This is a genomic window from Noviherbaspirillum sp. Root189 (assembly GCF_001428545.1).
GTDB lineage: Bacteria > Pseudomonadota > Gammaproteobacteria > Burkholderiales > Burkholderiaceae_D > Noviherbaspirillum.
Window position 1 is genome coordinate 1 of sequence record NZ_LMHZ01000007.1, and the last position, 112,090, is coordinate 112,090.

General features: G+C 56.5%; 121 protein-coding genes, 1 tRNA gene and 2 pseudogenes (1 of these 124 cut by a window edge). 94 read left to right on the forward strand and 30 right to left on the reverse strand.

Annotated features, from left to right (window positions below):
- The 35 genes and pseudogenes from tuf to ASE07_RS05190 all read left to right on the forward strand — a co-directional run.
- Positions 1-328: pseudogene (tuf, locus tag ASE07_RS05025) on the forward strand (elongation factor Tu); the annotation flags it as partial.
- 84 nt (positions 329-412) lie between these two features.
- A complete protein-coding gene (gene rpsJ, locus ASE07_RS05030; protein ID WP_057289723.1) occupies positions 413-724 on the forward strand; it encodes a 30S ribosomal protein S10 in 312 nt (103 codons plus the stop codon).
- Positions 725-904: 180 nt separating this feature from the next.
- The gene (gene rplC / locus ASE07_RS05035) at positions 905-1,561 is read left to right on the forward strand and encodes a 50S ribosomal protein L3 (protein WP_057289724.1); all 657 of its coding nucleotides are present in this window, start codon (positions 905-907) and stop codon (positions 1,559-1,561) included.
- A gap of 3 nt (positions 1,562-1,564) precedes the next feature.
- Positions 1,565-2,185 carry a 50S ribosomal protein L4 gene (rplD, locus tag ASE07_RS05040; RefSeq protein ID WP_057289725.1) on the forward strand — a complete coding sequence of 207 codons (621 nt, stop codon included), beginning with the start codon at positions 1,565-1,567 and terminating at the stop codon, positions 2,183-2,185.
- Positions 2,182-2,499 carry a 50S ribosomal protein L23 gene (gene rplW / locus ASE07_RS05045; protein ID WP_057289726.1) on the forward strand — a complete coding sequence of 106 codons (318 nt, stop codon included), beginning with the start codon at positions 2,182-2,184 and terminating at the stop codon, positions 2,497-2,499. Before rplD ends, rplW begins: the two co-directional genes overlap by 4 nt.
- On the forward strand, positions 2,499-3,326 hold the full coding sequence (gene rplB, locus ASE07_RS05050) for a 50S ribosomal protein L2 (RefSeq protein ID WP_057289727.1): 828 nt from the start codon (positions 2,499-2,501) through the stop codon (positions 3,324-3,326). Before rplW ends, rplB begins: the two co-directional genes overlap by 1 nt.
- Positions 3,327-3,336: 10 nt before the next feature.
- On the forward strand, positions 3,337-3,612 hold the full coding sequence (gene rpsS / locus ASE07_RS05055) for a 30S ribosomal protein S19 (protein WP_040039182.1): 276 nt from the start codon (positions 3,337-3,339) through the stop codon (positions 3,610-3,612).
- A 6-nt stretch (positions 3,613-3,618) separates the two neighbouring features.
- Positions 3,619-3,951 (forward strand): 50S ribosomal protein L22, encoded by a 333-nt coding sequence (gene rplV, locus ASE07_RS05060; protein ID WP_200960885.1) that lies wholly within the window; start codon positions 3,619-3,621, stop codon positions 3,949-3,951.
- Positions 3,952-3,960: 9 nt separating this feature from the next.
- The gene (rpsC, locus tag ASE07_RS05065) at positions 3,961-4,797 is read left to right on the forward strand and encodes a 30S ribosomal protein S3 (RefSeq protein ID WP_057289728.1); all 837 of its coding nucleotides are present in this window, start codon (positions 3,961-3,963) and stop codon (positions 4,795-4,797) included.
- 2 nt (positions 4,798-4,799) lie between these two features.
- Complete coding sequence (gene rplP, locus ASE07_RS05070) at positions 4,800-5,219, forward strand: 50S ribosomal protein L16 (RefSeq protein ID WP_057289729.1); 420 nt, start codon at positions 4,800-4,802, stop codon at positions 5,217-5,219.
- A gap of 12 nt (positions 5,220-5,231) precedes the next feature.
- Positions 5,232-5,423: a 50S ribosomal protein L29 gene (gene rpmC, locus ASE07_RS05075; protein WP_057289730.1), complete on the forward strand. Its 192-nt coding sequence runs from the start codon at positions 5,232-5,234 to the stop codon at positions 5,421-5,423.
- A complete protein-coding gene (gene rpsQ, locus ASE07_RS05080; RefSeq protein WP_057289731.1) occupies positions 5,423-5,695 on the forward strand; it encodes a 30S ribosomal protein S17 in 273 nt (90 codons plus the stop codon). Before rpmC ends, rpsQ begins: the two co-directional genes overlap by 1 nt.
- A 260-nt stretch (positions 5,696-5,955) precedes the next feature.
- Complete coding sequence (gene rplN, locus ASE07_RS05085; RefSeq protein WP_057289732.1) at positions 5,956-6,324, forward strand: 50S ribosomal protein L14; 369 nt, start codon at positions 5,956-5,958, stop codon at positions 6,322-6,324.
- A gap of 9 nt (positions 6,325-6,333) precedes the next feature.
- On the forward strand, positions 6,334-6,648 hold the full coding sequence (rplX, locus tag ASE07_RS05090; protein WP_057289733.1) for a 50S ribosomal protein L24: 315 nt from the start codon (positions 6,334-6,336) through the stop codon (positions 6,646-6,648).
- A gap of 6 nt (positions 6,649-6,654) precedes the next feature.
- Positions 6,655-7,194, forward strand: coding sequence for a 50S ribosomal protein L5 (rplE, locus tag ASE07_RS05095; RefSeq protein ID WP_057289734.1), 540 nt, complete (start codon positions 6,655-6,657; stop codon positions 7,192-7,194).
- 7 nt (positions 7,195-7,201) lie between these two features.
- Positions 7,202-7,507, forward strand: coding sequence for a 30S ribosomal protein S14 (gene rpsN / locus ASE07_RS05100; RefSeq protein WP_057289735.1), 306 nt, complete (start codon positions 7,202-7,204; stop codon positions 7,505-7,507).
- Between the two features lie 14 nt (positions 7,508-7,521).
- Complete coding sequence (rpsH, locus tag ASE07_RS05105) at positions 7,522-7,917, forward strand: 30S ribosomal protein S8 (protein WP_057289736.1); 396 nt, start codon at positions 7,522-7,524, stop codon at positions 7,915-7,917.
- Between the two features lie 10 nt (positions 7,918-7,927).
- Positions 7,928-8,461, forward strand: a complete 534-nt coding sequence (gene rplF, locus ASE07_RS05110; protein ID WP_057289737.1) for a 50S ribosomal protein L6 — start codon at positions 7,928-7,930, stop codon at positions 8,459-8,461.
- 11 nt (positions 8,462-8,472) lie between these two features.
- Positions 8,473-8,835, forward strand: a complete 363-nt coding sequence (gene rplR, locus ASE07_RS05115; RefSeq protein ID WP_057289738.1) for a 50S ribosomal protein L18 — start codon at positions 8,473-8,475, stop codon at positions 8,833-8,835.
- Positions 8,836-8,847: 12 nt separating this feature from the next.
- Positions 8,848-9,369, forward strand: a complete 522-nt coding sequence (gene rpsE, locus ASE07_RS05120) for a 30S ribosomal protein S5 (protein WP_057289739.1) — start codon at positions 8,848-8,850, stop codon at positions 9,367-9,369.
- Positions 9,370-9,379: 10 nt separating this feature from the next.
- Complete coding sequence (rpmD, locus tag ASE07_RS05125) at positions 9,380-9,559, forward strand: 50S ribosomal protein L30 (RefSeq protein WP_057289740.1); 180 nt, start codon at positions 9,380-9,382, stop codon at positions 9,557-9,559.
- 27 nt (positions 9,560-9,586) lie between these two features.
- Entirely contained in the window at positions 9,587-10,018 is a 432-nt protein-coding gene (rplO, locus tag ASE07_RS05130) for a 50S ribosomal protein L15 (protein ID WP_057289741.1), read from the forward strand.
- Between the two features lie 25 nt (positions 10,019-10,043).
- The gene (gene secY, locus ASE07_RS05135) at positions 10,044-11,375 is read left to right on the forward strand and encodes a preprotein translocase subunit SecY (protein WP_057289742.1); all 1,332 of its coding nucleotides are present in this window, start codon (positions 10,044-10,046) and stop codon (positions 11,373-11,375) included.
- A gap of 36 nt (positions 11,376-11,411) precedes the next feature.
- Positions 11,412-11,630: a translation initiation factor IF-1 gene (infA, locus tag ASE07_RS05140; protein WP_005663428.1), complete on the forward strand. Its 219-nt coding sequence runs from the start codon at positions 11,412-11,414 to the stop codon at positions 11,628-11,630.
- Positions 11,631-11,661: 31 nt separating this feature from the next.
- Complete coding sequence (rpmJ, locus tag ASE07_RS27950; protein WP_014004415.1) at positions 11,662-11,775, forward strand: 50S ribosomal protein L36; 114 nt, start codon at positions 11,662-11,664, stop codon at positions 11,773-11,775.
- Positions 11,776-11,802: 27 nt separating this feature from the next.
- Entirely contained in the window at positions 11,803-12,168 is a 366-nt protein-coding gene (rpsM, locus tag ASE07_RS05145) for a 30S ribosomal protein S13 (RefSeq protein ID WP_057289743.1), read from the forward strand.
- Between the two features lie 42 nt (positions 12,169-12,210).
- Complete coding sequence (rpsK, locus tag ASE07_RS05150; protein ID WP_057289744.1) at positions 12,211-12,615, forward strand: 30S ribosomal protein S11; 405 nt, start codon at positions 12,211-12,213, stop codon at positions 12,613-12,615.
- A 181-nt stretch (positions 12,616-12,796) separates the two neighbouring features.
- A complete protein-coding gene (gene rpsD, locus ASE07_RS05155; protein ID WP_057289745.1) occupies positions 12,797-13,420 on the forward strand; it encodes a 30S ribosomal protein S4 in 624 nt (207 codons plus the stop codon).
- Between the two features lie 101 nt (positions 13,421-13,521).
- The gene (locus ASE07_RS05160; protein WP_057289746.1) at positions 13,522-14,499 is read left to right on the forward strand and encodes a DNA-directed RNA polymerase subunit alpha; all 978 of its coding nucleotides are present in this window, start codon (positions 13,522-13,524) and stop codon (positions 14,497-14,499) included.
- A 230-nt stretch (positions 14,500-14,729) separates the two neighbouring features.
- Positions 14,730-15,125: a 50S ribosomal protein L17 gene (gene rplQ, locus ASE07_RS05165; protein ID WP_057289747.1), complete on the forward strand. Its 396-nt coding sequence runs from the start codon at positions 14,730-14,732 to the stop codon at positions 15,123-15,125.
- Between the two features lie 141 nt (positions 15,126-15,266).
- Positions 15,267-16,199 carry an ATP-binding cassette domain-containing protein gene (locus ASE07_RS05170; RefSeq protein WP_057289845.1) on the forward strand — a complete coding sequence of 311 codons (933 nt, stop codon included), beginning with the start codon at positions 15,267-15,269 and terminating at the stop codon, positions 16,197-16,199.
- On the forward strand, positions 16,200-16,982 hold the full coding sequence (locus ASE07_RS05175; protein ID WP_057289748.1) for an ABC transporter permease: 783 nt from the start codon (positions 16,200-16,202) through the stop codon (positions 16,980-16,982).
- 33 nt (positions 16,983-17,015) lie between these two features.
- Positions 17,016-17,348 (forward strand): divalent-cation tolerance protein CutA, encoded by a 333-nt coding sequence (gene cutA / locus ASE07_RS05180; RefSeq protein ID WP_057289846.1) that lies wholly within the window; start codon positions 17,016-17,018, stop codon positions 17,346-17,348.
- Complete coding sequence (gene dsbD, locus ASE07_RS05185; protein WP_057289749.1) at positions 17,341-19,155, forward strand: protein-disulfide reductase DsbD; 1,815 nt, start codon at positions 17,341-17,343, stop codon at positions 19,153-19,155. Before cutA ends, dsbD begins: the two co-directional genes overlap by 8 nt.
- A gap of 118 nt (positions 19,156-19,273) precedes the next feature.
- Positions 19,274-19,912, forward strand: coding sequence for a peroxiredoxin (locus ASE07_RS05190; protein WP_057289750.1), 639 nt, complete (start codon positions 19,274-19,276; stop codon positions 19,910-19,912).
- Between the two features lie 64 nt (positions 19,913-19,976).
- Here the strand turns inward: ASE07_RS05190 and ASE07_RS05195 are convergent, their stop codons facing one another.
- The 4 genes from ASE07_RS05195 to yihA form a co-directional block, all read right to left on the reverse strand.
- Positions 19,977-21,086, reverse strand: a complete 1,110-nt coding sequence (locus ASE07_RS05195; protein ID WP_057289751.1) for a magnesium transporter CorA family protein — start codon at positions 21,084-21,086, stop codon at positions 19,977-19,979.
- Positions 21,064-22,320 (reverse strand): sterol desaturase family protein, encoded by a 1,257-nt coding sequence (locus tag ASE07_RS05200; RefSeq protein WP_057289752.1) that lies wholly within the window; start codon positions 22,318-22,320, stop codon positions 21,064-21,066. Before ASE07_RS05200 ends, ASE07_RS05195 begins: the two co-directional genes overlap by 23 nt.
- Before the next feature lie 146 nt (positions 22,321-22,466).
- A complete protein-coding gene (gene hemB / locus ASE07_RS05205) occupies positions 22,467-23,480 on the reverse strand; it encodes a porphobilinogen synthase (protein ID WP_057289753.1) in 1,014 nt (337 codons plus the stop codon).
- A gap of 226 nt (positions 23,481-23,706) precedes the next feature.
- Complete coding sequence (gene yihA / locus ASE07_RS05210) at positions 23,707-24,435, reverse strand: ribosome biogenesis GTP-binding protein YihA/YsxC (RefSeq protein WP_057289754.1); 729 nt, start codon at positions 24,433-24,435, stop codon at positions 23,707-23,709.
- A 214-nt stretch (positions 24,436-24,649) separates the two neighbouring features.
- On the opposite strand from yihA, the gene ASE07_RS05215 reads away from it, so the two are divergent.
- From ASE07_RS05215 to ASE07_RS05235, 5 genes are all read left to right on the forward strand, one after another.
- Positions 24,650-25,309, forward strand: a complete 660-nt coding sequence (locus tag ASE07_RS05215; protein WP_057289755.1) for a c-type cytochrome — start codon at positions 24,650-24,652, stop codon at positions 25,307-25,309.
- A gap of 122 nt (positions 25,310-25,431) precedes the next feature.
- Positions 25,432-27,540 carry a cytochrome c biogenesis protein ResB gene (locus ASE07_RS05220; protein WP_057289847.1) on the forward strand — a complete coding sequence of 703 codons (2,109 nt, stop codon included), beginning with the start codon at positions 25,432-25,434 and terminating at the stop codon, positions 27,538-27,540.
- Positions 27,541-27,655: 115 nt separating this feature from the next.
- Positions 27,656-28,807 (forward strand): c-type cytochrome biogenesis protein CcsB, encoded by a 1,152-nt coding sequence (gene ccsB, locus ASE07_RS05225; RefSeq protein WP_057289756.1) that lies wholly within the window; start codon positions 27,656-27,658, stop codon positions 28,805-28,807.
- A gap of 94 nt (positions 28,808-28,901) precedes the next feature.
- Positions 28,902-29,882: a protein-methionine-sulfoxide reductase catalytic subunit MsrP gene (gene msrP / locus ASE07_RS05230; protein ID WP_057289757.1), complete on the forward strand. Its 981-nt coding sequence runs from the start codon at positions 28,902-28,904 to the stop codon at positions 29,880-29,882.
- A 116-nt stretch (positions 29,883-29,998) separates the two neighbouring features.
- Positions 29,999-30,646 carry a sulfite oxidase heme-binding subunit YedZ gene (locus ASE07_RS05235; RefSeq protein WP_057289848.1) on the forward strand — a complete coding sequence of 216 codons (648 nt, stop codon included), beginning with the start codon at positions 29,999-30,001 and terminating at the stop codon, positions 30,644-30,646.
- A 19-nt stretch (positions 30,647-30,665) separates the two neighbouring features.
- On the opposite strand, the gene lysA is transcribed toward ASE07_RS05235, so the two are convergent.
- The gene (gene lysA / locus ASE07_RS05240) at positions 30,666-31,949 is read right to left on the reverse strand and encodes a diaminopimelate decarboxylase (RefSeq protein WP_057289758.1); all 1,284 of its coding nucleotides are present in this window, start codon (positions 31,947-31,949) and stop codon (positions 30,666-30,668) included.
- A gap of 20 nt (positions 31,950-31,969) precedes the next feature.
- The gene (lptM, locus tag ASE07_RS27955; protein ID WP_200960886.1) at positions 31,970-32,137 is read right to left on the reverse strand and encodes an LPS translocon maturation chaperone LptM; all 168 of its coding nucleotides are present in this window, start codon (positions 32,135-32,137) and stop codon (positions 31,970-31,972) included.
- A 39-nt stretch (positions 32,138-32,176) separates the two neighbouring features.
- Here lptM and cyaY point away from each other — a divergent pair, with 39 nt between their 5' ends.
- Entirely contained in the window at positions 32,177-32,509 is a 333-nt protein-coding gene (gene cyaY / locus ASE07_RS05245; RefSeq protein ID WP_057289759.1) for an iron donor protein CyaY, read from the forward strand.
- A 94-nt stretch (positions 32,510-32,603) separates the two neighbouring features.
- Here cyaY and ASE07_RS05250 read toward each other — a convergent pair whose 3' ends face one another.
- The gene (locus ASE07_RS05250; RefSeq protein ID WP_057289760.1) at positions 32,604-34,952 is read right to left on the reverse strand and encodes a penicillin-binding protein 1A; all 2,349 of its coding nucleotides are present in this window, start codon (positions 34,950-34,952) and stop codon (positions 32,604-32,606) included.
- Between the two features lie 324 nt (positions 34,953-35,276).
- Between ASE07_RS05250 and ASE07_RS05255 the strand changes: the two genes are divergently transcribed.
- From ASE07_RS05255 to ASE07_RS05290, 8 genes and pseudogenes are all read left to right on the forward strand, one after another.
- Positions 35,277-36,356, forward strand: coding sequence for a pilus assembly protein PilM (locus tag ASE07_RS05255; protein ID WP_057289761.1), 1,080 nt, complete (start codon positions 35,277-35,279; stop codon positions 36,354-36,356).
- Complete coding sequence (locus tag ASE07_RS05260) at positions 36,356-36,991, forward strand: PilN domain-containing protein (RefSeq protein WP_057289762.1); 636 nt, start codon at positions 36,356-36,358, stop codon at positions 36,989-36,991. Before ASE07_RS05255 ends, ASE07_RS05260 begins: the two co-directional genes overlap by 1 nt.
- A 15-nt stretch (positions 36,992-37,006) precedes the next feature.
- Entirely contained in the window at positions 37,007-37,672 is a 666-nt protein-coding gene (locus tag ASE07_RS05265; RefSeq protein ID WP_057289763.1) for a type 4a pilus biogenesis protein PilO, read from the forward strand.
- Positions 37,669-38,211 carry a pilus assembly protein PilP gene (locus ASE07_RS05270; protein ID WP_057289764.1) on the forward strand — a complete coding sequence of 181 codons (543 nt, stop codon included), beginning with the start codon at positions 37,669-37,671 and terminating at the stop codon, positions 38,209-38,211. The genes ASE07_RS05265 and ASE07_RS05270 overlap by 4 nt, the downstream gene beginning before the upstream one ends.
- Positions 38,208-40,379: a type IV pilus secretin PilQ gene (gene pilQ, locus ASE07_RS05275; RefSeq protein ID WP_082583965.1), complete on the forward strand. Its 2,172-nt coding sequence runs from the start codon at positions 38,208-38,210 to the stop codon at positions 40,377-40,379. The genes ASE07_RS05270 and pilQ overlap by 4 nt, the downstream gene beginning before the upstream one ends.
- Before the next feature lie 26 nt (positions 40,380-40,405).
- Positions 40,406-41,980 (forward strand): hypothetical protein, encoded by a 1,575-nt coding sequence (locus ASE07_RS05280; RefSeq protein ID WP_082583966.1) that lies wholly within the window; start codon positions 40,406-40,408, stop codon positions 41,978-41,980.
- A gap of 59 nt (positions 41,981-42,039) precedes the next feature.
- A pseudogene (gene aroKB, locus ASE07_RS05285) lies at positions 42,040-43,777 on the forward strand (bifunctional shikimate kinase/3-dehydroquinate synthase AroKB).
- Positions 43,774-44,913, forward strand: coding sequence for a deoxyguanosinetriphosphate triphosphohydrolase (locus ASE07_RS05290; RefSeq protein WP_057289766.1), 1,140 nt, complete (start codon positions 43,774-43,776; stop codon positions 44,911-44,913). Before aroKB ends, ASE07_RS05290 begins: the two are co-directional and overlap by 4 nt.
- Positions 44,914-45,091: 178 nt before the next feature.
- On the opposite strand, the gene ASE07_RS05295 is transcribed toward ASE07_RS05290, so the two are convergent.
- From ASE07_RS05295 to ASE07_RS05330, 8 genes are all read right to left on the reverse strand, one after another.
- The gene (locus ASE07_RS05295) at positions 45,092-46,180 is read right to left on the reverse strand and encodes an enoyl-CoA hydratase/isomerase family protein (RefSeq protein WP_057289767.1); all 1,089 of its coding nucleotides are present in this window, start codon (positions 46,178-46,180) and stop codon (positions 45,092-45,094) included.
- A 223-nt stretch (positions 46,181-46,403) separates the two neighbouring features.
- Complete coding sequence (gene hpf / locus ASE07_RS05300; RefSeq protein WP_057289768.1) at positions 46,404-46,757, reverse strand: ribosome hibernation-promoting factor, HPF/YfiA family; 354 nt, start codon at positions 46,755-46,757, stop codon at positions 46,404-46,406.
- 103 nt (positions 46,758-46,860) lie between these two features.
- Positions 46,861-48,342 carry an RNA polymerase factor sigma-54 gene (locus ASE07_RS05305; RefSeq protein ID WP_057289769.1) on the reverse strand — a complete coding sequence of 494 codons (1,482 nt, stop codon included), beginning with the start codon at positions 48,340-48,342 and terminating at the stop codon, positions 46,861-46,863.
- Positions 48,343-48,359: 17 nt separating this feature from the next.
- On the reverse strand, positions 48,360-49,100 hold the full coding sequence (gene lptB, locus ASE07_RS05310; RefSeq protein ID WP_057289770.1) for an LPS export ABC transporter ATP-binding protein: 741 nt from the start codon (positions 49,098-49,100) through the stop codon (positions 48,360-48,362).
- Between the two features lies 1 nt (position 49,101).
- Positions 49,102-49,650, reverse strand: coding sequence for a lipopolysaccharide transport periplasmic protein LptA (gene lptA, locus ASE07_RS05315; RefSeq protein ID WP_057289771.1), 549 nt, complete (start codon positions 49,648-49,650; stop codon positions 49,102-49,104).
- Between the two features lie 37 nt (positions 49,651-49,687).
- The gene (gene lptC, locus ASE07_RS05320) at positions 49,688-50,281 is read right to left on the reverse strand and encodes an LPS export ABC transporter periplasmic protein LptC (protein ID WP_057289772.1); all 594 of its coding nucleotides are present in this window, start codon (positions 50,279-50,281) and stop codon (positions 49,688-49,690) included.
- Positions 50,278-50,805: a KdsC family phosphatase gene (locus tag ASE07_RS05325; protein WP_057289773.1), complete on the reverse strand. Its 528-nt coding sequence runs from the start codon at positions 50,803-50,805 to the stop codon at positions 50,278-50,280. The genes lptC and ASE07_RS05325 overlap by 4 nt, the downstream gene beginning before the upstream one ends.
- Positions 50,805-51,833: a KpsF/GutQ family sugar-phosphate isomerase gene (locus ASE07_RS05330; protein ID WP_057289774.1), complete on the reverse strand. Its 1,029-nt coding sequence runs from the start codon at positions 51,831-51,833 to the stop codon at positions 50,805-50,807. The genes ASE07_RS05325 and ASE07_RS05330 overlap by 1 nt, the downstream gene beginning before the upstream one ends.
- 294 nt (positions 51,834-52,127) lie before the next feature.
- On the opposite strand from ASE07_RS05330, the gene ASE07_RS05335 reads away from it, so the two are divergent.
- Both ASE07_RS05335 and ASE07_RS05340 read left to right on the forward strand, forming a co-directional pair.
- Positions 52,128-54,113, forward strand: a complete 1,986-nt coding sequence (locus ASE07_RS05335) for a monovalent cation:proton antiporter family protein (RefSeq protein WP_057289775.1) — start codon at positions 52,128-52,130, stop codon at positions 54,111-54,113.
- A gap of 81 nt (positions 54,114-54,194) precedes the next feature.
- Positions 54,195-55,109, forward strand: coding sequence for an AEC family transporter (locus ASE07_RS05340; RefSeq protein WP_057289776.1), 915 nt, complete (start codon positions 54,195-54,197; stop codon positions 55,107-55,109).
- A gap of 24 nt (positions 55,110-55,133) precedes the next feature.
- Here ASE07_RS05340 and ASE07_RS05345 read toward each other — a convergent pair whose 3' ends face one another.
- Both ASE07_RS05345 and uvrA read right to left on the reverse strand, forming a co-directional pair.
- On the reverse strand, positions 55,134-55,412 hold the full coding sequence (locus tag ASE07_RS05345) for an acylphosphatase (protein ID WP_057289777.1): 279 nt from the start codon (positions 55,410-55,412) through the stop codon (positions 55,134-55,136).
- Between the two features lie 19 nt (positions 55,413-55,431).
- Positions 55,432-58,287 carry an excinuclease ABC subunit UvrA gene (gene uvrA / locus ASE07_RS05350; RefSeq protein ID WP_057289778.1) on the reverse strand — a complete coding sequence of 952 codons (2,856 nt, stop codon included), beginning with the start codon at positions 58,285-58,287 and terminating at the stop codon, positions 55,432-55,434.
- A 145-nt stretch (positions 58,288-58,432) separates the two neighbouring features.
- Between uvrA and ASE07_RS05355 the strand changes: the two genes are divergently transcribed.
- The 34 genes from ASE07_RS05355 to tatC all read left to right on the forward strand — a co-directional run bounded on the left by ASE07_RS05355 (position 58,433) and on the right by tatC (position 91,422).
- Positions 58,433-59,638, forward strand: coding sequence for an MFS transporter (locus tag ASE07_RS05355; RefSeq protein WP_057289779.1), 1,206 nt, complete (start codon positions 58,433-58,435; stop codon positions 59,636-59,638).
- A gap of 92 nt (positions 59,639-59,730) precedes the next feature.
- Positions 59,731-60,234: a single-stranded DNA-binding protein gene (gene ssb / locus ASE07_RS05360; protein ID WP_057289780.1), complete on the forward strand. Its 504-nt coding sequence runs from the start codon at positions 59,731-59,733 to the stop codon at positions 60,232-60,234.
- A 450-nt stretch (positions 60,235-60,684) separates the two neighbouring features.
- Complete coding sequence (locus ASE07_RS05365) at positions 60,685-62,403, forward strand: putative bifunctional diguanylate cyclase/phosphodiesterase (protein ID WP_082583967.1); 1,719 nt, start codon at positions 60,685-60,687, stop codon at positions 62,401-62,403.
- 61 nt (positions 62,404-62,464) lie between these two features.
- On the forward strand, positions 62,465-63,940 hold the full coding sequence (locus ASE07_RS05370; protein ID WP_235548358.1) for an HDOD domain-containing protein: 1,476 nt from the start codon (positions 62,465-62,467) through the stop codon (positions 63,938-63,940).
- A gap of 66 nt (positions 63,941-64,006) precedes the next feature.
- A complete protein-coding gene (locus ASE07_RS05375; RefSeq protein WP_057289783.1) occupies positions 64,007-65,110 on the forward strand; it encodes a diacylglycerol/lipid kinase family protein in 1,104 nt (367 codons plus the stop codon).
- Positions 65,107-65,931: a metallophosphoesterase family protein gene (locus ASE07_RS05380; protein ID WP_057289784.1), complete on the forward strand. Its 825-nt coding sequence runs from the start codon at positions 65,107-65,109 to the stop codon at positions 65,929-65,931. The genes ASE07_RS05375 and ASE07_RS05380 overlap by 4 nt, the downstream gene beginning before the upstream one ends.
- Positions 65,932-66,055: 124 nt before the next feature.
- Positions 66,056-66,610 (forward strand): DUF2726 domain-containing protein, encoded by a 555-nt coding sequence (locus ASE07_RS05385; protein WP_057289785.1) that lies wholly within the window; start codon positions 66,056-66,058, stop codon positions 66,608-66,610.
- A gap of 133 nt (positions 66,611-66,743) precedes the next feature.
- Positions 66,744-67,460 carry a transposase gene (locus ASE07_RS05390; protein WP_057289786.1) on the forward strand — a complete coding sequence of 239 codons (717 nt, stop codon included), beginning with the start codon at positions 66,744-66,746 and terminating at the stop codon, positions 67,458-67,460.
- A 182-nt stretch (positions 67,461-67,642) separates the two neighbouring features.
- On the forward strand, positions 67,643-72,322 hold the full coding sequence (locus tag ASE07_RS05395; RefSeq protein WP_057289787.1) for a glutamate synthase-related protein: 4,680 nt from the start codon (positions 67,643-67,645) through the stop codon (positions 72,320-72,322).
- 142 nt (positions 72,323-72,464) lie between these two features.
- On the forward strand, positions 72,465-73,928 hold the full coding sequence (locus tag ASE07_RS05400) for a glutamate synthase subunit beta (RefSeq protein WP_057289788.1): 1,464 nt from the start codon (positions 72,465-72,467) through the stop codon (positions 73,926-73,928).
- 153 nt (positions 73,929-74,081) lie between these two features.
- Entirely contained in the window at positions 74,082-74,885 is an 804-nt protein-coding gene (locus ASE07_RS05405) for an ABC transporter ATP-binding protein (RefSeq protein ID WP_082583969.1), read from the forward strand.
- Complete coding sequence (gene mlaE / locus ASE07_RS05410; protein WP_057289790.1) at positions 74,882-75,661, forward strand: lipid asymmetry maintenance ABC transporter permease subunit MlaE; 780 nt, start codon at positions 74,882-74,884, stop codon at positions 75,659-75,661. Before ASE07_RS05405 ends, mlaE begins: the two co-directional genes overlap by 4 nt.
- A gap of 109 nt (positions 75,662-75,770) precedes the next feature.
- Positions 75,771-76,244: an outer membrane lipid asymmetry maintenance protein MlaD gene (gene mlaD, locus ASE07_RS05415; protein WP_057289791.1), complete on the forward strand. Its 474-nt coding sequence runs from the start codon at positions 75,771-75,773 to the stop codon at positions 76,242-76,244.
- Positions 76,244-77,143 (forward strand): MlaA family lipoprotein, encoded by a 900-nt coding sequence (locus tag ASE07_RS05420; protein ID WP_327196043.1) that lies wholly within the window; start codon positions 76,244-76,246, stop codon positions 77,141-77,143. Before mlaD ends, ASE07_RS05420 begins: the two co-directional genes overlap by 1 nt.
- Positions 77,144-77,231: 88 nt before the next feature.
- Complete coding sequence (locus tag ASE07_RS05425; RefSeq protein ID WP_057289792.1) at positions 77,232-77,879, forward strand: MlaC/ttg2D family ABC transporter substrate-binding protein; 648 nt, start codon at positions 77,232-77,234, stop codon at positions 77,877-77,879.
- 11 nt (positions 77,880-77,890) lie between these two features.
- Positions 77,891-78,190 (forward strand): STAS domain-containing protein, encoded by a 300-nt coding sequence (locus ASE07_RS05430; protein ID WP_057289793.1) that lies wholly within the window; start codon positions 77,891-77,893, stop codon positions 78,188-78,190.
- 124 nt (positions 78,191-78,314) lie between these two features.
- Entirely contained in the window at positions 78,315-79,226 is a 912-nt protein-coding gene (locus tag ASE07_RS05435; RefSeq protein WP_057289794.1) for an ABC transporter ATP-binding protein, read from the forward strand.
- Entirely contained in the window at positions 79,226-79,981 is a 756-nt protein-coding gene (locus ASE07_RS05440; RefSeq protein WP_057289795.1) for an ABC transporter permease, read from the forward strand. Before ASE07_RS05435 ends, ASE07_RS05440 begins: the two co-directional genes overlap by 1 nt.
- Positions 79,982-80,109: 128 nt before the next feature.
- Positions 80,110-80,346, forward strand: coding sequence for a BolA family protein (locus ASE07_RS05445; RefSeq protein WP_057289796.1), 237 nt, complete (start codon positions 80,110-80,112; stop codon positions 80,344-80,346).
- Positions 80,346-81,596 carry a UDP-N-acetylglucosamine 1-carboxyvinyltransferase gene (murA, locus tag ASE07_RS05450; protein WP_057289797.1) on the forward strand — a complete coding sequence of 417 codons (1,251 nt, stop codon included), beginning with the start codon at positions 80,346-80,348 and terminating at the stop codon, positions 81,594-81,596. Before ASE07_RS05445 ends, murA begins: the two co-directional genes overlap by 1 nt.
- The gene (hisG, locus tag ASE07_RS05455; RefSeq protein ID WP_057289798.1) at positions 81,597-82,247 is read left to right on the forward strand and encodes an ATP phosphoribosyltransferase; all 651 of its coding nucleotides are present in this window, start codon (positions 81,597-81,599) and stop codon (positions 82,245-82,247) included.
- Positions 82,248-82,252: 5 nt separating this feature from the next.
- Complete coding sequence (gene hisD, locus ASE07_RS05460) at positions 82,253-83,566, forward strand: histidinol dehydrogenase (protein WP_057289799.1); 1,314 nt, start codon at positions 82,253-82,255, stop codon at positions 83,564-83,566.
- 43 nt (positions 83,567-83,609) lie between these two features.
- A complete protein-coding gene (locus tag ASE07_RS05465) occupies positions 83,610-84,386 on the forward strand; it encodes a DNA-methyltransferase (RefSeq protein ID WP_057289850.1) in 777 nt (258 codons plus the stop codon).
- 10 nt (positions 84,387-84,396) lie between these two features.
- Positions 84,397-85,485, forward strand: coding sequence for a histidinol-phosphate transaminase (hisC, locus tag ASE07_RS05470; RefSeq protein ID WP_082583973.1), 1,089 nt, complete (start codon positions 84,397-84,399; stop codon positions 85,483-85,485).
- A 32-nt stretch (positions 85,486-85,517) separates the two neighbouring features.
- Entirely contained in the window at positions 85,518-86,114 is a 597-nt protein-coding gene (gene hisB, locus ASE07_RS05475) for an imidazoleglycerol-phosphate dehydratase HisB (RefSeq protein WP_057289801.1), read from the forward strand.
- A gap of 39 nt (positions 86,115-86,153) precedes the next feature.
- Positions 86,154-86,792, forward strand: a complete 639-nt coding sequence (gene hisH / locus ASE07_RS05480; protein WP_082583970.1) for an imidazole glycerol phosphate synthase subunit HisH — start codon at positions 86,154-86,156, stop codon at positions 86,790-86,792.
- A 75-nt stretch (positions 86,793-86,867) separates the two neighbouring features.
- Entirely contained in the window at positions 86,868-87,653 is a 786-nt protein-coding gene (gene hisA, locus ASE07_RS05485; RefSeq protein WP_057289803.1) for a 1-(5-phosphoribosyl)-5-[(5-phosphoribosylamino)methylideneamino]imidazole-4-carboxamide isomerase, read from the forward strand.
- Between the two features lie 2 nt (positions 87,654-87,655).
- Positions 87,656-88,420 (forward strand): imidazole glycerol phosphate synthase subunit HisF, encoded by a 765-nt coding sequence (gene hisF / locus ASE07_RS05490; protein ID WP_057289804.1) that lies wholly within the window; start codon positions 87,656-87,658, stop codon positions 88,418-88,420.
- Positions 88,417-88,821 (forward strand): phosphoribosyl-AMP cyclohydrolase, encoded by a 405-nt coding sequence (hisI, locus tag ASE07_RS05495; RefSeq protein WP_057289805.1) that lies wholly within the window; start codon positions 88,417-88,419, stop codon positions 88,819-88,821. Before hisF ends, hisI begins: the two co-directional genes overlap by 4 nt.
- A 93-nt stretch (positions 88,822-88,914) precedes the next feature.
- Positions 88,915-89,256 (forward strand): phosphoribosyl-ATP diphosphatase, encoded by a 342-nt coding sequence (locus ASE07_RS05500; protein WP_057289806.1) that lies wholly within the window; start codon positions 88,915-88,917, stop codon positions 89,254-89,256.
- 110 nt (positions 89,257-89,366) lie between these two features.
- Entirely contained in the window at positions 89,367-89,738 is a 372-nt protein-coding gene (locus ASE07_RS05505; protein WP_057289807.1) for a histidine triad nucleotide-binding protein, read from the forward strand.
- A gap of 59 nt (positions 89,739-89,797) precedes the next feature.
- Complete coding sequence (gene tatA / locus ASE07_RS05510; RefSeq protein ID WP_057289808.1) at positions 89,798-90,004, forward strand: Sec-independent protein translocase subunit TatA; 207 nt, start codon at positions 89,798-89,800, stop codon at positions 90,002-90,004.
- A gap of 73 nt (positions 90,005-90,077) precedes the next feature.
- A complete protein-coding gene (tatB, locus tag ASE07_RS05515; RefSeq protein ID WP_057289809.1) occupies positions 90,078-90,566 on the forward strand; it encodes a Sec-independent protein translocase protein TatB in 489 nt (162 codons plus the stop codon).
- 91 nt (positions 90,567-90,657) lie between these two features.
- Complete coding sequence (tatC, locus tag ASE07_RS05520) at positions 90,658-91,422, forward strand: twin-arginine translocase subunit TatC (protein ID WP_057289810.1); 765 nt, start codon at positions 90,658-90,660, stop codon at positions 91,420-91,422.
- Positions 91,423-91,521: 99 nt separating this feature from the next.
- On the opposite strand, the gene ASE07_RS05525 is transcribed toward tatC, so the two are convergent.
- Together ASE07_RS05525 and ASE07_RS05530 are read right to left on the reverse strand one after the other, a co-directional pair.
- Positions 91,522-92,193: a DUF2461 domain-containing protein gene (locus ASE07_RS05525; protein WP_057289811.1), complete on the reverse strand. Its 672-nt coding sequence runs from the start codon at positions 92,191-92,193 to the stop codon at positions 91,522-91,524.
- A 25-nt stretch (positions 92,194-92,218) separates the two neighbouring features.
- Positions 92,219-93,385, reverse strand: coding sequence for a Do family serine endopeptidase (locus ASE07_RS05530; protein WP_057289812.1), 1,167 nt, complete (start codon positions 93,383-93,385; stop codon positions 92,219-92,221).
- A 12-nt stretch (positions 93,386-93,397) separates the two neighbouring features.
- Here ASE07_RS05530 and ASE07_RS05535 point away from each other — a divergent pair, with 12 nt between their 5' ends.
- Together ASE07_RS05535 and ASE07_RS05540 are read left to right on the forward strand one after the other, a co-directional pair.
- The gene (locus tag ASE07_RS05535; protein WP_057289813.1) at positions 93,398-94,165 is read left to right on the forward strand and encodes a Nif3-like dinuclear metal center hexameric protein; all 768 of its coding nucleotides are present in this window, start codon (positions 93,398-93,400) and stop codon (positions 94,163-94,165) included.
- Positions 94,166-94,238: 73 nt separating this feature from the next.
- The gene (locus ASE07_RS05540) at positions 94,239-94,937 is read left to right on the forward strand and encodes a response regulator (protein ID WP_235548359.1); all 699 of its coding nucleotides are present in this window, start codon (positions 94,239-94,241) and stop codon (positions 94,935-94,937) included.
- A 21-nt stretch (positions 94,938-94,958) separates the two neighbouring features.
- Here the strand turns inward: ASE07_RS05540 and mscL are convergent, their stop codons facing one another.
- Complete coding sequence (gene mscL, locus ASE07_RS05545; protein WP_057289851.1) at positions 94,959-95,381, reverse strand: large conductance mechanosensitive channel protein MscL; 423 nt, start codon at positions 95,379-95,381, stop codon at positions 94,959-94,961.
- A 306-nt stretch (positions 95,382-95,687) separates the two neighbouring features.
- On the opposite strand from mscL, the gene petA reads away from it, so the two are divergent.
- From petA to ASE07_RS05575, 6 genes are all read left to right on the forward strand, one after another.
- The gene (petA, locus tag ASE07_RS05550; RefSeq protein ID WP_057289815.1) at positions 95,688-96,296 is read left to right on the forward strand and encodes a ubiquinol-cytochrome c reductase iron-sulfur subunit; all 609 of its coding nucleotides are present in this window, start codon (positions 95,688-95,690) and stop codon (positions 96,294-96,296) included.
- Between the two features lie 2 nt (positions 96,297-96,298).
- Complete coding sequence (locus tag ASE07_RS05555; RefSeq protein ID WP_057289816.1) at positions 96,299-97,702, forward strand: cytochrome b; 1,404 nt, start codon at positions 96,299-96,301, stop codon at positions 97,700-97,702.
- A 23-nt stretch (positions 97,703-97,725) separates the two neighbouring features.
- Complete coding sequence (locus ASE07_RS05560) at positions 97,726-98,490, forward strand: cytochrome c1 (protein ID WP_057289817.1); 765 nt, start codon at positions 97,726-97,728, stop codon at positions 98,488-98,490.
- A gap of 90 nt (positions 98,491-98,580) precedes the next feature.
- Complete coding sequence (locus ASE07_RS05565) at positions 98,581-99,192, forward strand: glutathione S-transferase N-terminal domain-containing protein (RefSeq protein WP_057289818.1); 612 nt, start codon at positions 98,581-98,583, stop codon at positions 99,190-99,192.
- Between the two features lie 75 nt (positions 99,193-99,267).
- Positions 99,268-99,756 (forward strand): ClpXP protease specificity-enhancing factor, encoded by a 489-nt coding sequence (locus ASE07_RS05570; RefSeq protein WP_057289819.1) that lies wholly within the window; start codon positions 99,268-99,270, stop codon positions 99,754-99,756.
- 26 nt (positions 99,757-99,782) lie between these two features.
- Positions 99,783-99,858 (forward strand) — tRNA-Thr (locus ASE07_RS05575).
- A 278-nt stretch (positions 99,859-100,136) separates the two neighbouring features.
- Here the strand turns inward: ASE07_RS05575 and ASE07_RS05580 are convergent.
- The 8 genes from ASE07_RS05580 to ASE07_RS29585 all read right to left on the reverse strand — a co-directional run bounded on the left by ASE07_RS05580 (position 100,137) and on the right by ASE07_RS29585 (position 108,474).
- Complete coding sequence (locus ASE07_RS05580; RefSeq protein WP_057289820.1) at positions 100,137-100,733, reverse strand: UbiX family flavin prenyltransferase; 597 nt, start codon at positions 100,731-100,733, stop codon at positions 100,137-100,139.
- 4 nt (positions 100,734-100,737) lie between these two features.
- Entirely contained in the window at positions 100,738-101,049 is a 312-nt protein-coding gene (gene grxD / locus ASE07_RS05585; protein WP_057289821.1) for a Grx4 family monothiol glutaredoxin, read from the reverse strand.
- A 186-nt stretch (positions 101,050-101,235) separates the two neighbouring features.
- Entirely contained in the window at positions 101,236-103,578 is a 2,343-nt protein-coding gene (locus ASE07_RS05590) for a Tex family protein (protein ID WP_057289822.1), read from the reverse strand.
- A gap of 157 nt (positions 103,579-103,735) precedes the next feature.
- Positions 103,736-104,590 (reverse strand): peptide chain release factor N(5)-glutamine methyltransferase, encoded by an 855-nt coding sequence (gene prmC, locus ASE07_RS05595; protein ID WP_057289823.1) that lies wholly within the window; start codon positions 104,588-104,590, stop codon positions 103,736-103,738.
- 41 nt (positions 104,591-104,631) lie between these two features.
- Positions 104,632-105,108, reverse strand: a complete 477-nt coding sequence (locus ASE07_RS05600; RefSeq protein WP_057289824.1) for a disulfide bond formation protein B — start codon at positions 105,106-105,108, stop codon at positions 104,632-104,634.
- Between the two features lie 98 nt (positions 105,109-105,206).
- Positions 105,207-106,289, reverse strand: a complete 1,083-nt coding sequence (gene prfA / locus ASE07_RS05605; RefSeq protein WP_057289825.1) for a peptide chain release factor 1 — start codon at positions 106,287-106,289, stop codon at positions 105,207-105,209.
- Positions 106,290-106,380: 91 nt separating this feature from the next.
- Positions 106,381-107,670 (reverse strand): glutamyl-tRNA reductase, encoded by a 1,290-nt coding sequence (gene hemA, locus ASE07_RS05610; protein ID WP_057289826.1) that lies wholly within the window; start codon positions 107,668-107,670, stop codon positions 106,381-106,383.
- A 111-nt stretch (positions 107,671-107,781) separates the two neighbouring features.
- Positions 107,782-108,474 (reverse strand): response regulator transcription factor, encoded by a 693-nt coding sequence (locus tag ASE07_RS29585; RefSeq protein ID WP_057289827.1) that lies wholly within the window; start codon positions 108,472-108,474, stop codon positions 107,782-107,784.
- Positions 108,475-108,835: 361 nt separating this feature from the next.
- Between ASE07_RS29585 and ASE07_RS05620 the strand changes: the two genes are divergently transcribed.
- Positions 108,836-109,561, forward strand: a complete 726-nt coding sequence (locus ASE07_RS05620) for a Crp/Fnr family transcriptional regulator (RefSeq protein WP_057289828.1) — start codon at positions 108,836-108,838, stop codon at positions 109,559-109,561.
- 86 nt (positions 109,562-109,647) lie between these two features.
- Here the strand turns inward: ASE07_RS05620 and ASE07_RS30360 are convergent, their stop codons facing one another.
- Both ASE07_RS30360 and ASE07_RS05625 read right to left on the reverse strand, forming a co-directional pair.
- On the reverse strand, positions 109,648-109,779 hold the full coding sequence (locus ASE07_RS30360; protein ID WP_268793407.1) for a hypothetical protein: 132 nt from the start codon (positions 109,777-109,779) through the stop codon (positions 109,648-109,650).
- 105 nt (positions 109,780-109,884) lie between these two features.
- A protein-coding gene (locus ASE07_RS05625) for an OsmC domain/YcaO domain-containing protein (RefSeq protein ID WP_057289829.1) crosses the window boundary here: on the reverse strand, positions 109,885-112,090 show its 3' portion. The gene runs 53 nt beyond the window's last position; only the last 2,206 of its 2,259 coding nucleotides appear in the window; the start codon falls outside the window, past its right edge — the gene reads right to left on this strand; the stop codon is at positions 109,885-109,887.

A 112,090-nucleotide genomic window follows, 5' to 3' on the forward strand; every position in this document is an offset into this window, starting at 1 on the left:
CGTCGAGCGTGGCCAGGTGCTGGCCAAGCCGGGTTCGATCAAGCCGCACAAGCACTTTACCGGCGAGATCTACGTGCTGTCGAAGGATGAAGGTGGCCGTCACACCCCGTTCTTCAACAACTACCGTCCGCAGTTTTACTTCCGCACGACAGACGTCACCGGCGCGATCGAGCTGCCAGCGGACAAAGAGATGGTTATGCCAGGCGACAACGTGTCGATCACAGTCAAGCTGATCAACCCGATCGCGATGGAAGAGGGTCTGCGCTTTGCGATCCGTGAAGGCGGCCGTACCGTCGGCGCCGGCGTCGTCGCCAAGATCATTGAGTAATCTCTGAGTCGGATTTTTATCGCTCTTTGACTAAACACTGCCGCGGGCCATGCCGCCCGCGGCTCGCTCTTTTAAGGAACTAAAATGCAAACCCAAAAAATCCGTATTCGCCTGAAGGCCTTCGATTATCGTCTGATCGATCAGTCCGCCCTCGAAATCGTCGACACCGCAAAGCGTACCGGGGCAGTCGTCAAAGGTCCGGTTCCCCTGCCGACACGTATCCAGCGTTTCGACATCCTGCGTTCCCCGCACGTCAACAAGACATCGCGCGACCAGTTCGAGATCCGGACCCATCAGCGTCTGATGGACATCGTCGACCCAACTGACAAGACCGTTGACGCGTTGATGAAGCTGGACCTCCCGGCAGGTGTGGAAGTCGAAATCAAACTTCAGTAAAAACCGAGAAACACGTTGTAACCTCGCACATACCACAATTTTCTAATTTGGTGGGTTGTGTGATAAAAAAACGCGGGTTATAATGCTCGGCTTCGGTATTGGCGCGGAGACTCCGTGCCAATACGTTTTAGTTGTACAAACATCAGCCCTGCCCAATCGTAGGTGGGAATGGAGAAAACAATGAGCCTAGGCCTTGTTGGTCGCAAGGTTGGAATGATGCGCATCTTCACGGATGACGGGGATACAATCCCAGTCACTGTGCTCGACGTATCCAACAACCGTGTGACACAAATCAAAACTGCTGAAACAGACGGTTATTCCGCTGTTCAGGTCACTTATGGTCAGCGCCGTGCATCGCGGGTTAATAAAGCCGCAGCCGGTCACCTCGCAAAAGCAGGTGTTGAAGCAGGTACCGTCCTTAAAGAATTCCGTATCGACGCTGCAAAGGCTTCCGAGCTGAAGGCAGGCGACACTATCGCCGTCAGCTTGTTTGAAGCTGGTCAGAAAGTGGACGTGCAAGGCGTGTCAATCGGTAAGGGTTACGCCGGTACGATCAAGCGTTATAACTTTGCTTCAGGTCGTGCAACGCACGGTAACTCCCGCTCGCACAACGTGCCAGGTTCCATTGGTATGGCGCAGGATCCGGGTCGTGTTTTCCCGGGTAAGCGTATGACCGGTCACTTGGGTGACGTTACCACTACCGTTCAGAACCTCGAAATCGCACGCGTTGACGCAGAGCGTCAATTGCTGATGGTCAAGGGTGCTGTCCCAGGCGCGAAAAATGGTCAAGTGATCGTTCTTCCAGCTGTCAAAGTCAAAGCAAAGAAGGGAGCCTAAACGATGGAACTGAAGCTCCTGAACGACCAAGGTCAAGCCGCATCGAACGTTGCTGCGCCAGACACCATTTTTGGTCGCGACTACAACGAAGCGCTCATTCACCAAGTCGTCGTTGCTTATCAGGCAAACGCTCGCAGCGGAAACCGTAAGCAAAAAGACCGTGAAGAGGTCAGCCACACCACCAAGAAGCCTTGGCGTCAAAAAGGCACAGGCCGTGCTCGCGCTGGTATGTCCTCCTCGCCGCTGTGGCGCGGAGGCGGTCGTATCTTCCCGAACTCGCCTGACGAGAACTTTTCGCACAAGGTCAACAAAAAGATGTATCGCGCAGGTCTTTGCTCGATCCTCTCCCAGTTGGCACGTGAAGGTCGCCTGTCGGTAATCGAGAATCTTTCGGTCGATGCGCCTAAAACCAAGCTGCTGGCGCAAAAACTGAAAGGCATGGGCCTGGAGTCCGTGCTCGTCATTACTGATAACCTCGACGAAAACCTCTTGCTCGCATCGCGCAATCTGCCGAACGTGCTGGTCGTCGAGCCGCGTCATGCCGATCCTGTCTCGCTGGTGTTCTACAAGAAGGTCTTGATCACCAAGCCGGCATTGGCAAAGATTGAGGAGATGCTGGCATGAACGCAAATGTAAAGCATAGCGAAGAGCGTCTGATGAAAGTGCTGCTGGCCCCGGTTATCTCGGAAAAGGCAACCTTCGTCGCTGAGAAAAACGAGCAAGTAGTTTTCCGTGTAATGCCTGACGCAACCAAGCTGGAAATCAAAGCTGCTGTTGAGTTGCTGTTCAAGGTGCAAGTGGAGTCGGTCCAGGTGTTGAATCGCCAGGGCAAGCAAAAGCGCGCAGGTCGTTTCACCGGTCGCCGCAACCATGTGCGCCAGGCTTACGTGTGCCTGAAGCCAGGCCAGGAAATCAACTTCACCGAGGAGGCTAAATAATGGCACTCGTGAAAATGAAACCGACGTCGGCCGGTCGCCGCGGTATGGTCAAGGTCGTTAATCCCGACCTGTATAAAGGCCGTCCGTTCGCCGCTCTCGTCGAAAAGAAGTCCAAATCTGCCGGTCGCAACAATAACGGGCACATTACCACTCGTCACATCGGCGGCGGTCATAAGCACCACTATCGTGTGATCGACTTCCGTCGCAACAAGGACGGCATCGCGGCTAAGGTCGAACGTATCGAATACGACCCGAACCGTAGTGCGCACATCGCCCTCCTGTGCTACGCCGACGGCGAGCGCCAGTACATCATCGCCCCGAAGGGCGTTGCTGTCGGTGATCAGTTGATGAACGGCGCTGAAGCGCCGATCAAAGCTGGTAACTGCCTGCCGATCCGCAATATCCCGGTTGGCACGACCATGCACTGTGTTGAAATGCTGCCCGGCAAGGGCGCCCAGATGGCGCGTACCGCTGGCGCTGGTGTTGTGCTGATGGCTCGCGAAGGCACCTACGCCCAGGTTCGCCTGCGCTCAGGTGAAGTCCGCCGCGTTCATATCGAGTGCCGTGCAACAGTCGGTGAAGTCGGTAACGGCGAGCACAACCTCCGCAAGATCGGTAAAGCCGGTGCAATGCGTTGGCGCGGTGTCCGCCCGACCGTCCGCGGTGTTGTGATGAACCCAATCGACCACCCGCATGGTGGTGGTGAAGGTCGTACAGCAGCGGGTCGTCATCCGGTGTCGCCGTGGGGCCAGCAGACCAAGGGCAAGAAGACGCGTCGTAACAAGCGTACGACTTCGATGATCGTCTCACGCCGTGGCAAGAAATAAGGGGTAACACATGACACGTTCATTGAAAAAAGGGCCGTTTTGTGACGCCCACCTGATCAAGAAAGTCGAAGCCGCGCAAGCGACGAAAGACAAAAAGCCGATCAAAACCTGGTCCCGTCGTTCGACCATCATGCCGGATTTCATTGGCTTGACGATCGCAGTACACAATGGCAAGCAGCACGTGCCGGTTTATGTGTCTGAAAACATGGTCGGTCACAAGCTCGGCGAATTTGCGCTGACCCGTACGTTCAAGGGTCACGCCGCCGATAAAAAGGCTAAGAAATAAGGTGCGATGATGGAAACTAAAGCTATCCTCCGCGGCGCACGCCTGTCGGAACAGAAAGGTCGCCTCGTTGCGGATCTGATTCGCGGCAAGAAAGTCGACCAAGCGTTGAACATCCTGGCATTCAGCCCGAAAAAAGGTGCAGTCATTATTAAGCAGGTACTCGAGTCCGCAATCGCGAACGCTGAGCACAATGACGGCGCCGACATTGACGAACTGAAGGTCAAGACGATCTACGTCGAAAAAGGTGCGGTCCTGAAGCGCTTCATCGCGCGTGCAAAAGGCCGTGGTGATCGCATCTCGAAGCAGACCTGTCACATCTACGTGACTGTCGGTAACTAAGGAGTCACGATGGGACAGAAAATTCACCCAACCGGTTTCCGTCTTTCGGTTACACGTAACTGGGGTTCCCGCTGGTATGCTGGCAATAGCAACTTTGCCACCATGCTGAACGAAGACCTGGACGTTCGTGCCTACCTGAAGAAGAAACTGAAGAACGCTTCGGTCGGTCGCGTCGTTATCGAGCGTCCGGCGAAGAACGCGCGCATCACCATATTCAGCTCCCGTCCGGGAGTTGTAATCGGCAAGAAGGGCGAGGACATCGAAGTTTTGAAGTCTGACCTGACTAAGCTGATGGGCGTGCCTGTTCACGTCAATATCGAAGAAATTCGCAAGCCGGAAGTTGATGCACAGTTGATCGCCGATTCAATCGCGCAACAACTGGAAAAGCGCATCATGTTCCGCCGTGCGATGAAGCGTGCGATGCAGAATGCAATGCGCCTTGGTGCACAAGGCATCAAGATCATGTCCTCTGGCCGTCTGAACGGAATCGAGATCGCCCGTAAAGAATGGTACCGCGAAGGTCGTGTGCCTCTGCACACACTCCGTGCTGACATCGATTATGGTTTCGGCGAAGCAGAAACAACCTACGGCATCATCGGTATCAAGGTCTGGGTCTACAAAGGCGATCGACTCGCTAGCGGCGAAGCTCCAACCATCGAGACGCCAGCCGACGACGACAAGAAGCGTCGTGGTCCGCGTCGTGACGATGGTAAGCCGGGCGGCCGCCCGCGTCCCAGGAAGCCTGAAGGCTCCGATGGAGCCCCGGGCACCAAACCGGCTGCCACGCGCGTTCGTGCCCCTAAGAAGGCTGAAGGCGCAGCACCGGCTGAGAAAGCAGGAGAATAATCATGCTGCAACCAGCACGCAGAAAATATCGTAAAGAGCAAAAAGGCCGCAACAAGGGCATTTCGCACGAGCGCGGCACCGCCGTTTCGTTCGGCGAATTTGGCCTTAAAGCGGTCGGTCGCGGCCGTATCACGGCCCGCCAAATTGAGGCGGCGCGTCGTGCAATGACACGTCACATCAAGCGTGGCGGTCGTATCTGGATCCGCATTTTCCCGGACAAGCCGATTTCCAATAAGCCTGCTGAAGTGCGTATGGGTAACGGTAAGGGTAACCCGGAGTACTACGTGGCTGAAATCCAGCCGGGTAAAGTGCTGTATGAGATGGACGGCGTTGATGAAGCGCTGGCACGCGAGGCGTTCCGCCTGGCAGCTGCCAAGTTGCCACTGTCGACGACATTCGTGATCCGTCAAGTCGGCCAATAAGAGGAGTGAAACATGAAAGCATCTGAACTCCGCGGCAAGGATGAGGCGGCTCTGCAAAAAGAGCTTAACGAGTTGCTCAAGGCGCAATTCGGTCTGCGTATGCAAATTGCAACGCAGCAGCTGAACAACACCGCTCAACTCAAAAAGGTGCGTCGCGACATCGCACGCGTCAAAACCGTCATGAATCAGAAGGACGCCAAGTAATGAACGATCAAGTGAAACAGTCGCTTAAGCGCACGCTGATTGGCAAGGTGGTCTCTGACAAGATGGATAAGACTGTGACCGTTCTGGTCGAGCGTCGCGTCAAGCACCCGCTATATGGCAAGATTGTTGTGCGTTCAAACAAGTATCACGCGCACGACGAAGCAAACCAGGCGAAAGAAGGCGATACCGTTGAAATTCAAGAAGGTCGTCCGATTTCCAAGACAAAGGCATGGTCGGTTACACGTGTGGTGCAAGTCGCACAGATCGTCTAATTTGCCTGTTTTTAGTTGTTGCGAGCCCGGCGTTATGCTGTCATAATGCTGGGCTTGGTTCACACAAAGTCATTTGGCGAGGATCAAAGGAAGTGCCCTGCAGTTCGAAAAGTTCGCGCAGTAGCAATTTGACTGTGCTGCAGTAGTTTTTGTAACCGTCCACCTAATCGGCGCGGCTTTGCTAAGTCGGCTGACAGGACCAAGACTGACCGCAAACCCGCGTTGGGCGGAGAGCGGATTAAGTTGGGAAAGAAAATACTATGATTCAAACTGAAAGCCGGCTCGAAGTAGCCGACAACACGGGTGCGCGTGAAGTCATGTGCATTAAGGTGCTGGGTGGTTCCAAGCGCCGTTATGCCAGCATTGGCGATGTCATCAAGGTCACGGTGAAATCCGCCGCGCCGCGTGGTCGTGTCAAAAAAGGCGAAATCTATAACGCCGTGGTCGTTCGTACAGCCAAGGGTGTGCGCCGCCAGGATGGTTCGCTGGTTAAATTCGATGGCAACGCAGCAGTGTTGCTGAATGCCAAGCTTGAGCCGATCGGCACACGCATTTTCGGGCCGGTAACGCGGGAGTTGCGTACCGAGCGTTTCATGAAGATCGTGTCGCTCGCGCCTGAAGTTCTGTAAGGAGTCGTCATGGATAAGATTCGGAAAAACGACGAAGTCATCGTCCTGGCCGGTAAGGATAAGGGCAAGCGCGGAGTGGTTGCGCAACGCGTTGATGCCAACTACATCGTGGTAGAAGGCGTAAACGTTGCTAAAAAAGCGACCAAGCCAAACCCGATGACCGGTACAACTGGCGGCATCGTCGACAAACTGATGCCAATTCACGTGTCCAACGTTGCATTGTTCAATGCTGCGACTGGCAAGGCAGATCGCGTAGGCTTTAAGGATGTGGACGGTAAGAAAGTCCGCATTTACAAGTCGAACGGCGAAGTCGTTAAGGTGTAAGACATCATGGCCCGTCTCCAACAATTTTATAAAGAAAAAGTCGTCGCCGACCTGACCAGCAAATTTGGTTACAAGTCTGTGATGGAAGTCCCGCGCCTGACCAAGATCACCCTGAATATGGGTCTTTCGGAAGCAGTGGCGGACAAGAAGATCATCGAACACGCAGTTGGCGATCTGACAAAGATCGCTGGACAGAAGCCGGTGGTTACCAAGGCCCGTAAAGCGATCGCTGGATTTAAGATCCGCGAAGGCTATCCGATCGGCTGCATGGTGACCCTCCGCGGCGCGCGTATGTACGAATTCCTGGATCGCCTTATCACTGTCGCGCTGCCGCGCGTTCGTGACTTCCGTGGTGTCTCCGGTCGTGCGTTTGATGGTCGTGGTAACTACAACATCGGTGTGAAAGAGCAGATCATTTTCCCCGAAATTGAGTACGACAAGATCGACGCGCTGCGTGGTATGAATATCAGCATCACCACGACTGCGAAGACCGACGACGAAGCGAAAGCTCTGCTCGCCGCATTTAAATTCCCGTTCAGAAACTGAGGATGCCATGGCAAAACTGGCACTGATTAACCGTGAACAAAAGCGCGCTGACCTGGTAAAGAAATACGCCGGCAAGCGTGCCGAGTTGAAGGCAATCATCGATGATCAAACCAAATCGGAAGAAGAGCGCTATGAGGCGCGCCTGAAGTTGCAGGCGCTGCCGCGCAACGCGAACCCGACTCGTCAGCGCAATCGTTGTGCGTTGACAGGTCGTCCGCGTGGCACCTTCCGCAAGTTCGGTTTGGCGCGTACAAAGATCCGTGAAATCGCCATGCGCGGCGAAATCCCGGGCATCACTAAAGCTAGCTGGTAATAGGAGAACAAGCAATGAGTATGAGCGATCCTATCGCCGATATGCTGACCCGCATTCGCAACGCCCAGGGCGTTCAGAAGACAACGGTTGCAATGCCGTCGTCCAAAGTCAAGGTGGCGATTGCCAACGTCCTCAAGGACGAGGGTTACATCGAAGACTTCGCGGTATCCGAAGCAGAAGGCAAGGCTGAATTGAAAATTGGCCTGAAATATTATGCTGGCCGTCCCGTTATCGAGCGCCTTGAGCGTGTGTCCCGCCCTGGCCTTCGTATCTATAAGGGTAAGGATGACATTCCGAGCGTAATGAACGGCCTTGGTGTGGCAATCGTCTCCACGCCTAAGGGTGTGATGACAGACCGCAAAGCACGCGCAACCGGTGTCGGTGGCGAAGTGATTTGCTACGTGGCCTAAGGAGTGCAAGATGTCTCGTGTAGGTAAAATGCCCATCGCACTTCCGGCAGGTGTGGAAGTGACGATCGCTGCAGACAGAATTACTGTCAAGGGTTCTCTTGGAACCCTGTCCATGCCATTGAATGGGCTGGTCAAAGTAGTAAACGAAAACAACACGCTGTTGTTCTCGCCAGCTGATGAAACTCGTGAAGCGAACGCCATGTCGGGAACGCTGCGTGCACTGGTGAACAACATGGTGAACGGCGTAACGAAGGGTTTCGAAAGGAAGCTGTCTCTTGTCGGCGTGGGATATCGTGCCCAGGCTCAAGGCGACAAGTTGAACCTGTCGCTCGGCTTCTCGCATCCGGTCGTTCATCAGATGCCTGCCGGTGTGAAATGCGAAACACCATCACAGACCGAGATCGTGATCAAGGGCGTTGACAAGCAAAAGGTTGGTCAGACCGCTGCTGAAGTCCGTGCTTACCGCAGTCCTGAGCCTTACAAGGGCAAGGGCGTCCGTTATGTGGACGAAGTGGTCACGCTCAAAGAAACGAAGAAGAAGTAAAGGGGTTGATCATGGACAAGAAACAATCACGCCTGCGCCGCGCACGTCAGACACGTGCCAAGATTGCAGAGTTAAAGGTGAATCGCCTGGCCGTGCATCGCACCAACCTGCACATTTACGCGAACATCATCGGTCCGGACGCCACTATATTGGCATCCGCGTCGACATTGGAAGCCGAAGTGCGCCAGGAGCTCGCTGGCAAGACAGGCAAAGGCGGCAACGCCGCTGCCGCTGCCTTGGTCGGCAAACGCGTTGCAGAGAAGGCTTTGAAGGCAGGTATCGCCGAAGTCGCATTCGACCGTTCCGGTTTCCGCTATCACGGCCGCGTTAAGGCAGTGGCAGAAGCGGCACGCGAAGCCGGTCTGAAGTTCTAAGGAAAAATCGTCATGGCAAAAATGCAAGCAAAGACGCCGCAAGGCGAAGAGCGCGACGACGGTATGCGCGAAAAGATGATCGCGGTCAACCGTGTGACCAAAGTGGTCAAGGGCGGCCGTATCATGGGTTTCGCAGCGTTGGCAGTGGTCGGCGATGGTGATGGCCGCATCGGCATGGGCAAGGGCAAATCGAAAGAAGTGCCGGTCGCAGTGCAGAAAGCAATGGAAGAAGCCCGTCGCAAGATGATCAAGGTCACCTTGAAGAACGGAACACTCCAGCACACCGTAACTGGCAAGCATGGCGCTTCGTCGGTCATGATTTCGCCGGCAAAAGACGGTACTGGCGTTATTGCTGGTGGCCCGATGCGCGCAATCTTCGAAGTTATGGGCGTAACGAACGTGGTGGCAAAGTCGAACGGTTCGACCAACCCCTACAATATGGTCCGTGCTACGATCGACGGTCTGTCAAAAATGAATACTCCTTCCGAAATCGCTGCAAAGCGCGGTAAGTCGGTTGAAGAAATTCTGGGTTGAGGTGATCCGAATGGCAAACACAATTAAAGTGAAACTGGTCAAGGGCCTAATCGGCACTCGCCAAGACCATCGCGCCACCGTGCGCGGCCTTGGGCTGCGTCGTGTGAATTCGGTATCGGAACTGCAAGACACACCGTCCGTACGCGGCATGATCAACAAAGTTTCGTATCTCGTGAAAGTGGTTTCGTAAGCCTAGCGCTTGCGAACGGAGCAAATCATGGAATTGAATACAATTCAACCCGCAGACGGCGCTAAGCACGCTAAGCGTCGCGTCGGACGCGGTATCGGCTCGGGCTTGGGCAAGACTGCCGGCCGCGGTCACAAAGGACAAAAATCGCGCTCAGGCGGTTTCCATAAAGTCGGATTCGAAGGCGGTCAGATGCCTTTGCAACGTCGTTTGCCAAAACGTGGTTTTAAGTCGCTGGCAACGCCGTACAAGGCAGAAGTACGCCTCGGCGACCTGGAAAATCTGCCAGTTTCAGAGATCGACGTGCTGGCATTAAAGCAGGCAGGTCTCGTTTCTGAGTTGGCTCGCGTCGTCCGTGTTATCAAGGCGGGCGAGTTGAGTAAGAAAGTAACGATCAAGGGTTTGATCGCTACCAAAGGCGCCAAGGCTGCAATCGAAGCCGCTGGTGGTTCGGTTGCGTAAGCACCCGATTTAACCGGAGCAAGAATTGGCGACGACACCCCAACTCGCTAAGAGTGCAGCAAGCGGTTTTCCGTGGGGCCGACTGTGGTTCCTGCTTGCCGCGTTAGTGGTTTATCGTATCGGCGCGCACATCCCGGTGCCGGGTATTGACCCGACACAGCTTGCGGACCTGTTCAAGCAAAACCAGGGCGGTATTCTGGGTATGTTTAACATGTTCTCTGGAGGTGCGTTGTCGCGATTCACAATTTTTGCACTGGGGATCATGCCGTATATTTCGGCATCGATCATCATGCAGTTAATGTCGATCGTGTCGCCGCAGCTCGAGGCGCTGAAAAAAGAGGGCGAAGCTGGCCGACGCAAGATTACGCAGTACACGCGATACGGTACGTTGGTACTTGCGACATTCCAAGCGCTTGGTATTGCGGTGGCGCTTGAATCGCAAGCCGGTCTCGTGATCGATCCGGGCATGGCTTTCCGTTTCACGACGGTAGTGACGCTGGTAACCGGAACGATGTTTCTCATGTGGCTTGGGGAGCAGATTACGGAACGCGGCTTAGGTAACGGGATTTCGATCATCATCTTTGCCGGTATTGCAGCGGGGTTACCGAGCGCAGTGGGTGGCTTATTCGAACTCGTTCGGACTGGATCGATGAATGCGCTGTCAGCGATTTTGATTTGCGTCATCGTTGCAGCAGTTACGTTCCTCGTGGTTTTCATTGAACGTGGTCAGCGCAAGATTCTCGTCAACTATGCAAAACGGCAAGTTGGCAACAAGATTTACGGCGGGCAGAGCAGCCATTTGCCTCTTAAGCTTAATATGGCAGGTGTTATTCCGCCAATTTTTGCTTCGTCGATAATCTTGTTTCCAGCAACCATTACTAGTTGGTTTACATCTGGGGACGCGAATAACGGGTTTGTCCGTTTTCTAAAGGATCTGGCTGCATCCATGGCTCCTGGCGAACCGATTCATGCGCTGTTGTACGCTGTGGCAATTGTCTTCTTTTGCTTCTTCTATACCGCGTTGGTATTTAATAGCAAAGAGACCGCAGACAATTTGAAGAAGAGTGGTGCGTTTGTTCCGGGTATTCGTCCGGGTGACCAAACTGCGCGATACATCGACAAGATTCTGATGCGTCTGACGCTGGTTGGTGCGGTGTATATCACGCTGGTGTGTTTGTTGCCTGAGTTCCTGATCGCTCGATGGAAAGTGCCGTTCTACTTCGGTGGTACGTCATTGCTAATCATCGTTGTCGTAACAATGGACTTCATGGCCCAGGTGCAGAATTACGTGATGTCACAACAGTACGAATCGCTCCTTCGTAAAGCGAATTTCAAGGGCGGCATTCCGACTCGCTAATGCGGTCGGGATAGTCCAGGATAACGAGCAGAACGAATGGCAAAAGACGACGTAATTCAGATGCAGGGTGAGATTCTTGAGAATCTTCCGAATGCAACATTTCGAGTCAAGTTGGAAAACGGGCATGTAGTGCTCGGGCACATCTCCGGGAAAATGCGGATGAACTATATTCGTATTCTTCCTGGTGATAAAGTCACGGTGGAATTGACACCCTACGATTTGAGCCGGGCACGTATCGTGTTCCGTACCAAGTAAAGTAACTAGAACTGTAAGAAAGAGGGCAAAAATGAAAGTGCTCGCATCAGTAAAGCGGATCTGCCGCAACTGTAAGATCATCAAGCGCAAAGGCGTAGTTCGTGTCATCTGCACAGAACCGCGTCATAAACAGCGCCAAGGTTAATTAACGTTATTGATCGAGGAATAACGAATGGCACGTATTGCAGGGGTGAATATCCCCAATCACCAACACACCGTTATCGGCTTGACCGCAATCTTTGGGATCGGGCTTTCCCGCTCGCTGGAGATCTGCAAGCTGACTGGTGTTCCGACCACCAAGAAGGTCAAGGATCTGGACGATAACGAGCTGGAAAAGCTGCGCGACGAGATTGGAAAATTCGTCGTCGAAGGTGACCTGCGTCGTGAAGTCTCGATGAACATCAAGCGTCTGATGGACTTGGGTTGCTATCGCGGCCTGCGTCATCGTAAAGGCTTGCCTTGCCGTGGCCAGCGTACCCGCACTAATGCGCGTACTCGCAAAGGCCCGCGTAAAGCAGCGCAGTCGCTGAAGAAATAATCCAGCGCAGTTTGATTCGAAGTCGGATTCAAGGAAATTACCATGGCAAAAGCCCCGAATAACGCCGCAGCAGCACGCGTGCGCAAGAAAGTTAAAAAGAATGTTGCCGAAGGTATCGCGCATATCCACGCGTCTTTCAACAACACCATCATCACTATTACTGATCGTCAAGGTAATGCCCTGTCATGGGCGACATCCGGTGGTGCAGGCTTCAAGGGTTCGCGTAAATCGACCCCATTTGCAGCGCAGGTTGCGGCAGAAGCGGCTGGCAAGGTTGCCATCGAGTGCGGTGTGAAGAACCTGGAAGTTCGTATCAAGGGCCCTGGCCCAGGTCGTGAATCGGCTGTTCGCGCGTTGAATAATCTTGGTATTAAGATTACGCAGATCCAGGATGTGACTCCGGTTCCGCACAACGGTTGCCGTCCGCCAAAGCGTCGCCGCATCTAAGCAGTTTGCTGTTTAGTTGTTGGTAGTCGTTGCAGTTATCGTAGGAAAACTGCCCGCCAATGATCTTGGCGGGTTTTGTTCTTAAGACCACCGTCTGCTTGAAACCGAAGCAGACTAGCGCCTGGCAGATCGTCGACTGAACGACCTCTGGTCGGGGCGTCACAAAATAAAGGAAATTAACGTGGCACGTTATATCGGACCAAAAGCAAAACTCTCCCGCCGTGAAGGTACAGACCTTTTCCTGAAGAGCGCACGTCGCTCACTGGACTCGAAGTGCAAGCTGGACTCCAAGCCTGGCCAACATGGCCGCACCTCGGGAGCGCGTACCTCTGACTACGGCAACCAGCTGCGCGAAAAGCAGAAGGTCAAGCGTATGTATGGCATTCTGGAGCGCCAGTTCCGCCGCTATTTTGCTGAAGCGGACCGCCGCAAAGGCAATACTGGCGAGAATCTGTTGAAGCTGCTCGAATCCCGTCTGGACAACGTTGCTTACCGTATGGGCTTCGGTTCCACGCGCGCCGAGGCACGTCAGCTGGTCAGCCACAAGGCATTTACAGTCAATGGCGAAGTGGTCAACATCGCTTCTTACCAGGTTCAGTCCGGTGACGTCGTTGCCGTTCGTGAAAAGGCAAAGAAGCAGGCGCGTATCGTTGAAGCTCTGTCGCTGGCTGAGCAGAGCGGCATGCCATCGTGGGTCGCAGTAGACGCAAAGAAGATGGAAGGCACCTTCAAATCGATGCCGGACCGTACCGAGATCGCCAACGACGTCAACGAATCGCTGATCGTCGAATTGTACTCCCGCTAATTACGTAATCCTGCCTGCCCCTTTGTCGAAGGGGCAGGTTTTTTTGTAATGCCATCAGCCTTATCGGTGTAACGAGCCGAGGGTATTGAAAAGGACATTTCATGCAAAACAGTCTGTTGAAGCCCCGTATTATTGAAGTTGAAGCACTCGGTTCCGGCCACGCTAAGGTCGTCATGGAGCCGTTTGAGCGCGGCTATGGTCACACGCTCGGTAACGCACTGCGTCGCGTGCTGCTATCGTCCATGGTTGGTTATGCGCCAACCGAAGTGACGATTGCCGGTGTCGTACACGAATACTCATCGCTCGACGGCGTACAGGAAGACGTGGTCGATATGCTGCTTAATCTCAAAGGCGTGGTTTTCAAACTGCATAATCGCGATGAAGTCACCCTGACCCTGAAGAAAGACGGCGAAGGTGCGGTCCTGGCATCGGATATCGACTTGCCGCACGACGTTGAGCTGATCAATCCTGAGCACGTCATCGCTCACCTGACTGCAGGTGGCAAGCTGGACATGCAGATCAAGGTCGAGAAGGGGCGTGGTTATGTTCCCGGTAACGTTCGCCGTCTTTCCGAAGACGCAAATAAAACTATCGGTCGCATTATCCTTGACGCATCGTTTTCCCCGGTCCGCCGCGTTTCCTATGCCGTTGAATCGGCTCGTGTGGAACAGCGTACTGACCTCGATAAACTGGTCATCAATATCGAAACCAACGGCGTTATTACGCCGGAAGAAGCGATCCGCCAATCGGCGCGTGTTCTGGTCGACCAACTCAACGTGTTCGCTGCCCTGGAAGGTACAGAAGCTGCTGCCGAAGCGCCTTCACGTGCGCCGTCGGTGGATCCAATCCTGCTGCGTCCGGTCGACGATCTGGAATTGACAGTCCGTTCCGCAAACTGCCTGAAAGCCGAAAACATTTATTACATCGGCGACCTGATCCAGCGCAGCGAAAACGAACTACTGAAGACCCCGAACCTTGGTCGTAAGTCCTTGAACGAAATCAAGGAAGTTCTGGCATCGCGGGGGCTGACGCTCGGCATGAAGCTCGAAAACTGGCCGCCAGCTGGTCTTGAGAAGTAATTCTAACGGAGAGCGGTTATAATGCCGCTCCTGCTATATCCCCGACCGCAATTCGCTTGCTGTCGGCGGGCGAAACAAAAAAGTAGAAACGCAAACGTAGTTCAGTAGTTGTTTTATCTGGTGATTGCACATTAGTGCGTTATTAAACATTTACCGGCCCGCAACAGACGTTGACTCTGGTCTGTCGATAGAAGAGCTGGACTTAAACTCAAAAACTGAAAGGAAATACCATGCGCCATCGTCACGGCCTTCGTAAACTGAATCGTACCTCGTCGCACCGCCTAGCGATGCTCCGCAACATGACCGTCTCCCTGCTGCGTCATGAAGCAATCAAGACCACACTGCCAAAAGCAAAGGAACTGCGCCGCGTTGTTGAGCCAATCCTGACTTTGGGCAAGACCGACAATCTGTCGAACAAGCGCTTGGCTTTCAGCCGTCTGCGTGATCGCGAAATCGTAAGCAAGCTGTTTTCCGAACTCGGCCCGCGTTATGCAAACCGTAACGGTGGTTACCTGCGTATCCTGAAAATGGGTTTCCGTCAGGGTGACAACGCGCCGATGGCGTTCGTTGAACTGGTTGACCGTCCGGAAGTCAGCGACGCTGAAGAAGTTCAGACCGCCGAGTAATTGAACGGTACGCTGTCGCTAACGACAAAAGTTTCGATAAAAAAGCCAGGCATAGCCTGGCTTTTTTCTTTCCACGAGCCTGAAAAATAAAGCTTTTTCGTTTGTGGCAAGATGGCTGCATTCCTGGTTCCGTGTAAGCGCATGAACGATTCCGATATTCTGGCGGTTAATGATCTTCGTAAGTCATACGGTAATGGGTCCGGCAAAACGCTCGTTGTTGACGGTTTATCGTTTTATCTGCAACGTGGCGAGTGCTACGGCCTGCTCGGACCAAACGGCGCGGGTAAGACTACTACCTTGCGTCTATGCCTGGGTCTGACAGAACCGGATAGCGGAGAAATTCGGTTAGTCGGCAAACGCGTGCCACAGGAAGCGCGCGCCGCCCGACTGCGCGTGGGGGTCGTTCCACAAGCCGACAATCTGGATCCGGACTTCACCGTTGCCGAAAACCTGTTGGTATTTGGCCGTTACTTTGGCATGCGAGACACCGAAATCCTAGAACGGATTCCAGGCTTGCTCGAATTCGCCAATCTCGCTGCCAAAAAGGATGCACAGATTAGCGAATTATCCGGCGGGATGAAGCGCCGTCTTACCCTTGCGCGCGCGTTGGTAAACAACCCGGCTATCATCTTCATGGACGAACCAACGACCGGCCTCGATCCGCAAGCGCGTCACATGATTTGGGAGCGCCTCAAGGCCTTGCTAAACGAGGGAAAAACAATCGTCCTCACTACCCATTTCATGGATGAAGCAGAACGTCTATGTGACCGGCTTGCCGTCATCGATCACGGTCACATGATTGCCGAAGGTGCGCCGCGCGATCTCATTGGGCAACATATTGAGGCGGAGGTGGTCGAAGTTTATGGCGATAACGCGACAGCATGGGCCGAGGCACAAGGCCGTATCAAGGCGGCGCGAATGGAAGTAAGTGGTGAAACCATTTTTTGTTATACCAACGATGCTCAACCCTTGCTCGGGAGTTTGCACCGGATGCATGGTGTGCGCTACCTGCACCGTCCTGCCAATCTCGAAGATTTGTTTCTGAAGCTGACTGGCCGCGAAATGAGGGACTGAATGAGCGCTGTCTACCGTCTGCCTGCCTTCTCGACCCGCTTCCTGCCTATATGGAAGCGTAATTTTCTTGTCTGGAAAAAGCTGGCTGTCGCGAGTGTGCTGGGTAATATCGCCGATCCATTGATTACTCTGATTGCATTCGGTTATGGGCTGGGTAGCCTTCTGCAGACCGTGGACGGCATCCCCTATATACAATTCCTGGCGTCTGGTTCGATATGTATGTCCGTGATGATGGCGGCTTCATTTGAAGCCTTGTACTCGGCATTCTCGCGAATGCATGTGCAAAAGACTTGGGAAGCGCTGCTGAATGCTCCGATTGCGCTGGACGATGTAGTTCTGGCCGAAATGCTATGGGCGGCAACCAAGGCGCTATTCTCCGGCATTGCCATCCTGATGGTGATCTTCCTGCTCGGCATTGGCCTGCATCCACAGGTGCTCGTGGTGCCGCCGCTGTTATTTTTGATTGGAATGACCTTTGCGTCGCTGGGCCTGATCGTCAACGCGCTGGCGAAGGGTTATGATTTTTTTACCTATTACTTTACGCTGGCCCTGACGCCCATGGTTTTTCTTTCCGGCGTGTATTACCCGACGAGCCAGTTGCCGCCTTGGTTGCAGATCTTTGCAAACATTCTGCCACTTGGTGCGGCCGTCAGGCTGATACGGCCACTTCTGCTTGGCAACTGGCCCGCTACACCGCTCACCGATGTCGCCGTCCTGCTCGTCTATTGCATAGGGAGCTTTTATCTCGCCACCATCCTTACCCGTCGCCGGCTTTTGAAATAGTGTCAGGTTCCGATACAAACTACGACTATGAATATGCCTGAAGCTTTATTGGTGCTCAGTAATGTCCCCGATATGGGAACCGCGGAAGCGATTGCTCGCGGCTTGCTGCAGCAAAGACTGGCTGCTTGTGTCAACATTCTGCCAGCAGTTCGTTCCCTATATCGATGGAAGGACTCGATTGAGGACGCGGGGGAAGTGACTATGCTTATCAAATCGACCCGTGGGCATTACGCTGAAATCGAACGCGCGATAGGCGCACAACATCCCTACGATGTGCCCGAGATTATTGCAATACCGATTTCCGCCGGTTTACCTGCTTACCTGAGCTGGATTGCCGACGAGACAAGGAAAGATGTAGATGTTTAAGCAGTTCGACAAATCTGAACGGAGCATCAATGTCCGCCGGTGGGCTTTTAGCCTTTGCGTGCTATTGATGCTGACACTGACCCATTCAGTACGCGCAGCGGACGACTTTCTGGAGCCGGAGAAAGCCTTCCAGTTCGCAGCTCGCATGCTTGATCCGAAGACCGCCGAGGTGACGTTCAAGATCGCCGACGGTTATTACATGTACCGCGAGCGTTTCAGCTTCCAAGCTGAGGGGGCAACCCTTGGTACGCCGGTACTTCCCCAAGGTAAGGTCAAGTTTGATGAGACCTTCCAGAAAAACGTCGAAACCTACCGGAATACACTTGCCATTACGCTTCCTGTCGAAGCGGACAAAGGGTTTACGCTTACCGTCATGTCGCAGGGATGTGCAGACCAGGGGCTTTGCTATGCGCCAATGGAGTCCAAGGTACAACTATCGCCACAAGGTGGTGGCTTGTTGACCGCAATTACCGGTGCACGCGATCCGGCAATGATATCCAGCGCCGCCGTCTCGGAATCCGGCACATCCGCGCTGCCGGATTCCGAGATGGGCCGCATCGAGGCGTCGCTCCAAAGCGGCAAACTGATTGCCATCCTTCCGCTGTTTCTGCTCTTGGGCGTCGGTCTGTCCTTCACGCCTTGTGTACTACCGATGGTGCCCATCCTGTCGTCCATCATTGTCGGCGACGGTGCTCCCACCAGCCGACGCCGGGGGCTGATGCTTTCAGGCGCGTATTCGCTCGGCATGGCGCTTGTCTACACCGCACTGGGCGTCGCTGCCGGCCTCGCGGGAGAGGGCTTGTCCGCCGCCTTGCAGAATCCCTGGGTACTTGGCGCATTCGCGCTGCTGATGATTGTGCTTTCACTCTCCATGTTCGGCGTCTATCAGCTTCAGGTGCCCGCTGCCCTCCAGTCCCGTCTGTCCTCTGCATCCGGCCGCCAGGCCAGTGGCAAGCTGGCTGGCGTCTTCGCCATGGGCGCAATATCCGCCCTGATTGTCGGTCCCTGCGTTGCGGCGCCACTGGCCGGTGCCTTGCTCTATATTAGCCAAACCCGGAATATCCTGATCGGCGGTGGTGCGCTCTTTGCGATGGCTGTCGGCATGAGCGTGCCGTTGCTGCTGGTCGGTGTCTCGGCCGGCACCCTGCTGCCACGTGCCGGCGCCTGGATGCAGTCAGTCAAGTTCTTCTTTGGCGTGCTGATGCTCGCCCTGGCACTGTGGATTGTTGCTCCTGTCATTCCTGGCTGGGCTCCGATGTTGGGCTGGGCTGTACTGGGCCTTGGCTATGGCCTTTACCTGCTTGGCGCAAAGCGCCATGGATGGGCTGCGAAAGCTTTTGCCGTCCTGTTTGTCGGCCTTGGAATGATCCAGTTGGTCGGCCTTGCCACCGGTGGGCGCGATGCTCTCGCACCGCTGGCCCAATTAAGCGCCGGGGGCAGTCATCAGACGCAGTTCATCCGCGTAAAGTCCGAGTCCGACCTTGATGCCGCGATTGCCAAGGCAGCGGGAAAAACAGTCATGCTTGATTTCTATGCAGACTGGTGCATCTCCTGCAAAGAAATGGAAAAGCTGACTTTTTCCGATCCGCGTGTTCAGGCGCAGTTTGCCGATATGGTCTTGTTGCAAGCGGACGTGACGGCCAATAACGTCGACGACAAGGCCTTGCTCAAGCGTTTCCGACTGTTCGGACCGCCGGGCATTATTTTCTTCGACAAGAATGGAAAGGAAGTCAGCGGCAGCAGAGTGATCGGCTATCAAAATGCCGATAAATTTCTGATCTCCCTGAAGTCCGCGTCGGGGTCCTGAGCCACGCCGGAATGCCAACAGTTATAACAAATCAAGTATAAGAACCTGACAACTCTATCCTTGTATTAAAAATAACAACGGTCTATATTATCCGTTCAATAATTTTCGGGAGACTGCGATGACATTACGTCTTGGCGATACCGCGCCGGATTTTGAGCAAGATTCTTCAATTGGGAAAATCAAGTTTCACGAATGGGCCGGCGACTCCTGGGTTGTCTTGTTTTCTCATCCCGCCGATTTCACGCCGGTCTGCACTACCGAGTTGGGACTGACCGCAAAGTTGAAACCCGAATTCGACAAGCGCAATGTAAAAGCCATTGCCCTGTCGGTCGACCCGGCCGACAAGCATATCCAGTGGATCAAGGACATCGAAGAAACACAACAGACTGTTGTCGGGTTCCCGATCATTGCGGATGCAGACAAGAAAGTTGCATTGCAATACGACATGATTCATCCGAACCAGTCAGAGAGCGCGACGGTGCGTTCGCTCTTCGTCATTGATCCGAAAAAGAAGGTACGACTGATCATTACCTATCCAATGAGCACCGGTCGTAATTTTGACGAGGTATTGCGCGTGATCGACGCCTTGCAGTTGACGGATGGCTATTCGGTTGCAACACCGGGTAACTGGCGTGACGGTGATGATGTGATCATCCCGCTGACGGTCCAGGATGAAGCAGTCATCAAGCAAAAGTACCCGAAAGGCTACACCGCACCACGTCCCTATCTGCGTCTTACGCCACAGCCGAACAAGTAAGGCTCAGGTATTCGGCATGAAACAAAAAGCGCTCCCCGGAGCGCTTTTTGTTTTGCGGCTTCTCTCAGTGTCCGTCTTCCCAAGACTTATCATCAAGGTAGCGCTTGCGACGGAAAAGAAAGAGCAGGATCACGACAATGGTCGCCATCATTCCCATCGTCATCCAGAAGCCGAACTTATCCCTCAAGAGGGGCATGTCGGCAAAGTTCATGCCGAAAATTCCCGTGATCAACGTCAGCGGCATGAATAACGCTGTGATCACGGTCAGTGTGCGCATGATTTCGCTGGTCCGATGCGCCATCGCGGAGAAGTGAATCTGTACCGCCGATTCAATGGTCGACTCGAGACGTTGGGCGTGATTGAGAACGCGGGTGATGTGTTCCATGACGTCGTTCAAACGTACCAGCAGCAGATCCCTGCTGCGGCTATTGTCTGCCGCATCATGGTTATCCACCAGGTAATCACGCAATTCCTGCATCGCGTCTCGTTGCCCTTCGCACAGGTGATCAAGCTTACGCAATTCGATACGTGCATCAAGCAGTGCTGTCCAGTCATTGAAGGGACTGCGCGGATTGAGCAGGGCGCGTTGCCAGCGATCGATCTGACCAGTCAGCGGCTGCCGGAGATCAAGGTACTGGTCGACCATTGCATTCAGCAGGCGAAGCATTAACTCCTCCGGCAAATGCGGGAGACGTCCGGCATTGCCAGTGCCATTCTGTCGCTGGCGCTGTTCCAGCATGCGCGTGCGGACGGTTTCGACCGTGCGGCTCTTGGCTGCATGTACCGTCACCAGCGCATTGTCCATCAGCATGAAGGTGACCGGCCGGGTTGCCAGCTTGGTCAGCGCCGGTGGGATTTTTCGTTTGATTGCAGTGTTTTCTTCTGTCTTGACCTGATCGCTGCTTCCATCTAGCGCAAGCTTGCGAAAGACCACCATCGCATAGTCTTGCGTCGAATCGAAATAGGAAGGATGACCAAGATTAATCGCGTCCGTCAGGTGTGGATCATAGATATGCACACCTGTATGCCGTTCGACCGCATCACGCCATGCATGTATGTCGGCACCAACTTCCTCGTGTGTTGCATCAATCCACAGAAAACCCTGTGATGGCAATGCTGCATGAGAATCGCTTAAGTGGCTGATGGTGTTGCTATTGATGTGAAAAATATCCATGCGTGGATAGCGATTGTTTAAAGATGAGCCAAAGCGATAGCAACGAGCATGCGGCGAATCCGGCAATACTTAGCCGCACCCACAACGGAAGCAGTACATCGCCAAACCAAAATCCGGTGGCCAGTATGCCGGCTGCGGTGCCGGTCAACCGGATTGCTTCCAGTGCGACGTAACTTGCACGCCGTTCCAGTAAGCCGCCGACAATCCATAGGCCGGCCGCTAACCACAGCGCATAGCCGGCGCGTTCGGCGAACGACATGGTAGCGTACTCAAGCAGAAAGTGCGTTGTTACTTGCAGCACCACTGCAAACTGGACAATGCAATACACAAGTTCAGCACGATTCAGTGCCGGGTCGTACAAGGGACGACCGATGTCAAACGGAGATGAAGGCCACTTTGCCGCGACATCCTGCGGTCTCCACCCCGGAGGCGCGATCCATATCCTGAGCTTGTCGCGTAGCCGGCTTGTCCGCCATGCATCGACTGAAATGGCTTTATAGACTTCGAGGTTAGCCCGGAATGGATTCCAGCTACGTAAGGGGCTGCGTGTTCCGTAGACGATCTTTTCGTCATCACGTTCCTCGATAAAGGTGCCGAACAGCCGGTCCCACAGGATCAGCATGCCGCCGTAGTTCTTGTCCAGGTAAATGTCGTTGACGCCGTGATGCACGCGATGATTGGACGGCGACACGAAGACACGATCAAACCAGCCAAGCCGCCCAACCTGTTCGGTATGGACCCAGAATTGATAGAGCAGGTCAATCAGCGCGACAATGGCGAAGACTTCGACCGGGAAGCCTAGTAAGGCCATCGGCAGGTAAAAGATCCACCCAAGGATCGCGCCGCTGCTGGTTTGTCGCAATGCTGTGGTCAGATTGTATTGCTCGCTCTGGTGATGCACCACGTGTGCAGCCCATAGCACATTGACTTCATGGCCCATGCGATGCAGCCAGTAGTAGCAGAAGTCATAGACCAGCAAGGCCGATATCCATACCCAGATGCTGTCAGGCGACAGTGTGAATAGTGCGACATGTTCCACCATCCAGGCATAAATACCAATACGTACCAGTTGCATGAAGACGCCGCTTACCTGGCTGAGTACGCCAAGACTCAGGCTATTGATCGCATCATTGAGCCGGTAGGTATTGCGCCGCCGGACCACCCCAACCAGATATTCAATAAATATCAGAAGAAAGAAAATCGGGGTGGCCAGGGTGATGACTTTTTCCTGCATCGCTGTCTCCGTTCGCCGAAAGGCTGATCTTTCAGGCAATGGTAACGAAACGACAAAGGAATGGAATGGACGGAATTAGAAGGGATCGTCGGATTTCCGGCAGGAAGCATCATGCGGCGCTCAAAAGAAGCGCCGCAACGGGGGTATCAAGCCAGGTGCAAATGCCGGGCGATATCGCGCGCAAAATAGGTCAGCACACCGTCAGCGCCGGCGCGCTTGAATGACAGCATCGCTTCCATCATCGCTTTGTCATGGTCGAGCCAGCCATTTTGCGCTGCGGCTTTGATCATTGCGTACTCGCCGCTGACCTGATACGCGAACGTCGGGACCTTGAATTCATCCTTCACGCGCCGCACGATATCGAGGTAAGGCATGCCTGGTTTGACCATCACCATGTCGGCGCCTTCGGCGAGATCAAGCGCGACTTCACGCAGGGCTTCGTCAGTGTTGGCTGGATCCATCTGGTACGTCGCCTTGCTACCCTTGCCAAGATTCGCCGCAGAACCGACCGCATCACGGAAAGGACCATAAAACGCCGATGCGTACTTGGCCGAGTAGGCCATGATGCGGGTGTAGATATGGCCCTGGCTTTCCAGCCCGGCGCGAATAGCACCAATCCGGCCGTCCATCATGTCGGAGGGCGCGACGATGTCAACGCCCGCATCTGCCTGCACCAACGCCTGCTTTACCAAAATTTCTTTTGTTTCATCATTCAGTACATAGCCGTCAGCATTCAGTACGCCATCCTGGCCATGGCTGGTATAGGGATCCAGCGCGACGTCGGTCAAGATCCCGAGTTCTGGAAAACGCTGCTTGAGTTCGCGTACGGCGCGAGGAACGAGGCCTTCCTGGTTGAGAGCTTCGATGCCATCCGGTGTTTTCAGCGAAGGATTGATCACCGGGAACAAGGCGAGCACCGGGATGCCGAGTTCGACACAATCTTCGGCCACCGCCATCAGCAAGTCGACCGACAGGCGCTCAACGCCGGGCATCGACGAGACCTGTTCGCGCTGGTTCTTTCCTTCAAGAATAAAAACCGGGTAAATCAGGTCACTGGTAGTGACGACGTTTTCGCGCATCATCGCGCGGGAAAAGGCATCCTTGCGCATGCGGCGCATCCGGATGGCGGGAAACTGGGGATTCAAAGGCGACTGGGGCATGGTGAATAACCGGTAACGGTGAAATGAATGGGATAAATGGAGTGAACAAACTTTATACGATTCGATGAAACTTTTCCGGCGCTGATCCTATCTTAGCAATAGGTGATCATTCACCTCCCGCTTCTCCTCCCTGAGCGGGGCCTATCGTGGCATTAGCGATAAGGCGTTACTGCCCTGGAGATCTTCCCCTTTCTCCAGGGTTTTTTTTGCGCGTTTGCTTTGTCCGTCATACGCTTGCGCTGCCATCTTGCTGATCGGTTTGTTCAGGATCCGCTTCCGCATCCAATTCATTTTCCGTCAGTCCCAGCAATTCAAGGATCTTGTCATTCGCTTCGTCGAGTCCTGTGCGCTTGAGAGCCGAGAACATCTGCACCGTGAACGGAAACGGTTGGCCCTCCGCGTCGACGTAGCTGCCGAGGACGGTACGCGCCTGGCGCAGCGCATTGGCCGCTTCATTGCGATTCAGTTTGTCGGCCTTGGTCAGAAGGCAGTGGATAGGCTTGCCGGTCGGGGCAAACCATTCCAGCATCTGCACGTCAAGATCGGTGAAGGGGCGCCGCGAATCCATGATGAGTACCAGCGCGGCAAGTTGTTCCCGGCGCTGCACATAATCGCCGAGCAGTTCCTGCCAGTGCAGTTTTGCATCGCCCGATACTTCGGCATAGCCGTAGCCCGGCAAGTCAACCAGCAAGGCGCGAATTTCCTCGACATTGGTCGGGTCCTTGCGGTGCTGGCCTACATGGGCTCCGCCAATCGAAAAGTAATTGATGTGCTGGGTCCGGCCGGGTGTCTTGGATGCAAAGGCCAGTTTTTTCTGGTTGCACAGGATGTTGAGCGCGGTGGACTTGCCGGCGTTGGAGCGGCCGGCGAAGGCAATTTCGGGAACTTGCGTCTTTGGCAAATCGCGAAGGTGGTTCACCGTGGTGAAAAAGCGGGCTTGCCAAAGTAGTGACATAGGAAGTGGGGTGCCGGAGAGAAAATGCAGGAAGGGAAGTAAAAACAGCAAAAACCTATTGTACAATAAGAGGTTATGTGTGTTGCTCTGCAATAGGGCGCCACCCCTGTATGCGGGCGCTGAATACTGAAAAAAATCGCGCCGGACGACATGCAGGCGCTAAAAAACCGCCGCTACAGGCCAGAATTTTAATATCAAGTCTCAGGGTGTTTGAATGAACCGTGCGTTTTTACCGTTTGTGAAGTCCTTGTTTGTTGCGATCCTGGCAGTTTCCTCCGTGGCCTATGCTGCGGAAGAACAAAAAGCGCCCAAGGCGGATCCTGCCAAAGGTGAAGCGCTCTATACGAGCGGCGATGCTTCCCGCAATATTACTGCCTGTGTGGCCTGCCATGGCGCAGCAGGCAATTCGACCATTTCCCAGAATCCCAAGCTCGCCGGTCAGCACGCCGAATACATCGCCAAGCAACTCGGCGATTTCAAGACCCCGCAGCGCAATAATCCGATCATGACGCCAATCGCCAAAGCAATGAGCGATGCGGACATTAAGAATGTTGCCGCTTTCCTCGACAAGCAACAGCAAAAGCCGGGCGCAGCCCGCAACAAGGACACGGTTGAGCTTGGAAAGAAGATTTATCGGGCCGGTATCGCTGAAAAGAACGTCCCGGCTTGCGCTGGTTGCCACGCCCCGAACGGTGCCGGTATCCCCGCCCAGTTTGCACGCCTGGGTGGCCAGCATCAGGACTATACAACTGCTCAGCTGATCAGCTTCCGTGGCGGTGCTCGCAAGAACAGTCCGCAAATGGTGACCATTGCCAAGCGCATGTCCGACGATGAAATCCAAGCTGTGTCAGACTATATCGCCGGTCTGAGATAATCGGAAAACAGCAGTATAAAAGCAAAAGATAAAATCAAAATATAAAAGCGGAGGGGGTGGCAGATGCCACCCCCTTTGTTTTGATTTTGTTCTGGTTTTGTTTTGAAAGTAAAGATACGTTCATGAGCGTCACCACCTCCGGGTTGCAACTGAAAACTAAACGTCGCTGGCTCAGCGATGCGGTGGAACTGGTTTCTTCCATGCGCTTCGCGATCAGCCTGCTAACCCTGATCGCGATTGCATCGGTCATCGGTACCGTTCTCAAGCAGAATGAGCCCATGCCAAATTATGTCAACCAGTTCGGACCGTTCTGGTTTGAAGTCTTTGGCAAGCTTGGACTGTATGCGGTGTATTCGGCATGGTGGTTTCTGCTCATCATGGCCTTCCTGGTCATGTCGACATCATTGTGCATTATCCGTAATGCGCCAAAGATGCTGAAGGACATGCGCAGCTGGCGTGAAAATGTGCGCGAACAGTCGTTACGGAATTTTCATCACAAAGCCGAGTGGAGCAGTGCGCTGCCGCTGACTGGTTTCACGCAACAGCTTGCACAGCGTATCGCGCACGGCGGTTATAAAGTCAAGGTGGTCGACAAGGACGGCGGGGTGCTGATTGCGGCCAAGCAGGGCGCCGCCAACAAATGGGGATATATTTTTGCTCATAGCGCCATCGTCATCATTTGCGTCGGCGGGTTGCTCGATTCCGACCTTCCGATCCGCTTCCAGCAATGGTTTGGCGGCAAGACGCCGTTTGGTGGCAGCGGAATCATTGCCGAGATTCCAGCCCAGCACCGCCTCGGCGTCGGTAACCCGACCTTCCGCGGCAATACCTTTATCCCGGAAGGCGGCACCGCCAATACCGCAATCCTGCCTCAGCAAAGCGGTATCCTTGTGCAGGAACTACCGTTTTCCATCCAGCTGAAAAAGTTTGTCATTGAGCATTACTCGACTGGCATGCCCAAATTGTTTGCCAGCGAGGTCATCGTGCGTGACCTGGAAACCGGCAAGACTTTCGAGTCGACGATTAAGGTCAATGAACCGCTGATCTACAAGGGTATCGCCGTGTACCAGTCTAGTTTCGATGATGGCGGCAGCCGGCTGAAGCTGGGTGGCTACACAATGATCGGTGGACGAAATCAGTCGTTTTCCCTCTCCGGTGAGATCGGCAGTTCAACGCCACTCACCAGCGACAAAGGTTCGGAATACAGCATCGAATGGACCGGTTTCCGTCCTTTCAACGTGGAAAACATGGCACAGGGCGGTCAGGACGTCCGCGCGGTGAACGCGAACAAAAGCTTTAATGAGAAATTAACCGCAGGCCTCGACAAACAGCTTGGTTCGGCGGCGAAGAATCCGAATAACAAGGACCTGAAGAACGTTGGACCCAGCGTCCAGTACAAACTGCGCGACAAAAATGGCCAGGCACGTGAATATCACAATTACATGCAGCCGGTGGAAGTCGACGGCAGCTATGTATTTCTGACCGGCATGCGCGAAACACCGGCAGAAGCCTTCCGCTATCTGCGTATACCGGCCGATGACAACGATACGGTCGAAGAATGGATGCGGGTGCGCGCAGCGGTGTTCAATCCGGAATTGCGACTCGAAGCGGCGAAGCGATATGCCCGGCAAGCCATGCCGGCATCCAGGGAAAACGCCGAGGCATTGCGCGAGCAGCTGCAGCGCTCCGCGTCGCGCGGGCTCGAAATCTTTGCCGGGGACGGCAAGGAGTCCGGTTATCTCGCGGTATCGCGCTTCCTGGAGCGCGTACCTTCGGAAGATCAGGAAAAGGCCGCCGAAATCTTCATGAAGATTCTCAACGGCAGCATGTGGGAGTTATGGCAAGCCGCACGGGTAAAAGATGGCTTGAAGGAAGTTGCGCCGGATGAAAAGCATGCACGTTTCCTGCAACTGGCAACCAACGCTATTTCGGATGCGTCTTTTTACGGAGCACCGGTTTACTTGCAGATGCGCGAGTTTGACGAAGTCAAGGCATCGGTTCTGCAGGTGACGAGGTCTCCGGGCAAGAAGGTGGTCTATCTCGGTTGCCTGTTGCTCACGCTTGGCGTGTTCTCGATGTTCTATATTCGGGAGCGTCGGCTGTGGGTCTGGCTGAAGCCAGACGAGCAGGGACGCACCAATGCACTGATGGCGATGAGTTCGCAGCGCAAGACACTCGACTTTGAAAAGGAGTTCGAGGCACTGAAAGCACAACTGGTGAAGCCGCTTTAATCTATGCTGAACACATCGCCAGTAAAGACATGAATTGAACAGGGCAACCTGTCCCGCTAGCAAGAAAAACGTCCGGACCCGGCAACATTGCCGCCGGACGCGACGGAGAAAGACCATGGACCTGACACAAAGCACTATTTATACACCGCCTCCCGGTTTCTTCCGGCGGCTCGGTATCGTCGACTGGATATACGGCGCCTTGCTGCTGGCCGGCGCGCTGTTTGCGTTTAATCGCTTCGGCAGTTATATGGATCCTTACGAGAAAGGGGTCCTGCTGCTGTCCGCACCAACCTTTGCCTGGCTTGGCTGGCAATGGAAACCGGTGCGCTGGCTGATGGCGGTGCTGGCCATTCTTGCATTGACGGCGATCGCTTTGTACGGTGGCTCCCTGGATGCGGCGAACAGCAAGTTTTTCCTGAAATATGCGTTGTCCAGCCAATCCGCCATTCTGTGGATGAGCACCTTGTTTTTCCTCTCTACCCTGTTTTACTGGGGCGGTCTGGTGACCCGGTCCGATTTTGGCGGTTCAGTCGGAAGCAAGCTGTGTTGGGCTGCGGTAATTCTTGGCTTTACCGGTATGCTGGTGCGCTGGTACGAATCCTATCTGGTCGGTGCTGACATCGGACATATCCCGATCTCCAACCTGTATGAAGTGTTCATCCTGTTTTGCATGATCACGGCACTGTTTTATTTGTATTACGAGGAGCAGTACGCAACCCGTCAGCTCGGCCCCTTCGTGCTGCTGGTAATCTCCGCCGCTGTCGGTTTCCTGCTGTGGTACACGATCAGCCGCGAAGCGTCGGAAATCCAGCCGCTGGTGCCGGCGTTGCAAAGCTGGTGGATGAAGATTCATGTGCCCGCCAATTTCATTGGTTACGGTACATTCTCACTGGCGGCAATGGTGGCGATTGCCTACTTGTTGAAATCGAAGGGTATGCTGGCAGATCGCCTGCCGCCACTGGAAGTACTGGACGATGTGATGTACAAGGCGATCGCCGTCGGCTTCGCTTTCTTCACCATCGCCACCATCCTCGGCGCGCTCTGGGCTGCGGAAGCCTGGGGTGGCTATTGGTCCTGGGATCCCAAGGAAACCTGGGCGCTGATTGTCTGGCTTAACTACGCGGCATGGTTGCACATGCGCCTGATGAAGGGCCTGCGCGGCCAGGTTGCCGCCTGGTGGGCGCTGGTCGGCTTGCTGATCACCACCTTCGCTTTCCTCGGCGTCAATATGTTCCTTTCGGGCCTGCACTCCTACGGCGCCTTGTAATCTGGCCGCTCCCGGGGCGGTTGGCGAAATTGTTGTAAGGTTGTGCCTGTCAAAACAGACAAAACTGACAATTTCGTCCCACCACGGAGCAGCCATGTTAATAAAACGTAATCCGAACGGCATCGACATCCCGTTCGGCTCCGAAATTACCCCGCGCGCGATATTCGAATCGCGCCGCAGCTTCATCAAACAACTGGCGCTCGGCTCGATTGCCGGTGGCGCCCTGGCTGAGATGGCAATGCGTGAGGCATTTGCGCAATCCGCCGGTGCCCCGAAACTCGCCGCCAAGACCAATCCTTCCTTCGTCGTCATGGACAAGCAGACCGCGTACAAGGATGCGACGACGTACAACAATTTCTACGAGTTTGGCACCGACAAGGCCGACCCGGCGCAAAATGCCGGCACACTGAAGCCGCGTCCCTGGACCGTTGCTATCGAAGGGGAAGTCAAGAAACCGATGACGATCGACCTCGACGGCTTGCTGAAGCTCGCGCCTCTGGAAGAGCGCGTCTATCGCTTGCGCTGCGTCGAAGGCTGGTCGATGGTGATTCCCTGGGTCGGCTATTCCTTGTCGGAGCTGATCAAAAAGGTCGAGCCCACCGGTAACGCGAAGTATGTGGAATTCGTGACCTTGAGCGACAAGAAGCAAATGCCCGGTTTGCGCAGCCCCGTGCTCGAATGGCCCTATACGGAAGGCTTGCGTCTGGACGAAGCCAACCATCCTCTGACGCTACTGACCGTGGGCATGTATGGAGAAGTTCTGCCCAACCAGAATGGTGCCCCGGTGCGCATTGTCGTGCCCTGGAAATATGGCTTCAAGTCTGCCAAGTCGATCGTCAAGATCCGCTTCACCAAGGACCAGCCGCGCACCGCATGGAATCTTGCAGCGCCGCAGGAGTACGGCTTTTTTTCCAACGTCAATCCCGACGTTGACCACCCCCGCTGGTCACAGGCGACCGAACGTCGCATTGGCGAAGACGGCTTCCTCACCCGGAAGCGCAAAACGCTGATGTTCAATGGGTACAACGACGTCGCGTCACTTTACACCGGCATGGACTTGAAAAAGTTCTTCTGAGTTCATCGCGCCGATCGGGCGCTGTGGTGTCGCATCGTGCGCTCCGCAATGGGGACGTCACGGCAATATGAAAATATGTCTGTGTCGCCGCTGGCGGCGGCGAAATGGTGGCAAGCATGCTCAATTTTAATCCCGGTGCAAAACAAATTACCCTGCTGAAGACCGTACTCTTCGTTGCTGCGCTGGGGCCGCTGGTGCGGCTGGTACTGTTTGGCTTTACCGACCGGCTCGGTGCCAATCCGATTGAGTTCATCACCCGCAATACCGGCGACTGGACGCTGTACTTCCTGTGCCTGACCTTGCTGATCACGCCGCTACGGCGTGTCACGAACTGGAACTGGCTGATCAAGTTGCGTCGCATGGTGGGCCTGTTCGCCTTCTTTTATGCAACGCTGCATTTCACGACTTTTCTGTGGTTCGACCACTTCTTCGACATCGATGAAATGCTAAAAGACGTGGTCAAACGTCCTTTCATCACCGTAGGATTTACCGCTTTTCTGTTGCTGATTCCGCTGGCGGTCACCAGCACCAATGCGATGGTGCGACGACTGGGCGGCAAGCGCTGGCAATGGCTGCACCGTCTGATCTACCTGATCGCACCATTGGGCATTCTGCATTATTGGTGGATGAAGGCTGGCAAGAACGATTTTTCCCAGCCTGTCTTGTTCGGTTCGATTGTCGTCATCCTGCTGCTGGCGCGGGTGTATTTCAACATTCTCAAGCCCAGAATGCAAAAGCGCCGGATGAATCCGGCGCCGACTTAGCTTCCACCGCAAGGACAAATCAGGGTAGTTGCGACTCCAGTACAAACAACTCGCTTGCAGCTTCACGTTTGCGAATCAGGTGCAGCTTGTCGCCATCGACCATGACCTCGGCAGCACGGCCGCGCGTATTGTAGTTGGACGACATGGTCATGCCATAAGCGCCAGCCGACATGATCGCCAGCAAATCGCCTTGCTCGATTGCCAATGCACGTTCGCGCGCAAGCCAGTCACCGGATTCGCACACCGGCCCGACCACGTCGTAAGTCTTGGCAACGGCGGCGCGCTGTACCACCGGTTGCACGCCATGCCATGCTTCATACATCGCCGGACGCATCAGGTCGTTCATCGCCGCATTCACGATGGCGAAGTTCTTGGCTTCGCCGTGCTTCAGGTATTCGACCTGAGTGAGCAACACGCCGGCATTGCCGACGATGGAGCGGCCCGGTTCGAACAGTACCTGGATCGGGGCACTCTTGTATTGGTGCAGCCGCCATTTGTCGACCCTTGCAAACAGGCGCGACAGGTAGTCGCCAACCGCCACCGGCTTGTCACCGTTGTAGTTGATGCCAATGCCGCCGCCAATGTCGAGATGATGCAGGTGGATACCTTCATGGGCGAGACGATCGACCAGTTCGGTCAGGCGGTCGAACGCTTCCAGCAATGGTGCGTCATCCAGCAGTTGAGAGCCGATATGGCAATCGATGCCAACCACGCGGATGTGCGGCAGGGTGGCTGCGGTCCGGTAAGCGGTCAGGGCTTCGTCGTAAGCGATGCCGAACTTGTTTTCCTTCAGTCCGGTCGAGATATACGGGTGAGTCTTGGCATCGACATTGGGGTTGACCCGCAACGAAATCGGCGCCTGCTTGCCCATCTCGCCGGCCACTTCGTTCAGGCGCTGCAACTCGGCAGTCGACTCCACGTTGAAGCACAGGATGTCATGCGAGAGAGCCAGGCGCATCTCTTCGTGCGTCTTGCCGACGCCGGAGAAAATCACCTTGCGCGGATCGCCGCCGGCTGCGATCACCCGCAGCAATTCACCGCCGGACACAATGTCAAAGCCTGACCCCAGGCGGCTGAGCAAGTTAAGCACGGCGAGGTTGGAATTCGACTTGACGGAGTAGCACACCAGGGCAGTCGACGCGTCGCGGCCATTGGCTTTGCAGGCATCCGCGTAGGCAGAGAAATTTTCTACCAGGGCCGCTTTCGAATACACATAGGTCGGACTGCCGAACTCTTGGGCGATAGCAGAAAGCGGCGTGTTTTCGACGTGAAGCACGCCGTTTTTATAAGAAAAATGCGACATAAAAGGGACGAAGGCTCGGCTTATTGAGAAGTAGTCGGTAGCGCTGGCGGCGTTTGCAGGACCGGCGGCGGGGCGACCTGGACCGGCTGGCTTGGCTGATCCGGCATGTAGAGCGGGCCTTTCTGGCCGCAGCCGGCAACCGCCCAAGCCACGGCGGCGAGCGCCAGAATATATTGAACAGACTTCACGATTAGAATCACGGTTAATCAAACTCATTGGAGTGTAGCATGACAGAAACCGAATTCCAGGCGCTGGCCGAACAGACGCTCAACAGTATCGAGTCCGCACTGGAGAACGCTTCCAACGACAGTGACCTGGATGTGGAGTGCAGCCGCAGCGGCAACGTGCTGGAGATTGAATTTGTCGACAACGGTTCGAAGGTGATCGTCAACAGCCAGGCACCCATGCGGGAAATGTGGGTCGCCGCCAAGTCGGGGGGATTCCATTACCGCAATGAAAATGGCAAATGGATTAATACGCGGGATGGCTCGGAATTGTTTTCGGCACTTTCGCGTATTGTCAGCGAGCAGGGTGGCGTACCGCTGGTGCTCAAGGCGTAAAAAAACCGAAGCGAGCATAGCCAGCTTCGGTTTAATTCCGCTGCAGTCTTGTAACTGATTGCAGCGGTGAGGTTTTAAAGCCTTGAAACGGTGGTCAGAACAGTTCGTTCTTCACTTCATCCTTCGCTTTTTCTTCCTCTCCCTGCGGTGTTTCGTTCAGGCCCAGACTACGTACACCCGTACCTGGCGGGTTTTCAGCATAGTAATACTCGTTCGCAACCTGGATCACGCCTTCTGGCACCGCGCGTTCCTCGACAGGAACATCTTTCAAGACTTTCTGCATGTAACTGATCCAGATCGGCAAAGCGAGGCCGCCGCCGGTTTCCCGGTTGCCCAGGTTCTTTGGCTGGTCGAAACCGATCCATGCGATGCCGACAATCTTCGGTGTGTAGCCGGCAAACCATGCGTCAAAGGAGTCATTGGTGGTGCCGGTTTTTCCGGCGATGTCGGGCCGCTTGAGCACCAGCGCACGCGTCGCGGTACCGTGCTTGACAACGTCCCTGAGCATGCTGTCCATCAGGAAGGCATTGCGCTCATCGATCACCCGGTTTTCATCCTCGCCTGCACGCGCCGGTGTCACCTGCGACAGTATCTGACCGGCGCTGTCGGTCACCTTGGAAATGATGTACGGGCTCACCTTGTAGCCGCCGTTGGCAAACACTGAATACGCGCCGGCCATCTGCAATGGTGTGACCGCACCGGCACCGAGCGCCAGCGTCAGGTAAGGCGGATTCTTGTCCGCATCGAAGCCGAAGCGGGTCGCATATTCCTGACCGTATTTGGCGCCGATCTTGTGTAGGATACGGATCGAAATCATGTTTTTCGATTTCGTCAGACCCTTGCGCATGGTCATCGGGCCATCATACTTGCCATCATAGTTCTTCGGTTCCCACGCCTGGCCACCGGTTTGCCCCGCATCGAAACTGAGCGGTCCGTCATTGATGAGTGTGGCTGGCGACAAACCCTTTTCCAGTGACGCCGAATAAATAAATGGCTTGAAGGAAGAGCCCGGCTGGCGCCAAGCCTGCGTGACGTGGTTGAACTTGTTGCGGTTGAAATCAAAACCGCCGATCAGCGCGCGGATTGCGCCATCCTCAGTATTGGCAGCTACAAACGCGGACTCGACTTCCGGCATCTGGGTAATGGTCCAGGCCTTGTTTTCCTGCATTACGCGAATGATGGCGCCGCGTTTGACGCGTCGTGCCGGCGGCGCCTTGTCGCTCAGCAGGTTGGCGGCAAAGCTCAGGCCGGTGCCGCTGATTTCAATTTCTTCGCCTGAAGAGAGCATTGCCTTGACCAGCTTGGGCGATGCCTCCAGCACGACGGCAGCGACAATGTCGTCACTGTCCGGATGCTCGGCGAGTTCCACCTCGATGGCGTCTTCGGCTTCTTCCTTGTTCGACGGGATGTCCATGAACGCTTCCGGACCGCGATAGCCATGGCGCTTTTCATAATCCATCACGCCGCGGCGCAGGGCCAGATAAGCGGCATCCTGATCTGCCTTGGTGATGGTGGTGTAGACATTCAGGCCGCGGGTGTAGGTCTCTTCCTTGAACTGCTCATACACCAGCTGGCGCGTCATCTCGGCAACGTACTCCGCATGCAGGCCGAATTCGCCGCTGGAAGTCTTCACCTTCAGTACCTGATCCTTGGCTTTCTCGTAATCTTCCTGAGAGATATAACCAAGCAGCAGCATGCGCTGCAAAATATATTGCTGGCGTGTGCGAGCGCGCTTGGGATTGGCGACCGGATTGTAAGCGGATGGTGCCTTCGGCAGGCCGGCAAGCATCGCGGCTTCTGCAATCGTGATATCGGACAGGTTCTTGCCGAAATAGATTTGGGCGGCCGACGAAAAGCCGTAAGCGCGCTGCCCCAGGTAGATCTGGTTCATGTAGATCTCAAGGATTTGATCCTTGCTCAGATTCTGTTCGATCTTGTATGCCAGCAGTATTTCATACACCTTGCGCTTGAAGGTCTGCTCGCTCGACAGGAAAAAATTGCGTGCTACCTGCTGCGTGATCGTCGATGCGCCCTGTTTTGAATTGCTGGTCAGGTTATGCAGGGCGGCCCGCGCGATACCTGTGTAATCCACGCCGCCATGGTCGAAGAAGCGGTCGTCCTCGATGGCCAGCACCGCCTTTTTCATGATGTCGGGCACATCATTGATGCGTACCAGCGTACGGCGCTCTTCACCAAATTCGCCGAGCAGGACATTGTCCGCTGAGAAAATCCGGAGCGGAATTTTCGGTCGGTAATCGGTGATGGCGTCCAGCGGCGGCAGGTTCGGATACGCCATCGACAGCGCAAAGCCGAGGATCAGGGCGCCGGCAACCAGCAGGCCCAGTCCCACGCCGATGGTGCCAAGCAGCAGTCGAAGAATCAGGGGAGAGGAGCGCTTTGCGGGCGCTTTGGGGGTGCCACCTGCGGTATTGGATTGAGACATGCTGGATACTTAAAAGAAAAAAATAGGCTTGCGAATTATAACGGTGGGCAATTTGGCCCGATATTAGTAAAATATCAATTATTTTCCACAGGTAACATTTGTACAACGTGGGCAATTGGCAACGGATTTACAAATTACTCCATGGAAATCCCTTTACACTGCCTGATCCTTATTGCTACGATTTAATGTAACGTTGGATATTTATCACCTAAATACAGGTTTTTAAACGCTTTTTTTCGCGAACCGTACTATGGTTCGCCGATTTCGACATTCAAATAAGTGGTGCGTTCACGCAATAAACCACATTTTCGGGGAGTACCACCCTTGGCCATAGATCTCGGACTATTGCTCGGCAAGAAGAATCCACCGTTGATCGGCCTGGATATCAGCACCTCGGGCGTCAAACTCGTCGAACTGTCCGATCTGGGCAAAAACGAGTTTCGCCTGGAACGCTTTGCCAGTGAACCCTTGCCACGCGGCGCTGTTGTCGACGGCAATATTGAAAACATTGAACAGGTTTCCGAAGCGGTAAGGCGCGTCTGGAAAAAAAGCGGTACGCGGGCAAAACACGTTGCACTCGGCATGCCGCCTGCAGCTGTCATCACAAAGAAGATCATTTTACCCGCCGGTTTGTCGGAAGACGAACTCGAAGTACAGGTTGAAAGTGAGGCAAACCAGTATATTCCGTTTGCGCTCGATGAGGTCAGTCTGGATTTCGATGTGATCGGTATCGCGGAAAACGCACCGGAAGATGTCGACGTGCTCATTGCCGCCACACGCAAGGAAAAAGTGGAAGACCGTGTAGCGGTGGCCGAATCGGCAGGGCTGAAACCGATGGTCATGGATATCGAGTCCTATGCGGCTCGTGCCGCGCTCGACCGGATCACCGCCCAACTGCCCAAGGGTGGCCACGGGCAGATCGTCGCCTTGTTCCAGATCGGCGCCCAGGTGACCCATGTTTCCATGCTGCAGGATGGCCAGACGATTTATGAGCGCGAGCAGCCGTTCGGCGGCAATCAGCTGACCCAGGACATTGTTCGCGCCTACGGCCTGTCGTTTGAGGAGGCCGAATCTAAAAAGCGGGCAGGTGAACTACCTGAAGGTTTCGAACGCGAACTGCTACAGCCTTTCATGGAAAATGCAGCGCTGGAAGTGACCCGCGCGATCCAGTTTTTCTTCACATCCACACCCTATACCCACATCGACCAGATATTCCTTGCCGGTGGATGCGCAATCATCCCCGGCCTGGTAGAACTCGTGGCCGAACGTACCAAAATTTCCAGTTCCGTCGTCAGCCCTTTCAAGGGAATGCAACTCGCCTCCAATGTGCGGGAAAAGCAGTTGCGTGCCGAGGCGCCGTCGTATCTGGTGGCATGCGGACTTGCCATGCGGAGGTTTGACTAATGGTACGTATTAATCTCCTTCCTCATCGCGAGGAAAAACGCAAACAGCGCAAGGCGGCATTCCTGCGCCTGCTGGCCTTGTCGTCCATCATGGGCTTTGCGATTGTCCTCGGTGTCGGCGGCGTGATTGCGGCACAGATTGCCAATCAGACCCAGCGCAACAACTTTATCAAGGCTGAAAACACGAAGCTCGACGGGCAGATCAAGGAAATCAACACGCTGAAGCAGGAAATCGAAGCGTTGAAGGCCCGCCAGCAGGCCGTTGAAGATTTGCAAAGCGATCGCAACCAGCCGGTTTACCTGATGGATGAACTGGTCAAACAGGTGCCGGAAGGTATCTACCTTCGGGGCTTCAAACAGGAAAACCAGCGCGTCGCCATCATGGGCTATGCACAGTCGAATGAGCGGGTCTCCGAACTGTTGCGCAACCTTGGCAACAGCTCACCCTGGCTGGAGCGACCGGACCTGATCGAAATCCGGTCCGCCAATGTCGGGCAGGGCAAAGACGTCAAGAAAGTCTATGACTTCACCGTCAACGTGGGCATCAAGAGACCGCGTGACAAGGAACAGCCCGCCGATGCATCCGGCGCCCTCCGTAATGTGTCGGCCACCACACCGGCCGCGAAGAAGCCCTGACAGGAAGGATGCACGATGGCAGATCTGAATAAAATTGGGAATTCGGTTGCGGCGCAGTTCCGCGGCTTGAATGGCCGGCATCCCGGCCAGTGGCCGGTGATTCCACGTCTCCTGTGCGGACTCGGCACGCTTGTCGGTGTCGTGATCGTCGGGTGGTTTCTTTACCTGAACGGGCAAATGGAAGAACTCGATCAGGGAGCGCAGGAAGAAGTGAAGCTGCGCGACGCCTACAAGATCAAGGTTCAGCAAGCGATCAATCTGGAAGGCTTGCGCAAGCAAAAGGAGCAAGTCGGCGAATACGTTGCCACACTCGAAAAGCAATTGCCGAGCAAGGCGGAAATGGATGCGCTGCTGTCCGACATCAATCAGGCAGGTCTCGGTCGTGGCTTGCAATTCGAGCTGTTCAAGCCCGGCCAAGTGCTGGTGAAAGATTACTATGCTGAACTGCCCATCGATATCAAGGTGACCGGCAACTACCATGACGTCGGCGCCTTCACCAGCGACATCGCCAACCTTCCGCGTATCGTCACACTGAACAACATGAGCCTCAATGCCGGCAAGGATGGCGTACTGACGCTGGAAGCAGTCGCCAAGACATTCCGCTACCTCGACCGTGAAGAAGTCGATGCACAGCGCAAGGCCGCCGCCGCTAAAGCCAAAGGGAAGGGAGCGAAGAAATGACCTGCATTCGCACCATCTCGCGCATCGCCGCACTCCTCGCAATGGCCGGCTTGGCCGGCTGCGGTGACGGCGGCGTGCAGGAAGTCAAACAGTGGATGGATGAAGTTCGCCGGCAGACTCCCGTGACGATACAAAAGCTGCCTGCGCCGAAAACGTTCACACCCTTTGTTTATGGCGGCAAGGACGAGCCCGATCCCTATAGTCCGGCCAAACTCTCCGCCGCGCTGGCAAAGCTTCAGGTCAATGCGACTAGTGTCATCAAGCCGGATCTGGACCGCCGCAAGGAGCCGCTCGAGAATCATCCGCTAGACGTCATCAAGATGGTCGGCACACTGGAAAAGCCCGGATTGAATTACGCGCTGCTTCAGGTCGAAAAATCCGTCTTTCAGGTCAAGGTCGGCAATTACATCGGTCAGAACTTCGGCATGATCACCAAAATCACCGAATCGGAAGTGGAGTTGAAGGAAATCGTGCGCGACGCAGCCGGCGAATGGACAGAGCGCAAAGCCAAGTTAGAGTTGCAGGAGAATAAGAAATGAAAGTAGCAAAAATACACCCTGATGGCTTGAGCGGCTTTGCCCGCGGCGCGTTGAAACAGTGTGCACTCCTGGTCATCGCCGTCCATGCGAGCCTCGCGTTTGCTCAGGAAAACGCCATCGAATCGATCAATGCAAACCAGCAAGGGTCGAATGTGATCGTCAAGGTCACGCTCAAGAATCCGCTGACAAAACCGCCGATTGGCTTTTCGATTACCAGTCCGTCGCGCATTGCGCTCGACTTTGCCGGCACCGCGAATGCCACCGGCAAGTCGACGCAGGACATCGGGCTTGGCGACGTGCGTAACGTCTCGGTTGTCCAGGCTGGCGAACGTTCTCGCCTGGTGTTTAATCTCTTGCGTCCGCTGAACTACGCGACAGCCGTGGAAGGCAATACGGTCGTTGTCACGATTGACGGATCAGGCGGCATCGCCACACCGGTCAGCGCTTCCGGCACACCGGTCGCCCGTACCGCTACTGCCGCAGTCGGCAAACAGGCGCTGAAGGATATCGATTTCCGTCGCGGCGCCAACGGCGAAGGACGCGTTGTCATTGACTTGCCGGGCAACCAGGTGGGTGTCGACGTGCGCCAGCAAGGTCAATCCATCATTGTCGATTTCCAGAAGGCGAACCTTCCGGAAGTCTTGCGGCGTCGCCTCGATGTAGCCGACTTCGGTACGCCGGTACAGACCATCACGACCACGCCGCAAGGTGAAAATGTTCGGATGGTGATCGAGCCCAAGGGTTTGTGGGAGCACAGCGCCTACCAGAGCGATACTCAGCTTGTGGTTGAGGTCAAGCCGATCAAGGAAGACCCGAACAAACTGGTGCAGGGTACGCAAGGTTACCGTGGTGAGCGCCTGTCGCTGAATTTCCAGAACGTCGAAGTGCGCGCGGTGCTGCAAGTGATCGCCGACTTTACAGGCCTGAACATCATCACCAGCGATACCGTGAGCGGCAACCTGACGCTACGCCTGAAGGATGTACCCTGGGATCAGGCGCTCGACATCGTGATGCAGGCCAAAGGTCTCGATATGCGCAAGAACGGTTCGGTGCTGTGGATCGCGCCAAAGGACGAATTGCTGACCAAGGAAAAGCTCGAGCTTGAACAGAAAGCCCAGATCGCCGATCTGGAGCCGCTGAAGACCGAGACCTTCCAGCTCAATTATCAAAAGGCGGAATCGTTCAAGGTGGTCTTCGGCATCGACAGCGGGGCTGACGCCAAGAAGACTATCCTGTCGAAGCGCGGCAGTGCCGTCATCGATCCGCGCACCAATCAGTTGTTTGTGACGGATATTCCTTCCAAACTGGAAGAGATTCGCAAGCTGGTGCAAAAGACCGACGTCGCGTCCAAACAAGTGCTGATCGAAGCACGCATCGTTGAAGCGGACGACAAGTTCAGCCGCAACCTGGGCGCGAAGCTGGGATTTTCCGATCTGCGCGGTATTCGTGGCGGCGATACGGGTTACCAGTTGTCCGGCAATACCCGGGCCTCACTGACAGGCAATTATCTGGGCGTTGGCGAGCAGACCGGGCAAGCTGTCATTACCGATCAAAGTTATATCCCGAATACGCAGTTCGTCAACCTGCCGGCTGCCGGCATCAACGGCGCCAATCCAGGCAGCCTCGCGATCAGTCTTTTCTCGGCTGCTGCAAACCGGTTCCTGAATCTTGAACTGTCCGCATTGGAGGCCGATGGCAAAGGAAAGATTATTTCCAGCCCGCGCGTTGTCACAGCAGACCAGCTCAAGGCGCTGATCGAGCAGGGTACCGAGTTGCCGTATCAGGTCGCCACGTCGAGCGGCGCAACATCGATCGCGTTCCGCAAGGCCAACCTCAAGCTTGAAGTCACACCGCAAATTACGCCGGATGGAAATATCATCCTCGACGTCGACGTCAACAAGGACAGCGTCGGGGTCGAGACGCGCTCCGGCTTTGCCATCGATACCAAGCACGTCAAGACACAGGTACTGGTCGAGAATGGCGGCACGGTGGTGTTGGGCGGTATTTTCCAGCAGGTTGAACGCAACACCGACACCAAGGTGCCATTGTTCGGTGATATTCCTGTCGTCGGTAACCTGTTCAAGAGTACCGCAAGGACAAGCGACAAGACGGAACTGCTTATTTTCATCACGCCCAAGGTCGTCGCAGAACGCATCTCGGGACGCTAATTATTAAAAACAGAACAGGGAAGAACATGGGAGTCACAATGAAGAACCACTTCATCAAGTATGTCATGCTGATGTTGTACGGCATTTGTACGACATTGCTGGTCGCCTGCGGCGGCGGCGGCGGATCGCCGGGCAACACCGGCTTTGGCGGCGGCGGTGGCGGCACCGCCGGCGGAACAGGTTCCTCCACGACGACCGGCAAGATCGTGGTCGTGCTGACCGACAGTGCTGGCGCCGCCAGCAACTCGGTGACCGGTTCCAATGCGCTGACCGCCAAGGCAACCGTGACAACGGACACCGGCGCCCCGGTCAAGAATACGATGGTCACGTTTACCGTCAGCAGCACCATTGCGGTCTTGTCACCGGGAACCGGCACTGCGCTGACCGACGACAATGGCATTGCACAAATCAGTATCAAGGCCTCAGGCAGCGGCACCGGTGCTGCAGAAGTGACTGCCAAGGCAACGGTCGGAGCGGCGGAAGTGAGCGCCAAAGCAGCATTCTCGGTCGGCGCCTCGGCAACGGCGACACCGACAGCCATGAACTTTGTCGCAGCGGTGCCGACTGATAACTCGATCGTTATCCAGGGTTCGGGCGGCAGCGGCCGTACCGAAGTCGCTTTGCTGACGTTTAAGGTCGTGGATAGCTCCAATAGCGGCGTACCGAACGTTGCCGTCAATTTCGCAACGCAAAGCAGCAATCCGGTAAGCCTGGTTGCCTCCTCCGGCAAAACCGACATCAGTGGCAATGTGACCGTTGCGGTGAATTCCGGGACCCAGCCGACGACCGTTCGTGTTATCGCAACTGTTCAAGGCACAGCGATCAGCGCAATTTCGGATACGGTAACCGTAACTACAGGCCAGCCGACGCAGGCAGCGTTCTCGCTCAGCCTGCAAAAGTATTACGTCGAAGGCTGGGCGCATGACAATACTCAAAATACGGTCACCGTACTGCTTGCCGATGCGTTTGGCGCAGCGGTGGCTAACGGCACGCAAGTGGTCTTTACTACCGACAGCGGTGCCATCGTCGGTGATGGCGGTGCACGCTGCCTTACTACAAACGGCGGATGTACCGTTACATGGCGCAGCCAGAATCCGAGGACAAGCAACGGTGTCGTAACGGTTGTTGCAACGGCAACGAACGGAACGGCCAACCTGTCGACCAGCAAACGATTCTTTAACAGCGGCTCGGCTGCAAACGTCTATCAGGTCTCACCAGGTTCCAAGCAAGGCGCGTCTACACGCACCGGTGCTGCAAATGCTGGCGTGAATCTCAACTTTGCAGCCAGCTGCGATCCGCAAACGATCGTTGTGGAAATCGTGGATGAGAACGGCAACCCGATGCCTGAAGGAACTACCATCGCCGGTGCTGACGCCAAGAACGCCGGCCTGACCGCATTCCCGTCCACGGTCTTGCTGGGCAGCGTTCCAATTGAATCCGCCACACGCGGAACCGTGCATAATGTCACCGTTACGCCGGCGGGCTGTGAGGTTGCTGGGACAAAGTCGAAGACCGGCTCAATCCTGATCAACGTTCAGACCCCTCTTGGCGGATCGACCGCTGCATTCCTGATCAACCTCGGTACATTTGCCGGAAACTGATCAATGGCTGCCCGGGTCGGTTCGCACCGGCCCGGGTAAGCTATATTGCAAATGACTTAATGCGAAGAAACATTTTTTTAGTTGGGCTCATGGGGGCAGGCAAGACAACAGTCGGCCGCGCCCTGGCCAGACGACTCAACAAGCGGTTCATCGATTCGGACCATGAGATAGAGGCGCGTACCGGCGCCTCTATTCCTTTGATCTTCGAAATCGAGGGCGAGGCCAGTTTTCGCCATCGCGAGTCCGACGTCATCCGCGACCTCACGGCACTCGAGGGCATCGTCCTGGCAACCGGGGGCGGTGCCGTCCTGACGCCGGAAAACCGTGAATATCTGAAGTCCCGCGGCACGGTGATCTACCTGCGTGCCAGCGTCAACAGCATCCTGCAACGTACCAGCCACGACAAGAACCGTCCTTTGCTACGGACCGCCGACCCCAAGGCGAAGATCGAGCAACTGGCGCGTGAACGTGAACCTTTGTACCTCGAACTTGCGGACTTCGTAGTGGAAACCGGGCGTCCTAACGTACAATCTCTTGTACAAACGATCATTGCCCAGCTTGAACTGGCCGAGAAGGCACAGTCGGAACAACCGAATCAATCGGCTGAGCCAACTGAACCAACTGAGCCAACTGAGCCGGCCCAGTCCGCTCAATCGAGCGATGCGCAACCGGATTCACCCACTTAATATTTTTGCCATGATGCAGCCTGCTTCGCCGATTACCCTGGAAGTCGATCTGGGTGACCGCAGTTATCCGATCACCATCGGCCATGACCTCCTTTCCGATACCGGCCTGGTCGGCCGCCATGTGGCGGGCAAGCGGGTTGCCGTCGTCACCAACACGATCGTTGCGCCCTTGTACCTTGAGCGTGTGGTCAAGTCGCTCGAAGCCGCCGGAAAACTGGTGACCACGGTCATCCTGCCGGATGGCGAGGAAGAGAAAAACTGGGCAAGCCTGATGAAGGTGTTTGATGTCCTGCTGGCCGAAAGATGCGATCGCAAGACCACGCTGGTGGCGTTGGGCGGCGGCGTGATCGGTGATCTGACCGGCTTTGCCGCCGCATCCTATATGCGCGGTGTGCCGTTTATCCAGATTCCTACCACCCTCCTGTCGCAGGTGGATTCCTCGGTTGGCGGCAAAACCGGAATCAATCATCCACTCGGCAAGAACATGATCGGCGCGTTCTACCAGCCGCAGGCCGTCATTGCCGATACTGGCACACTCAATACCCTGCCTGCCCGCGAATTGTCGGCAGGACTGGCGGAGGTGATCAAGCATGGCGCGATCATCGATCCGCCATTTTTCGACTGGATTGACGCCAATATCGGCAGACTGGTGGAAAAAGACCCGGCAGCGCTGGCCTATGCCATCCAGCGCTCCTGTGAAATCAAGGCCGATGTGGTGCGTCAGGATGAGCGCGAAGGCGGCTTGCGCGCAATCCTCAATTTCGGCCACACCTTTGGCCATGCGATCGAATCCGGCCTCGGCTACGGGCAGTGGTTGCATGGCGAGGCGGTGGGTTGCGGGATGGTGATGGCGGCCGACCTGTCGCAGCGCCTCGGTTTCATTGACGGCGCGACCAGGGATCGGATTGCCGCGCTGGTGAAGGCAGCCGGGTTGCCGGTGACGGCGCCTGACCTCGGCAAGGAACGCTGGCTCGATCTGATGGAAGTCGACAAGAAAAACGAAGGTGGCCAGATCAAGTTCATTCTCCTTAAACCGATGGGCACGTCGGTCATCATGCCGGTGCCGCAGGATGCCCTGCTCGCCACGTTGCAGGCCTGTACCCGGCAATGAACTACGAAGCCCACCTCGCACCTTATGCCGCTCGATCAGAGGCATCGCGAGGGCGGCGCTTCAGCGAGCCAGCCCCTGCGTCGCGCACCGAATTCCAGCGCGATCGTGACCGCATCATTCATTCAACCGCATTCCGGCGACTGGAATACAAGACCCAGGTTTTCGTCAATCATGAAGGCGACCTGTTCCGCACCCGTCTTACACACAGTATTGAAGTCGCGCAGATTGGGCGCTCGATCGCACGTAATTTGCGCCTGAACGAGGATCTGGTCGAAGCGATTTCACTGGCGCATGATCTCGGGCATACGCCGTTCGGCCATGCCGGACAGGACGCACTCAACGAGTGCATGCAAGCCTTTGGCGGGTTCGAACATAACCTGCAAAGCCTGCGGGTGGTAGATGAGCTGGAAGAGCATTACGGTGCCTTCAACGGTCTGAATCTGATGTTTGAAACGCGGGAGGGCGTGCTCAAGCATTGTTCATTATCCAATGCCCGCAAGCTGGGCGATATCGGCCAGCGTTTCATCGACAAGAAGCAACCGACACTGGAAGCGCAGCTCGCCAATCTTGCGGATGAGATCGCGTATAACAATCATGACATTGACGATGGCCTGCGATCAGGCCTGCTGACCACCGCGCAACTGGACGACGTGGATTTTTATGCGCGACATCGGCGCGAAGTCGAGTCCGCTTATCCGGGAATTACCGGTCGCCGCGCGATTCATGAAACGATACGGCGGATGATCAATGCGCTCATCGTGGATCTGACCGTGGCATCGCAGGCGCGTATCGATCAAGCTGGCGTGCGGACGGTCGAGGATGTGCGCAACGCGTCAGCGCTGATGACCTTTTCGGATACGATGAACCAGGAAGCGGTGGACCTCAAACGCTTCCTGCGGTCCAATCTGTATCACCATTACCAGGTTAATCGGATGACCAGCAAGGCGCGACGCATCGTGCGCGAATTATTCAATGCCTTCATGGACGAGCCGCGCCTGCTGCCGCCGGACTACCAGGTGATAGAGGCGGGCAGGGAACAGGCGCAGGCGCGCAATGTGTCGGACTATATCGCCGGCATGACCGACCGCTATGCGATGCGGGAGCACCGGCGACTGTTTACGGTTGGTGAAATCTGAGTCGCTAGAGCGGATTTCATCGTGGTGTACGGAGAATCGGGTCGACCTGGCGTGCAGGACAAGGCGCGCGAAGTGCCGTGTGGCGGGCCACACAAGCGACTACACCACGATGAAATCCGCTCTAAGTGTGTCAGCCGGAGTCTGGTGAAAAAATGTCCGGCAAATGTCCGGCGTCAGTTCAGGTCAAATCCCGCAATGGATGCGCATGTGCAGGCCACGCCGGTTCAAAGAAGCGTTCCACCATGCTGTCTGACACTTCCTCGATCGAAGCGGGATGCCACTTTGGCGCGTTGTCCTTATCGATCACGACCGATCGGATCCCTTCAAGCACTTCGCCATTTTCGAAACTGCGCCGCACCATCGTGCGCTCCATGCGCAGGCAATCGGCGACGCTCATGCCGGCGCCGCGCCGCAACTGCGAAAGCGTCACACACATCATCAACGGCGAACGTTTCTGCATGACGGCCAGCGTCTTCTGCGCAAACTCGTTGTGATCACCTGCAAGCGATGCGGTAATTGCGCTTACACGATCATGCGCAAAATGCCGGTCAATCATCGCCCGTTGTGCCGCGAGTCTGCTTGAGGAAGGTTCGGCCTGCGCCCTGAATGGTGCCGCGAATGCCGTGACAGCATCGCGCACCTCTGACGAAGTCGACGCCAGCATGGTGAGCAGCGCAGGCATCTCGGCTGAAGGTACAAACACATCGGCCAGTTCCGCATACAAGGCATCCGCGGCTCCGATGATTTCGCCGGTTACGCCGAGATATGTTCCCAGTTGCCCCGGTACACGTGACAGGAAATAACCGCCGCCGACATCCGGAAACAAGCCGATATTCACTTCCGGCATGGCCATCTTCGTGCGCTCGGTGACAATACGTATCCGGTTCGATTCACCGCCTTGCGCGACGCCCATGCCGCCACCCATGACGATGCCATCCATCAGTGCGATATACGGCTTGGGGTAAAAGTGGATAAGGTGGTTAAGCGCATATTCCTCGGTAAAAAAATCTTCCAGCAATGCGCTACCGCGCAACGGCGTCGTGCTGCCCGCTTCATGGAAAAAACGGATATCGCCACCGGCACAAAACGCCTTGTCGCTGCTGCTGTGAATCAGTACGGCGCGCACATTGGCGTCATTGCGCCAGGCGAGCAGCGCCGTCGTGATGGCGCGCACCATGTCGAGGGAAAGAGAGTTCAGCGCCTTGGGGCGGTCCAACGTGATGATGCCGATATGGTTGGTAATGGCGGTGCGGACAAATTCGGTCATGGGGATGAAAGCGGAGAGCCGTGAATGGAAACGGTTTATTTTATCGACTATGCGGGGAAGTCGTCAGTCGCTGCGCCGACAGTCGGTTCAGCAGCATGCGGAAAAAGCCGCGATGTCATGTTGCGCGATGGGTAGGGATGGGTAGGGATTGGTACAAAGCCGCAGAAATCAAAAAGGGCGCCTCTGGCGCCCTTCATTGCGTTACCGGATTATCCGGCGTGGATCAACTCTCTTCAGTGGTCGATGCTTCTGGCATGCGTTTTATCGCTTCACACTGGTGATCCTGCATTTTTGCCTTGTATTTGAGTACCTGGCGATCCAGCTTGTCGATCAGCGTATCAATTGCCGCGTACAGGTCCTGGGCAAAACTTTCCACATGAATGACGTTACCTCTCAAGCGCAGATTGACTTCGGCACGTTGCCGCTTATCTTTTTCAGAGGGCTTCTCAACCCCGAGGATGACTGCAATATCAATGACATGATCGAAATGTCGAATAATCCTGTCCAGTTTGTTTTGAACATATTCGCGAATGGCAGGTGTTAATTCCAGATGATGTCCACTGATTATGAGGTTCATACAGCGCTCCTATGGCTGGCGTCGCTGGCGGTTCGCAAACGTGCCCCGAAAAGCGTAGTCAGGTGAGCCACGCTGGAACACAGCAACATCACTACAACAAAGACTACAGGGATTTGCGCAGATTGACTGGAGGGATTTTCAGGGCTTCGCGGTACTTCGCGACAGTACGTCGTGCTACGACCATGCCCTGTTCCCCCAACATATCTGCAATTTTGCTGTCAGAAAAAGGATTCTTGGGGTCTTCTGCTCCTATCAATTGTTTGATGAGGGCGCGGATCGCGGTTGAAGAAGCTTCCCCCCCTGCTTCTGTCGCGACATGGCTACCGAAGAAGTACTTCAACTCAAACATGCCGTGGGGGGTCAGCATGTACTTTTGAGTTGTTACCCGAGAGATAGTACTCTCGTGTAAACCTAGTGTATCAGCTATTTCGCGCAAGACAAGGGGACGCATGGCTACGGCACCATGCGAGAAAAAGTTCCGCTGGCGGTCAACAATTGCCTGTGCAACACGCAGGATGGTGTCGAAGCGTTGCCGCATGTTCTTGATCAGCCATTTGGCTTCCTGCAGCTGCGACGAAAGTGATCCCTCACCTTTGTTCTGCTTGAGGATGTTGGCATACAAGGCGTTGACGCGCAGCCGGGGCATCACATCATGATTAAGCATGACTTGCCAGCCGTTCTTTGTTTTTTTTACGATCACGTCGGGGACGACATAATCCGAGGCATCCGACGCGTACAGTGCACCGGGATGCGGATTGCATTGCTTGATCACGTACTGCGCTTCGCGCAAGTCTTCATCGTCGCAATCGAGTGCTTTCTTGAGTTTGTTGAAGTCCCGCTGAGCAAACAAGGCCAGGTAGTTTTCGACGATCTCCAGCGCGCGGCGACGTGTCACCATCGGTACCTTGGGAAAACGGCGAATCTGGATCGACAGGCATTCCGATGCATTGCGCGCACCGACGCCGGCCGGCTCGAAACTCTGCAGCATCTTGAGCGCCACGTTGAGATCGTCGATATCGATATCGAGTTCCTCCGGCAGCCGCGCATGGATTTCTTCCAGTGGTTCGTCGAGATAACCGTTGTCGTTGAGGGCATCGATGATCAGCTCGACCAAAGCGCGGTCGCGTGGTTCGCGCACGGTCAGGCGCATCTGTTCCAGCAGATGTTCGCGCAGGGTGGTCTCGTGGGCTTCCAGCTGAGGTCGGGCGTCGTCATCTTCAGGCGCCTTGGAAGTGCGTGCGACGTCGTCGAAGCTCCAGTCGTTGTCCGATGCACTGGAATTGTCGCCTGATTCCCCGCCTTCGAAATTGCCTTCCGCCTCGTCACGGCTGGACGTCGATGCCTCAGTCGCAGGTGCTTCGGAATTGCCGGTCGATGGCGGCGCACTGATGGCGCCGTCGGCCAACAGCCGCACCGAATGATCGAGCGGATCGTCAACACGCTCCAGCATCGGATTGTCGGAAAGGATTTGTTCCAGCTCCTGATGCAGCTCGAGCGTCGACAGCTGCAACAAGCGGATCGATTGTTGCAGCTGCGGTGTCAGCGCGAGATGTTGCGATACGCGAAGTTGGAGAGTCTGTTTCATGCCTGTCTGTTTCTTCCCTACATCCGGAAGTGTTCGCCGAGATAAACGCGGCGCACGGATTCGTTGGCAATAATGTCGTCTGGACGTCCGCTTGCGAGGACCGAGCCTTGATTAATAATATAGGCCCGATCGCAAATGCCCAGCGTTTCCCGTACGTTGTGGTCGGTGATCAGCACACCGATGCCACGTTCCTTCAAAAAGCGCACAATGCGCTGAATTTCAATCACCGCGATCGGATCGACGCCGGCGAACGGCTCATCCAGCAGCACGAAGCGCGGATTGGTTGCCAGTGCCCGTGCAATCTCGACGCGCCGCCGCTCGCCGCCCGACAGCGACAAAGCCTGGTTTTCGCGCAGTCGTTCGATCTGCAGGTCCGACAACAGCCGGCCGAGGCGCTTGTCGAGCTCCGCCTTCGGCAAAGGCTTGTCGTCGACCCGCTGCAATTCCAGCACGGCGCGGATATTGTCCTCCACCGTCAGCTTGCGAAATACCGATGCTTCCTGCGGCAGGTAGGACAAGCCCAGCGTCGCGCGCCGGTGAATCGGCATGCGCGAGATGGCGACGCCGTCCAGGTCGATCTCGCCCGCGTCCGACGGCACCAGCCCCACGATCATGTAAAACGACGTGGTCTTGCCGGCGCCGTTCGGCCCCAGCAGGCCAACCACTTCGCCGCTTTCCACCTGCAGCGATACATCATGTACTACTTGACGCGTGCCATAACTCTTTTGCAAGCCGCGGACGACCAATGTGCTTGCCATGCTACTTATCCTTCGATTCCGTGCGGGGCTGTATCACCGCTTTGATCCGTCCGCCGCCGGGCTTGGTTTCCCCGGTCGGCGTGTTGTTCACCGTAAAGAATTCCGCGCGGCTGTCATAGGAAATAAACTCGCCTTCCACTTCATCGGTCGCTTTCTTTCCCTCCAGCCGGCGCATTTTCGCTTTCGAGAACAGTTTGACGATTTCCGTCTTGCCGTTGTACTCGATGCGTTCCGCCTGTCCTTCCACCCACTGGTCCGGGCCGCCATCCCGCTTCTGACGGAACGTCGCCAGGCCGCCCGGCGGCGCCAGCAGGGTTGCGTACTGATACCCTGCCGGATCCTGCGTCACGGTCAGCTTGTACGCCTTCATGATCAGCGTGCCACGTGTCAGGACCACATTGCCGGTAAAAGTATTGATCTGTTTGACGTCGTCATAGGCCATCTGATCGGCTTCAACGTTCGTCGGCTTCTCGGAATCCGCTTTTTCCGCGTGCACACCGCCTGCGGCGGTCGCACCCAGTAACAAAAACAACCAAAAAAACCGTTTCATCAAAAATCCCGAGAGAGAAGCATCACGTTATATCGAATTAGCGCTGCGGAGCTTGATAAGTGCCATGAACGTTGTTCGCCAGGTGTAGTTCGCGTGTCGCGTTGTTTGCAACCATGCCAGTGCCTGTGAGCACTGACTGACCAAGATAAATTTCCACCGGCTTGTCCGTCTTGACGATGTCGTCGTCAGGCAGCACCAGCAGATACTGCGAGCGGACCTTCATCGCTTCCGAATTCTCGCTGGGCGGCCGGTCCACCCGGACATTGTCGTACATATGAATTTTGCTGTTGTCGCTGTTAACTGTTGCCCGCTCGGCGCGGATGGTCGTCGGCGGGGTATTGCTACGGGCGCCGGTACCGACGTTGTTGACGACAGGCAGTTCGATATCATACGAGTCGTCCAGCGGGTTATGGGTCATCTTTGCACCCGAAAAATGGTATTGCGCCTTGCCGGTCTTGGTCAGCTTGACGTAATTGAAATTTTCCACGTAAAAATCAGGTTCGGTACGTTCCGCGGTCGGAATCACTTCATTGGTGGCTCGCCGCATCACTTCAAACAGCCAGAAGCTGCCCAGCGCCAGCGCCACCAGCGGGGCCAGGATGGCAACCAGCCGAAAGCGACGGCCATTCATGCAAGATACGGCGCCAGCGCCGCTTCATAGTTACCCTGCGCACGCAGGATGAAATCGCATAGTTCGCGCGCAGCACCACGGCCACCCTGTGCTCGAGTCACGTAATGTACGCGCGATTGCACTTCCGGATGTCCGTTCGGCACGCTGGCGGCGAAACCAACCCGTAACAGGATGGGCAGGTCGATCACATCGTCGCCAATGAAACCGCACACCTCGGCGGCATGACCGGTTTGCACCAGCAGTTGCTCGAAGGCGGTTCGCTTGTCATGCACGCCTTGAAACAGGTGTTCGATACCCAGATCTGCCGCGCGCCTCGCTACCAGTGCCGACTTGCGCGCGCTGATAATCGCCGTAGCGACCCCCGATTGCTGCAGCAGCTTGATGCCATGGCCGTCAAGCACGTTGAAGGTCTTGATCAGTTCGCCGTCGGCACCATAGTGCAGGCTGCCATCGGTCAGGATGCCGTCAACATCGAAAATCATCAGCCGTACGCGCGCCGCGCGTGTCACCGTATCGTCCTGCATCAGATCACCTTGGCACGGGTCAGATCGTGAATATGCAATGCGCCGACCAGTTTGCCGGCGTCATCGGCGACCAGCAGCTGGTTGATGCGGAAGCTCTCCATCACCTCGACCGCCTCGACCGCGAGCTGATTCGGATTGACGGTGCGCGGATTGGCGTGCATCACGTCCGCCATCGTCAGCTTGCCGAGGTCCTGGCCGGCTTCGATCAGGCGCCGCAAGTCACCATCGGTGAAAATGCCGATCGCGCGCTGCTGTTCATCCACGATGGCAGTCATTGCCATGCCCTTCCTGGTGATTTCCAGCAGGGCGGCAGTTAAAGGGATATTGGCGGGTACGCTGGGTACCGCGTCGCCGCTGCGCATCACATCGCGCACATAGGTCAGCAGTCGGCGTCCGAGGGCGCCGCCAGGGTGGGAGCGTGCAAAGTCTTCTTCACGGAAGCCGCGGGCATCGAGCAGCGCAACCGCGAGCGCATCGCCCAGTGCCAGCGTCGCGGTGGTGCTGGTCGTCGGTGCGAGATTCAGCGGACAAGCCTCTTTGTCCACATGGGCATTCATATGCACATCAGCCAGCTGTGCCAGGCGGGAGTCCGGATTACCGGTAATGGCAATGAGCTTGGCGCCCATACGCTTGATGATGGGAATGATGGCAATGAATTCGGCCGCTTCGCCGGAATAGGAAATGGCAATCACGACGTCGTTGTCGGTAATCATGCCGAGGTCGCCATGCAGGGCTTCGGCGGCATGCACGAACAGCGCGGGCGTGCCGGTGGAGGCCAGCGTCGCAGCGATTTTGCGGGCAATATGTCCGGACTTGCCGATACCTGAAACGACCACTCGCCCTGTGCATTGCAGCAATAAACTGACGGCAGTAATAAAGCTGTCACCGCCGTCTTCGGACAGGCGTGCCTTCAGGGCTAACAGGGCGTCGGCTTCTATCTGCAGCGTCTCTTGCGCGAGTTCGAGCGCGCGGGCTGCAGTTTTTGCATCAAAAGCTTTCGGCAGGGTTTTTGCATCGGTTACACTCATGCCGGAAGTATAAACGAATTAGCAAAGCAAAAAATCTGCCAGTCCAAACAAAAAATGCGGTTTTGAGGACGCTCAAGCGGACCTGCATGAAGTCGTTTCCAGATGAACAATTACTTGTCGCCGCGAGGCAAGCCAATGTTCAACACATGGCAACGTGAGAGGTCTTTCTACCTCTCGATGGACGGCAGGTTTCCTGAGTCCTGACTGAGAAATGTAATGCGCGACGCCGGGTACTGGCCGACTCGGCAACAGCGATAGCGTTTATCCTGAACAACCCATAACAAGACACAACGAATGTTTTCGGCCCTAGAACTGACCCTCATCCTCCTTTGCGCCGCAGTGCTGGGAGTGGTTGCCTTTCGCATGCTGCATTTGCCGCCCATGCTCGGCTACCTGATGGTGGGCATCGTGATCGGCCCCCACGGCTGGGGGCTCGCCAATGAAAACGCCACCACGCATACGCTGGCCGAATTCGGCGTGGTATTCCTGATGTTCTCCATCGGCCTCGAGTTTTCGTTGCCCAAGTTGGTCTCTATGCGGCGAAACGTGTTCGGGCTAGGCATGGCGCAGGTGCTGCTCACGATCGGCGCGACCATGATGTTTGGGTGGCTGATGTCGCGGCTGTTACCGCAGTTGATCGATATCAGCTGGCGCGCGGCCTTTGCTCTCGGTGGCGCGCTCGCGATGTCGTCGACGGCAATTGTTTCCAAGATGCTGACCGAACGTCTGGAACTGGAGTCCGAACATGGCCGGCAGATCTTCAGCATCCTGCTGTTCCAGGATCTGGCCGTGGTGCCGCTGCTCATTCTGGTTCCCGCATTGGCGAACAATACCGGTGACCTGGTGGCCACGCTGATGCTGGCGATGATGAAAGCCGGCATTGTGCTGGTGCTGCTGCTGATCATCGGCCAGAAGTTGATGCGCGGCTGGTTCCATATCGTGGTAAAGCGGCGTTCGCAGGAACTGTTCATGCTGAACTTGCTGTTCATCACACTGGGCGCTGCATGGATCACCGAGAAGGCCGGCCTCTCACTCGCACTAGGTGCATTCGTGGCGGGCATGCTGATTTCCGAAACCGAATACAAGCATCAGGTGGAAGAGGATATCAAGCCGTTCCGCGACGTGCTGCTGGGATTGTTTTTCATCACGGTCGGCATGCTGCTCAATATCAAGCTGGTCCTTGAAAACTGGTGGCTGGTCCTGCTGTTGCTGACCGCTCCGGTACTGCTCAAGTTTGCATTGATCGCCGCCCTTGCCAAGCTGACCGGGACGTCGACCGGTGTTGCACTGCGTACCGGACTTGGACTGGCGCAGGCAGGTGAGTTCGGCTTCGTGCTGCTGAACCAGGCTGGCGGCCTGCAGCTGATGGATCCTTTGATTATCCAGCTGATTCTGGCATCGATGGTGCTGTCGATGCTGACCGCACCTTTCATCATCGCCAAGTCCGATGCGATTGTGCTCAAGCTGTCAGCCAATGAATGGATGATGCAATCGCTGGCGCTGACGCAGATTGCGACGCGCACCATGACCACGCAAAAGCACGTGCTCATCGCAGGCTTTGGCCGTAGTGGACAAAGCCTGGCGAAGCTGCTGGAAGAAGAGGGCATTGCTTATCATGCGCTCGACCTCGATCCTGATCGCGTGCGTGAAGCGCAGGCCGCCGGCGCCAACGTGTCCTACGGCGACGCATCGCGGCGTGAAAGCCTGGTTGCCGCCGGCATCCATCGCGCCGCCGCGCTGGTGGTTACCTACGCAAGCACGCCGTCGGCATTGAAGGTCTTGCACTTTGCGCATGAACTGGCCCCCGAATTGCCGGTCATCGTGCGCAGTCACGACGACAGCGATCTGGATAAGTTGCGCGAAGCCGGTGCCGCCGAAGTCGTACCGGAAGCCATTGAAGGCAGCCTGATGCTGGCCTCGCATGCGCTCGTGATGCTTGGCGTGCCGCTCCGCCGCGTCGTGCATCGGGTGCAGGCGGCGCGCGACGAACGGTACACATCGCTGCGTGGGTATTTTCACGGCGCGAGCGATGCGCCCGACGACGACGAACATCTGCATGTCCGCCTGCACTCGGTCACGCTATCCGAAGGCGCGAGGGCAATCGGCAAGGCGCTTGGCACACTCAAACTGGCCGAGGCCGGTGCTGAAGTTACCATCCTTCGCCGCGGTAAAAGCCGTCTCGACGTCAAGCCGGATACCGTGCTCAACGCAGGTGACATCGTTGTCTTGCGCGGCACTACCGATGGTGTCGCGCGGGCCGAAGCGCGCTTGCTGAAGTAGCGTGGCGCATTTATTTATCTCTGGAAAACACGATCTGCCAAGTCTCGTTAAAATGCAGGGATAGTTCTTCGAAAGATTTCCATGCAAGTGTTCGAGCGCATTCTCGGCATCATTCTCCCGGTTTTCATCATCATCGCTGTGGGTTACGGATACGCACGGCTTCGCGGCGAACGTGTCAGGTCCGACATGAGTTCGGTCAACCGGGTCAGCATGGATGTATTGTGCCCGCTACTGGTCTTTACCGCGCTTGCCGCGAAGGATTTCGATCTCGTCGACAATAGCATGCTGATCTTCGCCGGCGTGCTGATCTCGCTCGGTTCGGGTCTTGTCGCCTGGCCGGTAGCCCGCATGCTCGGTTACGATGTGCGCAGCTTCGTGCCGCCGATGATGTACAACAATTGCGGCAACATGGGATTGCCGCTTGCGGTGCTGGCCTTTGGCACTTCCGGACTGCCGGCCGCGGTTGCGCTCTTCATGGCGTGCAACCTGATCTACTTTTCGGTCGGTATCAAGATCATCGAAAGCGGGCGCAGTTACCACACGCCATTCTGGAAATTTCTGGTTAGCCCGATGATGCTGGCGATGGCGGTCGGCATGGTCTTTGCCATCTTCCACATCACCCTGCCGACACCACTAATGCAGGCGCTGAAGATGCTTGGCGATGCGTGCATCCCTATCATGCTGTTTGCACTGGGTGTGCGTATGCTGGACGTGAATTTCAAGAGCTGGCACATCGGCCTGATGGGGGCGATCGTGTGTCCGGTGGGCGGACTGGTCGTGGCATGGCTGCTGGATCAGGTGCTGCACCTGGATCCGATGCAGCGTGGTCAGATGTTCCTGTTTGCCGCATTGCCGCCGGCTGTGTTCTGCTTCATGGTGGCGGAACAGTACAAGCAGGAGCCGGACAAGGTCGCGTCCATTGTCTTGCTGGGCAACCTGGCCGCGCTGGCATTCGTACCGGTTGGGTTGTGGATGGGATTGCCCGCCGCCTCATAAGCGCGTACCGAGGCGTAAAGCAGGTCAGGCGGTAGGCAGGACTTCGAAGCGTCCGGGGTGCGGGGGAGGACTGTCGACAACGCTCACGTGTACGTCGGTCACCCGTGCAAGTGAAGGGCCGCGCCGCGACCAGGCAATGATGTTCTCAATCGCTTCAGCGGGACCGTCGACCAGGGCTTCGACCGAACCATCGCGCCGGTTACGGACCCAGCCCGACAGGTTCAGGCGCCGGGCCTCGGCGTCGAACGACGCGCGGTACCCGACTCCCTGGACGATTCCGGTGATGTGCAGATGGGTTGCCATTGCCGCTCTGTCATGCGCCTTATTTTTTGGTCTTTAGCATCGGTGCGAGATACTTGCCGGTGAAGCTGGCTGGTGTCTTCGCAACGTCTTCCGGCGTGCCGCTCGCAATGATCTGGCCGCCGCCAGCACCGCCTTCCGGACCAAGATCGACAATCCAGTCGGCCGTTTTGATCACGTCGAGATTGTGCTCGATGATCACCACGGTATTGCCCTGATCGCGCAGGCGATGAATGACCTTCAGCAGCAGATCGATGTCATGGAAATGCAAGCCTGTGGTGGGCTCGTCCAGGATATACAGCGTGCGGCCGGTATCGCGCTTCGACAATTCCAGTGACAGCTTGACGCGTTGCGCTTCACCGCCGGAAAGCGTCGTCGCGCTCTGGCCGAGCCGGATATAGCCAAGACCGACATCCAGCAAAGTCTGCAGCTTGCGCGCCACCACCGGAACCGGTTTGAAGAACTCGTGCGCTTCCTCGACGGTCATCTCCAGCACTTCGTGGATGCTCTTGCCCTTGTATTGCACTTCCAGGGTTTCGCGGTTGTAACGCTTGCCGTGGCAGACATCACAGGGCACATACACGTCCGGCAGGAAGTGCATTTCGACCTTGAGCACGCCATCGCCCTGGCACGCCTCGCAGCGGCCGCCCTTGACGTTGAACGAGAAGCGCCCGGCGGAATAGCCGCGTTCCTTGGCGGTCGGAACCGTGGAGAACAAGTCGCGGATCGGCGTGAACAGGCCAGTATAGGTTGCCGGGTTCGAGCGCGGTGTACGGCCGATCGGCGCCTGGTCGACCGCAATCACCTTGTCGAAGTGCTCCAGTCCGGAAATCGACTCATACGGCGAAGGTTCTGCTTGTGAACCGTACAAGTGCCGCGACGCCGCGTGATACAAGGTGTCGTTGATCAGCGTCGACTTGCCCGAGCCGGAGACACCGGTGATGCAGGTGAGCAGGCCGACCGGCAATTCCAGCGTGACGTCGCGCAGGTTGTTGCCGGATGCGCCGGTAATGACCAGCTGGCGTTCCGGGTCGGCCGGCGTGCGCTTCTTCGGCACATGAATCGCCAGTGTGCCGTTGAGATATTTCGCGGTGAGCGATTTCTTGCTTTTCAGGATATCCGGCAGCGGTCCGCGTGCGATGACTTCGCCGCCATGCACACCGGCACCGATACCCATGTCGACCACATAGTCGGCGCAGCGGATCGCGTCTTCATCGTGCTCAACCACCAGGACACTGTTGCCGATATCGCGCAGATGCTTGAGCGTCGCGATCAGGCGGTCGTTGTCTCGCTGGTGCAGGCCGATCGACGGTTCGTCCAGCACGTACATGACGCCGGTCAGACCGGAGCCGATCTGCGATGCCAGGCGAATGCGCTGGGCTTCGCCGCCGGACAGCGTATCCGCGCTACGTTCGAGCGACAGGTAATCCAGGCCCACGTTGTTGAGGAACTTCAGCCGGGATACGATTTCCTTGATGATACGGTCTGCGATTTCCTTCTTGGCGCCGGTCAGCTTGAGCTTTTCAAAGAACTCCAGCGTTTCGCGCAAAGGTGTCGACGCTATTTCATAAATCGAACGTTCCTGCTTGCCATTGCCAACCTTGACGAAGCGCGCTTCGACGCGCAGACGTGCACCGTCACAGGTCGGGCATTGCTTCTGATTGATGAACTTCGCCAGTTCTTCCTTGACCGCCATTGAATCGGTTTCGCGATAGCGGCGCTGCAGGTTGTTGACCACACCTTCGAAGGTATGCTCGCGCACCACGGCGCGACCGCGTTCGTTCACGTAGGTGAAGGGAACCGTCTGACGGCCGGAGCCATACAGCACCACTTGCTGCGCTGAATCAGCCAGCTTTTCAAAAGGTGTGTCGACGTCGAAGTTGTAATGCTCGGCCAGATTCGACAGCATCTGGAAATAGAACTGGTTGCGACGATCCCAACCCTTGACCGCACCGCTGGCCAGCGACAGGTTGGGGAAGGCGACGATGCGCTTGGGGTCGAAGAACTCGATGTGGCCAAGGCCGTCGCACTCCGGGCACGCGCCCATCGGGTTATTGAACGAGAACAGGCGCGGCTCCAGTTCCTGCAGCGAGTAGCCGCAGGTATTGCACGCAAACTTGTTCGAATACAGATGCTCCTTGCCGGTATCCATTTCAAGCGCGATCGCACGGCCATCGGCGATGCGCAACGCGGTTTCGAAGCTTTCTGCCAGACGCTGCTTGATGTCGGCCTTCACCTTGATGCGGTCGATCACCACGTCGATGGTGTGCTTCTCGGTCTTCTTCAGCTTGGGCAGATCGTCAATTTCATAGATCTTCGCGTTATGCGTGCCGCTCTGGATGCGGAAACGCACAAAGCCCGCTGCCTGCATTTCCTCAAACAGGTCGGCATGTTCGCCCTTGCGGTTGGCGACGACGGGTGCAAGGATCATCAGCTTGGTATCTTCCGGCATGGCCAGCACCGCATCCACCATTTGCGACACTGATTGCGCGGCCAGTGCATTTTCCGGGTGGTCGGGGCAGTAGGGTGTGCCGACGCGCGCATACAGCAGGCGCAGGTAATCGTGGATCTCGGTCACCGTACCCACGGTCGAGCGCGGGTTATGGGACGTCGCCTTCTGCTCGATCGAGATCGCCGGCGACAAACCTTCGATCAGGTCGACATCGGGCTTCTCCATCAGCTGGAGGAACTGGCGTGCATACGCGGACAGCGATTCGACGTAGCGGCGCTGGCCTTCTGCATACAGCGTATCGAATGCCAGCGAGGATTTTCCCGAGCCGGACAGCCCAGTGATGACGATCAGCTGGTTACGGGGTAATTCAAGGTTGATGTTCTTCAGGTTGTGGGTGCGGGCACCGCGAATTCTTATTTCTTCCATGAACTGCTTTCAACTTGCGCCCAATTGGCGCTTTGTACGGGTCAACCTGATACTATAGCGGGTTTTAAAGTCCGCTGTATCCTCTGGATTTCCCGCCGTGAGCACCATGTCAGCTACTCCCTCCGCCGATGACGTCGGCGCCCGCATGTCGCCAACCGAAATTCGTGCCAGTCTGTCACTGGCGTCGATTTTCGCGCTGCGCATGTTGGGTATGTTCCTTATCCTGCCGGTATTCGCTGTGCATGCCAGAACGCTGCCCGGTGGCGACAGCGCCACCATGGTTGGTCTGGCAATGGGTATTTATGGCCTGACGCAGTCGTTCGGCCAGATCCCGTTCGGCATGGCGTCCGACAAATATGGCCGCAAACCAGTCATCGTGATTGGTCTTGTCATATTCGCCATAGGCTCGTTTATCGCCGCCGCATCGCATACCCTGGCCGGGGTGATCGTTGGGCGCGCGCTTCAAGGGGCCGGTGCGATTTCCGCCGCGGTGACCGCATTCATAGCCGATACCACGCGTGAAGAGCACCGCACCAAGGCAATGGCCATGGTTGGCGGCTCCATCGGACTGACCTTTGCCGTATCCCTGATTGCCGCACCGGTGCTGTATGCCAGCATTGGCATGGGAGGCTTGTTTGCACTGACCGGCATCCTGTCGGTGCTGGCGGTCGGCGTCGTTCTCTATGTCGTTCCGCCTGCGCCTGAAATGGTGGCGACGCAACGCGTGCCATTTTCGAAAGTGCTGGTCAACACCGAACTCATGCGGCTCAACTTTGGCGTGTTCGCACTGCATGCAACCCAAATGTCCATGTTCGTCGTGGTCCCCGCGGCGCTCGTCGAATATGCCGGCTTGCCCATCGCCGATCACTGGAAGGTCTACCTGCCGGTGGTGCTTGCCTCGTTTGCGCTGATGCTGCCACCCGTGTTCGTAGGCGAGAAAAAGGGAAAAATGAAGCAGGTGTTTCTGGGCGCAATCGCCCTGATGCTGACCGTGCAACTCGGACTATGGCTGTTCTTCTCGTATCCGGCAACGCATTGGCTGGTGCTGGTGTTCCTCTTGTTCGCTTTCTTCGTTTCCTTCAATATTCTGGAAGCTTGCCAGCCCTCGCTCGTGTCAAGAATTGCGCCGCCCGCGGCCAAAGGCTCAGCCCTTGGCGTGTACAACACCTTGCAGGCGCTTGGTCTGTTCTGTGGCGGCGCGCTCGGCGGCTGGCTGAAACAGCACACCGGGCCGTCCTCCGTGTTTATCCTGTGTGCGGGACTGACTGTTGTCTGGCTTATAATTGCTGCCAGCATGCGAAACCTGCCGCGTAGAGGCGCGGTGACGGCGACAGCCACCGCCACCGCCTGACGCGCAGGGCTCACCGCATTAGCGCTTTACCGTATTACTGCATTACCGAATCCGTATCACGATCACTACTGAGTCAGCTTGAGGAGAAATTTATGGCATCCGTCAACAAGGTCATCATCGTCGGCAACCTGGGGCGCGACCCGGAAACGCGCTACATGCCGAATGGCGATGCAGTCACCAATGTCGCGGTGGCGACCACCGAAAGCTGGAAAGACAAGAACTCCGGCGAGAAAAAAGAGCTTACCGAATGGCATCGGATCACCTTCTACCGCAAGCTCGCGGAGATTGCTGGCCAATATCTGAAGAAAGGCTCGCAGATCTACGTCGAAGGCCGCCTGCAGACACGCAAATGGACCGACAAGGATGGTGTCGAGCGCTATACGACTGAAATCATCGCTGACACCATGCAGATGCTGGGTAGCCGCCAAGGCATGGGCGGTGGCGCCGGTGCACCGATGGATGATGATTATGGCAGCAGCGCCCCGGCGCCACGCCAGAATTCCGGTGGCGCGGGAGCCGGCGGTGGTGCGGCCCGCAGCGGCGCTTCGCGTCCTGCACCGAATTTCAGCGATATGGACGACGATATTCCGTTCTGAACAGGATCAAGCCGTTCACTTGGAAGCAAGCGTTCCACAAACGGCATGTTATTGCAGGATTGAAATTCTCAAAAAGCCCCAAGTTGGGGCTTTTTTGTTGAAAAATCAGCGATTTGTTTCTTTTTGTGCATTTTCTTCTTGAACATTTCAAGGCAAGCTTAATTTCCCTACTACAATTTGTTAAGATGGCTGATACCAATCCCAAGCTGTAACGTGACAAATGAGATTGATGGATTTTTTTGACTGGCAAGGCGCAGGAGGAGTCAATAGCGGGCTATTGACGACGAGTGCAACGCCGGCAGGCGGCTCGGCGCCCCCGAAAAAAGACGCGATCTCATGGTGCGTTATGGGTTGGGATTGGTATGACACGTAGCTGGCAAGCTATAGCATTCTTTTCCTCTTAAAAACGCCGTCATTTGCCACGCCTTCAATCGAGATAAGCTCCTGACAATGTTTTCCACCCGTCGCGACCGGCCCGAAGCAACCGTAACAGCCCAGTTGGACAGCCTCATGGAGGCCGCCGGCGATGCGGTGTTTCGACTCGACATGCAGGGCACGATCCTTTATGCCAGCAAACGCGCCATAGACCTGATTTGCCCGGGTGCCGAACTGGTCGCCAAGCCGCTCAGTACCTTTATCCTTGCAGCTGACCGTCCTGCCATCGACGCTATCATCGCGCAGGCAACAGATTCCAGCCAGCCGTCCAAGACCAACGTACGCATCCAGACACCGGGTGCCGCATTGTGGATCGAGCTGCAGGTCACGGTTTATAAGTCCGAGCACGGCCAATCCGAATTGCTCGCCGTCGGACGCGACATCTCGGGCCAGCAAGCCACGGAAGAGCGCTTGCGGCATATGGCCACCCATGACGCGCTGACGGCTTTGCCCAACCGCTCCTTGCTGTCGGACCGGATTCGCATGGCGATTGCCCAATCGCGGCGCACCGGACGCGGATTTGCGGTCGTGGCGCTTGATCTCGATGGTTTCAAGAAGGTCAACGACGCTCTTGGCCATCCTGTGGGCGACGCGCTATTGCGGGTCGCCGCCATGCGGTTGTCGGAAACCCTGCGTGACGTCGACACCCTGGCGCGCGTCGGCGGCGACGAGTTTGTCGCGGTGCTTCCGGGTGCGGTCTCCGAGGCGGAAATTCAGATCATCGCCCGTCGCATGATCTCCACCATGCAGTTGCCTTTCGACATCCAGGGGCATACGCTCTATGTCGGCACCTCGATCGGTGCCGCTGTATTCCCGGAACATGGCGACAGCGAAGTCAAGCTGCTGGCCCATGCGGATACCGCCATGTATCGCGCAAAAGAAACCGGCAAGGCGCGCTGCGTTGTCTACGACCACGAAAAATTTACCCAGCCCGAACATGATGTGTCGATGGAAGCGGCGATGTTCCAGGCGGTGCGCGACGGCGAGTTCCTGTTGCATTACCAGCCCATCGTCGATGCCCGTAGTCGCCAGATCATGGGATTCGAGGCGCTGATGCGCTGGAGCCGTCCGGGAGAGGGCATGGTGTCGCCGGCACAGTTCATTCCGATGGCGGAAAGCAATGGCCTCATCAATCTGCTTGGCGCATGGGCGCTCAAAGCAGCCTGCGTGCAGATCCGCCGTTTCGAAGAAGTCGCCGGGCGCCCGCTTTACGTGTCGGTCAACGTCAGTCCGCGTCAGTTCCGCAACGATCAGTTCCTCGACATCATGGACGAGGCAATGAAGTTGTCTGGACTGAAAGGCGAACAATTGCTGCTGGAAATTACGGAGGGCATCCTGATGTCGGATCCGGAGCACGCGGAAGCCTTGCTGACCGCGATGACTTCCAGGAATGTCCGTATTGCCATTGACGACTTTGGCACTGGCTATTCGTCACTCGCCTATCTCAAGCGTTTCCCGATTGCGACCCTCAAGATCGACCGCGCCTTCATCAAGGATCTGCCCGGTTCCGTCAAGGACGTGGCGATCTGCAACGTGGTCCTGAGCCTCGCCAGTCACCTGAACCTGAGCACCGTGGCTGAAGGGGTGGAAAACAAGGAACAGCTCGACTTCCTTGCCGCCCATGGCTGCGGGCTAATCCAGGGGTATCACACCGGTCGGCCATTACTCCCTGAAGACATTGTTACCTTGCTAAAGGCTGAGCGGTCGATGACCGCTTCACCCGCTGCTGCATGATCGCGAGCCTGTTTGCATGAAATCCATTTTGAACAAAGAACCTGTTAGCGCTGAAAAAACCATGGAACTGCTCTGGTCGCGAGTGCGTCAGCGCGGCGACCTGCCCGGTTTTTCCAAGGTGGTCAGCGCGATCATCGGCGCCATGCGTGGCGACGACGACCGCGAGTTCAACATGACCCGCACCGTGCTGCAGGATCCCGCCCTCACGCAAAAGGTCCTGCGCCTCGCCAACAGTGCGATGTACTCGGTGTTCGGCCAGGGCATCAATACGGTGTCCAAGGCAGTCATCGTCCTTGGGACCGAAGCGATCGGCCATCTTGCGCTGGGTCTCAAACTGGTCGATGGTTTGTCCGCAGCCTCGTCGGAATCGGCAAATGCCCGCGCCGAAATGGAAAAGTCCGTACTGGCCGGTCACATTGCACGGCAGATGGCCTCTTCCGCCAGCACCCGCGATGCCGAGGAAGCCGTGGTTTGCTCGATGCTGCATTCGCTCGGCCGCATGATGACCACGTTTTACCTCACCGACCGATGGCAGCTTGTGCAGGAGCACAGCGCCCGCACAGGGCTCGACGAAAATGCGGCGGCACGCGAAATTCTTGGACTTGGCCTCGACGATATCGGTCGTGGGGCGGCACGTCAGTGGGGATTGCCGGGGGCGGTTGTCGAGACTTTGCAGGATATGCCGCCCAAGCCGGTTGGTGAACCGCTCGACCACAAAGACTGGCTGGCCGCGATTTCCACCGTGTCGTCACGCTGCGCCGTGGTCCTTACATCGGAAGATAGCGAAATCGACGCCAAACTTGCCGAACTTGCCAGCAGCTATGCCGACATGCTGGGGCTGGAAGTAGAGCAGATGCTGTCCGCGGTCGACACTGCGCAAAAGACGGCGGCCAATGAAGATGCGGTTGTCGTGCGCCTGCCGAGGCGTAGCACTACCGACGCCAAGGCAGTCGAGGCTGCACCGGTACAGCCTGTCGGCAAGCCGGCCGACGCGGCGGCGCGACTGGCGCGCGGCGTGAACGATATGCGCGACGCGCAGCATTCGGCAAGCGCCGGCCAGATCATGACGATGGCGCTGGAAACGGTGTACCAGGGCCTGGGCTTCAGCCGGACCATCGTGTTCCTGCGCAACCAGGAACGGTCGCAGTACATTGCCAATATGTGCTTCGGCGATGGTGTGCAAGAGTTGATGCCGCAACTGGTATTTGGCGATGCCTACCAGCCGGACGTGTTCCACGCTTCCCTGGCCAATGACAAGATGATCTTTGTCGAAAATGCCCAAAATCCGGCTTTCATTAGCAAGGTGCCGCGCTGGTGGAAAGATGCGCTGCCAACCGTGCGCAGTTTCATGGTGTTGCCATTGACGCTGAATCGGCATCCGGTCGGCTTCATCTACGGCGACTGGGACATGGCCAAACCGGCAAGCAGGATCGAGCAAGCCGAGATTGCCCCGCTTAACGAATTGCGCACGCTGGTGATGCGCTCGCTGGAACAGCGCCGCCAGCCCGAGCCTGCCTGGGCACGTCGAATTTTGTAATTGGCGTCGTCATTCTTGTCCCGGCATCGCTGTCCGCAGATGCCGGATTTCTCATGACGGTAATCAATGCAGTGCGACCCGATTGAACGCAAGCTATCGGCATCATCAATTCCGGACCGGCCAGCGAGCTTCCATGCAATGATCGGACCGCATTCTTCACAAAGCGTTACCAGGCGGCTACAGACCTCGATTAGCGTCATCCTGAATGCAGGTGCCGGCGGTACCGATCCGCAGGCATTCCGCCGTGAGGTGGAGCAGGAACTGTCTGTGCCCGGTGTCGCCTATGACATCGTCGAAATCAAGCCAGGAACCGATTTTCTGGAAATCGGTAGACAGACCGTACTCCGTGCAAAACAAACCGGAGGCATTGTTGTTGCAGCTGGCGGTGACGGCACCATCAATACCGTCGCAGGACTCTGCTGCGAGCTTGGGGTCACTCTGGGCGTCATTCCGGCAGGAACCTTCAATTACTTCGCCCGCGACCTTGGAATACCCAATGAGCCCGCCGCCGCCGCACGTCTCCTGCTAACGGGAAAGACCGAACAGATATCGGTTGGCTATGTGAACGGCAGGATATTTCTCAACAATGCCAGTTTCGGCCTTTACAGCAAAGTCATTCGTAACAGAGAAGATCACAAGGCCAGGTTCGGACGCTTTCGTCTAGTCGCGGTATATTCCGCAGTTGTATCCCTACTGCGTGGTGTACGTCCGTTCATGGTGCGCATGCGTGTCGGTAATGAGATGCTGTTGCGGCGTACCACCATGGTATTTGTTTCGAATAATGCGCTGCAAATCGCGAAGCTGGATGCAAAGGTTGCTGAAACCACACCTGAAGATGGTATGGCTGTCTTCGTTCTGCGTCCCACGTCGCGGCTAGATATGGTGCGTTTGTTGCTGCGCGGCGCCTTTCGACAGCTGGCCAATGATCCATATCTTGAAACGTTCTGCACGGACGCATTCGACACGGAGACGAACAAACCCTATGTCGATGTGGTGGTGGATGGCGAAATCGTGCGCTGTGAAGCACCGCTGTCTTTCCGTGTTGCACCGCGGGCGCTTGGCGTCATAGTGCCGGCTGAAACGGATACGAATGACCATCCCGAGGCGATCGCCAGGCAATCAAGTATCGATGCAGAAGGTGTCGCAAAGGCCGGCAGGGATGCTACATGACAGTGATCGCGCATCTGTCCGATCCCCATTTCGGGACCGAGATACCCGCTGTCGTTGACGCTTTGCAGGCTGCACTCCATGCTTTGCAACCGGATCTCGTCATTGTGTCCGGCGACATGACGCAGCGTGCCCGCAAGCACGAGTTTCGCAGCGCGCGAAATTTCCTGGACCGGTTGAAGGTGCCTGCCATCATGGTCATCCCTGGCAACCACGATATTCCCCTGTTCAACGTTGTTGCCCGGGCATTGACGCCTTACCGCAACTATTGTGATGCGTTCGGCGCTCCATGCGGCATGTGGACTGACACGGATACCATTGTGATGGCCCTGGACAGTACAAATCCCGCCCGGCATACGCGTGGCAAGCTAAGGACCGGGCAACTCGCGGATCTGGCTAGTCGTATTCCTCCTTCCATGACGCCGCGCCTGCGGATTGCCTGCGCCCATCAGCCGCTGCACACGGCCTGGCTTGAGGACCAGCATGAAGTCCTGATCGATGCAGGCAACGCGGCCGCTGCTTTTGCCGGGCACGACATCGACATCGTCCTCAGTGGTCACGTGCATGTGCCGCTGGTGACGACCACTCGCGAAGCCTTTCCCGAGCTCCGACGTCATTTCATCCTTAGCGGGGCAGGTACCGCGGTCTCACATCGCACGCGACCCGGTGCGCCAAACTCTTTCAACGTTATTACGACATGCCCGGAATCAGCGGTCCGTTCCGTCAAAGTCGCAATCTGGCGATTCAATCCTGAATCCGGTCACTTCGCGGTGCATCAAGTCACTCAATTTCATCTTGGCGCATCCGGCTGGGAGCCGGTTTAAGAAAAGATCCTGTTGTCAGGTAATTAACAACACTTCTGAATGGAAAGCATTTTAATTTACTGTCGTCTTCAATAGGTTGTTAATAAATGGTAAATTAATTGTCGTTTTGTACATGGAGTGTGCCATGCAGGAGCTTATTGTCTTCACCAGTATTGTGTCACTCGGCTTGGCCGGCTGGCTTATCTTGCACAGCAGGAATATGCCGAGGTTTCGCCAGAAGTCAGTACTTACCGGCGGCGACCTTGAATTCTTTTATCGGCTGCGTAAAGCGCTTCCCGAATGCACCGTTACCACGCAGATGGCTCTGTCAGCACTAATCGAGCCTGTCGGCATCGGAAAACTGCGTAAAACGGCGATGGCATGCCTTGAAGGAAAAAGAGTTGGCTACGCGATCTTTGATGAGGACATGCAGCTCATGGCGGTCGTCGAACTGGATTACCGCGCACGACCAACCCGGCGTGAAACGGCAATCGATGCGTGTTTCAAAAGTGCAGGTGTTCGGGTCGTGCGCTTCCATGTTCGCCGCCTTCCTTCCGCAACAACCATCCGCAGCACGATCTACGAGCGTGCAAGGGAGGCTGAGTTTTCTTCCGGTATCCCGTTTCACGATAGCGTGCAAAATAGTAAATACAGCAAACCGAAGAGCCCATGGCGCAATACAGTGAACGCCCATATATGACACAAAAGGGCGCGCCTGATGTAAATGTAAATATGGCTGGCATGCCTTGTGTGGTGGACGTGGTCCGCTTGTACAAAGGCGGCTGGGATAGAATTGGGGCAGCCGCAATTTTGGCGGCACAGTACACTTTCCTATGGCCCGACTTCCGCGACTTGTCGTTCCCAATCAGCCACATCACATTCTGCAAAGCGGAATTGATGGGCAACGTATTTTCCGGGACGACGCCGACTATGCTGCCTTTCTGGGCTGGCTTCGTGATGCGGCAAAGCAGTTCAAACTTGCCGTGCACGCCTATGTTCTGATGCCCACCCATCTCCATTTATTGGTTTCGCCATCCGATGACATCGGCTTGGGACGCACGATGCAATGGGTAGGCCGTCACTATGTCCCTTATTTCAATGGCAAATATCAGCGTGCCGGGACGCTCTGGCAAAGTCGTTACAAAGCAACCGTGATTGACTCTTCCAACTACTTCCTTCAGTGCAGCCAGTATATTGAACTCAATCCGGTGCGTTCCGGGCTCGTTTTGTCGGCAGAAGCATATCCCTGGTCCAGTTATGCTCATCATGCCGGTTTGCGGTCTGACCCGGTAATTCATGATCATCCAATCTTTTGGGCGCTCGGTAATACGCCGTTCGAGCGTGAAGCGGCCTACCGGGCTTTGGCCGAGCAGGGTCTAAGCGAACGCGAACTCGCGGTATTGCGGGAGGCAACACGCAAAGGCTGGGCGCTGGGCTCAGAACAGTTCAAGCTTCTCCTTACCAAACAAGCTAATCGACGAGTCAGTCCGGCACGGCGTGGGCGTCCACCAAAAGCGCACTCAGCCACAAACAAGCCTTCGACAGATTAAATTTGCCACATCAACAATTGAATTGGCAAATAGCCGTCCAAAATTGCTCTGTCCCTATTTATTTTGGTGCAAACGAAGAGGAAATCTTATTATTGCTCTGACCCTATTTAATTTCGATTGAACTATCTATTGCACTGCACTATCCTTCAGCTTCGATACATCAAAAGTTGCGGAGAAAGCTTATGCACGCGCAAGGTCTTTACGATCCTTCCAATGAACATGACGCCTGTGGCGTTGGTTTCATCGCCCACATCAAAGGCAAGAAAAGCCATTCGGTCATCGAACAAGGCCTGCTTATTCTGAAAAACCTCGACCATCGGGGCGCTGTCGGCGCCGACAAGCTGATGGGTGATGGCGCGGGCATTCTGATCCAGATCCCAGACCAGTATTACCGTGAAGAAATGGCAAAGCAGGGCATCAGCCTGCCGCCACCCGGCGAATACGGCGTCGGCATGGTTTTCCTGCCGAAGGAAAACGCTTCCCGCATCGCATGCGAACAGGAAATTGAACGCGCGGTACAGGCTGAAGGCCAGGTCGTGCTCGGCTGGCGCGACGTGCCCGTCGATATCGGGATGCCGATGTCGCCGACCGTCCGTGAAAAAGAACCGGTGATCCGCCAGATTTTCATCGGTCGCGGCCCGGACATCATGGTGACCGACGCGCTTGAGCGCAAGCTGTACGTCATTCGCAAATCATCCGGTCACGCAATCCAGGCCTTGAATCTGTTGCATGGCAAGGAATTCTTCGTTCCTTCCATGTCCGCACGTACGGTCGTCTACAAGGGTCTGCTGCTGGCGGATCAGGTCGGCGTGTATTACAGGGATCTGCAGGACGCGCGCTGCGTTTCCGCCCTGGCCCTGGTGCACCAGCGCTTCTCCACCAACACCTTCCCCGAGTGGCCGCTGGCTCACCCGTATCGCCTGATCGCTCACAACGGCGAAATCAACACCGTCAAGGGCAACTTCAACTGGATGCGCGCCCGTGAAGGCGTGATGAAGTCCGCCGTGCTCGGCGACGATCTGCAGAAGCTGTTCCCGCTGATCTATGAAGGCCAGTCCGATACTGCCTGCTTCGACAACGCGCTGGAGCTACTGCTGATGGCGGGCTATCCACTCGCCCAGGCAATGATGATGATGATCCCGGAAGCCTGGGAAAACCATACGCTGATGGACGACAATCGTCGCGCCTTCTACGAATACCACGCCGCGATGATGGAACCGTGGGACGGCCCCGCCGCCATGGCTTTCACCGACGGCCGCCACATCGGCGGCACGCTCGACCGTAACGGACTGCGTCCCGCACGTTATATCCAGACCGATGACGATTTCGTCGTCATGGCCTCGGAATCCGGCGTGCTGCCGATTCCCGAATCGAAGATCATCAAGAAATGGCGCCTGCAGCCAGGCAAGATGTTCCTGATCGACCTCGACGCCGGCCGCATCATCGACGACAAGGAACTGAAAGACACTTACGCCAACGCCAAGCCGTACAAGCAGTGGATCGATTCCGTCCGCATCAAGCTGGACGAACTCGAAGCGGAACCGGTCGAGCCAAAGTCCAACATTGCGCTGCTGGATCGCCAGCAGGTATTCGGCTATACCCAGGAAGACCTGAAGTTCCTGATGGCGCCGATGGCAAGCGCTGGTGAAGAAGCCGTCGGTTCCATGGGCAACGACTCGCCGCTGGCCGTCATGTCCAACAAGAACAAGCCGCTGTACAACTACTTCAAGCAGTTGTTCGCCCAGGTGACCAACCCGCCGATCGACCCGATCCGCGAAGCGATGGTCATGTCGCTGGTGTCCTTCATCGGCCCGCGTCCAAACCTGCTCGACACCAACAACATCAACCCACCGATGCGCCTCGAAGTGTCGCAGCCTATCCTCGACTATGCGGATATCGCCAAGCTGCGTAACATCAGCAAGCATACCGGCGGCAAATTCAAGTCGCATGAGCTGAACATCTGCTATCCGACAGCCTGGGGCAAGGAAGGCATCGAGGCACGCATCGCATCGCTGTGCGCGAAGGCGGTCGACGCGGTCAAATCGGGCCATAACATCCTGATCATCTCCGACCGCAAGGTCGATGCGGATCAGGTTGCGATCCCGGCATTGCTGGCAACATCGGCCATCCACCTGCACCTGGTCAGCAAGGGCCTGCGTACCTCGACCGGCCTGGTTGTCGAAACCGGCTCCGCACGTGAAACCCATCACTTCGCACTGCTCGCCGGTTACGGCGCGGAAGCCATCCATCCTTACCTCGCGATGGATACGCTGTGCGAAATGGCCGCCGGCCTGCCGGGTGCCCTGTCACCCGAAAAAGCGGTCTACAACTTCCAGAAGGCAGTCGGCAAGGGCCTGATGAAGGTCATGTCCAAGATGGGCATCTCGACCTACATGTCCTACTGCGGCGCACAGATCTTCGAAGCCATCGGCCTCAACAAGGCGCTGGTCGACAAGTATTTCAAGGGCACGGCATCCAACGTCGAAGGCATCGGCGTGTTCGAAGTCGCGGAAGAAGCGCTGCGCCTGCACAAGCTCGCATTCAGCAATGACCCGATCCTCGCCAATGCGCTGGACGCCGGAGGCGAATACGCATTCCGCGTGCGTGGCGAAGACCACATGTGGACGCCGGACGCGATCGCCAAGCTGCAGCATTCGACCCGTTCGAACAACTTCAACACCTACAAGGAATACGCGCAGATCATCAACGATCAGTCCAAGCGCCACATGACCCTGCGCGGCCTGTTCGAGTTCAAGATCGATCCGTCCAAGGCCATCCCGATCGACGAAGTCGAGCCGGCCAAGGAAATCGTCAAGCGTTTCGCCACCGGTGCGATGTCGCTCGGTTCGATCTCGACTGAAGCGCACGCCACGCTGGCCATCGCGATGAACCGCATCGGCGGCAAATCGAACACCGGTGAAGGCGGCGAAGACGAGAACCGCTATCGCCAGGAGCTGAAAGGCATCCCGATCAAGAAGGGCGAAACACTTGCTTCCGTGATCGGCAAGGACCGCATTGAAGTGGACATGCCGCTGCTGGCCGGCGACTCGCTGCGTTCGAAGATCAAGCAGGTGGCATCGGGCCGTTTCGGCGTCACGACCGAATACCTGACGTCCGCCGACCAGATCCAGATCAAGATGGCCCAAGGCGCAAAGCCGGGCGAGGGCGGTCAGTTGCCTGGTCACAAAGTATCCGAGTACATCGCCAAGCTGCGTTTCTCGGTGCCGGGTGTCGGCCTGATTTCGCCGCCGCCGCACCATGACATTTACTCGATCGAAGATCTGGCGCAGCTGATCCACGACCTGAAGAATGCCAATCCCAAGGCATCGATCTCGGTCAAGCTGGTCTCCGAAGTCGGCGTCGGCACGGTTGCGGCCGGTGTCGCAAAGGCCAAGGCCGATCACGTCGTGATTGCCGGCCATGACGGCGGCACCGGCGCATCGCCGCTATCGTCGGTCAAGCACGCCGGTTCGCCATGGGAACTCGGCCTCGCCGAAACCCAGCAGACGCTGGTGCTGAACCGCCTGCGCAGCCGTATCCGTGTGCAGACCGACGGCCAGATCAAGACCGGCCGCGACGTTGTTATCGCTGCATTGCTTGGCGCCGATGAAGTCGGCTTTGCGACAGCACCGCTGGTGGTCGAAGGCTGCATCATGATGCGCAAGTGCCACCTCAATACCTGCCCGGTCGGCGTTGCGACGCAGGATCCGGTGCTGCGTGCCAAGTTCCAGGGCAAGCCGGAACATGTGGTCAACTACTTCTTCTTCGTCGCTGAAGAAGCACGTCAGATCATGGCGCAACTGGGCGTGCGTACTTTCGACGAGCTGATCGGCCGTTCCGACCTGCTCGACAAGTCGCGCGCTATCGCGCACTGGAAAGCCAAGGGCCTGGACTTCAGCAAGATCTTCTATCAGCCTGAAGTACCGGCATCCGAGCCGCGCTACCAGGTCGAAGTGCAGGATCATGGTCTGGAAAACGCACTCGATCACAAGCTGATCGCACAGGCAAAGGCTGCGATCGAGAAGGGCGAGAAAGTGTCGTTCATCTCGCCGGTCAAGAACCGCAACCGTACCGTCGGCACCATGCTGTCGGGTGAAGTCGCGAAGAAATACGGCCACGAAGGCCTGCCGGATGACACCATTCACATCCAGCTGCAAGGTACTGCAGGGCAGTCGGCAGGCGCCTTCCTGGCACACGGCATCACGCTCGACCTGGTTGGCGAAGGCAACGACTATGTCGGCAAGGGCTTGTCGGGCGGTCGCATCATCGTGCGTCCGAACACCGAGTTCCGCGGCTGGGCAGTCGATAACATCATTGTTGGCAATACCGTGCTGTACGGCGCGATTGCCGGCGAAGCCTTCTTTAACGGCGTGGCGGGCGAGCGCTTCGCGGTGCGTAACTCCGGCGCGGTCACCGTCGTCGAAGGTACCGGCGACCATGGTTGCGAATACATGACCGGCGGGACTGTCGTTGTTCTTGGCCACACCGGCCGCAACTTCGCGGCGGGTATGTCCGGCGGCATCGCGTATGTCTACGACCCGGACGGTGACTTCGCCAAGAAGTGCAACATGTCGATGGTGACACTGGATCCAGTGCTGTCCACCGCTGATCAGGAAGCGAAGATCGACCGTTCGATCTGGCACGCCGCTACACGTGGTGCCGAAGGTCAGGCCGACGAAGCGATCCTCAAAGGCCTGATCGAGCGTCACTTCAAGTACACCGGCAGCACTCGCGCACGCAACCTGCTCGACGACTGGGCCAACGCCCGCAGCAAGTTCGTCAAGGTCTTCCCGACCGAGTACAAACGTGCTCTCGGCGAACTCCACGCAGCGGCACAGGCGAAAGAAAAGGTCGCAGCGTAACAATCAACGGCTGAACTGTCCCTCCCCCTTCAAGGGGGAGGTTAGGTGGGGGATGGGTTTGTCCTCGAATGATAAAACCCATTCCCACTCCGCCCCTCCCCTTGAAAGGGAGGGAGACGAGAAAAAATACTCAAGGAACATCATGGGAAAAGTAACCGGCTTTCTGGAATTCCAACGCTTGCAGGAAGCAAGCGAAGCACCCACCTCGCGCAAGAAGCACTACAAGGAATTTACCGTCCACCTGAGCGACGCCGATGCAAAAGTGCAGGGCGCGCGCTGCATGGACTGCGGCATCCCGTTCTGCAATAACGGCTGCCCGGTGAACAACATCATTCCTGACTGGAACGACCTGGTTTATCACGGCAACTACAAGGAAGCTCTCGATAACCTGCACTCGACCAACAACTTCCCGGAATTTACCGGCCGTATCTGCCCGGCACCTTGCGAGGCCGCCTGCACGCTCGGCATCAATAATGACCCGGTCGGCATCAAGTCGATCGAGCATTTCATCATCGACAAAGGCTGGGAAAACGGTTGGGTCGTCCCCCAGATCCCGACCACCAGGACCGGCAAGAAAATTGCAGTCGTCGGCTCCGGGCCTGCAGGCATGGCAGCGGCGCAGCAGCTTGCGCGTGCCGGCCATGACGTGACCGTGTTTGAAAAGAATGACCGTGTCGGCGGTCTGCTGCGCTATGGCATCCCTGACTTCAAGATGGAAAAGTCCCACATCGACCGCCGCGTCGAGCAGATGAAAGCCGAAGGCGTGACTTTCCGCACCGGCGTCTTCGTCGGCAAGGATTTCCCGTCCAACGTCTACAACTGGGCCAAGGAAACCATCTCGACCGAACAGCTGAAGAAGGACTTCGACGCCGTCGTGATCGCGGGTGGCGCAGAAAACCCGCGTGACTTGCCGGTGCCGGGCCGCGAACTCAAGGGCGTGCATTTCGCGATGGAATTCCTGCCGCTGCAGAACAAGGTCAATGCCGGTGACAAGGTAAAGGATCAGATCATGGCGACTGGGAAGCACGTCATCGTGATCGGCGGCGGCGATACCGGTTCGGACTGTGTCGGCACTTCCAACCGTCACGGCGCCGCATCGGTGGTCCAGTTCGAATTGCTGCCGCAGCCGCCGGAAGAGGAAAACAAGCCGCTGGTCTGGCCGTACTGGCCGACCAAGCTGCGTACCTCGTCGTCGCATGAAGAAGGCTGCGACCGTGACTGGTCAGTGGCTACCAAGCGCCTCGAAGGGAAGAATGGCAAGGTCGAGAAGCTGATCGCGGCCCGCGTTGAATGGAAGGACGGCCGCATGCAGGAAGTGCCGAATTCCGAATTCGAACTGAAAGCCGACCTGGTACTGCTGGCAATGGGCTTCGTATCACCGGTGCAACAGGTGCTGGACGCTTTCGGTGTCGAAAAGGACGCGCGTGGCAACGCCAAAGCAGGCACAGATGGCGATGGCTGCTACAAGACCTCGGTTGAGAAGGTCTTTGCCGCAGGCGACATGCGTCGCGGCCAGTCGCTGGTGGTATGGGCCATTCGTGAAGGCCGTCAGTGCGCACGCGCTGTCGATGAATTCCTGATGGGTTCGTCGGTTCTGCCGCGATAAGCTGCTTTTGTTCCAAGAAGCCCGCCCGATCACAGGATTTGGCGGGCTTTTTGTTGTTGTTTGTGTTGCTATTTAAATGACCATTGGGTTAGTTCAAAAGTACGTTTGGCATTTCTGCACTACAATCTCGTCTTTGCGTAAAAGATTTGTGTTGTGCCGAACCTCGTTGAAATCCGCGACCTCCATTTCTCCTATGGCGCCCGACCCATCCTGTCAGGTCTCCAGATGGATTTCCCACGTGGCAAGGTTGTCGCAGTCATGGGAGGTTCCGGCTCGGGAAAGACCACGATCCTGCGTCTGATCGGCGGACAGATCACGCAGCAGAAAGGCACGGTCACGGTTGACGGAGAGCCGGTTAATCCACGCAATACGACGGCCTTGTACGCCTTGCGCCGCAAGATGGGCATGCTGTTTCAGCATGGCGCCTTGTTTACCGATTTGTCCGTCTTTGAAAATGTCGCCTTTCCGTTGCGCGAGCATACGCGCCTGCCGGAAGAATTGATCCGCGACCTCGTGTTGCTTAAGCTGCATGCGGTCGGCCTGCGCAACGCCGCACACCTCAAACCCGCCGAGATTTCCGGCGGCATGGCACGTCGCGTTGCGCTGGCCCGCGCAGTAGCGCTGGATCCGCAACTGATCATGTATGACGAACCATTCGCGGGACTTGATCCCATTTCCATGGGAGTGACGGCCAACCTGATTCGGCGGTTAAATGACGCTCTGGGTTCGACATCGATTGTGGTGTCGCATGACATCCATGAAACCTTCCTGATTGCGGACTACATTTACTTCTTGTCGCAAGGGAAGATCGTTGCGCACGGGACGCCGGAACAGATGCACGCATCCGACGATCCTTACGTCAGGCAGTTCGTGCATGCCGAGGCGGATGGACCAGTGCCTTTCCATTATCCCGGACGCTCGCTGGCCGAGGATATACTGGGAGGAAAATCCCGATGATAGCAAACGCTCTGGCCGGGATCGGGCGCTGGGTGCGCGAATCGATCAGCAATGTCGGGTTTGCCGCGCGCTCGTTTTTTGCCGTCCTCGGCGCATCGGGTGGCGTGCTGCGCCGGCCGCGGCTGGTGACGGACCAGATTCACTTCATCGGCAATCATTCGCTGGTGATCATTGCCGTCTCCGGTCTTTTCGTCGGATTCGTGCTGGGCTTGCAGGGATACTACACGCTGACCCGCTACGGCTCGGAACAGGCGCTTGGATTACTGGTGGCGCTATCGCTGACGCGCGAGCTGGGGCCGGTTGTGACCGCGCTGTTGTTTGCCGGCCGCGCCGGCACATCGCTGACCGCCGAGATTGGCCTCATGAAGGCGGGCGAGCAGCTCTCGGCAATGGAGATGATGGCGGTGAATCCGCTGCAGCGGATAGTGGCACCACGCTTTTGGGCAGGTGTCATTGCAATGCCGATCCTGGCAGCCATTTTCAGCGCAGTCGGCGTGTTTGGCGGCTATATCGTCGGCGTGCAGTTGATCGGCGTGGATGAAGGTGCGTTCTGGTCGCAGATGCAGGGCGGCGTCGATGTCTGGAATGACATTGCGAACGGCGTCATCAAAAGCGTGGTTTTCGGATTTGCAGTAACGTTTGTAGCATTATTCCAGGGGTATGAAGCACAACCGACTCCTGAGGGTGTTGCCCGCGCGACAACCCGCACTGTCGTTATCGCCTCCCTGACGGTGCTGTGGCTGGACTTCCTGCTGACCGCCCTGATGTTCAATTGAAGTAGCACAAGCCCGTCATCGGCATCCTGCATCACCGTATCAGTTAAACAAATTTGCTCAAGTCGGGAACTGCCTCCCGGTTTCGGGACATAGAGTAAGAGTAAAGAGCATGCAACGAAAATCATTGGACCTGTGGGTTGGACTGTTCGTCTTGTTAGGCGCGGCGGCGCTGGTATTCCTGGCTCTCAAGGCAGGCAATATGAGTTCGTTGTCGTTTGCGCCAACATACGCCGTGACGACCAAATTCGACAACATTGGCGGACTCAAGCCGCGCGCACCGGTGAAAAGCGCTGGTGTGGTGGTGGGCCGCGTCGCGGATATCCGCTTTGACGACAAATCTTTTCAGGCGGTGGTGACACTCAATTTAGAAAGCGGATACAAATTCCCCAAGGACTCGTCGGCCAAAATTCTGACTTCGGGTTTGCTGGGCGAACAATATATAGGCCTTGAGCCGGGCGGCGATACCAATAATCTGGCCGCCGGCGACCGGATCAAGATGACTCAATCGGCTGTTGTGCTTGAAAACCTGATCAGTCAGTTTCTCTACAGCAAGGCAGCGGAAGGAAAGGACGGCGACAAGTAATGATGTCTGCCCTAAAACGTAAAGTCAGCGTACTCGCCGCAGCGGTGCTGCTCGCGGGTTGCGCTTCGACCAACAATCCCAAAGACCCGTTTGAATCATTCAATCGGGCGATGTTCACTTTTAACGACACGATTGACCAGGCAGCGGTCAAGCCGGCTGCGGAACTGTATAGCAATGTATTGCCGGAATTTGTGCAAATCGGCATCAACAATTTTTTCGGTAACCTTGGGGACGTCTGGACCGGCGTCAATAACTTCCTTCAAGGTAAAGTTGAGGATGGCTTTTCGGATGTGATGCGTGTGGCCGTCAATACCACCATGGGTTTCGGCGGGCTTCTGGATATCGGTAGCGAAGCAGGGCTAACCAAGCACAACGAAGATTTTGGTCAGACCCTGGGAAAGTGGGGCGTTGCTTCAGGTCCTTACCTCGTATTGCCGATTCTCGGTTCCTCGACATTGCGTGATGCGGCCGTGCTTCCGCTCGACTTTGCAGGGGATCCGTGGCATTACAAACGTCCAGTGCATGTACGCAATATCGGTTCGTTCACCAATGCTATCGACCTGCGGGCGACCGTGCTCGATGCCTCCAACCTGGTTGAGGAGGCTGCGCTGGACCGTTATGTATTTGTGCGTGACGCCTATAAGCAACGTCGCCAGAGCAAGGTATATGATGGCGAAGTTCCGGAGTCCAAATATGAGCATGATGTTGGCCCGACTGCCGAAGAGATGCCCACCGCAAGCCCCGATGTGAACTCGGCGGCATCGGAACCGGCACAAAAGCCGGTTGTCAAACTGGAACAAGATGTCAAGCTGGAAACAGCCCCAGCGGATATGGGAGCGACAGCATCTACGGCAGCGAAAGCGGCAGAAACCGCCTTGGTCACGGAGCCCAAACAATAAATGCGCTGCGGTAGACTAATTTCGATTGCCGCGCGTTTTCTTACTATGTGCCGCGATTGCGGCGCTGTTTAAACTACTTCAGGATCGTATGAAACTGCTTAAAAAGATATTTGCCATTGCAAGTCTGACGGTCGGCGCACTTGCGTTTGCACCGCTGGCCTCCGCTCAGGAAACACCTGACGCGCTGATCAAGCGCATCAGTCAGGAAGTGATCGACACGGCAAAAAGTGACAAGGACATCCAGAGCGGCAACCAGAAAAAAGTGCTCGAACTGGTCGAAGCCAAAATATTGCCCCATGTCGATTTTCAGCGCATGACTGCCTTGGCAGCGGGTCGTTTCTGGCGTGAAGCGTCGCCGGAACAGCAAAAACAGCTGACCAATGAATTCCGTTCCCTGTTGGTGTATACCTACTCTGGTGCGATTTCACAGGTTAAAGACCAGAAGATGGAATTCAAGCCTATGCGTGGCGATCCTTCTGACACTGACGTCGAAGTGCGGACCCAAGTCATTCAGCCGCGCGGCGGCGACCCTATCCAACTCAATTACCGTCTTGAAAAATCGTCGGGCGGCTGGAAAATCTATGATGTCAATGTGCTTGGCGCCTGGCTGGTGGAAACCTATAAGGGCAACTTTGCCGCTGAAATCAGCAAGGGCGGCATCGACGGCCTGATCAAGACTCTGGCCGACAAGAACAAGCGCCTGGCTGCCAGCGCAGCCAAGACAACCAAGTCCTGATCCTGATCTCTATGTACCGGCCCGGATTAACTCTGACCGTCAATAATGCGCAAACCGTGCTCGAAGCCGGTTTGCGCGCGATCGCTGACGGCCAGTCGGTGATTGACCTTGGCGACCTGAACGTTGTGGATTCGGCAGCGGTCGCCACGATGCTTTCCTGGCAACGCGCAGCCAGGCAAGCAGGCAAGCCGCTCGCTTTCAGTAACCTTCCATCGAACCTGCAAAGCCTGGTGGCGCTGTATGACGCCGACGACCTCCTTTCAGTCGTATCGACGACAACCGGCGAACGCAGCGACCTGCTGCATCATTGATCCCCTTCTGACCCGGCCGTCTTCCGGCTTCCACTCCGGAAATCCAATATAATCAAGAGTTCCGCCAATGGTTTCGCCGCTCCGGCGTGCGAAACGGCTCCACTCCTGAAATGACCAAGCCGCCATGGCTGCTCTGCAAATCGTCAACGTCGAAAAACGCTACAAGTCGCTTCAGGCGCTTGGCGGCGTATCCCTATCCATCGAAGCCGGTGAGTTTTTCGGACTGCTCGGGCCCAATGGCGCCGGTAAAACCACACTGATTTCCATCATTGCCGGTCTGATCCGTGCGGATTCAGGCAACGTCACCATCCACGGACATGATGTGGTCAGCGACTATCGCGAAGCGCGCAAACGGCTCGGCGTGGTGCCACAGGAACTGGTGTTCGACCCTTTCTTTACCGTGCGTGAAACTCTGCGCATGCAATCCGGCTATTTCGGCTTGAAAAAGAACGATGACTGGATCGACGAAGTCATGGCCAACCTCGACCTGACCAACAAGGCCGATACCAACACCCGTGCCTTGTCCGGCGGCATGAAACGCCGTGTGCTGGTGGCCCAGGCGCTGGTCCATAAGCCACCGCTCATCGTGCTCGATGAACCGACCGCAGGTGTCGACGTCGAACTGCGCCAGACGCTGTGGAAGTTCATCTCGCGGCTGAACCGCGAAGGCCATACCATCGTGCTGACCACGCACTACCTCGAAGAAGCGCAGGCACTATGCAACCGTATTGCGATGCTCAAGTCTGGCAGGGTCGTGGCACTGGACTCGACCTCCGCGCTGATCCGCCGCATTTCGGGATCGCAGCTGATCGTGCATCTGGCCAAAGGCGCCTTGCCGGACGAGCTCAAGCCACTGGTTTCGCATCCGGATGAGCTGATTTCCGGTCGCAAGTACACGCTGCGGGTCAATGAATATACCGATGTCGAACCCATCCTCGCGAAGCTGCGCGAGTCCGGCGCCGTCATTGACGACATGCATCTGCAGCAGGCCGACCTGGAAGACGTGTTTATCCAGATCATGGAAGGGGAAAAATAATGACCGGCTTCCAGACCCTGTTCTATAAGGAGGTGCTGCGCTTCTGGAAAGTCGCGACGCAAACGATCACGGCCCCCATCCTGACCGCCATGCTGTACCTGCTGATCTTTGGCCATGTGCTGGAAGACCATGTGCAGGTCTACCCGAACGTTCGCTATACCGCTTTTCTGGTGCCTGGCCTGGTGATGATGAGTGTGCTGCAGAACTCCTTTGCCAACAGCTCATCCTCGCTGATCCAGTCCAAGATCACCGGCAACCTGGTATTTGTCCTGTTGCCGCCGCTATCGCATTGGGACTTGTTCGCTGCCTATGTATTGGCCGCCGTGGTGCGCGGGCTGGCTGTCGGCCTCGGGGTCTTCCTGGTGACCGCATGGTTCACCGAACTCAGCTTTTTCGCGCCGTGGTGGATTGCTATTTTTGCCTTGCTTGGCGCCGGAATCCTTGGCACCATGGGCCTGATTGCCGGTATCTGGGCGGAAAAGTTCGACCAGTTGGCGGCATTCCAAAATTTCCTGATCATGCCGGCAACCTTCCTGTCCGGCGTGTTTTATTCGATCCACTCATTGCCGCCGTTCTGGCAGACGGTATCGCACTTCAACCCGTTTTTTTATATGATTGACGGATTCCGCTACGGTTTCTTTGGTCAGTCCGACATCAATCCGCTGACCAGCTTCTTAATTGTCGGCGTGTTTTTCATCATGCTGGCCGGGTTTGCCATCCGCATGCTGAGTAACGGATACAAGCTGCGCCACTGATCCGGAACAGAAACATCGACGCCACCCCGAAGTCATCGAGGCGGCACACGCCGCCATGCTAATGCTGCTAATGCGATTGCAACTGCGATTACGCTATTACGACCGTCAAGGTCAACAAAGGTAAGACCATGCTACCCACACCCGAGCTTGTCAAAAACTACATCGCCGCCGGTCTCGACTGCACCCATCTGGAAGTCGAAGGCGATGGACAACATTTCAACGCAGTCATCGTTTCCAATGCGTTTGCCGGCAAGCGCCTGATCCAGCGTCATCAACTCGTCTATGCCGCCCTTGGCGACCGCATGCGCGAGGAAATCCACGCTTTGTCGATGAAGACACTCACTCCGGAAGAATTCCAGAAATAATGGACAAACTGCTTATTACCGGCGGCAATCGCCTGTCCGGCGACATCACGATCTCGGGCGCCAAGAACGCCGCACTGCCCATCCTGTGTGCAGGCCTGCTCACCAGTGATACGGTGCAGCTGTCCAACGTGCCGCATTTGCAGGACATCAACACCATGCTCAAGCTGCTCAAGCAGATGGGCCTGCGCGTCGAACAGGATGATGATCGCCTGGCGCTCAATGGCGCTGATATCAGCAGCTGCGAAGCACCTTATGAACTGGTGAAAACCATGCGTGCATCGATCCTGGTGCTTGGTCCGCTGGTCGCGCGTTTTGGCGAAGCCAGGGTGTCGTTGCCCGGTGGCTGCGCGATCGGCTCGCGCCCGGTCGACCAGCACATCAAGGGCTTGCAGGCGATGGGCGCCGAAATCACGATCGAGGCTGGTTACATCCACGCCAAGGCCAAAAGGCTGAAGGGCACGCGTATCGTCACCGACATGATTACCGTGACCGGCACCGAAAACCTGCTGATGGCCGCGACGCTGGCCGACGGTGAAACCGTGCTGGAAAACGCGGCACGCGAGCCGGAAGTCACCGACTTGGCCAACCTGCTGGTGGCCATGGGCGCAAAGATTGACGGCATCGGGACCGATCGCCTCGTGATCCAGGGCGTCGACAAGCTGCATGGCGCTTCGCATGAGGTCATTGCCGACCGTATTGAGACCGGTACCTTCCTGTGTGCGGTGGCAGCCGTCGGCGGCGATGTCACGCTTCGCAAGACGCGCAGCGATATCCTTGACGTCGCGCTCGACAAGCTGCGCGAAGTGGGTGCTATCTTGACAACCGGGTCCGACTGGATCCGCGTGCAGATGGCGGCGCGCCCAAAAGCGGTCAGCTTCCGCACTACTGAATATCCTGGCTTTCCGACCGACATGCAGGCCCAATTCATGGCGCTCAACTGCCTCGCCGAAGGCAGTGCGCGCGTGACCGAAACCATCTTTGAAAACCGCTTCATGCACGTGCAGGAACTTAATCGGCTCGGTGCGTCGATCGATATCGACGGTCACACGGCGATTGTGCAAGGTGTCGAGAAGCTGGTTGGGGCACCGGTCATGGCTACCGACCTGCGCGCGTCCGCATCGCTGGTGATCGCAGCGCTCGCAGCACAAGGCGAAACCCTGGTCGATCGTATCTATCACCTTGACCGCGGCTACGACCGCATGGAAGTCAAGCTTTCTGCCGTCGGCGCCAACATTCAGCGAGTGAAATAAATGAGTCGGCAACTGACCCTGGCGTTATCCAAAGGCCGCATCTTCGAAGAAACCCTGCCGCTGCTGAAGGCGGCCGGCATTATCGTGACCGAGGATCCGGAAAAGTCGCGCAAGCTGATCCTGCCGACCAACGATCCGGATGTGCGCGTCATCATCGTGCGCGCCTCCGACGTGCCGACCTATGTGCAATACGGCGCCGCCGACTTCGGCGTGGCCGGCAAGGATGTGCTGCTCGAGCATGGCGGCGAGGGTCTGTATCAGCCGATCGATCTCAACATCGCGAAGTGCCGGTTGTCGGTTGCGGTGCCCGCCGGCTTCGATTACGCGAGCGCGGTGCGCCAGGGTGCGCGCCTGCGTGTCGTCACCAAGTACGTAAATTGCGCACGTGAACACTTTGCGGCCAAGGGCGTCCACGTCGACCTGATTAAACTGTACGGCTCGATGGAGCTCGGCCCGCTCGTCGGCCTGTCCGATGCGATTGTCGACCTTGTCAGTACCGGCAGCACGCTGCGCGCCAATAATCTGGTGGAAGTCGAACACATCATGGAAATCTCGTCGCGCCTGGTGGTGAACCAGGCTGCACTCAAACTCAAACGCGAGCGCCTGCAACCCATTCTCGAAGCATTCGACGCAGCATCGAAAGCAGTGTAACCATCATGACCATCCAGATTCGCAAACTCGATTCCACCGCACCGGATTTCAAGTCGACGCTGTCGGCGGTGCTTGCCTTTGAAGCCAGCGAAGACGAAGCAATCGACCGCGCCGCCGCGCAGATTCTGGCCGACGTCAAGGCACGCGGCGATGCTGCCGTGCTGGAGTACACCAACCGTTTCGACAAGCTGGAAGCGCGCACCGTCAACAGCCTGGAAATCGGCAAGGATGCGCTACGCGCCGCGCTCAACAGCCTCGAACCGCAACGTCGTGCAGCATTGCAGACCGCTGCCGACCGCGTGCGCGATTATCACGAGCGGCAAAAGAAAGAGACCGGAAGCGACGGTTTCATCTACACCGAAGCCGATGGTACGGTGCTGGGACAAAAGGTGACGCCGCTCGATCGCGTCGGCATTTACGTCCCGGGCGGCAAGGCGGCCTATCCGTCTTCCGTGCTGATGAATGCGATTCCGGCCAAGGTCGCCGGCGTGCAGGAAGTCATCATGGTGGTGCCGACGCCCAATGGGATACAGAATGAACTGGTGCTGGCCGCCGCTGCCATTGCCGGCGTCGATCGCGTCTTCACCATTGGCGGTGCCCAGGCAGTCGGCGCGCTGGCCTATGGCACCGCGACGATTCCCCAAGTCGACAAGATCGTGGGGCCGGGCAATGCCTATGTCGCCGCTGCCAAGCGCCGTGTATTCGGGACCGTCGGCATCGACATGATTGCCGGACCATCTGAAATTCTGGTCATTTGCGATGGCAGCACCGATCCGGACTGGGTAGCGATGGACCTGTTCTCGCAAGCCGAACATGATGAACTCGCGCAGTCCATCCTGCTGTGCCCGGACGCGGACTACATCGCCAAAGTCGAAGCCAGCATCAACAGGCTGCTCGGCGCGATGCCGCGCAAGGAAGTGATCCGCACCTCGCTGACCAATCGCGGCGCGCTGGTCAAGGTGCGCGATATGGACGAAGCCTGCGAGATCGCCAACCTGATCGCCGCCGAACACCTCGAGATTTCCGCCGAGAATCCGCAGCAATGGGCGGACAAGGTGCGTCATGCCGGCGCCATGTTCCTGGGCCGTTTCTCATCCGAGTCGCTCGGCGACTACTGCGCCGGACCGAATCACGTTCTGCCGACTTCCCGCACCGCGCGTTTCTCGTCGCCGCTCGGTGTTTATGACTTCCAGAAGCGTTCCAGCATCATCCATGTCAGTGAAGCTGGTGCGCAGACACTGGGCAAGGTCGCGGCGGAACTCGCTTATGGCGAAGGACTGCAGGCGCACGCCGCTTCGGCAGAGTTCCGCCTCAAATGATCACCACTCGATCCAGTGCCACGCGCCTGCGGAAGGCTACCAGGTGACGCTCTGGCTTGATCGCGTGTTTTGCGAGGATGCGCTGGCCGGCTTGGCGCGTATCCCCGATGCCAGCGTCGATCTGCTGATCGCCGATCCGCCGTATGGCCTCGGCAAGGACTATGGCAACGATTCCGACAAGCTCGATGCCGAAGCCTATCTGCACTGGACCGAGCAATGGGTGGATGCGGCATTGCCCAAGCTCAAACCCAACGGCAGCTTTTACATTTTTTTGACCTGGCGCTATTCGCCGGAAATCTTTGTAATGCTGAAAAAGCGCATGACAATGATTAATGAAATCATCTGGGATCGCCGCGTGCCGTCGATGGGAGGCAGTACCCGCCGCTATTCTTCAGTGCACGATACGGTCGGTTTCTTCGCCAAGGCGAAGGATTACTATTTTGACCTGGACGCGGTACGCATTCCCTATGATGCCGAAACCAAGAAGGCGCGCTCGCGTTCCATCTTCGTCGGCGCCAAATGGCTGGAATTGGGCTATAACCCCAAGGATGTGTGGAGTGTGTCGCGCCTGCACCGCGAGCATCGCGAGCGCGCCGATCATCCGACGCAAAAGCCGCTGGAAATCGTCGAACGCATGCTCAAGGCATCGTGTCCGCCGGGGGGCGTGGTGCTCGATCCCTTCATGGGCAGCGGCACGACGGCGGTAGCCGCCAAACGTTGCGGCCGCCGTTTCATTGGCTTCGAACTGAATCCCGAGTATTGTGAATTGATTGAAAACCGCCTCGCCGAGCTGGATAAGCCCGAGCCCGAGGCCGCCTGAGAACATGACCATGTCCCTGATCGACAATATCATCCGCCCCGACGTCCGCGCGCTTGCCGCTTACCATGTGCCCGACGCGACCGGCTTCGTCAAGCTCGACGCAATGGAAAATCCGTACACCTTGCCCGAGGATCTGCGCGCCGAACTCGGCCAGCGGCTCGCCGAGGTGGCGATGAACCGCTATCCGGTGCCTTCCTACGCAGCGCTCAAGAAAATGATCTGCGCCCAGCTGGGCGTGCCAGCCGGATATGACGTCGTGCTTGGCAACGGCTCAGATGAACTGATTGCGTTGCTGTCCGTCGCCTGCGCCAAGCCCGGTGCCAAGGTTCTCGCGCCTACGCCCGGCTTTGTGATGTATGCGATGTCGGCCAAATTCGCTGGTCTGGAGTTTGTCGGCGTGCCGCTGCGAGCCGACCTGTCGCTCGACAAGGCAGCCATGCTCGATGCCATTGCGCAACACAAGCCGGCAATCACCTATCTTGCCTATCCCAACAATCCGACCGGCAATTTGTTTGATGCCGACGACATGGTCGCGATCCTGCGCGCTGTCGGTGACACCGGCCTGGTGGTGGTCGATGAAGCTTATCAGCCGTTCGCGCAGGTCAGTTTCATGTCACGCCTGCCGGAATTTGCTAATCTGGTGGTCATGCGCACCGTCTCCAAGCTCGGACTGGCCGGTATTCGCCTCGGTTACATGTCTGCAAGCGAGGACTTGCTGACAGAATTCGACAAGGTGCGTCCGCCTTACAACATCAATGTACTGACGCAGGCGGCTGCCGAATTTGTGCTGGAGCGCGTCGATGTGCTGGACGCGCAGGCAGCATCCCTGCGCGAAGAACGGACACGCCTGGCAACGGCACTGGGCGCATTGTCGGGGGTAGAAGTTTTCCCGTCAGCAGCGAATTTCCTGCTGGTGCGTATCAAAACAGAAAAGATTCATGCCAACGATGTGTTTTCCGCATTGTTAGACCGGAAGGTTTTGGTCAAAAATGTCGGTAAAATGCATCCATTGCTGGAAAACTGCTTGCGGATCACCGTCAGCACGCCGGAAGAGAACCAGCTATTACTCGATGCCATGACGGCATCGCTCGCTCCATAAACTTTCGTACGCACACGAGTACCACACAGAACATGTCCACGCCCCGCGTTGCAGAGGTCACCCGCAATACCAACGAGACGCAAATCCGCGTCGCAATCAACATTGATGGCACCGGCCAGCAAAAGCTGAACACCGGTGTGCCTTTCCTCGACCATATGCTCGACCAGATCGCCCGTCATGGCCTGATCGACCTCGATATCGAAGCGAAGGGCGATCTGCACATCGACGCCCACCATACCGTGGAAGACGTCGGCATCACGCTCGGCCAAGCCTTTGCCAAGGCAGTCGGCGACAAGAAGGGCATCCGCCGCTATGGTCATGCCTATGTGCCGCTGGATGAAGCGCTGTCCCGTGTGGTCATTGATTTTTCCGGACGTCCCGGCATTGAATTCAATGTGCCGTTCACCCGCGCGATGATCGGCGGCTTTGATGTCGACTTGACCCATGAATTCTTTCAGGGCTTCGTCAACCATGCGCTGGTTACCTTGCACATTGATAACCTGCGTGGTGTGAACGCTCACCATCAGTGCGAAACCGTATTCAAGGCATTTGGCCGCGCATTGCGCATGGCCATCGAACTGGACCCGCGTGCAGCGGGAACGATTCCCTCGACCAAGGGCAGCCTGTAACAATGCCATGCGTCGACTGACTCGACTGACATTTCCATCATGAACAAGATAGTTGTAGTGGATTACGGCATGGGCAACCTGCGCTCGGTAGCACAGGCGCTGCGTCATGTCGCACCCGAAGCCGATGTCCGGATTTCAGGCGAACTTGCCGACATCCGGGCTGCCGATCGCCTCGTGCTGCCGGGACAGGGCGCGATGCCCGATTGCATGCGCTGCCTGCGCGAGTCGGGTCTGCAGGAAGCGGTCATCGAATCGACACGCAGCAAACCGCTGCTCGGCGTCTGCGTCGGTGAGCAGTTGCTGTTCGACCTGAGCGAAGAAGGCAACACGCCGGGCATCGGACTGATTCCCGGCAAGGTGGTACGCTTCAGGCTCGATGGCCAGCTGCAGGAAGACGGCTCGCGCTTCAAGGTGCCGCAGATGGGCTGGAACCGGGTCAGGCAGTCGATGTCCCATCCGCTGTGGAATGGTATTACTGACAACAGTTACTTCTATTTCGTGCACAGTTATTACGCGGTGCCGGACAATCCCGCACATACCGCGGGCGAAACGATCTACGGCGCCCCGTTTACTTGCGCGGTAGCCAAAGATAATATTTTTGCGACACAGTTCCACCCGGAGAAAAGCGCGGCCTCCGGTTTGCAGCTGTACAAGAATTTCGTGCACTGGAATCCGTGATTCCCGTGAGAAGTTGTCGTTCGCTGTTTGCGTTGCAGGAAACCCCATTAACCTCACTCCACCACTAATGTAGCCATGCTGCTCATACCTGCCATCGACCTCAAGGACGGTCATTGCGTGCGCCTGAAACAGGGCGATATGGACCAAGCCACCGTGTTTTCCGAAGATCCCGCCCAAATGGCGCGACACTGGTTGCAACAGGGCGCGCGACGACTGCATCTGGTCGACCTGAATGGCGCCTTTGCCGGCAAGCCCAAGAACGAGGCGGCGGTAAAGTCCATCATCCAGGTCGTGCGCGACTTCGCGCTCGAAAACGATGTTGAAGAAATCCCGATCCAGCTGGGTGGCGGTATCCGCGACCTCGACACGATCGAGCGCTACCTCGACGACGGCTTGTCCTACATCATCATCGGCACCGCGGCGGTGAAGAACCCCGGCTTCCTGCATGATGCCTGTAGCGCCTTTCCCGGCCAGATCATCGTTGGCCTCGATGCCAAGGACGGCAAGGTCGCCACCGATGGCTGGAGCAAGCTGTCCGGCCATGAGGTGATCGATCTCGCAAAGAAATTCGAAGATTATGGTTGCGAAGCGATCGTCTACACCGACATTGGCCGTGACGGCATGATGGGCGGCGTCAACATCGACGCCACCGTCAAGCTGGCGCAAAGCATGACCATCCCCGTGATCGCGTCCGGCGGCGTACACAACGTCAAGGATGTCGAAGCCCTGTGCGCCGTGCAGGATGAAGGCATCGAAGGCGTGATCTGCGGACGATCGATCTACGAAGGCACGCTGGACCTGCGCTCCGCGCAGGAGCGCGCCGACGAACTGAGCGGCCTCGAAGAGGCGGAAGAAGAGTAAGCATGTCCCTAGCAAAACGCATCATCCCTTGCCTCGACGTGACCGCCGGGCGTGTCGTCAAGGGCGTCAATTTCGTCGAGTTGCGCGACGCCGGTGATCCGGTGGAGATTGCGCGCCGCTACGACGATCAGGGCGCGGATGAACTGACTTTTCTCGACATCACTGCGACTTCAGACGGGCGCGACCTGATCCTGCATATCATTGAAGCGGTGGCTTCGCAGGTATTCATTCCGCTGACCGTTGGCGGTGGTGTGCGCACCGTCGACGACGTGCGTCGCCTGCTGAACGCAGGTGCGGACAAGATCAGCATCAACAGTACCGCCATTGCCAATCCGCAAATGGTGGCCGACGCCGCGCAGAAGTTCGGCTCGCAATGCATCGTGGTGGCGATCGACGCCAAGCGCAACCCGGAAGGACGCTGGGAAGTGTTTACCCATGGTGGACGCAAGCCGACCGGTCTCGAAGTGGTCGAGTGGGCAAAGAAAATGGAAAGCCACGGCGTCGGCGAAATTTTGCTGACCAGCATGGACCGTGACGGCACCAAGAGCGGCTTCGACCTTGAGCTGACACGTGCCGTGTCGGATGCGGTGTCGATTCCGGTGATCGCTTCTGGTGGTGTTGGTGGCCTGCAGGACCTGGCGGACGGCATCAAGCTCGGCAAGGCCGATGCGGTGCTGGCAGCGAGCATCTTCCACTACGGCCAGCATACCGTGCAGGAAGCCAAGCAATTCATGTCCGGTCAGGGCATTCCGATGAGGATGGCATGAGCGTCAGTGCGAAATGGCTGAACAAGGTCAAATGGGATGAACATGGGCTTGTGCCCGTGATCGCGCAGGAGGTCGGCAGCAACGATGTGCTGATGTTTGCCTGGATGAACCGCGACGCGCTTGCCAAAACCGTCGAACTCGGCGAAGCGGTGTACTGGAGCCGATCGCGCAAGAAGCTGTGGCACAAGGGCGAAGAGTCCGGCCACACGCAAAAAGTGCATGACATCCGCCTCGATTGCGATGAAGACGTGGTTTTGCTCAAGGTCGAGCAGGTTGGCAAGATCGCCTGCCATACCGGCCGGCATTCGTGTTTCTTTCAGCAATTCACCGGTGATGCCAAAAACGGCGACTGGCAAGCGGTAGAACCCGTACTGAAAGACCCCGAAAGCATTTACAAATAACCGTCAGCATCGGGCGAGCAAGCGGCGCCCGATATCGCTGCGACGACAACAGAAAGAGGGCCAGCTGCGTTACGCAGCCGTGCCACCCAAGCGATGAGTGAAACCCTGAAACGCCTTGCCGCCGTCATTGAATCGCGCAAGCCGGCCAATGGCGGCGATCCCGATAAGTCCTATGTCGCGAAGCTGTTCGTCAAGGGCGATGATGCCATTTTGAAAAAGATCGGCGAAGAAGCGACCGAGACCGTGATGGCTGCCAAGGATGCGCGTGTCAGCGGCGACAAATCCAAGGTGCTCTATGAATGCGCAGACTTGTGGTTCCATTCCATGGTCATGCTAGCCCAGTTTGACCTGACGCCGCAGGATGTGCTCGATGAGCTTGCCCGGCGGGAAGGCTTGTCGGGACTTGCGGAAAAAGCAAGCCGCAAGGATAGCTGAGCCGACAGCGGATTTGCAGGCTGTCGTTGCAGATCATCCCAGCCAAAGAATGCGTGTCACAGAGACTGTTAATATTTCGATCACTGACCACTTACTTTCCAGGATCTCCCATGACTGACTGCATCTTCTGCAAGATTGCTTCAAAACAGATTCCCACCAAGGCAGTCTACGAAGACGACGACCTCATTGCATTTCACGATATCAATCCTGCTGCCCCGGTGCATTTTTTAATCGTCCCGAAACAACATGTTGCTACACTGGCGGACTGTAATGAAAGCCATAGCGCTTTGTTGAGTAAAATGATGTTGTTGGCGCCTAAACTGGCGCAGGAGCAGGGATGCGGTTATACCGCCACTGATGGCGGCCTGGGCAGCGGCGGATTCAAGACGCTGTTCAATACTGGTCCGGACGGCGGTCAGGAGGTGTACCATCTCCATCTGCATGTCATCGGCGGACCACGTCCCTGGCGCGGCCAGCGATAGGCTAAACCTGCCGACAGACCAATGATTGACGGACGCATGCGTCCACTGAGGAGAAAGTAATGGGTTCATTTAGCATCTGGCACTGGCTGATCGTGCTGGTCGTTGTCATGCTGATTTTTGGCACCAAGAAGCTGGGTAATGTCGGCTCCGACCTTGGCAAGGCCGTCAAGGGATTCAAGGACGGCGTCAAGGGCGATGAAGAAAAGTCGTCCTCCACAGCCGACAAGTCGACAATCGACGTCGACGCCAAAGAAAAAAAGAGCTGAGCACGGCCCTTGCAGGAATGGCATGTGATGCGCCGCAGGCGCATCACATGCCATTCCTGCAACCCGTCACATCATGATTGATATCGGTCTCACCAAAATTGCGCTGATCAGCGTCGTAGCGCTGGTCGTCATCGGTCCTGAACGCCTGCCGAAAGTGGCACGGATGGCCGGTACCCTGTTTGGCCGCGCCCAGCGTTACATCAACGAAGTCAAATCGGAAGTCAGCCGCGAAATCGAACTGGACGAGCTGCGCAAGATGCAGAAGGAAATGCAGGAAGCAGCGACCAGCGTCGAGCAGACGATTGCCAAAAATGTCTCCGAGATGCAGGCCGAAGTCCAGGAAGCGCTGTCCAATCCCTTGATGGAGACGCCGACGCCGGACCAGATCCATGTCAAGGCCAAGGATTTTCGCAGGAAGAAGCTAGCCCGTACCTCGGCCATTCCTTCCTGGTACAAAAAGCAAAGCGGCCGTCGCACACGTGTGATTTCCGGTGCGGCACGTGTCGCCAAGTATCGTCCCGCCGGGGCCGGTAGCAAGACCTCCACTTCATTCCATTCCTGAGCCGCGTATTACTATGAATATTTCACGAGGTTCGACCGCCGCAGCAAGGTGCGCAGGCGCGATGGACAACCGGTATGCGTAACAAGCCCGTATGAGCGACGATCACAACACCGAGGGTGGTGTAGGCGACACCTTCATTTCACACCTGGTTGAATTGCGCAACCGCGTGATGAAGGCATCCATCGCAGTCATCATCGTCTTCCTTTGTCTGATGCCTTGGGCCGGCAACATCTATGACTGGCTCGCCATGCCGATGATGCTGGCGCTTCCCGCCGGTAGCAAGATGATCGCCACCGGGGTCATCACGCCATTTCTGATTCCGGTAAAGGTAACGCTGCTGCTGGCTTTTCTGATTGCGCTACCGGTAGTGCTTTACCAGGCATGGGCATTCATTGCTCCCGGCTTGTATACGCATGAAAAAAGGCTGATCGCGCCGCTGGTGATTTCATCTTCCCTACTGTTCATCATTGGTGTCGCGTTCTGCTACTTTTTCGTATTCGGCGTGATTTTCAAGTTCATCAATGAATTTGCGCCGAAGTCGATTTCCGTTGCGCCGGATATCGAGAGCTATTTCGGTTTCGTGATGACGCTGTTCATCGCCTTTGGCATGACGTTCGAAGTACCGATCGTTGTCATCGTGCTGGTGCGCATGGGCATCGTGACGGTGGAAAAGCTGAAGGAAATGCGTCCCTATATCATCGTTGGCGCCTTCGTCATTGCCGCGGTCGTGACACCGCCGGATATCATGAGCCAGTTGTTGCTGGCTGTCCCTCTATGCCTGTTATTTGAAGTCGGGTTGATTCTTGCGCCGATGTTTGCGCGCGCGACCCAGGCGCCAGAGGAAGAAACAGTGTAAATCTGCTTTACACCGGCGCTGGGGGCAGCCGGTGTCGCACGTGTTTCCGTTGACGATATCTGCTGAAGTCCCGGCGGCCAGTCACAAACCGTGTATGCGCTACTTGGCTTCCCGCAGCCAAGCCACCAATGGATAAGCGTCCTTGAAACCCGCGGCCAGTTCTTTCCCCAGATCGGCGGGAATCTTCTTTTTCAGGCTGGTTTCTTTCCAGACGATAAAACTCTTGTGCTTGACGTATTCGATGTTGGGCGCATCCGCATCAAAGCCCTTCGGCGGCCTTGTCAGTTTTCCTTCGTCCTGTAGATCGCCATAGGTCTCCTGAAGACGTTTGTTGCGCAGCATGCGCCTGAACCCGGCGGCATCGGCAATCACGTGTTGGCGTATCGTCTTCAGCCTGTCGGATGGCGGCATGTATTCGCCGCCCGCAACCAGCAGCGTACCTTGTGCATCAATATGGAAGTAGTAAGCGGGACCGCCGCCCTGACTCGGTTTCTTCAGTCCGCTGGCTGTAATGGCCGCCGAAAAGGTGGACTTGTAAGGACTCTTGTCATGCGAAAATCGCATGTCACGATTGATGCGGAATAAGGCTTTTTTCGGATTGCAGCCGGCAACCGCCGGATCGAATTTCACGATCTGCGGAATCAGGCCGGTTACCAGTTCCAGGAACTCCGCACGCAGAATATCGTAACGCGGCTTGTTCATGACAAACCATGCGCGATTATTGTTTTCCGATAGTTCGGCAAGGAATTGAATGAGGTCGCGAGTATGCATAGGCGTGCAAGGATCTCCGTAAAAATTATTCCTGTTCTTCGCGTTTCGGCTTCGGTCGTTTGCCAACAAGGACGTCAACAGTCGATTCCTGGGTCTTGCGCAACACGGTCATCTTTGCCTTGTTGCCCGGCGTAAGCTGCGCAATCAGATTCAGCATGTCGGTGGTATCGGTGACGGGTTTGCCTTCTACCGCTACCAGGATATCGCCCGGGCGTATGCCGGCCTTATCCGCCGGGCCGCCTTTTAGCACACCGGCAATGATGGCCCCCGATTTGCGTGTCAGTCCGAAACTTTCCGCCAGCTCCGGCGTAATGTCTTGCGGCTCCACGCCGATCCAGCCCCGCACTTTCTGGCCGGTAGCGATGATGGATTCCATGACGTCTTTTACTGTCGTTACCGGAATGGCAAAACCGATTCCCAGAGAACCGCCGCTACGTGAGTAAATGGCAGTATTGATGCCCAGCAGGTTGCCGTTGGCATCGATCAGTGCACCACCCGAATTGCCGGGGTTGATCGCCGCGTCCGTCTGGATAAAGTTTTCGAAGGTGTTGATACCGAGATGATTGCGTCCAAGCGCGGAAATAATGCCCATGGTGACGGTTTGCCCTACACCGAATGGATTACCAATCGCCAGCACCACATCGCCGACTTTGGCTTGATCCGCATTGCCCAGCGTGATCGCAGGCAGGTTCTGCAAATTGATTTTGATGACCGCCAGATCGGTTTCCGGATCGGTGCCCACCACCTTGGCATCCGCCTTGCGTCCATCGGCAAAGGCCACTTCGATTTCATCCGCGGTCTCGATCACATGGTTATTGGTCAGCACATAACCTTCCGGGCTGATGACCACGCCGGAGCCGAGGCTGAACTGCTGGTCGTCCTGCTGATCGCCGAAGAAGCGTCGGAACAGCGGATCATCCATGAACGGCGTCTTTGGCTGACGCGCACCCTTGGTGGTAAAGATATTAACCACCGCTGGCATTGCTCGCTGCGCGGCATCGCGATAGGAGCCTTGCGTGGCAGGCGCATTCGCTGGCGCCTGCAGGATCTGGGCCGAAGACGACGACACCCTGGCGTTGCGCGTTGCGCCAAGTAGCGTCCCCGCCCATTCAGGCTTAAGGCTCGCTACAATGAACCAAATGGCCAAACCGACCGTAACGGTTTGCGCAAATAACAACCAGAGGCGTCGCATAAGAGGGTAATAATGAAGCGTGGATCAGTAAATAGGGACGAGTTTGCAAAATATCTAGAGCAAACGCTCGATATTAACCGTTTTCGCGACTATTGCCCAAATGGCTTGCAAGTGGAAGGTCGCAATGAAATACGCAACCTGGTCTCTGGCGTGACAGCAAGTCTGGCATTGCTGGAGGCGGCTGCCGCGCGACAGGCTGATGCCATTATCGTACATCACGGCTACTTCTGGCGCGGAGAAGATGCAAGAGTGATCGGTCCAAAACACAAGCGCCTGAAATTACTGCTGACACAGGATATCAGCTTGTTTGGTTACCACTTGCCATTGGATATGCACCCCGAGTTCGGCAACAACGTGCAGCTTGCCAACCGGCTTGGCCTCGTTGCCGATGGCCGTTTCGGTGATGACAATCTCGGCTGGCTTGGCCACGTACAGGATAAGCAGCTACAAACTGTCGGCGACCTTGCGCGTGAAGTGGAGGCCAGATTGGCGAGGCCGCCGCTGCTCATCGGCGACCCCGCCCAGCCGCTTGGCCGTATCGGCTGGTGTACCGGGGCAGCGCATAACATGCTCGGCAATGCCATCGCCGCTGGTGCCAGCGTCTATCTGAGCGGAGAAGTGTCAGAACCGACCGTGCACCTGGCCCGCGAAAGCGGTGTTGCCTACCTCGCCTGTGGTCACCACGCGACGGAGCGCTATGGTGTGCAAGCGCTGGGGGAGCATTTGGCGGCTCATTTCGGCATTGAGCACCACTTTATTGACATCGAAAACCCGGTGTGAGGCCGATCGACCGATAGTCAGTCATTTCCTGGCGTTAAGCTGGGGTATGATTACGGCAGGTGAGGGAAGAACTATGTTGGAAGAAACATTGCGCGACGCTGTCGGCGTATTGATTGTCGAAGATGACGCGGTAACGCGAAAAGCACTGTGCCTGGCGATTGAATCCGAGCCCCAGCTGAAATTGCTGGCGGCATTCGACAGCGTCAAGCCGGCGCTGACCTGGCTGGAAACAGCGGTCCCGGACGTATTGATGACTGATCTTGGCTTGCCCGACGGGTCGGGACTAGAGATCATCCATGCCTGTGCAAACCGGCATCCACAGGCCGATATCATGGTTGTCACCATGTCCAGCGACGAGGCAAACGTTCTGGCTTGCATCGAAGCCGGGGCATCGGGTTATGTGCTCAAGACCGCCGGAAAAACCGACATCGCACGCGCCGTCCTTGACCTGCGTTCGGGCGGCGCACCAATGAGTCCCGCAATCGCACGCATGGTCCTGGCCAAGGTGCGTGACGGTAAAAAGCCGGTTCCCGTGACCGATCAGGATACCGCGACCAGCCTGACCAAGCGCGAATCCGCGATCCTCGACCTGATTGCGCAGGGTGACAGCTATAGCGAAGTCGCGAAGCTGCTGTCGGTCTCGGTCGGAACCGTGCAAACCCACATCAAGAACATCTACGGCAAGCTCGCCGTGCATTCGCGCGGCGAAGCGGTCTTCGAAGCTCATCGCCGCGGCTTGCTGCAACTGGGGCAGCCTCGCATGCGCAAATAAGTTTGCGCATTTGCGATCGGCTTATCGCTTCAGCGAATCACGAATTTCTCTCAGCAAGACGATGTCTTCCGGTGTCGCTGCAGGCGTCGGTGCCGTTTCTTCTGTTTCGCTGCGTTTCGCCTTGTTGACCAGGCGTACCATCTGGAAAATGATGAATGCCAGGATGATGAAGTTGAGCAGGATGGTAATGAAACTTCCGTAAGCAAGGACGGCACCCGCCTTTTTCGCTTCTACCAAGGTCATTGCCGTGCCTTGACCATTGAGCGGCAGATAATAATTGGAAAAATCCAGGCCGCCGAAAACCCTTCCGGCGACCGGCATGATGACATCCTGGACCAGCGAGTCCACGATCTTGGAAAAAGCGGCGCCGATGATCACCCCAACTGCCAGGTCGATCACATTGCCTTTCACAGCAAACGCCTTGAATTCCTGAAGCATTCCCATAACCACCCCCATTTCGTTGTGAAAATTGTAATGAGACGCGTGTCTCATTTGCTACATTGTTTCAGAAAACACCCAAACAATCAGAGCAAATTTCATATTCATACGCGGTCGCCTTAGGCGGCCTCTCGGCCCACGAATTCAGAAACTGCTTAAAAGAGTGTTTCATTCTATGCCATGGAGCAAAAAAGTTCCCTGAAATTGCCGAATGCAAAACCTATTCCCTTTAAATCAGATTCCGCGTCCGTTATAATCTAAGGTTGCTAGAAGTTTCGTACAGATTTCGCATTTACACAGATTGGGGTTGGTATGAGTAACGAAAAGCAGGTCGACTCCGGTCGACGTGGCTTGCTCGTCGCGACATGTGCGGCGGGTGGTGTGGCCGGTTTGGCCACAGCGGGGGCCTTTGTGTCCACCTTCCAGCCGTCCGAACGGGCAAAAGCCGCGGGCGCTCCGGTGGAAGTGGACATCGCCGGGCTTGCTCCCGGTGAATTGAGGACCGTCGAATGGCGTGGTAAGCCGGTATGGATCCTCAAGCGTTCCCCGGAAATGGTTGCATCGCTGAAGAAGGTCGATGGCGAACTCGCCGACCCGAAATCCGAACGTAATCAGGCTGAATTGACTCCGGAATACGCACGCAACGAATACCGTTCGCGCAAGCCGGAAATCCTGGTCGCCGTCGGCATCTGCTCCCACCTTGGCTGCTCTCCGTCCACCAGGCTGCAGCCTGGACCCCAGCCTTCGTTGCCGGACGACTGGCAGGGTGGCTTCCTCTGCCCATGCCATGGCTCCACTTTCGACCTGGCAGGACGCGTCTACAAGAACAAGCCCGCACCGGACAACCTCGAAGTGCCGCCGCACATGTTCGTCGGCGATACGATGCTGGTAATCGGTAAGGACGAGAAAGGCGAAGCATAATTATGGCGACACAACAAAAACCGACCGGCACCCCTGTCCCGGTATCGGGCAAGGCGCTCGCTTGGATTGACGAGCGCTTCCCTCTGTCCTCGACGTGGAAGGCGCACATCTCCGAATACTACGCGCCCAAAAACTTCAATTTCTGGTACGCATTCGGCTCTCTCGCACTGCTGGTGCTGGTGATTCAGATTGTGACCGGTATTTTCCTCGTGATGCACTACAAGCCAGACGCGAACCTTGCGTTTGCTTCTGTCGAATACATCATGCGTGACGTGCCATGGGGCTGGCTGGTGCGCTACATGCACTCCACCGGCGCTTCCGCATTCTTCATTGTGGTGTATCTGCACATGACGAAGGCACTGTTGTACGGCTCGTATCGCAAGCCCCGTGAACTGCTATGGCTGTTCGGCGTTGGCATTTTCCTGTGCCTGATGGCTGAGGCTTTCTTTGGCTACCTGCTCCCATGGGGTCAGATGTCGTACTGGGGCGCGCAGGTGATCGTTAACCTGTTCGGCGCCATCCCGTTCATCGGTCCGGACCTGTCGCTGTGGATTCGCGGTGACTATGTGGTATCCGACGCGACACTGAACCGCTTCTTCTCGTTCCATGTGATCGCGATCCCGCTGGTACTGATTGGCCTGGTAGTCGGCCACATTGTTGCCCTGCACGAAGTTGGTTCAAACAACCCGGACGGTGTGGAGATCAAGAAGAATAAGGACGCCAACGGCGTGCCGCTCGACGGCATTCCTTTCCATCCGTATTACACCGTGCACGACATCCTTGCTGCGTCGATCTTCCTGATCGTCTTCTCGGCAGTGGTGTTCTTCGCCCCGGAAATGGGTGGCTACTTCCTTGAGTATAACAACTTCATTCCGGCCGATCCGCTGAAGACGCCGCCACATATCGCGCCTGTCTGGTACTTCACGCCGTTCTACTCGATCCTGCGTGCAACCACATCGCAGTTCATGTATGCGCTGGAAATTGGTGTCATCGCCTTCGTTGCGCTGATCGTCCTGAAGTCGCGCCTGTCTGGCGGCATCAAGATCCTGATCACAGTGGTCGGTGCCGTCGCCGTCATTGGCATGTTCATTTTCGACGCAAAGTTCTGGGGCGTTGTGTTGATGGGTGCATCCGTAGTGATTCTGGCCGGTCTGCCTTGGCTCGACCATTCTCCGGCCAAGTCGATCCGTTATCGCCCGACCTGGCATGGTTATGTCTACCTTGTATTTGGCATTGCCTTCCTGGCGCTCGGATACTTAGGCGTTCAGCCGCCGACAACGGTAGGCACACTGGTTGCACAGATTTGCACCTTCATCTACTTCGGCTTCTTCCTGCTGATGCCATGGTGGAGCACGATGGGCCGCTTCCGCCCAGTGCCTGATCGTGTTACGTTCCAGCCGCACTAAGCCGCAAAAGGAAAATAAGAACCATGAAATTGTTGAAAAAACTGATTGCGGTCCTGGCTTTCGCGCCGGTCGTGGCACTGGCCGCCGAGGCGACTTTCCCTCTGGACCAGGCACCTGACCGTACGCGTGACCTACCTTCGCTGCAGAATGGTGCCAAGCTGTTCGTCAACTACTGCCTTAACTGTCATTCGGCATCGGCGATGCGTTACAACCGACTGAAAGACATTGGCCTGACCGAAGCCCAGATCAAGAACAACCTGCTGTTCACGACTGAAAAGGTCGGTGACCTGATGAAGGTGGCCATGCCTGCAAAGGATGCAAAGGACTGGTTCGGTGCAGTACCGCCGGACCTGTCGGTGATTGCGCGCGCAAAGTCATCGAGCGAAGGCTCTGGTGCTGACTGGCTCTACACCTATTTGCGTACCTTCTACAAGGACGATACCCGTCCGACTGGCTGGAACAACCTGGTCTTCCCGAACGTCGGTATGCCGCACGTGATGTGGGAAGTACAGGGCATACGTTCGGTCAAGATGGTCGACGAGAAGGATCCGCACGACGAAAGCAAAACGGTGCACAAGTTTGCCGGTTTCGAGCAAGTCAAGCCGGGCACCATGAACGCGATCGAGTTTGATAACGCGATGGCAGACCTTGTCTCGTATATCAGCTGGATGGGCGAACCTGCCCAGAACACCCGCAAGCGTCTCGGCGTGATCGTTCTGCTGTTCCTTGGTGTCTTCCTGCTGTTGACATGGCGCCTCAACGCGTCGTACTGGAAAGACGTTAAGTAAAAATACGCCTGCATTCAATAAGAATTGCAGGCTTTTATTCCAGGGTGAGCCGTACGACGTCTCACCCTTTTGTTTCTAAGGAACTACAACATGATGGTTCTCTATTCAGGCACTACCTGCCCGTTTTCCCAACGTTGCCGTCTCGTGCTGTTTGAAAAAGGCATGGATTTCGAGATCCGCGACGTCGATCTGTTCAACAAGCCGGAAGACATTTCGGTGATGAACCCCTACGGACAAGTGCCCATTCTCGTCGAGCGAGACCTGATTCTGTACGAATCGAACATCATCAATGAATATATTGACGAACGTTTCCCGCATCCGCAGCTGATGCCGGCCGATCCCCTGATGCGCGCTCGTGCTCGCCTGATGCTGTTCAATTTCGAAAAGGAACTGTTCGTTCATGTGCATACGCTCGAGAACGACAAGTCCAAGGGTTCCGAGAAAGTCCACGATAAGGCCCGCGCGGAAATCCGTGATCGCCTGACGACTCTCGCACCACTGTTTCTGAAGAACAAGTACATGCTGGGCGACGAATTCTCGATGCTCGATGTGGCCGTAGCTCCGTTATTGTGGCGCCTTGATCACTACGGCATCGAACTATCCAAGACAGCAGCCCCTCTGATGAAATATGCCGAACGCATTTTTTCGCGTCCGGCATACATTGAAGCGCTGACACCGTCCGAAAAAGTGATGCGTCGCTAATGGGACTTCGCATGCAAATGGCAGCCGACGCGTTTTGGAGGCTTGCCTGATTGCATGCACTTAGTTCAGGAAATCATGTCAGAAATTTCAACCAAGCCTTACCTTCTGCGCGCCATTTATGAGTGGTGTACTGACAACGGCTATACACCTTATCTGGCGGCCGCGGTCGATGCACAAACGCGTGTCCCGCGCGAGTTTGTGAAGAATGGCGAGATCGTCCTGAACATCAGCTTTACCGCCACCAGCGGATTGAAAATGGACAATGACTTCGTCAATTTCAATGCGCGATTTGGTGGCGTATCACGGGAGATTTCCATTCCCGTCGATAATGTGGTGGCAATTTATGCACGTGAAAACGGGCAGGGAATGGCGTTCGAAGTGAGCAAGCTACCTGCACGTGATGATGAGATTGTGAGTGTGGAAGAGCCCTTGAAATCTCCGGCACTTTCTGCGGTTCCTCCTGTCGAAGGGGAAACGACGCCAGCAGCGGAAGGGACGGGTCCCGATGACAACAACGACCCACCAAAAAAAGGTGGAAGACCTACCCTAACTCGCATCAAATAGCGTATAATTGCTGTCTTCAAGTTTTCGCCGGCTTAGCTCATTTGGTAGAGCAGTTGACTTGTAATCATCAGGTGGCCAGTTCGAATCCGGCAGCCGGCACCAGTAAAAAACCCGTGATCAGAAATGATCACGGGTTTTTTCTTTTGTGGTCGTTTTTTGCAATGCCAGAACAGAAAAACTGCTTCAATTCAGTTCACCCAAGCGCCCAGCAGACAAATTGCATTTCGGGCAAGGGCTGGCAAACAGTTCAAAGGATGTGAGATAGGAAAAGACGCTGAAGAGCCACAGTATCGTGAGTCTGCTGAATTACATCCAGATAATGAAATGGCTTGACGCGGAACCCGCTGTAGCAGCACAAGCAGCGAAGAAAGCCCCGTCGCTCAATCGTCCTGCTTCATGCCGCTCCATCGGGGCGTCAGGGCATGCGGTACATTGAACAGATCGAGAACTCGACCAACGGTATGATCGACCATCTCGGCAATGCTTTGAGGCCGATGGTAGAAGCCAGGAAGTGGTGGGAAGATGACGCCGCCCATTTCCGTCACGGCGGTCATGTTGCGTAAATGCGCAAGATTGAAGGGCGTTTCGCGCACCATCAGGACCAGGCGGCGCCTTTCCTTCAGTACCACGTCAGCAGCGCGAGTAATCAGGTTATCGGAGAGGCCATGTGCAACAGAGGCCAAGGTTTTCATGGAGCAAGGCGCGACGATCATGCCGTCCGACTGGAAAGAACCGCTGGCAATCGATGCGCCGACATCACGAACGTTATGCACGACATGGGCAAGTGCTTCCACTTCCTTGCGGCCCATGTCCAGTTCCTGATGCAAATTCAGCACACCCGCTTCGGATATCAGCAGGTGTACTTGCATACCGGGCGTTTCCCGCAATACCTGCAACAGCCGTACGCCATAGATGGCGCCGGTAGCGCCAGTAATGGCAACGATCAGCCGCTTTTCCGGGGTCGCCGGGGAGGTCAAAGGCTCAGGCCTTCAGCAAGGTCTTCAGTTCGCCGGATTCATACATCTCCGTCATGATGTCGGAGCCGCCAACGAATTCGCCGTTGACATAGAGTTGCGGGATAGTCGGCCAATTTGAAAATTCCTTGATGCCCTGGCGCACGTCGGCGTCTTCCAACACGTTGACGGTGACGATGTTATCGACACCGCAGGCTTTCAGGATCTGGATGGCACGGCCGGAAAAGCCGCATTGTGGAAACTGGGCAGTGCCTTTCATGAACAGAACCACCGGGTTCTGCGTCACGGTCTCTTTGATCCAGGATTGTACGTCGCTCATGGTGTAACCTCGAAAATGGAAGGATGATCATCATTATATGAAAAACGCCGGCCTGACGTTGAATCAAGCCGGCGTTTCTGTCTATCAGCGGGAAGCCGCTGACAACCAGGAAAAATAGCAGCGGATGAAACCTGGCCTTGCCGACCGAGCATCCGAGCGTCTTTCCGCTACTGGCACTATTTCACTTTACCCCTTCAACTTGGCAAACGCCGCCGCCATCGCGCTGTGCACGGCCGGTTGCGGGCGTTGCTGATGTTGAGACAGGCGCTTTGCGTCATTGCGGTCGCCGCGTTGCTCGGGGCGTGCGCCAGCCGGCTGCGGCGAATCGGACAGGCGCATGGTCAGCGCAATGCGGCGGCGCTTTTCGTCGACCTCCAGCACCTTGACCTTGACCACCTGGCCCGCCTTGACCACGGTATGCGGGTCACGCACAAAGGTGTTGGACAACGCCGAAATATGCACCAGGCCATCCTGATGGACGCCAATGTCGACAAAGGCGCCGAAGGCCGCCACGTTCGTCACCACGCCTTCGAGGATCATGTCAGGACGGAGGTCCTTGATATCTTCGACGCCGTCCTTGAAGGTCGCAGTGGTGAATTCGGGCCGGGGATCGCGGCCCGGCTTTTCCAGTTCCTTCAGAATATCGGTGATCGTGGGCACGCCGAACTTTTCGTCCGCGTACTTTGCCGGAGTGATGGATTTGAGCAGTTTGCTGTCGCCAATCACACCTTTCACATCCTTCTGAATGTCCGCCAGGATCTTTTCGACGACCGGATAGGATTCCGGGTGTACTGCCGACGCGTCGAGCGGGTTTTCGCCATTCATGATGCGCAGAAAGCCGGCGGCCTGCTCAAATGTCTTGTCGCCAAGGCGCGGCACCGCACGCAAGGCCGAACGGGACGTGAACATCCCCTTCATGTCGCGGTAGGTAACGATGCTTTGCGCCACGCTCGCATTCAAACCGGAGACGCGTGCCAGCAACGGTGCGGAAGCGGTATTGACGTCTACGCCCACCGCATTCACGCAGTCTTCCACCACTGCGTCCAGCGAACGCGCCAACTGGGTCTGCCCGACATCGTGCTGGTACTGGCCGACGCCTATCGACTTCGGATCGATCTTGACCAGTTCGGCCAGAGGGTCCTGCAAGCGGCGTGCAATCGACACCGCACCCCTGAGCGATACGTCGAGCTCAGGCAATTCGCGCGATGCGAATTCGGACGCGGAATATACCGACGCACCCGCTTCCGACACCACGATCTTGGTCAGTTTCAGTTCGGGATTTTGCTTGATCAGGTCTTGCGCCAGCTTGTCGGTCTCGCGTGATGCCGTGCCGTTGCCGATCGAAATCAGCGCAACGTCATGCTTGCGTGCCAGTTGTGCCAGCGTGTGCAGCGAACCATCCCAGTCATTACGTGGCTGGTGCGGGTAAATCGTCGCCGTATCGACCACCTTGCCGGTCGCATCGACCACTGCAACCTTCACGCCGGTACGCAAGCCCGGGTCCAGACCCATCGTCGCACGCGGACCGGCCGGAGCGGCCAACAGCAAGTCTTTCAGGTTGCGTGCAAACACGTTGATCGCTTCGACTTCCGCACGCTCGCGCAGCGCCGTCATCAGTTCGGTTTCCAGGTGCATGAACACCTTCACGCGCCAGGTCCAGCGAACCGTATCGGCCAGCCATTTGTCGGCGGGACGTCCCTGGTTGCTGATGCCGAAGCGAACTGCAATACGTCCCTCGCAAGGATTGTGCGGCGCATCCCATTTCGGTTTCTCTTCTTCGGTATCGAGCCGCAGCGACACGTTCAGGATTTCCTCGCGCCGGCCGCGGAACAATGCAAGCGCACGGTGCGAAGGGATGGTATTGAGGGTCTCGGAATAATCGAAATAGTCGGCAAACTTTGCGCCGGCATCTTCCTTTCCCTCGACGACTTTCGAGTCGACCACGCCGTGCTCATTCAGATATTCACGCAAGGTCTGCAGCAAGGTTGCATCTTCGGCAAAGCGCTCCATCAGGATTTGACGCGCGCCGTCCAACGCTGCCTTGGTATCGGCGACGCCGGGGTTATCGCCATTGTCGGTCGTAAAGGCAGGCTTCAGGAACTTTGCCGCTTCTTCTTCCGGACTCAATGCCGGATTGGCAAGCAGCGCATCGGCCAGTTCGGTCAGGCCCGCTTCCGCCGCAATCTGTGCCTTGGTACGGCGCTTCGGCTTGTAGGGCAGATAAAGATCTTCGAGGCGGGTTTTATCTTCCGCGTGCGTGATCGCGTCCAGCAGTTCGGGTGTCATCTTTCCCTGTTCCTGGATCGACGCAATGATGGCGGTCCGCCGGTCTTCCAGTTCGCGCAGATAACGCAGCCGCTCTTCCAGCAAGCGCAACTGGATATCGTCCAGCCCGCCGGTCGCTTCCTTTCGGTATCGTGCAATGAAGGGCACCGTCGCGCCTTCGTCCAGCAGGGCGATGGCGGCGGCAACCTGGACCGGTTTGGCGGCAAGTTCAACAGCAAGTCGTTGTTCGATCGAAGGCAGCATGGGTAACCAAAATGAAGAAAATCAAGCGGGTGATGATACGCAAATTATGTGAATGCGCCAGTCTTGACAGCCCGAAAAAACGCAGGCGAGTCCAGCATGTCGGCAGGCTTGCCGGATTGGCATTGCCATTGTGATTGGTTTTTCCAGGTTATCGCGGCTAGCTACTGCTACCTCGAACCATACCGCCACTGACACGTTCAATGCCGGCAAGGTCTTTCCAGCTCTGGACAGCATCGAAGTTGCGCTGCAACAGGCCTCGTACCGCTTCGGCCTGATCATAACCATGCTCCATCAATAGCCAGCCTGCGGGCATCAAATGCGTGGCGGCACCGTGTACGATGGTGCGCAGTGCGGACAATCCGTCTGCATGGTCGGTCAGCGCATCGATCGGTTCAAAGCGCAGGTCGCCTTGTGACAGGTGCGGATCGTTGGCGACGATATACGGGGGATTGGAGACGATCAGATCGAAGTGTTGTCCATCAAGCGCGGCATACCAGTCACTTTCCATGAACTGCACATGAACCCCATGCTGCGTAGCATTGCGTTGCGCAACCTGTAACGCGGCGCCGCTGGCATCGATGGCGGTCACTGCGGCATCGGGGCGGGTATGCGCAATGGCAATGGCAATGGCGCCGGTACCGGTACCCATGTCGAGTACGCGCCCGCGCTGTGGCAAGCGCTCCAGCGCAAGCTCCACCAGCAATTCGGTTTCCGGACGGGGAATCAATACGTCGGGCGTGGTGTACAGGGCAAGCCCGAAAAACTCGCGTTCGCCAATGATGTAGGCAACCGGTTCGCCCGCGAGCCGGCGGATGAACAGATCGCTAAGCAATTGGGCCTGTTTCGTATCTAACGCATGTTCCGACTGCGTGATCAGCTGCACGCGAGACAGCTTCAGACCGTGACAGACCAGGATGCGGGCGTCGATGGCATCGATCGGCGGCTTGCGCAGCACGGCGGCCAGCGTTGTGCCGGCTTCGATGCGGTAGGGAGGCGCGTCGTGTTCCGGCATGATGAATGTGATATTGGCGAAGGCGCTGCGACGGTGGGCGATTAACGGCTTTGACGCAAGGCTGCCCAGATAAGCAACAGTGCAAGGATGACAAACCAGATCAGCGACCATTGCGGAATCGACAGGCCGATGATCGGTTCGTAGTCGGTCGTGCATAAACCATCCGCCTTGAACAGGAATGGCATTAGCTCGGCCGTAAAAATCTTGTTGAGTGAGGTCTCTAGCGGATCAATGCCGCAAGAGACGGCAGGATGCGCTTTAATCCACAGATGCCATCCAGCGATGCCGCCGCCGACCAGGGCAGCCAATGCGGCGAGCGCAGCGCCAAGCCGTGTTGTAGAACGTGGAAACGCCGCAAATATGAAGCACAGCAGACCGACAGCCACGAAGGCATAACGTTGCATCACGCACAACGGGCACGGCAGCATATCCATTGCATGCTGCAAATACAGTGCAAAGCCCACAAGTGCAAAGGACAGGATGCCAACGGTAACCAGAATGGGTTTGGATGTATTCATTGTGCTTTATGTAAGTGGGTAAATAATGCATGTGACCAACATGACTTCATATGGTTCCATCCTGCAATATTTCTAAATAGCTATTCTTGCCATCGCCATTATGCCTCGTCGCCCAGCGCGGCCAGCAATTCGGCCTGGTGTTCGGCAATCAGCGCATTGGTTAATTCTTCCAGATCGCCGTCCATAATGAAGTCCAGTTTATACAGCGTGAGGTTGATCCGGTGGTCGGTCATGCGCCCTTGCGGGAAGTTGTATGTGCGGATACGTTCGCTGCGGTCGCCCGAACCGATCAGCGATTTACGCGTCGCGGCTTCCTTGGCTTGCTGTTCACGCAACTGCACGTCCTTGATCCGCGCTGCCAGCACCTTCAATGCCGACGCCTTGTTTTTGTGCTGGCTACGGTCGTCCTGGCATTCGACCACGATGCCGGTCGGGAAGTGGGTAATGCGGATTGCGGAGTCGGTTTTGTTGATGTGCTGGCCGCCTGCACCTGACGCGCGGAATGTATCGATGCGGATGTCGGCCGGATTGATTTCCACATCGCTTACCTCATCGGCTTCCGGCATGATTGCCACGGTACAGGCCGATGTGTGAATGCGGCCCTGTGTTTCGGTCGCCGGTACGCGTTGCACCCGGTGCCCGCCCGATTCAAATTTGAGCCTGGAATAGGCGCCATAGCCGATAACGCGGACGATGACTTCCTTGTAGCCGCCAATTTCCGACGGCGATTCGGACACCATCTCGACCTGCCAGCGATTGCGCTCCGCATAGCGCGTGTACATGCGTAGCAGGTCGCCCGCAAACAGCGCCGCTTCGTCGCCGCCGGTGCCGGCGCGGATTTCCAGGTAAATGTTGCGTTCGTCGTTGGGATCCTTGGGCAGCAGCATCTTTTGCAGATCGGCTTCCAGCTGTTCGATACGCGCCTTGCCGGTGCTGATCTCTTCCTGCGCCATGTCCCGCATATCCGGATCGGACAGCATGTCCTGTGCAGTCCGGATATCTTCACCGGCCTGCACGTAGTCCTTGTACAGCGCCACCAGCGGGCCGAGTTCGGCATGTTCACGGGTCAGCTTGCGATATTGCTCCATGTCGGCAGTAACGCCTTCCTGCATCAGCAGATTGTTGACCTCTTCCAGCCGCTCGGTGAGCTGGTCGAGTTTGGAGAGCATTGAAGGTTTCATAAGAGTCAGCTTGCAAACGGAGGGGCGCGATCTGCCTTGGGGCAGTGCGGCGAAGACCGGATCACCAAGATCCGGAGCAGGAAGGAAGCAGCTAGCGCTTGGTGCGAAACAGTTGTGGCAACAGTGCGGCAAGACGGGCGCGTTCATCGCCCTGGGCATTGTGCAATGCCTGTTGCGGGCCATGCAGGAATTTGGCGGTCAGACCCTTGGACAGCGCTTCGAGAACGGCATCGATGTCTTCACCCTTGGCGAGCAATTTCCGAGCGCGTTCGAGTTCTGCCAGGCGCATGGCTTCGCTGCTGTCATGCAGGTCACGGATCAGCGGCACGACCGCACGGCTATCGATCCAGTGCATGAAAGCCTGCACCCGATTTTCGATGATCGCTTCGGCCTGGGCAACTGCGGCCTGCCGATTTTCCAGTCCTGTCTGTACTGCCGAACCGAGATCGTCGACGGTATACAGGAACACGTCATCAAGGCGGCCAACTTCCGATTCGATATCGCGTGGCACTGCCAGATCGACCATGAACATCGGTTTGTGACGACGTGTCTTGATTGCACGTTCGACCATGCCAAGCCCGATGATGGGCAGCGAGGAAGCGGTACTGGACACAACAATGTCGAATTGCGCCAGTTGATCGGCCAGATCGCCGAGCCGGATCGCGCGGCCGTTGAAGCGATGGGCGAGTGCTTCGCCGCGCTCCAGTGTGCGGTTGGCGATCGTCAGCGAATTCGGATTTTGGGCTGCGAAATGGGTGGCACACAATTCAATCATTTCCCCGGCGCCGATGAACAGGACATTCTGCTCAGCGATGGTATCGAAGATGCGTTGCGACAGCCGCACAGCCGCCGCTGCCATCGAGACGCTGTGCGCGCCGATTTCGGTGGTAGTCCGCACTTCCTTCGCCACCGCGAAGGTGCGCTGGAACATCTGATGCAAATAAGTCCCCAGCCCACCGGCCGCGTCCGCCACACGCACCGCATCTTTCATCTGGCCGAGAATCTGCGCTTCGCCCAGCACCATCGAATCCAGTCCGGACGCCACACGGAAGGCATGGCGTACCGCATTATCCTGAGGCAGGGTGTACAGGAAAGGCCGCAGTTCGGCGTAGGGAAGCTTGTGGTATTCGGCAAGGAAGCGCGCGGTGGCATCGATGGCGGCATCGATGCCGCCAGGAATATCGCTGGCCGCGTACAGTTCAGTGCGATTACAGGTCGACAGGATGGCCGCTTCATCACTCGTGCCGCTTGCCGTGCCGCGTCCGAACCATGACCGTGCAGCGGCTACCGCCTGACCGATCTGGTCAGCCGGGAAGGCCACTTTTTCGCGCAGTGATACGGGCGCGGTGGTGTGATTGAGACCGACGGCGAGAAGCTGCATTGCGGTGAAGGGATTGAGGATATGCCGAGTTCGTATTATAGCCTGTTGCACCGGCGCATACAGGCATTGCCAAACAGACATTGCCCATGGAAAGGCCAAGGATTTCGCTATTCAGGACAGTTGTTCAAGCTTGTAACCGTAGCTATAGACAGGAACAAGCCGAAAACCGTTCTCTGGCCGCAGTCCAAGTTTGTTGCGTATACGCGAAACATGGGTATCCATCGTTCGCGACGGCAGATCCGCTTCCCGTGACCAGACCTCTTCCTGGATAAACGCCCGCGACAAGGGGCGGCCCAAATGCTGGAAAAACAAGATCGCCAGTTCGAATTCCTTTTGCGTCACCTCGACCGGCATGCTGTCGCGGGTGATCTGGCATCGGTGCGTATAGAAGCGGTAAGGGCCGAACTGCACCGGGTCGTCGGGAGCGCTGTGGTTAGGATAGGCGCGCTGCAGCAGCGCCTCGGTGCGCAAGCCGAGTTCCCCGCGGCGCAGCGGTCGGACGATATAGTCGTCTGCCCCGGCTGTCATCGCTGCCAATGCATCGTTCATCCGGCCGCGTCCAATCACGGCCAGTAAAGGCGTCAGCCCGGTGACGCTGTCCAGGTTTGTGCGTACCGGCAGCGGCGGGGCGTCAGCATGCTCCGGCCAGTCGACGATCCACAAATCCGCATGTTGTCCTTGCAGCGCTACCGTGTCACGGGCGATCGCCAGCGTACAGGCGTGTCCGCTTCCTTCGGATACTGCACGGATGTCACGGATCAGGTCAGGGTCGCTGTGTTCGTGGCTGACGATAGTAATTCGCATGGCTGGTCAGGTGCGGAAAGTAATACCCTTTGCGGGCATTCTTCGTTGGCAATTCGGCATTGTAAGGCCTGGCACCACCACGAGTAGCGTCGGTGAGAATGGTGGCCTGGGCGTGGCCTATTTTGCCTCTACGCCAAGAAACAACCTATATGTCAGGAACCAAACAGACTCCTGCACCCCGAGACGGCACACTTCGTCCAACGGTTAAAGGGAGTAGTCCATCGTTTCCCGCCATCGGACATATTCGGTCAACAGTCATACACTTGAAGCGGCAATGATAAAAACAAACGAACTGACTCTTCATGGGGTGCAGCATTCCACTCATTACGCGCATACAAGTTAAGCGAACGGAAATTCAGACATGTCCGTTCCTCATAGTGTTGCATTACCATGCAAGAATCACTTGCTGTCCCTGCTTTCCGAAAAAGAAATGGAACACCTAGCGTCAAAACTGACTTCAGTACGGACCACATTCAAGCAGGTACTGTTCACGCGTAACAGCCCTATCGAATACGTTTACTTCCCTTGTACCAGCGTCTTTTCCATCCTGTCATTCATGCAAAATGGTACGGCGGTTGAAGTCGGTACCGTTGGCAATGAAGGATTCGCCGGTATCGATGTTTTGATCGGCGCCGAGTCCGCCACCGATACCACCATTTGCCAGGTAGAGGGCGATAGCTTACGGATGCGCACCAGCGATTTCCGCGAGGCAGTGGCGACCGATACGCCGTTGCGCCGTGTTGCCCAGCGTTACCTCCAGGCCTACGTTAGTCAGATGTCACAGTCCGTTGCCTGCAATCGGCTGCATACGATTGAAGAGCGGTTTGCTCGCTGGGTGTTGATGACCCATGATCGGGTTACTGGCGATGAATTTCACCTGACGCAGGAATTTCTGGCCGATATGCTGGGCGTGCATCGCCCGAGCGTCAGCCTCGTGGCAAGCGCGTTCCAGCAAGCGGGTCTGATCAAGTATACGCGCGGTAATCTCGCAATCCTTAATCGGGTCGGACTCGAAGCGGCGTCCTGCGAGTGCTACAAAAATGTCAAAGGACAGTTCGAGCGTTTGCTCGGCCTTGCGAGAAGCTGAATTCCTGAACCAGTCATGCGTGCATCCCACATCCTTTGAAGAAAACGACACTGTCGTTCACTGGTCCGGGACATCATTGTCCTGATTTACCTTGCTTTTTTTTCACCCCGGTTCTGGGCTACATCTGGCGCAAGCAGCTTGTCGTACGCCGCCAGCAAGGTCTGATGCATGGCGCTGCCTTCGTAATCCTTGCCCAGCGTTTCGAGCCCGAATCGCATCCAGCCATGACTCGTAACCCTAATACCAATCCCAACCCATAACGCACCATGAGATCGCGTCTTTTTCCGGGGGCGCCGAGCCGCCTGCCGGCGTTGCACTCGTCGTCAATAGCTCGCTATTGACTCCTCCTGCGCCTTGCCAGTCAAAAAAGAATTGGTATAACTGGCGGTAGCCGCTACATTGGCCCGCGCCATATGCAATTTTTTGTAGCTGTCGATCAGGCGCTGGTGCCTGTCGAGCCCCTCCAGTTTCATACTGATTGGCGTCAAGCCAAAGAAGCGCACGCTGCCGTCCACAGAGCCCAGCACCGCGTCCATCCGCGGATTGCCATACATCCGGCGGAAATTGGCCACATAATCGTCCAGTTCCAGGTCGTCGTCGAGCAGCACTTCCAGCACCACGTTCAAGGCTTGATAAAACAATCCGCGCTCGACCGTGTTGTCGTTGTACTGCAAGAAGGCGCCCACCAGCTCGTGCGCCTCCTCAAACTGCTGCAAGGCGAGATGAATGAGCAGCTTCAACTCGAGAACTGTCAGCTGCCCCCATTCCGTATTCTCGTCAAATTCGATGCCGATCAACGTGGCGATGTCGGAGTATTCATCGAGCTCATTGTTCTCCAAACGATCAAGCAGCGCTTCCAGGCTTGCGTCGTCCAGGCGATGCAGATTCAGGATATCTGCGCGGAACAACAGCGCCTTGTTGGTGTTATCCCAGATCAAATCGTCTACCGGATACACTTCCGAATAGCCGGGCACCAAAATCCGGCAAGCAACGGCGCCTAGCTGGTCATATACCGCCATGTACACTTCTTTGCCCATGTCTTCAAGAATGCCGAGCAAGGTTGCGGCTTCCTCGGCATTGGAGTTCTCGCCATGGCCAGAAAAATCCCACTCGACAAAATCGAAATTCGCTTTGGCGCTGAAAAAGCGCCACGACACCACACCGCTCGAATCAATGAAGTGTTCAACAAAGTTGTATGGCTCAGTCACGGCGTTACTTGCAAAGGTGGGCCGAGGTAAATCGTTCAGGCCTTCAAAACTGCGACCCTGTAGCAATTCTGTCAGACTCCGCTCCAGCGCCACCTCGAAGCTCGGGTGCGCGCCGAACGAAGCAAAGACACCGCCAGTTCGCGGGTTCATCAGGGTGACGCACATCACCGGGTAGACTCCACCCAGCGACGCATCCTTCACCAGCACCGGAAAGCCTTGCTCTTCCAACCCCTGAATGCCCGCCAGAATGCCAGGGTATTTCGCCAGCACTTCGTGCGGCACATCAGGCAATGCGAGTTCACCTTCCAGAATTTCGCGCTTTACTGCCCGTTCGAAAATTTCGGACAGGCATTGCACTTGCGCTTCGGCCAGCGTATTACCGGCACTCATGCCATTGCTGGCGTAGAGGTTTTCGACCAGGTTGGACGGGAAATACACCACTTCTCCGTCCGACTGCCGCACATACGGCAGCGAACAAATACCGCGCTGCACATTTCCCGAGTTGGTGTCGACCAGGTGCGAGCCACGTAATTCGCCATCGGGATTGTAAATGGGCAGGCAGTATTCATCGAGAATTTCAGCCGGCAGCGCATCTTTAGGACTAGGCTTGAACCAGCGCTCGTTCGGGTAGTGTACAAAGGCGGCATTGGCGATGTCCTCGCCCCAGAACGCACCGGCATAAAAATGGTTGTTATTCAGTCGCTCGATATACTCGCCCAACGCCGACGCCAGCGCGCTTTCCTTGGTCGCTCCCTTGCCATTGGTAAAACACATCGGCGAGTGCGCATCGCGGATATGCAGCGACCACACATTGGGAACGATATTGCGCCACGAAGCGATTTCGATCTTGATGCCCAAGCCCGCCAAAACGCCCGACATATTGGCGATGGTTTGCTCCAATGGCAGATCCTTGCCCGCAATATAGGTGCTGGCGTCAGACGCCGGCTTCAACGTCAGCAAGGCCTGAGCATCGGCATCTAAGTTCTCGACCTCTTCAATCACAAACTCGGGTCCGGTTTGCACCACCTTTTTCACCGTACAACGGTCGATGGAGCGCAAAATACCTTGGCGGTCTTTGTCAGAGATATCCGTCGGCAACTCAACCTGGATCTTGAAAATCTGCTGGTAACGGTTTTCCGGATCAACAATATTATTCTGCGACAGGCGGATATTTTCGGTCGGAATGTTGCGAGTGTCGCAGTACAACTTCACGAAGTAAGCCGCACACAAAGCCGATGAGGCCAGAAAGTAATCAAAGGGCCCGGGCGCCGAGCCATCGCCCTTATAGCGGATAGGCTGGTCGGCTATCACCGTGAAATCA

Bases quoted from the DNA above. Each gene is read 5' to 3' on its own strand.
- msrP (WP_057289757.1), top strand. From the start codon at position 28,902: ATGTTAATAAAACGTAATCCGAACGGCATCGACATCCCGTTCGGCTCC.
- rpsH (WP_057289736.1), top strand. From the start codon at position 7,522: ATGAGTATGAGCGATCCTATCGCCGATATGCTGACCCGCATTCGCAAC.
- hisB (WP_057289801.1), top strand. From the start codon at position 85,518: ATGTCCACGCCCCGCGTTGCAGAGGTCACCCGCAATACCAACGAGACG.
- ASE07_RS05235 (WP_057289848.1), top strand. From the start codon at position 29,999: ATGCTCAATTTTAATCCCGGTGCAAAACAAATTACCCTGCTGAAGACC.
- hemA (WP_057289826.1), bottom strand. From the start codon at position 107,670: ATGCAGCTTCTCGCCGTCGGTCTCAATCACACCACCGCGCCCGTATCA.
- ASE07_RS05215 (WP_057289755.1), top strand. From the start codon at position 24,650: ATGAACCGTGCGTTTTTACCGTTTGTGAAGTCCTTGTTTGTTGCGATC.
- grxD (WP_057289821.1), bottom strand. From the start codon at position 101,049: ATGAGCGACGTACAATCCTGGATCAAAGAGACCGTGACGCAGAACCCG.
- ASE07_RS05430 (WP_057289793.1), top strand. From the start codon at position 77,891: ATGTACCGGCCCGGATTAACTCTGACCGTCAATAATGCGCAAACCGTG.
- ASE07_RS05220 (WP_057289847.1), top strand. From the start codon at position 25,432: ATGAGCGTCACCACCTCCGGGTTGCAACTGAAAACTAAACGTCGCTGG.
- hemB (WP_057289753.1), bottom strand. From the start codon at position 23,480: ATGCCCCAGTCGCCTTTGAATCCCCAGTTTCCCGCCATCCGGATGCGC.
- ASE07_RS05535 (WP_057289813.1), top strand. From the start codon at position 93,398: ATGAAGCGTGGATCAGTAAATAGGGACGAGTTTGCAAAATATCTAGAG.
- ASE07_RS05265 (WP_057289763.1), top strand. From the start codon at position 37,007: ATGGCAGATCTGAATAAAATTGGGAATTCGGTTGCGGCGCAGTTCCGC.
- ASE07_RS05295 (WP_057289767.1), bottom strand. From the start codon at position 46,180: ATGACCGAATTTGTCCGCACCGCCATTACCAACCATATCGGCATCATC.
- ASE07_RS05270 (WP_057289764.1), top strand. From the start codon at position 37,669: ATGACCTGCATTCGCACCATCTCGCGCATCGCCGCACTCCTCGCAATG.
- ASE07_RS05400 (WP_057289788.1), top strand. From the start codon at position 72,465: ATGGGAAAAGTAACCGGCTTTCTGGAATTCCAACGCTTGCAGGAAGCA.
- ASE07_RS05530 (WP_057289812.1), bottom strand. From the start codon at position 93,385: ATGCGACGCCTCTGGTTGTTATTTGCGCAAACCGTTACGGTCGGTTTG.
- ASE07_RS05375 (WP_057289783.1), top strand. From the start codon at position 64,007: ATGCAGTGCGACCCGATTGAACGCAAGCTATCGGCATCATCAATTCCG.
- uvrA (WP_057289778.1), bottom strand. From the start codon at position 58,287: ATGGAAGAAATAAGAATTCGCGGTGCCCGCACCCACAACCTGAAGAAC.
- rpsS (WP_040039182.1), top strand. From the start codon at position 3,337: ATGACACGTTCATTGAAAAAAGGGCCGTTTTGTGACGCCCACCTGATC.
- rplR (WP_057289738.1), top strand. From the start codon at position 8,473: ATGGACAAGAAACAATCACGCCTGCGCCGCGCACGTCAGACACGTGCC.
- rpmC (WP_057289730.1), top strand. From the start codon at position 5,232: ATGAAAGCATCTGAACTCCGCGGCAAGGATGAGGCGGCTCTGCAAAAA.
- ASE07_RS05260 (WP_057289762.1), top strand. From the start codon at position 36,356: ATGGTACGTATTAATCTCCTTCCTCATCGCGAGGAAAAACGCAAACAG.
- ccsB (WP_057289756.1), top strand. From the start codon at position 27,656: ATGGACCTGACACAAAGCACTATTTATACACCGCCTCCCGGTTTCTTC.
- rplX (WP_057289733.1), top strand. From the start codon at position 6,334: ATGGATAAGATTCGGAAAAACGACGAAGTCATCGTCCTGGCCGGTAAG.
- ASE07_RS05590 (WP_057289822.1), bottom strand. From the start codon at position 103,578: ATGCTGCCTTCGATCGAACAACGACTTGCTGTTGAACTTGCCGCCAAA.
- ASE07_RS05175 (WP_057289748.1), top strand. From the start codon at position 16,200: ATGAGCGCTGTCTACCGTCTGCCTGCCTTCTCGACCCGCTTCCTGCCT.
- lysA (WP_057289758.1), bottom strand. From the start codon at position 31,949: ATGTCGCATTTTTCTTATAAAAACGGCGTGCTTCACGTCGAAAACACG.
- rpmD (WP_057289740.1), top strand. From the start codon at position 9,380: ATGGCAAACACAATTAAAGTGAAACTGGTCAAGGGCCTAATCGGCACT.
- lptB (WP_057289770.1), bottom strand. From the start codon at position 49,100: ATGGCAAGCACATTGGTCGTCCGCGGCTTGCAAAAGAGTTATGGCACG.
- hisF (WP_057289804.1), top strand. From the start codon at position 87,656: ATGTCCCTAGCAAAACGCATCATCCCTTGCCTCGACGTGACCGCCGGG.
- ASE07_RS05160 (WP_057289746.1), top strand. From the start codon at position 13,522: ATGCAAAACAGTCTGTTGAAGCCCCGTATTATTGAAGTTGAAGCACTC.
- ASE07_RS05525 (WP_057289811.1), bottom strand. From the start codon at position 92,193: ATGCATACTCGCGACCTCATTCAATTCCTTGCCGAACTATCGGAAAAC.
- ASE07_RS05425 (WP_057289792.1), top strand. From the start codon at position 77,232: ATGAAACTGCTTAAAAAGATATTTGCCATTGCAAGTCTGACGGTCGGC.
- rplO (WP_057289741.1), top strand. From the start codon at position 9,587: ATGGAATTGAATACAATTCAACCCGCAGACGGCGCTAAGCACGCTAAG.
- rplP (WP_057289729.1), top strand. From the start codon at position 4,800: ATGCTGCAACCAGCACGCAGAAAATATCGTAAAGAGCAAAAAGGCCGC.
- ASE07_RS05190 (WP_057289750.1), top strand. From the start codon at position 19,274: ATGACATTACGTCTTGGCGATACCGCGCCGGATTTTGAGCAAGATTCT.
- ASE07_RS05420 (WP_327196043.1), top strand. From the start codon at position 76,244: ATGATGTCTGCCCTAAAACGTAAAGTCAGCGTACTCGCCGCAGCGGTG.
- lptA (WP_057289771.1), bottom strand. From the start codon at position 49,650: ATGAAACGGTTTTTTTGGTTGTTTTTGTTACTGGGTGCGACCGCCGCA.
- petA (WP_057289815.1), top strand. From the start codon at position 95,688: ATGAGTAACGAAAAGCAGGTCGACTCCGGTCGACGTGGCTTGCTCGTC.
- hisG (WP_057289798.1), top strand. From the start codon at position 81,597: ATGAGTCGGCAACTGACCCTGGCGTTATCCAAAGGCCGCATCTTCGAA.
- rplQ (WP_057289747.1), top strand. From the start codon at position 14,730: ATGCGCCATCGTCACGGCCTTCGTAAACTGAATCGTACCTCGTCGCAC.
- ASE07_RS05555 (WP_057289816.1), top strand. From the start codon at position 96,299: ATGGCGACACAACAAAAACCGACCGGCACCCCTGTCCCGGTATCGGGC.
- ASE07_RS05560 (WP_057289817.1), top strand. From the start codon at position 97,726: ATGAAATTGTTGAAAAAACTGATTGCGGTCCTGGCTTTCGCGCCGGTC.
- ASE07_RS05355 (WP_057289779.1), top strand. From the start codon at position 58,433: ATGTCGCCAACCGAAATTCGTGCCAGTCTGTCACTGGCGTCGATTTTC.
- hisC (WP_082583973.1), top strand. From the start codon at position 84,397: ATGTCCCTGATCGACAATATCATCCGCCCCGACGTCCGCGCGCTTGCC.
- ASE07_RS05385 (WP_057289785.1), top strand. From the start codon at position 66,056: ATGCAGGAGCTTATTGTCTTCACCAGTATTGTGTCACTCGGCTTGGCC.
- ASE07_RS05500 (WP_057289806.1), top strand. From the start codon at position 88,915: ATGAGTGAAACCCTGAAACGCCTTGCCGCCGTCATTGAATCGCGCAAG.
- tatB (WP_057289809.1), top strand. From the start codon at position 90,078: ATGATTGATATCGGTCTCACCAAAATTGCGCTGATCAGCGTCGTAGCG.
- ASE07_RS05335 (WP_057289775.1), top strand. From the start codon at position 52,128: ATGTTTTCGGCCCTAGAACTGACCCTCATCCTCCTTTGCGCCGCAGTG.
- ASE07_RS05565 (WP_057289818.1), top strand. From the start codon at position 98,581: ATGATGGTTCTCTATTCAGGCACTACCTGCCCGTTTTCCCAACGTTGC.
- ASE07_RS05195 (WP_057289751.1), bottom strand. From the start codon at position 21,086: ATGGATATTTTTCACATCAATAGCAACACCATCAGCCACTTAAGCGAT.
- hisH (WP_082583970.1), top strand. From the start codon at position 86,154: ATGAACAAGATAGTTGTAGTGGATTACGGCATGGGCAACCTGCGCTCG.
- ASE07_RS30360 (WP_268793407.1), bottom strand. From the start codon at position 109,779: ATGCGATTCGGGCTCGAAACGCTGGGCAAGGATTACGAAGGCAGCGCC.
- ASE07_RS05325 (WP_057289773.1), bottom strand. From the start codon at position 50,805: ATGCAGGACGATACGGTGACACGCGCGGCGCGCGTACGGCTGATGATT.
- ASE07_RS05330 (WP_057289774.1), bottom strand. From the start codon at position 51,833: ATGAGTGTAACCGATGCAAAAACCCTGCCGAAAGCTTTTGATGCAAAA.
- ASE07_RS05440 (WP_057289795.1), top strand. From the start codon at position 79,226: ATGACCGGCTTCCAGACCCTGTTCTATAAGGAGGTGCTGCGCTTCTGG.
- ssb (WP_057289780.1), top strand. From the start codon at position 59,731: ATGGCATCCGTCAACAAGGTCATCATCGTCGGCAACCTGGGGCGCGAC.
- ASE07_RS05370 (WP_235548358.1), top strand. From the start codon at position 62,465: ATGGAACTGCTCTGGTCGCGAGTGCGTCAGCGCGGCGACCTGCCCGGT.
- ASE07_RS05620 (WP_057289828.1), top strand. From the start codon at position 108,836: ATGTCCGTTCCTCATAGTGTTGCATTACCATGCAAGAATCACTTGCTG.
- prmC (WP_057289823.1), bottom strand. From the start codon at position 104,590: ATGCCGGAACACGACGCGCCTCCCTACCGCATCGAAGCCGGCACAACG.
- ASE07_RS05170 (WP_057289845.1), top strand. From the start codon at position 15,267: ATGAACGATTCCGATATTCTGGCGGTTAATGATCTTCGTAAGTCATAC.
- ASE07_RS05600 (WP_057289824.1), bottom strand. From the start codon at position 105,108: ATGAATACATCCAAACCCATTCTGGTTACCGTTGGCATCCTGTCCTTT.
- ASE07_RS05390 (WP_057289786.1), top strand. From the start codon at position 66,744: ATGGCCCGACTTCCGCGACTTGTCGTTCCCAATCAGCCACATCACATT.
- rpsN (WP_057289735.1), top strand. From the start codon at position 7,202: ATGGCAAAACTGGCACTGATTAACCGTGAACAAAAGCGCGCTGACCTG.
- hisI (WP_057289805.1), top strand. From the start codon at position 88,417: ATGAGCGTCAGTGCGAAATGGCTGAACAAGGTCAAATGGGATGAACAT.
- ASE07_RS05435 (WP_057289794.1), top strand. From the start codon at position 78,315: ATGGCTGCTCTGCAAATCGTCAACGTCGAAAAACGCTACAAGTCGCTT.
- mlaD (WP_057289791.1), top strand. From the start codon at position 75,771: ATGCAACGAAAATCATTGGACCTGTGGGTTGGACTGTTCGTCTTGTTA.
- rpmJ (WP_014004415.1), top strand. From the start codon at position 11,662: ATGAAAGTGCTCGCATCAGTAAAGCGGATCTGCCGCAACTGTAAGATC.
- dsbD (WP_057289749.1), top strand. From the start codon at position 17,341: ATGTTTAAGCAGTTCGACAAATCTGAACGGAGCATCAATGTCCGCCGG.
- ASE07_RS05540 (WP_235548359.1), top strand. From the start codon at position 94,239: ATGTTGGAAGAAACATTGCGCGACGCTGTCGGCGTATTGATTGTCGAA.
- mlaE (WP_057289790.1), top strand. From the start codon at position 74,882: ATGATAGCAAACGCTCTGGCCGGGATCGGGCGCTGGGTGCGCGAATCG.
- rplF (WP_057289737.1), top strand. From the start codon at position 7,928: ATGTCTCGTGTAGGTAAAATGCCCATCGCACTTCCGGCAGGTGTGGAA.
- rplB (WP_057289727.1), top strand. From the start codon at position 2,499: ATGGCACTCGTGAAAATGAAACCGACGTCGGCCGGTCGCCGCGGTATG.
- tatC (WP_057289810.1), top strand. From the start codon at position 90,658: ATGAGCGACGATCACAACACCGAGGGTGGTGTAGGCGACACCTTCATT.
- cutA (WP_057289846.1), top strand. From the start codon at position 17,016: ATGCCTGAAGCTTTATTGGTGCTCAGTAATGTCCCCGATATGGGAACC.
- rpsE (WP_057289739.1), top strand. From the start codon at position 8,848: ATGGCAAAAATGCAAGCAAAGACGCCGCAAGGCGAAGAGCGCGACGAC.
- ASE07_RS05505 (WP_057289807.1), top strand. From the start codon at position 89,367: ATGACTGACTGCATCTTCTGCAAGATTGCTTCAAAACAGATTCCCACC.
- rplV (WP_200960885.1), top strand. From the start codon at position 3,619: ATGATGGAAACTAAAGCTATCCTCCGCGGCGCACGCCTGTCGGAACAG.
- ASE07_RS05345 (WP_057289777.1), bottom strand. From the start codon at position 55,412: ATGGCAACCCATCTGCACATCACCGGAATCGTCCAGGGAGTCGGGTAC.
- rpsK (WP_057289744.1), top strand. From the start codon at position 12,211: ATGGCAAAAGCCCCGAATAACGCCGCAGCAGCACGCGTGCGCAAGAAA.
- hpf (WP_057289768.1), bottom strand. From the start codon at position 46,757: ATGAACCTCATAATCAGTGGACATCATCTGGAATTAACACCTGCCATT.
- ASE07_RS05290 (WP_057289766.1), top strand. From the start codon at position 43,774: ATGAACTACGAAGCCCACCTCGCACCTTATGCCGCTCGATCAGAGGCA.
- murA (WP_057289797.1), top strand. From the start codon at position 80,346: ATGGACAAACTGCTTATTACCGGCGGCAATCGCCTGTCCGGCGACATC.
- ASE07_RS05305 (WP_057289769.1), bottom strand. From the start codon at position 48,342: ATGAAACAGACTCTCCAACTTCGCGTATCGCAACATCTCGCGCTGACA.
- hisD (WP_057289799.1), top strand. From the start codon at position 82,253: ATGACCATCCAGATTCGCAAACTCGATTCCACCGCACCGGATTTCAAG.
- rplE (WP_057289734.1), top strand. From the start codon at position 6,655: ATGGCCCGTCTCCAACAATTTTATAAAGAAAAAGTCGTCGCCGACCTG.
- rplD (WP_057289725.1), top strand. From the start codon at position 1,565: ATGGAACTGAAGCTCCTGAACGACCAAGGTCAAGCCGCATCGAACGTT.
- hisA (WP_057289803.1), top strand. From the start codon at position 86,868: ATGCTGCTCATACCTGCCATCGACCTCAAGGACGGTCATTGCGTGCGC.
- rpsM (WP_057289743.1), top strand. From the start codon at position 11,803: ATGGCACGTATTGCAGGGGTGAATATCCCCAATCACCAACACACCGTT.
- cyaY (WP_057289759.1), top strand. From the start codon at position 32,177: ATGACAGAAACCGAATTCCAGGCGCTGGCCGAACAGACGCTCAACAGT.
- rplN (WP_057289732.1), top strand. From the start codon at position 5,956: ATGATTCAAACTGAAAGCCGGCTCGAAGTAGCCGACAACACGGGTGCG.
- infA (WP_005663428.1), top strand. From the start codon at position 11,412: ATGGCAAAAGACGACGTAATTCAGATGCAGGGTGAGATTCTTGAGAAT.
- mscL (WP_057289851.1), bottom strand. From the start codon at position 95,381: ATGGGAATGCTTCAGGAATTCAAGGCGTTTGCTGTGAAAGGCAATGTG.
- yihA (WP_057289754.1), bottom strand. From the start codon at position 24,435: ATGTCACTACTTTGGCAAGCCCGCTTTTTCACCACGGTGAACCACCTT.
- rpsJ (WP_057289723.1), top strand. From the start codon at position 413: ATGCAAACCCAAAAAATCCGTATTCGCCTGAAGGCCTTCGATTATCGT.
- ASE07_RS29585 (WP_057289827.1), bottom strand. From the start codon at position 108,474: ATGCGAATTACTATCGTCAGCCACGAACACAGCGACCCTGACCTGATC.
- ASE07_RS05365 (WP_082583967.1), top strand. From the start codon at position 60,685: ATGTTTTCCACCCGTCGCGACCGGCCCGAAGCAACCGTAACAGCCCAG.
- ASE07_RS05200 (WP_057289752.1), bottom strand. From the start codon at position 22,320: ATGCAGGAAAAAGTCATCACCCTGGCCACCCCGATTTTCTTTCTTCTG.
- ASE07_RS05445 (WP_057289796.1), top strand. From the start codon at position 80,110: ATGCTACCCACACCCGAGCTTGTCAAAAACTACATCGCCGCCGGTCTC.
- lptC (WP_057289772.1), bottom strand. From the start codon at position 50,281: ATGAATGGCCGTCGCTTTCGGCTGGTTGCCATCCTGGCCCCGCTGGTG.
- ASE07_RS05380 (WP_057289784.1), top strand. From the start codon at position 65,107: ATGACAGTGATCGCGCATCTGTCCGATCCCCATTTCGGGACCGAGATA.
- ASE07_RS05250 (WP_057289760.1), bottom strand. From the start codon at position 34,952: ATGTCTCAATCCAATACCGCAGGTGGCACCCCCAAAGCGCCCGCAAAG.
- ASE07_RS05570 (WP_057289819.1), top strand. From the start codon at position 99,268: ATGTCAGAAATTTCAACCAAGCCTTACCTTCTGCGCGCCATTTATGAG.
- tatA (WP_057289808.1), top strand. From the start codon at position 89,798: ATGGGTTCATTTAGCATCTGGCACTGGCTGATCGTGCTGGTCGTTGTC.
- ASE07_RS05340 (WP_057289776.1), top strand. From the start codon at position 54,195: ATGCAAGTGTTCGAGCGCATTCTCGGCATCATTCTCCCGGTTTTCATC.
- rpsQ (WP_057289731.1), top strand. From the start codon at position 5,423: ATGAACGATCAAGTGAAACAGTCGCTTAAGCGCACGCTGATTGGCAAG.
- ASE07_RS05280 (WP_082583966.1), top strand. From the start codon at position 40,406: ATGGGAGTCACAATGAAGAACCACTTCATCAAGTATGTCATGCTGATG.
- ASE07_RS05395 (WP_057289787.1), top strand. From the start codon at position 67,643: ATGCACGCGCAAGGTCTTTACGATCCTTCCAATGAACATGACGCCTGT.
- prfA (WP_057289825.1), bottom strand. From the start codon at position 106,289: ATGAAACCTTCAATGCTCTCCAAACTCGACCAGCTCACCGAGCGGCTG.
- rplC (WP_057289724.1), top strand. From the start codon at position 905: ATGAGCCTAGGCCTTGTTGGTCGCAAGGTTGGAATGATGCGCATCTTC.
- rpsC (WP_057289728.1), top strand. From the start codon at position 3,961: ATGGGACAGAAAATTCACCCAACCGGTTTCCGTCTTTCGGTTACACGT.
- rplW (WP_057289726.1), top strand. From the start codon at position 2,182: ATGAACGCAAATGTAAAGCATAGCGAAGAGCGTCTGATGAAAGTGCTG.
- pilQ (WP_082583965.1), top strand. From the start codon at position 38,208: ATGAAAGTAGCAAAAATACACCCTGATGGCTTGAGCGGCTTTGCCCGC.